Consider the following 115343-nt stretch of genomic DNA (forward strand, 5'->3'; position numbering starts at 1 on the left):
CAAAGAATTTTAGGTGTTCCTTCAGTGTTCGACAGGATAGGGCAAACGGCTGCTTCTATGTATCTTGAGCCGCTAGTAGAGCCAAAATTCCACGAAGATTCATATGGTTATAGACCAAATAAATCAGCACTGGATGCGGTAGATACAGCACGCAAAAGATGCTGGAGGTACGATTGGACGATAGATCTTGATATATCTGGATTTTTCGACAATTTGGACCACCAATTGGCATTGCAAGCTATCAAGAAGCATACAGACTGCAAATGGATTATACTGTATGTTGAAAGGTGGATGAAAGCCCCTATTCAGCTAGCAGATGGCAGTAAGGTAGTTAGGGAAAAGGGAGTTCCGCAAGGAGGTTCTGTAAGCCCAATCATTTCTAACATATTTATGCATCATGCATTTGATATGTGGATGAGGCAAAACTACCCCACAATACCATTTGAGAGGTACGTAGATGATGCAATAGTGCACTGCAAAACCAAGAGACAGGCAGACTATATGAGGGAGGCAATCGAAAGAAGATTGGCACAATGCAAACTAAAGTTAAATCCTGAAAAGACAAGAATAGTGTATTGTAAGGATGACAGTAGGAGAGGTGAGTTTCCAACACAGAGCTTTGACTTTCTGGGTTACACGTTCAGACCTAGACTGGCAAAGAACAATAAAATAGGAAACTATTTTGTCTCATTTCTACCTGCAATTAGCAACAAAGCCAAGAAGAAGATTAGTCAAATCATAAGGTCATGGAGAATACACAGGCAAACATCAACAACTTTGGAGGAAATATCGAAGAAGGTAAACCCAATAGTCAGAGGCTGGCTATGGCAGGTTTTACAGGATAGAGATATACAAACCTCTGAAGAACATAGAGCGGCAACTTGAAAAGTGGGCAAGAAGAAAGTACAAGAAACTTCAAACTCATGGAAGACTAGCAAGGCAACTTCTAGGAAAAATGAGAAAAGAAGGACCAGACACTTTCTACCACTGGACATTAGGTTTGGGACAAAAGGCTGAATAATGGGAGCTGTGTGAGTCGCGAGGTTCATGCACAGTTCTGCGACTTACTATTACCCACAAATAAAAACATAGTATTGTATTTACTCAAATAATTTAATTTTATTAACCTGAAAGCTTATTGGATTAAAATTATTAAACTAAGAGTTATAATTTTAGCAACTAAAAGCTGTAAATTGCACCATATAAACAGTTATTTCAAGCAAAAGTTATGCCATTAAGAGCTATGCAACAAACATTTATATTTGTGGGTAATAGTAAGGTTCTGCGAGAGACTGGTGCATAAGTGTTGAAAGTAATACAAAAAGGATATAAAGAGCTATTATTGCAGAAAAATGGAGGCAATAATGGATCAAATAGAAGGCATATTAAACTTAATTAAAGACAAGGATTTGGAAAGGCTAGGAAAATTAAGTGAGATAGATAAATGCAATACTAAGTTAGTGGGCAAAATCATATTTAAAGGCTTAATGAAGTTAATATTAATGGGTCAGAAAACAAGCTTAAGAGCATTAGCAATGGTAATAAACAGGTGTGTGATAGATAAAAATGATGACAAAAGTACAGTCACATAAAGTGGCTTGTCGAAAAGGTTAAAAGTTCTGATTATTTTAAGGGAGTATATATTGATCTGATAAACAAAGTTGAAAAATTGTTGCCCAAAAAAACGTCACATGATTTACATAGATTTGATTCAACAATCATAAATTTATCAGGGTATCTTATAAAAGATGGACTAAAGTTAGGTAACCAAAGTAATAAGTCAAAGTAAGTCTGGGATTAAAAGGACAATTGCCAACAAGTATAAGGTTTTGTAAAGGGCAAGAAGAAGGTAGTGAAGACATAGCACTGGTAAGGGCAATCAACGAAGCAAAAGTTAAAAAAGAGGATATTTTGCTATTTGATAGGGGAATCAGAAAGGTTGGAACTTTTGCTGAGTTTGATGAGAAGGAATACAAATTTATAACAAGAGTTGAAACAAGCAGAAAGCATGATGTTGTAAGTAGGAGTAAAGTTATTCAAGGACAACAGCAAGATGGATCAGAAATTTTAGAAGATATAATAGTTAATCTTTATCGCGCACAGGGCAAAATTGCAGAAAAGCATAACTTACGTTTGATAAAAATCAAAAACAAGGCAGGAAATGAAATATGGTTTTTAACTAACTTGTTTACGATGCCTGCTTATGATGTTGCACAGGCGTATAGGCGAAGGTGGGACATAGAAGTATTCTTCAAATTTATAAAGCAAAACCTTGGATATAAACACTTTTTGAGCCATAGCATGAACGGAATGAAAGTATATATTTATATGATTATTATTACAGCCCTGCTGTTTCTCGTTTATAAAATTAAAAACAATTTACATGGATTTAAAATGGCATTATTGCAATTTACACTAGATCTTAATGATTCTTTTATACGCTCAATTGTTTTACTATCAGGAGGTAATTTACATGTTGTCGATCATCTTATATCACGCCATTTTTGATACTTTCAACACTTATGGAGACTGGTGGGGAAGTTCCGCCGGTCTACTCTCCCTAGTCCTTTACTATCTCTGTCGAGTATTGGCATTTTTTGATGTCTTGTAACGCTTTATAAGCGCGTTCAGCTTATTTAGATAAAAATCTAGATGTAGATGAAGTTTTGTAAAGACATACGGTATCTATATACTGCAAAAAATTGAACATAAGACGCCGATACATTAAGTAATCCTTACCTTTTAATCTGCAGATTGGCGAAAGCAAATACAATAGCTTCAGTTTCATGATAAGGGGGCTGGCGGAGTTTGTCAAGTAAGTTTTTTCGTTTCTATAGCTACTTGGATAGGTTATTTGGACAATAGAGAATTTTACAAAAATCTATTTTTAACTTACAATCAATTATTACAATTTTAAACCTACAACTTATGTACAACAGGCTTATAGTCAAATCTTTTTCAGTATTATGCATCTGTTTACTTGCTTTATACATAACACTGCCAAATTTCTTTGATAATAAGCTTTTTATTTCGAAAAAAAGAATAAACTTAGGCCTTGACCTGAAAGGAGGGGCATCTTTGCTTTTAAACATAGACTTAGACTTCTATTTTAAGGAAAAGCTAAGCATGCTAGCAGGTGAGATAAAAGAGACATTGCTAACAAAAAATATTGAATCTAACGTACAAAATAGCGAACAAGTAATTGTAACTTTAAATAATATTGATGATTATAAAAAAGCATCTGTGTTGATTAATGCGATAAATCCAAATTTAGAGCTAAATAGAAAAGATTCTTCAATTCTCATTTCGTATAAACCCCATTATAAAAATTCTTTGATCAGTGAAGTAGCTGCAGAATCAATAAACAATGTCCAGCGCCGTTTGGACAAACTTGGCACAAAGGAAGTCAGCGTTCAAAAACAAGGGCAGAATAAAATATTAGTGCAGGTGCCTGGAGTAGAAGACACCAAGCAGATAAAATCTCTGCTTGGCAAAACTGCTAAACTAGCTTTTCATTTGGCAAACACTAACATAGCCAAGGTGCAGGATATAGATCATGAAACTACTGTCATGCTCAAGGATTCTTTAGGTAATTCTTATCCAATATTCCGCAAAACTGAAATAGGTGGCGATTCGCTGGTTAACGCATCAGTTAGATTTGGTCACTTAGGTAAACCAACAGTGCATTTTAAATTTGACAGCATAGCGAGTAAAAGATTCGCGAAAATCACTAAAGAAAATGTGGGGAAACCTTTTGCAATTGTTCTGGATAACACAGTCTTAACAGTACCTACAATACGTGAGCCAATTTTAAATGGAGAGGGAGAAATTAGCGGTAATTTTACTGAAAAACAAGCAAGCGAACTTGCAATACTTTTAAAATCTGGAGCACTGCCAGCACCACTTAAAATAATTGAAGAAAAAAACATTGGCCCAAGCCTTGGAGAAGAATCAATAAAAGCAGGGGAAATGGCAGCAACAATCTCTATTATAGCCGTGGCTTTATTTATAATCATCACTTACGGCAAATTAGGTGTATTGGCCTCTGTTGCGCTTTTTTCTAATGTAATTCTTATATTATCAATTCTCACTCTGCTTGAAGCAACTCTAACTTTACCTGGAATTGCTGGTATTGCACTTACTGTTGGTATGTCAGTTGATGCGAATGTTCTCATATTTGAGCGAATTCGTGAGGAAATTAAATCGGGAAAGAGAACAGTGCGTGCTATTGAAGAAGGGTTTAAAAACGCTATAAAGACAATACTGGATTCAAATATCACTACATTAATTGCTGCAGGAATAATGTTCATTATTGGCAGCGGAGCAATTAGAGGCTTTTCTGTCACTTTATCAATAGGAATTTTATGTTCGATGTTTTCTGCAATCACAGTCACAAAACTCCTGATAGAGTTGTGTATGAACCCGAAGGAACTAGTGCTTTGTTAGTCAACCACCTTCATTCCCACAACGTTATATCCTGAATCGACGTGCAAAATTTCTCCAGTAGTGCCACTGCTTAAGTCGCTTAATAAGTATAGCGCTGCCTTGCCAACATCCTCTATTGTAACATTGCGTCTGAGCGGAGAATTATTTCTATTCCATTCTGATATGAAGTGAAAATCGCTTATTCCAGAAGATGCTAAAGTTCTGATTGGACCAGCGGAAATGGCATTTACTCTGATATTTTGTGGTCCAAGATCACATGCTATATATTTTACACTTGCTTCAAGGGCTGCTTTACATAAACCCATAACGTTATAATTTGGCATAACTTTTTCAGCGCCATAATAAGATAAAGTAAGTAAACTGCCACCACCTGACATCATTTTTTCAGCCCTTTGCGCTAAAGCAGTGAAAGAATAGCACGATATATGCATTGCATTGAGGAAGTTATTCAGTGAAGTATTGACATATTTACCATCTAACTCATTTTTATCGGAGAATGCTATTGCATGCACCAAAAAGTCAAGAGCACCCCATTTTTTCTCTATTATTTCAAAAGCGTTATCTATGATTTCTTCATTTGAAACATCACAGTGTAATATTAGCTCCACATTTAATTCATCTGCTATTGGTGATAGTTTTTCTTTTATTATTTCATTCTGGTAGGTGATTGCAAGTTCTGCCCCGTGCTCTGAGAGAGTTTTTGCTATACCGTATGCTATCGATCTCTTATTTATTATTCCGGTTATTAATCCTTTTTTGCCTTGTAATAGACTTGTCGTCATAGAACTATCTGTTTTTTTATAATTTGGAGTATTAACTAGATAAAGTCAAGATATCACTATGTTTAAAACATTTTTTGCAGTAACTTGAAGTCTAATACCACTGTTAACAAAAGGGCAGCAATGAGAGTTTCTAACAGCCGTCTATCTTAGATTGCTCCTTATTAAAAAAATAAAGCTTTATTAATTAAATAATATAGTTAATACTTTCATTAATTTGACACATTATTAAAATAGTGTTAAGCTATGTGCATTAAATAATTAGTGAGGCTTCAATGCTAAGTGATATTATAAAACAATCTAGTGGCTGGGATACGAAAGCACTAGCTGAGATATTTAGTAACAAAAAATTTCTTAGGTCAGTTGATGGTGATAAAGAAAAGTACCTAGCAGATCTGATCTCAGGATACGCTGTAACTCTGCCAAGAGAAATAATACCTGATAGTGTTACTCTGGATGCTTTGTGTTTTACTCATAAAAAAGATCCTTTAACTCTACCTATTTTATTAAGATATTTCACTCATAAAAATTTACTTCAAGAAGCCAAAGATGATTTGGATAAACTAAATCAAAAGCTGCAAGATGCAATGGATAAAGATTTAAAAGATCTGCAAGACAAGCAAAAGAAATTACAAGAAGATAGAACTAATTTAAATAATGTAGAAATGCACAGTGAAAAGGCTAAAGCACTTGCTATAGATAAAATAGACGAACAAATAACGAAAGCTTCATCTGAGATCGAAAAACTCGAGTTATATAAAGAGGACATCACAAACCTTCTTAACGGTGGTAAAACAAAATCAAATTCTTATCCATCCCAATATTTCTCTATACTAAATAGTGAGCTTATAGAGATAATGGAAAAAAAGCTAACAGCTTATGTTAAGGATAATACTGATATTGGGGAAACATATCAGAGTCTTAATAGTAGAGTGAAAAAAATTATAAGAGTAAGAAATGTGAAAAATACACTAGTACTTTCTGCGTCTCTGGCCTTTTTCATACCATGTATTTCAGTGATGTGTCTTGGCATGTTTTGTATGGGAGTACAACATGGACCACGACCTAGCTTCTTATTTCCTATGATTGACATCACACTTTTTTATATAGTACCAATTATGTTATCAATCGCCGTTGCATTATATGCAACAGCAGGTGTGGCTCATCTAATAAAGAGACGCTATGAGCAAAGTTTTGAAAAGGAAATGCAAGACTATATAGAACAACCAATAAAATGCATGGATAAGGCAACTAATAATGAAGATGTGAAGAAATTAGAACAAGAAGAAACAAAAGTAGGCGATTTAATAGATCTTTCTGGCAATTGTGAGATGAATTATAAGGTAGAACCTTCGGCACCACCATACGACGAGAAAAATTCCTCTGAGCAGTCAAGATTGTATCCAGAACTTCCAGCACGACCAAGCAGTAATCTTGGTTCTTCTCTACTTCCATCCAATGCAGCAAGCTGTATAACTCAAAGCTAGAGGTTGCGATTGTAATAAAGATATAAAAAAAACGGACAAGTCAAGCAAAGTTACAAATGCAATTTTGCTTGACTATCCATTTATCACCACCTAAAGCAGCTAACAAAGCCATCCTATATGACATTTTGTCTATACCTAATTAAGCATATCAATAAGTAAGTAAATTTTAATATAATCTTATTATACTTATAAATATGCTGTATATAGCTAACCCAAGTAAGGTTTTCCCGGGTGCTGAAAAACAAAATCAATAGCCGAATTGATATCGGGGCAAAAGTTCTGCAGAGCTTTTCTTATTACTCCGCCAACAATGTTGCAAAAAACATAAAATTAGAGAAAAGCATTTCTCGTATTGCCCATATGAAGTTGCAAAATTACACAAATAAAAAATTTTTAAAAAAACATAGTTGATCTCTAGATCCCGCTAACAAGCAGCGGGATGACGAGGATGCCACCGCGAACCGTCATACCGCCGCAGACCGTCATACCGCGATTCATTCGCGGTATCTCTTAGCCGCTAACAAGCAGTGGGATGACGAGGATGCCACCGCGAACCGTCATGCCACCGCGAACCGTCATACCGCGATTCATTCGCGGTATCTCTTAGCCGCTAACAAGCAGTGGGATGACGAGGATGCCACCGCGAACCGTCATGCCACCGCGAACCGTCATACCGCGATTCATTCGCGGTATCTCTTAGCCGCTAACAAGCAGCGGGATGACGAGGATGCCACCGCGAACCGTCATACTGCCGCAGACCGTCATACCACGATTCATTCGCGGTATCTCTTAGCCGCTAACAAGCAGCGGGATGACGAGGATGCCACCGCGAATCGTCATGCCACCGCGAACCGTCATACCGCCGCGGTATCTCTAGATCCCGCTAACACGTAGCGGAATACTTAACCATCATCTACACCGTCATACCGCGATTCATTCGCGGTATCTCAGCCGCTAACAAGTAGCGGTATGACGGTTGTCGTTTAGTTATAAACATTAAGAAATTTACCAAACGAAAAAAAAGGCAAAAGAAGCCCCGTGGTTGGCTAATTACTTACATTATACTTTCAAGTATGGCGTTTTTTTATTCTAAACACTTAATAACCGCGATTCAGTTGCTTTTAAACCGCAACTAATCTAAATTATAAACGTTAAGAAATTTACTAAACAGAAAAAAAGGCAAAAGAAACCCTAGGGTAGCTAGTTATTCACTATCCATTTTTTAAGTTGGCGTTTTTTTATGTTTTAAACGCTTTATAAGCGCGTTTCAGCTTATGTAGGTAGAAGTTTGATAAAGACATAAGGTGCACATAGTGCAAAAAATTAAACATGAGACGCCAGATACGTGAGTTTTTTTGTCATTTAATCTGTACAGAGAAGATAAATAAATAGCTTCAGTCTCATGATAAGGGAGCTGGCGGAGTTTGTCAAGTAAGTTTTTTCGTTTCTAACGGTTGTTGCCAAAAACTATACAAGAAGTCTATTGAAATCGCGTATATCGATCGTTGTAAAATCACACAATTGCTCTGTAGAGCTATGCCCTGTAATAATTACTATACCATTTTGCTCAGAGCGTATTGAGATTAGGTTCAGCATTAATTCACACGTTGCACTATCAAGATTACAAAATGGTTCATCTATCAACCAAACATTTGCATTAGAAATCAAGAGGCGAGCAAGCGCAACTCTCCTTTTCCAGCCTGCAGAAAGTTCGCCATATCTAATATTAAGTACAGGTTGCAACTGCAAACAACAAACAGCTGCCACAATCAATTCCCTAGTATTTCGTATTCCTGCCCAGAATTCTATGTTTTGAGCAACAGTTAAGCTATCTTTACAGGCATTCTTATGGCCTATATAGACCATGGAAGGTATATAGGATTTTGGATCATCATATATGTCTTTTCCGCAGTGCCTTATATTGCCTGATACCGGCGGTAAAAGTCCAGATAAACTTCTAATTAAGCTGGTTTTACCACTACCATTTGGACCAGTGATTAGAATCTTTGATTTTGGCTCAGCTTTAAAACTGAGATGTTTAAATAATACTTTGTTATTACGAGTGCAGGATAAATTTTCACATTCAAGCATGGATTATCTGCCCTTTCCCTTATGTTTACCTTGAGTTGAAGCCTGAGCTTTTACAAACAGCTCCCAAAATCCTTTCTGTCCGCCTTCTCTATGTATCAATTGTGCAAAACGCTGCATTAAACCATTACCCCTCATAACCATCTTTGTCCATTTACCTACCGGTTTTGCTATGTCAACTATTTCTGGATCTTCTTTGTAAACCTGTATATCTTTTTGCTTCTCGTGTAGTATTTCTTGACGTTTCAGCAACTCTTTTTGCTTCTTTGCTCGATACAATTCATTATATTCCCTGTCTTCTTCCCAATCTTCTTTAAGGGCTTTCTTGAAAAATACGACCTTTCTAATGCGCTTTTTGTATCTTTTCCTACAAAGGAGAAATATCTTAATCCCAATAAGTAACGTTATGCCATATATGAGGATATGCTTGAAAGACATTTTTCGTACCTAGTTTATTGAAAACACCCTTACCATTATACCATAATTATAGAAATTGTGCAATTTTTGTGTGAGTAAAGACAGCATAAAAACAACATTGCTCTATTTCGTAAATTGGACAAATATCTGACGAATGGGCTTGTATGTAGTAAGGTTTATTTCTATACTTTTTAAAGAATTTAGAAGTGAAACAAATATGAATTGCTATAAAACTCACACGTGTGAAGAATTAAGGAAGAACGACGTAGAAAAGGAAGTTACCCTCTCTGGATGGTTATATCGTAAGCGCGATCACGGTAACCTAATCTTTGTTGATTTAAGAGACTTCTATGGAATCACTCAACTAGTATTTAATAATGACAAAGACTTTTTTGATGAGATATCAAATTTAAAATTGGAGAGTGTAATTACTGTTACAGGAATAGTTGAAGCTAGAACTGAAGGTACGGTAAACACCTCTATCGCAACCGGGAAAATTGAGGTTGTAGTTAGCAATTTGCACGTTGAATCGAAAGTCGAGTTCCATCTTGATGAAGAAATAGCGAAAGAAGAGAGAAGTATATTAGCGAGCATTGCTGGCGAACAAGAATACCCAGAAAATATGAGATTTAAATATCGGTTTCTTGATTTAAGGCGAGAAAACACCCGCAACAATATTATTCTGCGCTCACAAATTATTGCAGAACTCCGCAAACTCATGATAGAGCAAGGGTTTTTGGAAATTCAGACTCCAATACTTACTGCTTCATCTCCTGAAGGTGCACGTGATTATTTGGTGCCAAGCAGACTAAATCCTGGTAAATTCTATGCATTGCCGCAAGCTCCACAGATTTTTAAGCAATTGCTCATGGTTTCAGGGTTTGATAAATACTTTCAAATTGCACCGTGTTTCCGTGACGAAGACGCAAGGGCTGACCGTTCTCCGGGAGAGTTTTATCAGCTAGATCTTGAAATGTCTTTTGTGACTCAAGAAGACATCTTTCAGATTATTGAGTCTACCTTATATAAAGTGTTTGCTAAATTTTCTCGTAAGTCTGTCAATAAAGATTTTCCACGTATTACATATAAAGAAGCAATGCTCAAATATGGTTCTGATAAGCCAGATCTGCGCAATCCACTATTAATCAGCGATGTTACAGAAATTTTCCGTGATTCAGGGTTCAATATTTTCAAAAGCAATATTGAGCGTGGTATGGTAGTGAGAGCCATCCCTGCACCTAAGACAGCAGAGGAACCACGCAGCTTCTTTGATAAAAAGATAGAACATGCGCAAAAAGAATTCGGTGCTAAGGGTCTTGGATATATAACGTTTGATAAAGATGGAACTGCGAAAGGACCGATTGCTAAATTCCTCGATGACAATAGGCTAAACCACATAAGAGAAATAACGAATGTAAAGCCTGGAGACAGCGTGTTTTTTGCTTCTGACAAAGAGAATGAGGCAGCAACAATTGCAGGAAAAGTACGCACTCTTTTGGGGTCAGAATTAGGTCTTATAGATGACAATATCTTCAAGTTTTGTTGGATCATTGATTTTCCCTATTTTGTATATGACGATAAAAGTAAAAAAATCGATTTCTTTCATAACCCATTCTCCATGCCACACGGTGGTCTGAAAGATTTAGAGGAAAAGAATCCACTCGATATCCTTGCTTACCAATATGATCTCATTTGTAATGGAATAGAACTGTCAAGCGGGGCGATTCGTAATAACAAACTGGATATCATGTATAAAGCTTTTGCCATTGCAGGTTATAGCCGGGGAGAAGTTGATACAAGATTCGGTGCACTCGTACGTGCATTTAGATTTGGAGTACCGCCCCATGGTGGTATAGCACCAGGAGTTGATAGAATGGTTATGCTGCTTGCTGACGAGCCGAACATTCGTGAAGTAATCTGTTTTCCTATGAATCAGCAGGGTGAAGATGTTCTAATGGGTGCCCCTTCCAAGGTGGAGGATAAGCATTTATGTGAGTTGTCTCTAAAGGTTGTTGAATAAAGTTGTATATAACTTGAGTTTAGGTGGGGAAAAAACAAGAATATTGAATTCTGTTAAAGTAGTGCTAGACCCTAGCACTACTTTATAGTTTTAGGATATCCAAACATCTTGGTTAGTTTGGTCTAGCGGGACTTGGCCCTCTATTCCGTCTACTCTTCCTTGAGAGGTGTAATTCCAATAAGTATAGTCTTTGCCCGCATCCTTCCAATCTTTAGGTAATTCAGGCTCCGATCTGTCTCTCCAATCAGCAACCCATAGTGGATATTTGGAAAAGTCATGATCTTTCTGTGTATAGTAACTATTCCACGTTTTCGGTGAAGCATGTACAATCGGGCTGTATCCATTTTTATCCAATTTGGTCAATAAAGAATGAAGATTTTCGGCTCTTTCCGTATTAGTGTGGTTTGTAGGATTGTCACATTTTCTTGTTCTTTCTCCTTCACAAATACCAGTTGTAGCACTAATAGCTAATTTATCTTTATTAGAATCAAAGCTAGCTTTTGTAAGAGTATTAGTAATATTTGTAATTTGCTCATCAGGTGTTGAAGTCATCCTAAATACGTGATATGCCCCAGCTTGCACATTATTCTCTTTTATTCCTTTGAAATTTTCTTCAAATTTAGGGTCTTGATAAGTTCCACCTTCAGTTGCTTTAGCAAATGCAAATTTTATATTCTTGTCATCCTGAGCAACTTGTGACCAGTTAACATTACCGTTCCAATGAGATAAGTCAATCCCTTTTGCCATACAATACTCCTTTAGTAAAAATTAAAATTATTCTATAACGAGAAAAAGTTAAAAAATCATGAATATTTTGGCATTATTTTTTTAAGCAGATGCAAATAGTTTTTTGATGGATCTAGGCTTACACATTTTCTCTATTCTAGCAGTTCCTATTTGTAGACAAATATACCGGTTAACAGTAACATACTAGATTACGACAAATCGAAAGATTATGACTAATATCCAAAAGGCAATACTATCGGGCATAATCTGCAACATGATTATATGGTATGAGTTAACTCTATTTGGAGTTTTAACACACATAATAAGCAATGTTTTCTTTCCTTCAGAAAGTGATTATTTAAGCACAATCAAATTTCTTGGCAGTTTTGCAATTGGATTTGGATTTAGACCACTTGGTGCATTTATTTTTGGTTACATTGGAGATAAATACGGCAGAAGGAAAATTTTGCTGACCTCCGTAATATTAGCTTCGATATCATCTACTGCAATTGCGGTTATACCAAGCTTTAAAGAAATAGGAATATTTTCTCCCATATTGCTTCTGCTTTGTAGAATAACACAAGGAATGGCAGCAGGTGGGGAAACGAGTATCAACTCAGCTTTTTTAATAGAGCATTCAAGCGATAAAAAAAATCTAGGATTTTTGGGTAGCATGAAAGCCTTCAGCGGTGCTCTTGGTTCTATTACATGTTTTATAATGATAGCTATTTGCAAAAAGTTTACAGGTGAAAATTATGAAATCTGGGGCTGGAGGTTGCTCTTCTATTTCTGCTCTGTTATGGGCATGATAGGTTTTTTAATAAGATATATAATGGAAGAGAGCTTAGCATATAAAGTGCACGATCAAAATAAAAACTTATCTCATTCTCCATTTTTAGAATTAATCAGGGACTATAAAAAAGCATTTGTGATAGCAATTGGACTTGGTATAGCCCAAAATGCAATCGTTTATTCAGCAATCATGTTCTACAACATATCTGTAAAAGAACTTATTCTCTCAGGCATCAATATTAAAAATGTAGTAAGGATTATAGTTGAAATTACATTTGGAGCGTCTGCAGTGCTGTTTGCAATACTGTCTGATAAAGTTGGAAGAAAAAATGTAATGATTCCTACATTAGTAGCTTTAGCTTGCGCCGGTTTGCCGGCACTTTCGCTATTATCATATGATAACCACTATATTGTAACGCTCACTTTTCTATTGATAAGCGTACCGATAGGTGCATCTTTTGGAATATATAATTCTCTTGTCTGCGAGTTATTTCCAACGAAAGTTAGGTGCACCGGCTTCAGTTTAGCTCACAACATATCTGCAGGAATTTTTGGTGGCCTCTCTCCATCCATATGCATGTGGCTTATAGAAAAAACCGAAACAAAACTTGCAGCAGGTATTTATCTTACTACCTGCGCATTAATTAGCCTAATATCTGTGCTTCAAATCAAAGCCAAAGACAGAAAAGTTGATTGGTGAAATCGTTTCAGTCGAAAAATAGCGCTTCAATAGACTTTTCAATGCGCTTAGGGATAGGAGCGGTAATAGTGATTTCTTTATTGTTTGGTAATTTTAAAGATAAAGAATGCGAATGAAGGTGAATTTTATTTGCTACCCCATCAATAAAAGCTTTTTTTCCACCATATTTACCGTCACCAAGAATAGGACAATTTATATGAGCTAAATGTGCACGTAACTGATGGGTTCTACCGGTAATTGGTTGTAATTTTAAATAAGCGACATTATGTTCTAACCTTGCTATAATTGAAAAATGCGTAGTGGCATTTTGAGGTGAATTTTCATCAACGACCACTTTTTCTTGACCTGAAACATATTTTTTCACCAATGGATAGTCTATTGTTCCACTATCCTTGCTCGGTATGCCAGAAGTTAATGCCAAGTAAGTTTTTTTTACCCTTCGTCCTTTAAATTCTTCCATAAGATATCTCGCAACATTGGCATTGCGTGCGAATATTATCACTCCACTCGTATCTCTATCTAGCCTATGGACAATTTTAAATGTTTCTCCCTCTCTTATTTGGTCAAGCAAATCACTAATGCTAATCTTTACTTTTACGCCACCTTGAACGATGACCCCTGCGAGTTTGTTTATAGCTAGTATATATTCGTCTTCATATAATATGTTCTCTCTTAGTAGATTCACTAACTTTTCATTATATTTGCGATCAGAATTAGCGTTCTCAATATAATTCAAGTGCTTCAGCGTTATAGTTTGCCCAGAATTTACTCTATCACTGGACTTTGCTTTGCAATCATCAACTTTGATTAGCCCTTTCCTTAAAGATTTTTCAATTACAGATTGCTTTAGATCAGGAAAAATTCTTCTGATGTACCTATCTAGCCTAACGTTATCGTCTTCTACTGATATGGTTTTTATATTCTCCATTATCTTATTTGGATGTATGCTAGTATCAGCTGTTTGCATGACATAAAATAAAGTATAGCACAAGATATAAACTCTTCGGCTACATGTGCTATTTATTTAGTAGATTAAATATGAAGTTTAAAACTCTGCTATCAACTTCCGTGTAGAACTAGTGAAACCAGGCTTGCTTAAAACCACTTAATTAGTTATAGTCGTAAGTTTGAGGTACAGTAAAATGACAGCTTTTGTCCCTTTGATTATTTTTTTAATCTTGTACCTTGGAAGTGGTGCTTATTTTTCTTTTATCGGAACTGATAATCCACTTCATCAGGTTTCACCAGTAATCTGCTTATTACCAGCACTATTTTTTGCTGTCTCACGTGGTACAAATAAGATTCAGCATAACATCGATACTGTTATCGAGGGCATGGGTGACAAAAACACCCTTACTATGTGTTTAATTTTTCTATTTTCTGGAGCATTTTCTGCGGTTACTCAATCAATTGGTAGCGCAGACACTGTTGCTAATTTAATTCTTAATTTCCTTCCAGCAAGATTACTGCTGCCTGGAGTATTTTTGGCTTCTGCTTTTATTTCAACTGCAATTGGCACATCTATGGGAGTTGTTGCGCTGATGGTGCCTATAGCTGTTAATCTGGCAAAAAGTGGAGCTTTTGGTCTTGAAATAGGAACTGCAACTGTAGTAGGTGGTGCTGTATTTGGCGATAACCTTTCGATGATATCTGATACCACCATTGCATCTGTTTCTTCACAGGGAGCTTCAGCAAAAGATAAACTTAAAATAAACTCTAAGGTTGCATTTACTGCAGGTATTATAACACTCACCTATCTGGCAGTGATTTCAAGTAGTACAAAAATTATTTCTATATCAAATTTAGATTATTATTCTATAATAAAAATTATTCCTTATATTTCTTTAATAATCATGGGGCTGCTTGAAGTCACCACTTTAGTAACAATAACTGTAAACATAATTATTGCTGGTGTGCTAGGAATAGCTTTTTTTGACTATGCCATCGTTCAATTTTCTCATGACATGTATGACGGTTTCAAAAAAGTAAACGAAATAGTGATATTTGCTCTATTCATCGGTGGGTTGAGCCATATAATGTACAAACAAGGTCAAAAAGCGTTGCATAAACTCATCGATGAAAGCAATATCACAAAAACTAAAGCTGAATTTGTGATAGCAGGAATTGCGTCTATGTTTACTACCTTAGTTGCCAATAATACCATTGCTATTTTACTAAGTGGTGGCATTGCAAAAAGACTCGCACAGAAACACGATATTGTACCATACCGCAGTGCATACTTATTAGATGTTTTTGCTTGTGCTACAAAAGGTATCTTACCTTATGGTTCCCAACTATTGCTAGCAGGAAGTATAGCTTCTGTATCACCTATTTCTTTATTAACACAGGTATATTACTGCTTTATTTTAGCAGCAGTTACAATAGGCGAAATAATCATCAACAGCAGAAAAGAGAAACATCGTGCGGCTGCAACTTAGAGTTTCTCTTTTTTTACCCATAAGGAACAGAATTACTTGACAAACTCCGCCAGCCCCTTTATCATAAAGCTGAAGCTATTTATTTATCTTCGCAATCTGTGCAGGTTAATGACAAAAAACTTAGGGTATTTGGCGTCTCATGTTTAATTTTTCGCACTACGTGCATCGCATGTCTTTAAAAATTTCTAGGTTTTTACCTATATAAGCCGAAACGCGCTTACAAAGCGTTTAAGACAGCAAAAAACGTCAAATTGACAAGGGAGAATTTGAATGCTAGCTACTACGGGGTTTCTTTGCCTTTTTTCCTGCTTAGTAAATTTCTTAAACACTTGCGGTGTAGGTTAGTTGCAAGTTAAAAGCAGCTAAATCGCTCTTAATCAAGCGTTTTAGAATAAAAAAAACGCCGATATTTTAGTACATGGTAAATAGCCAACCACCATGGGGCTGCTTTTGCCTTTTTTTTATTTGGTAAATTTCTTAACGTTTGTAGCTAAACGACAACCGTCATCCCGCTGCTTGTTAGCGGGATCTATGCTTTGAGATACCGCGAATGAATCGCGGTATGACGGTCTGCGGCAGTATGAAGGTTCGCGGTGGCATCCTCGTCATCCCGCTGCTTGTTAGCGGCTAAGAGATACCGCGGCGGTATGACGGTCTGCGGCAGTATGAAGGTTCGCGGTGGCATCCTCGTCATCCCGCTGCTTGTTAGCGGCTAAGAGATACCGCGGTGGTATGACGGTTAAGTAGGGGTGTCATTCCAGTGCTTGACACAGTTGTCTAAGTGAGGAAAGTCACCAGTGGTTATATTATCGCTATATTTCTCACTTACCCAACAAACTTAGATTTTACACTAAACTGTGCTGCCACTAACTTTGCAACCGGTACTCTATAGGGTGAGCATGAAACATAATCCACCCCTGATTCGATGAGAAACTCTATAGATTTTGGATCTGCTCCATGCTCTCCACATATACCCAGTTTTATTTCTTTTCGGGTTTTTTTGCCTCTTTCAATGGCTATCTTGATTAACTCCCCTACCCCTTCGATGTCCAGCACTTCAAATGGATCATTGTCAAATATATTGCTTTCCTTATAAGAATCGAGGAAATTAACTGAATCATCTCTTGAAAGTCCCATGGTTGTTTGCGTTAAATCATTAGTGCCAAAACTAAAAAACTCTGCATGTTTTGCTAACTTATCAGCAATCAGTGCTGCTCTTGGTAGTTCTATCATCGTTCCAATTGAATAAGCCTTGTCTGATGTCATTCCAGCGCGTGACGCTGGAATCTGCGTCTGTGAGATGACAGAGGATTCTTTCTTTGCTAGCTCGCATATCAGAATAAATTCTTTCTCATTCATTATAAAAGGGATCATGATCTCAGGCTTGATTTCTACACTTTTTTCCTTTTTTAGCTCATTTGCAGCACTAAGTATTGCCCTAATCTGCATGCTATATATTTCAGGATGAGAAATGGCAAGTCTACAACCTCGATGGCCAAGCATTGGATTTTTTTCCGATAACTGTGCTATTTTATTTTTTACTGATTCAACTGACTTACTAAGTGATTTGGCGATTTTTTCTATAGTAGACTGATTATTGGGTAAAAATTCATGCAAAGGCGGATCAAGCAACCGTATAGTGACTTCCCTGCCCTCCATAATAGAAAATATTTCCTTGAAATCAGACTTTTGCATTTCTTCCAGTTTAATGAGCGCATCTGCCCTTTCATTTTCATCGTCAGCTATTATCAACTTTTGAATGAATTCGATTCTATCACTAGCGAAAAACATATGTTCTGTGCGACATAAGCCTATACCTTCTGCACCGAATCCTTTTGCAATTTTTACATCTTTTGGAGTATCAGCGTTCGCTCTCACTTTGATCGTTTTAATTTCATCTATCCAGTTAATTATCGTTTTGAATTCTTGTGATAATTCAGGTGAAATTGTAGGGAGAATGCCAAGCATAACCTCCCCTGTTCCTCCGTTGATGGTAATTGGTTCACCTTTATTTACTTTTGTATTCCCTACAGAAAAGAAAGTTCCATCTTTATCGATATAAAGTCCACTTACACTGCAAATGCATGGCTTACCCATTCCACGGGTTACAACAGCAGCATGCGAGGTCATCCCTCCCCGTGCTGTTACTATGCCACTTGCAGCATTCATTCCATTAATATCTTCAGGACTCGTTTCTGACCTTACTAAAATCACTTTTTTACCCTGCTCTGCAGCTTTTTCAGCATCACTTGCACTAAACACTACATATCCAGAAGCAACCCCTGGAGAAGCCGGCAGTCCCTTCCCTATTACTTTTTGGTCACTCTTAACGTCAAGAACTGGATGCAATAAATTGTCAAAAGTTTTTGGATCAATTCTCAATATTCCTTCTTCTTTTGTAATCGTTCCTTCATTTACCATATCAACTATTATGCGAATAGCAGCTTCAGCCGTGCGCTTGCCAGACCTAGTCTGCAAAATCCATAACTTACCGTCCTGCACAGTAAATTCGATATCCTGCATGTCTTTATAATGCCTTTCAAGTTTTTCACATACCACACATAATCCTCGGTAGACACTTGGCAGCAACTTCTCCATGGTGTTTTTTTGCTCTCCGTCAATTGGCATAGGAGTATAAACACCAGAAACCACATCCTCACCCTGAGCATTAACCAAAAACTCACCAAAAAGCTTTTTTTCTCCAGTTGAAGGATTTCGTGTAAATATCACACCAGTTGCAGAATTATCATTTAAATTACCGAAAACCATTGCTTGCACGTTGACCGCTGTTCCAAGGTTTTCAGGAATATTATATATTCTTCTATAGGAAACAGCCCTATCATTTTTCCAAGAGGCAAATACTGCATTAACTGAGTTTAACAATTGCTCTTCAACGTTCTGCGGAAAATGTTTTCCTGTTTTTTCATGTACTATCCTTTTGAAATTGTTAACAATTCTCTTTAAAACATCAACATCAAGATCAGCTAAGCTTTTTGCTCCACTCTTTTGCTGCTTATTATCAACAACATCTTGAAATAGGTGATGGTCAAGCTGTAGTACAACATTGGAGTACATCATGATAAAACGGCAGTAGCTATCGTAAGCAAAACGTTCTCCACTTTTTTTTGCAAGCCCAATAACTGTTTCATCATTTAAACCAACATTTAAAATAGTATCAAGCATGCCCGGCATTGAACTAACACTACCAGAGCGTATTGAAACTAATAAGGGGTTATTTAAATCCCCGAATTTACAACCGATGTCATTTTCGAGCATCACCATGTAGTTTTTGATCTCGTTACATAGGTCGTTAGACAATTCATTATCCTGACAGTAGGCCTGACAAACAGAGGTGGAAATTGTGAAACCAGGTGGAACAGGAATGCCAACATTGCACATTTCTGCTAAATTTGCCCCCTTTCCTCCCAGCAGATTTTTCATTTCTGCATTGCCTTCGCATCTGCCCTTGCTAAAGTAATGTATTAACTTTTCCCCCATCATTTTCTCCGGATTTTCACTGATAAACACATTGTACATATAGTTCCAATAAACCTGTGAGGACTTGAAACCTTAGGATAATAAATTTTACAAAATTTGGCAACAATGTTCCTTACAACAACATCAGTAAAGTTAACAAAAAAGATGACAAATTATTATCAATAAGAATATATAATATAAAGATATATTTAAAAATTTTTTTATGGCTCTTTCTAAGTTTTTCAACCCTAAGAATAATGGTGTGCTGCAGTAACAAACAAAGTAATGTTTGTTTTATTGAAGATGAAGGAAGGTCCTTCGAAATCGGTTTTCAAGAGCAGCCACCTTAAGTGGCTCTATTTAAGAGATAGGGTCAATTTTTCTGTGAGTAGCTACAATTTAAAGACCTTGCTTCATCAATGTAATGGAACAAAACCTTTTTAGTAAGTTCAAAACCTTCTAAAGTCTCTCCTTCGCATCTTGCTGTAATGCAGTTTTGCGTATTTGATACCCTAAGAAGCCACCAACCTTTATTATCGGTTACCTTAACACCATCAAGATCTGAAAATACAATATTTTGCTGCTCCAGTGTTTTCTTTATTGATTCAATTATTTGAAATTTTTTCTCATCTTTCACTACAATCTTTACTTCATGAGTGATATATAACTTCGGTAAATCCTCAATCACCTGAGATAGGCTTTGGTTTTTCTTAAGCAAAATGTCAACTGCTTTAACAGCAGAATATAGTCCATCATCAAAACCTAGCTCAGAAAAGAAGAAGTGCCCGCTTAATTCACCAGCAAACTTTGCCTCTTCCTCTACCATCTTCTTCTTAACTAGTGAATGTCCAGTAGCACAGGTAATAACTTGCCCTCCTAACTTGCTAATAAAATCATGCACTTTCATACTCATTTTTACGTTAGCAATAACTTTGCTTTCTGGATATTCCTCCAACACTTCACGTGCAAAAATTATAAATAAATGGTCATTGGAAACAACACTGCCTTTATTATCAATTAAGCGCACCCTATCGCTATCGCCATCTAGCGCAATGCCAAGATCACATCCATATTCCTTCACAATGTCAATTAATTGGGCGAGATTTTTTTCCTCTATGGGATCTGGATCATGCAGTGGAAATGCCCCATCTATAGAGTTATTGGTTACGATATGCGTATGACCAGGCAAGATCTTTTCAATACACCTTATAATTCCACTTGCTGGACTATTTCCACAATCCCAGGCTATTTTTAATTTCTGTGTAGTATTATTCTTCACTGCACTTTTTAATATGCGAATGTACTCACTATATATATTTATGTTAATTAAGCTTCCAATTCTTGTACTGTCTTTAATTGGATTGCTTATAATTTCCTTTATCTCTTGATCTGAGAAGACTTTTTTATTACTAAAAAATTTAAAGCCATTATATTCGCTGGGGTTATGAGAGGCAGTTATTATGATACCAAGATCCGCCTGCGTGATTTGTGTTGCAGCGTAGAGCATAGGTGAAGAGCATAGCCCAACGCGTATAACATTTGCACCGGATAAAGTTAAGCCCCTAATTAATTCTCTTTCTATACCTGGTGAATCTATTCTGCTGTCGTAGCCGACACAAACACTAGCTACGGTTTGGCCAAACTTTCTACCTATCTCATGCCCATCATTAATCTGCAAATCTTTGCCTACTATACCTCTAATATCGTATTTTCTTATAATGGTATTGTCCATACTGCACTGCTTAAGGAGTAACTACTATATAACATAATGGACAAGTGTTCAAATTTCTTCTTTATTTACCCACATAATTAGTTGATTTTTCAATTAAAGTTGTTAGTATTATAGTATATTTTCCAAAAATGTAAAATTATGCCATGGGAGAACGAAAGTGTATTTATAGCTGAGGGTCAAAGTTTAGATGTAGATGAACAGAAGAAAAAGGATATTTTAGATGTGATTGAATCTTGTAGCAGCTTTCAAGAGACTATAAAACAATTGGAGGAAAAAAATTTAATCTGGTATTTTATTGGCCCTTTACGCAAAGATGAGAACATTACAGGACAGATAAATTTAAAGTGGGAAAAGGAGTTCCAAAAATTTGAGCAATCAATAAACACAACGCATAAAGAACTTAAGTCGTCTCTGCCTGGTCAAAATTTCTTAGCGTATTCAACAAAAGATAATGACTTCAAAATTAGATTTGAAAATGAAGAAAAACCAATAGAAATTAGCAATATTTTAAGGGCCAGCAGTGAAGGTAAGGTTTATAACATATCTTTAGGGAAAGATAGTCAAATAACTGCGACCAAAAAAGGCAGCGAAAGGCACTATGATTTTACTGGTTCAAGCTCATGTGAAATGACCATTAACTGGCAGGCTAAGGATTCTGAAGGTAACAGCATAGACTGTAGCATGACCGTAAAATTGGATTCTGGTGGTATACAGAGTGTTATTGGTAAGCCAAAATTTGGTGATTTAAAGTTCACACCAGAGGAAACAAAAGATAAAATATTAAAATTAGTTGAGCAGAATAAAGAAGTTTTTATCAATGGAAAAACTCTGCATCAAGCTTTTACTAGGAGTGTAGACGATCAGCAAGTACCAGCAGAGGAAATATTTACAAAAGATCCACATATATCACCACAGTCACCTACACCAAGCAGCAGTGGGTATTCCTCTCCTAGCACACCTTCTTCACGTAGAAGTTCTATATCCACTAGTAGTGAATTTAGTGATGAAGATGAAATATTTGAGGATGATATGTCTGGTGATGAAGAAGAGCATGAACAAGAAGGAGCAAAAGGTGAAGTAGACGAAATTGAGGAATTAGAGAAAGAAAAAGAAACATTTGCTCAATATTTTGCAGCGCAGGCAAAGCAGCTTGAGGATCTAAGATTAGAACGTGACTCCTTGAGAGATAAAGTTAATGAACAACAGCGAGCGATATTTGAAAGAGATCAAAGAATAAAGGAACAAGATGCTTCTATTGAGTCACTTATAGAGAAATTCGAAAAATTAGAAGAACTTAATCAAAAGATAGAAAAAGAAGGTGATACACAAATAAGCGCATTAAGTGAGGGAAAGCAAATTTGGGAAGAAGAAGCTGAAAGACCTAAAACTGAATTAGCTTGGAAGGATCAAGATATTGAGCAGTTCACACAAGAGATAGAGAAAGAACTACAGGATAAAAATGATGTAATAGAGAGCTTAAATGATCAGTTGAAAGATAAGGAAGGTGAAACAAATGAGGCAAATAAAGAACTACAGAGAAAATTGGAGCAAAGTGAAGCTAATTTAACTGCACTAGAGGAAAAGAATGCAAATTTGGAGAATGACCTGAAGAAAATAGTGGAAGGTTTAAAGGATAATCATGAAAAGCAGTTGGCAGAACAGTTGATGGAAACAAAAAAGGAAAACAATACATTGGCTGAAACGGCGAGCCGATTGTCTAAAGAATTAAATGAATTACAGAGAGAAAAGGAAGATTTAGAGAGGGAAATTCAACAACTTGAACCTGGAAGATCACTTACAGATGAGCTAAGCGAAGAAAATACGAAGGGGGAAATAGAAAAGCTTCAATATCAACTTAAGGAAAAAGAAGGGATGTTAACGTGTACACAGGAAGAGCTGGCATCTGTCAAAGAGAGTCTAGAGCAACTGCAGAACATATTACAGCAAAAAGAAGGTCAGGAAGAAACAGCAGCTACATCAACTCAAACTGAAGTTGAATATGAAAGTAGAGGAACAAGCATGCAGCAGCAAGACCAAGGTATACAAGCTGTAAACAACAACTCAAGCAGAATAGCTAGTGGGTTAAGACAAGAAAACAAAAAATTGACTAGAGACAAACTAACTATATCTGAACAATTAAAACAAAAAATAAGAGAGATTGACGAGTTAAAGAAAAATTTAAAGCAATTACAAGAAGAAAATAAACAACTAAAACAAAAAGCTACTCAAAATGCAGGAGTTGATGCATCATCTTCAACAGACCAAAGAGAGACTAAGGAAGTGGAAGTTCAAACTGACGTGCAAATGAATGATTTCCATGATTTATATAATGAAAGAGGTGAATATGTTAAAACAGAATTCTCAAATCCAAACGCAGTCCCTGCTAAGGGTCCGGAAAAATCTCCTCCTCTTCCAAAAGGATGAGTTTTGCTTCTATTGTTAACTATAGCTAAGACGTCGTACTGCCATGACGCTAACGAGTAGCGGAATAATTAACCGTCATACCGCGATTCATTCGCGGTATCTCAGCCGCTAACAAGTAGCGGAATGACGAGGTTATCGTCATTCCGCCGCGGTATCTCTTAGCCGCTAACACGTAGCAGACCGTCATATCAACTATGTTTTTTTTAAATTTTTTGAATTTAGTTTTATTACAACTCTTGTTTATAATTTTGTATTTTTATTCAATTAGAAAATGCATTTTTGACAATAAACACCCTAATTTATCATAGAAAAATTTTATATCAAACAACAGTTACTGCTTAGAGCCTGTCTTGAAAGGGCTTAAGTAGCTAATTTAGTAAGCATAGAAGTAATCATATTAAAGAAGATATTGGTTTTTGAAGTAAGAGGAATAATCCTTGCTCATACGTCTAAAATTGGAAAGCCAAGCAAAGGTTCTCTCAACGTTTAGGAATAACCTGGAATCCTGTAACATCAACAGCTTTCTTGGTAATGGTTAATAAACATCCTGTTTCCAATAAACAGCGGTTTTGCTATGTATCCTTGATCAGCAAAAAACTTACGTAAAGTTGGAGCTTTGCATTTGGCTTGAACAAAAAGATTTGGGGCACCATCACGATCCTGAATGCTTGCACTGTGTACTTCAGCAGCAATTATAAGACCTACAGTATCCACAACAATGTGACGTTTTCTACCCTTTATCTTCTTGCCAGCATCATATCCTCTGGATCCCCTTTTTGAGTGGTTTTCACTGATTAATTATTCCTACCGAAGGTATTTCATTTTTGCCAACCATTTTTCTTACCTTTTTTACTAACATATCGTGTATTTCTTCCAATTTGCCACTATTACGCCACCTGAGAAAATAATCATACACCGTTTTCCATGGCGGAAAATCTTTTGGCAGCATTCTCCACTGGCAACCACCTCTCATTATATACCTTATTGCATTAATAATCGTTCTGATATTGTGCTTCCTTGGCCTCCCTATCTCTCCTTGTGCAACATGTGGCTCCAAAATTTCCCATTCTTTGTCACTTATATCACTTGGATACATTTTTACCTACTATTTTTTACTTATCTCATCATATTCTCTTTCTCATTTCTTTTCAAGACAAGTTCTAAGAGTATCATCTTTGATATATTTGGCAAAATCCATTTTTCCTCACTTAACACTATTGTATAAGTATTTTACTCAGTATTTCAGCAACTGTCAATTTTGCTAACAAATTGCGTGAAAATTTATAGAAAACACTGAACTCCGTAGCATTACAAAAAATCCAATTATTTTCTTGCATTACTCTCTGTCATCCAAGTAGCTAACACTGGTTCCTTTAGACGGCAGTGCCCTCTTCTTGTCATCCCAGTGCCCTTATAATGTCATCCCAGCACCTTCTTCTGTCATCCCAGCACCTTCTTCTGTCATCCCAGCACCTTCTTCTGTCATCCCAGTGCGTGACACTGGGATCTAGTTCTCTTTACAAATTCACCAAAAGTGTTTCATTCTATAACGCAAAACCCATATTCACAAAACCCAATGCATTACTTGCAGTTTTAAGTTTCCTAGATCCCAGTGTCACGCACTGGGATGACAAAAAAAGGAGCACTGGTTCACCTTATGACGGTGTCATCCTAATACCTTCCCCTGTCATCCCAGTGCGTGACACTGGGATCTCATTTTACTTTATGATGATGTTATGAAAGTAGCTGACACTGGGATCCAGAAGACTTAATTTCAACCAAATAATAAAGGCTAGATCCCAGTGTCACGCACTGGGATGACAGAAGAAGGTGCTGAGATGACAAAAAAAGGAGCACTGACCTCTCTTGGGCTCTTTTAGCTATAAACATTAAGAAATTTACCAAACGAAAAAAAAGGCAAAAGAAGCCCTAGTCATTGTCTATTTTCTGTATTGGCGTTTTTTTAAGTCTTAAACACTGCAATTTAGCTGCTTTTAAATGCAACTCACCTTAGTTTGAATGTTTAAGAAATTTACTAAGCAGAAAAAAAGGCAAAAGAAACCCCGTGGTAATTAGTGTTCACTTCCTAATCCTGCAAATTGGCGTACTATACTGTCTTAAACGACTTATAAGCGCGTTTCAGCTTATATAGGTAAAAACCTAGAAATATTGTGAAGACATAAGGTGCACATAGTGCAAAAAATTAAAAATAAGACGCCAACTACGTTGTTTTCTTGCTGTTTAATCTGCACAGATGAAGATAACTGAATACCTTCAGTTTCATGATAAGAGGACTGGCAAAGCTTGTCAAGTAAGTTTTTTCGTTTCTGCGGGCTACCTGAGTTTATTGACTTCATTAGAGCCAAAACTCTTGAGACCTAGGTGATAATTCTATCTAAAAGGATGCCAAAAAAGAGAAGCAACCCTATGTAGGAATTATTTTTAAATATGGACATGCATTGACTGGGATCGTCAGGATTGAAATTTTTGTATTGGTGGTGAAATATGAACCCTACAGCAAATAGAGCAATATAAAAAATGTTATTTAATGATGATAAGATACCAGCATATAGCCACGTCATAAGAGATATTAAATAAAATCTTTTCAACCAAGATTTTGTTGTATCACCAAAATATAATGCGGTAGATTTCATTCCGAGTTTTTCATCATCTTTTTTATCTTGATGAGCGTATACGGTGTCATAACTAAGCGTCCAAAAGACGCATCCTATATAAAACAGCAAGGATTCTATACTGATCTGGTTTATTATTGCTGCTGAGCCCATGAGCGATCCCATATTGAAGGTAAACCCTAAGAACAATTGTGGCCACCAAACATACCGCTTTAATAAAGGGTAAGTAGCTATCATACACATTGAGATTATTCCAAGTATAAGTGTAGTTTTATTAGTTAATAATAAGATTACCAGGGCAATAGACAGTAACAGTGAAAGTAAAGCTAAAGCCTGCTTTATGTTTAATGCACCACTTGCAAGTGGCCTATATTTTGTTCGTTCAACGTGCGCATCTATTTCCCTGTCGAAAATGTCATTGATTATGCACCCTGCAGGTCTCATTAAAAATGCACCTATAGTGAACAAAACAAGGAGAAAAAGAGCCTGATACGATAGAGAAGTTGAGGCTAAAAGAATACCGCTCAAACTGGGAAATAGCACAAGCCACAAACCTGTTAAACTGTGCAATCTCATTAATGAAAAGTAATGGTTGAAATACATTAATTAAGTGTGATTATGTAATATTTTGCTTACGTTAACAAAATTATCGAACGCTAAATCAGGCTTGAAAACTAACTCAGGTATAAATCGCAAATCAACATAACACAATATAGATTTACGTATTGACCATGCAGATTGGTTCATTTCATTAACAACAGTGTTAATATCACAATTATTCTCAGAAGGATCTCCAGTGCGTGATGCTGAAATCCATGTACTTTTTTCTGAATCTGAGTAGTCAGCTACTTGGATATTCAATGAAGATAACACAATATATACATCTGCTTTTTTCAAATCTTTACTTAATTTTACGTCAGATACCGCTACATTTTTATTGAACACCTTACCTTCCATTAGGACTCTTGATATTGCTCTATGCAATACCGATGCTATTTTTAGGTTTCTAATTTCCTTTTTCATATCCATCTACTATAACACCCTTTCTTCTTGCACTAATTGATAAGCTTCCAAAATATCTCCAACTTTAATATCGATATTACCCTCTAGTGATACTCCGCATTCAAAGTTTACACCTACTTCTTTAACATCATCTTTAAATCTACGTAGTGCTTTTAACTTTCCTTCATGCACCAATTTGCCACCACGCACTACCTTAATTAAAGAATCTTTTCTTATGACTCCATCACTTACGTAACATCCAATGATATTACCAGCTTTAGATACGTTAAATATTTGCCTCACAGATGCAGAACCAACACGAACCTCTCGTGTAACAGGCTTTAACATTTTAGTTAAATACATTCTCATGTCGTCAATGAGCTCGTATATTATGTTATAAGTATGTATTTCTACACCTTTTTGTTTTGCCAAGTCCCTTATTTTTGAGTCCACTTTTACATTAAAAGCTAAAATTACTGCACTTGATGCTTCTGCAAGCAGCACATCTGAATCTGTTATCCCTCCTACTGCTTTGTGTAGGATATTTAATTTCACTTGGTCTTTACCGAGTTTATCAATTGAACTTGATATTGCTTCAATAGAACCAGTTACATCGCACTTTAAAACTACGGATAGTTCTTCTGTTTCACTGTTATTACGACTGAATATATCTAAATTATTGTCGTCTGAATCTTCTTTCTTTTTCTTGATCAACTCTAGCCTGTATTCAACAATTTCGCGCGCCTGCTTTTCAGAATTTACAACAACAAATTTATCTCCAGCATTTGGCACACCATTTAGACCAGTAATTTCAATTGGAGCGGAGGGTAGTGCTGCTTTTTCTCTTTGACCAAGGTGATTAACCATACTACGTACTTTGCTGTATGTTGTACCAACTACCAATATATCACCAACCTTTAACGTTCCTTCCTCAACTATCAATGTAGCTGATATTCCTTTCGCTTTATCTATTTTGGATTCTATTACCCATCCAAGTGCTCGACAATCTTCTATTGCTTCTAGCTTCATTAATTCAGCGATTAACAAAATCGCCTCTTCTAGTTTATCTAAATTAGTTTTCTTTTTTGCTGATACTGGCACAATCATAATATCACCACCAAGCTCTTCAGAGATGAGATCATATTGAGGCAAACTATTAATTATTTTTTCTACATCACCAGGCTCAGATTTATCAATTTTATTAATAGCAACTATAATAGAAACATTTGCTGCTTTTGCATGATTTATTGCTTCAACTGTTTGTTTCATGATTCCATCGTCAGCTGCAACTACTATTACAACTATATTAGTAATATTGGCACCACATGCACGCATCGCAGTGAACGCTTCATGTCCTGGTGTATCAATAAAAGTAATTTTTTGCTTATCTTTTGTCGTTATTTGATAAGCACCTATGTGTTGAGTTATGCCACCTGACTCTCTTTCTGCAACATTAGATTCACGAAATGCATCGAGCAATGAGGTTTTACCATGATCGACGTGTCCCATAAAAGTGACGATTGGTGGTTTAGGTTTTTTAGGCAGGCTTTCTCTGCCTTCTATAAAAAATAAATCCTTTTCTCTGTTGGTATCGCTCACTCGTTTAGCCGTATGATTAAATTTTTCCACTATTTCAGATGCTATATCTGGATCCACCAGATCATCTACTCTATAACTCTCACCGACTTCTTCTTTGAACATTTTTAGCACACTCTTGCTATCTTCTGCCATACGAATAGATAACTCCCTGATAGTTATTTTGTCTGGTATAATAACTTCTCTTGATATATTTTTACCCTTAGTAAACTTTGACTTTCTACTTCTTATACCAAATCTTTGCTTAAATACAGGGGGTTGTTCAGTTTTTTCATCTATTGCCTGTGCAATTACCAGTTTAGAATGCTTAGAATATATATCTTTATTGACTTTAGAAGACTTTTTATCGTCGTCCTCATAGTCAATATTATCTTCTCTTAGTTCAACTAAGTGAGTATTACTTAAAACTTTCTTATTTATTTCTTTAGATAAAGTGTCCGCTTCATTTTTCTCGTCAATCTCTTTATTGCTGTCTTCTTTTGCTGTTTTCTCTTTTTCTTCTCTCTGATTTCTTTCTTTCAGCAAAGCAGCATTCTGCACAGCATTAATGCGGAAAATTTGTTCTTTCTCTGTTAAAGAACCTAATTTACTCTCGTCAAATAAATTATGTTCTTCTGCATCATGAGATTTTTTTCTTCTTTTTTTTACTATTGTAGCTCCAGTACTTGGGCTAGCTGAAGAGTTTAAATTGAGGTCTAATTTAAGCTTGCTTAAGCCTTGGAGCGTTAATTTTTTATTACTGATATCTTCATTATTCATATTATTTTATTATATTAACCCAAGCTTTTTACGTGCTTCTATGATTATTGAATCTACTGTATCTTTTAAATTTTCTTTACTATCAGCTGAGGAAGAGAGTATGCTGCAAAACTCATAACTTGATAAATCTGCTATGTCCTCTAAAGTCTTAATATCGTGTTTACTAAGAGCAATTTTATTGTCTATTGATAAAGTTAAATTGATTACATCATCTTCCATACCTAGACTTTTTAGCTCTTCTATTTTTCTATCATTTTCTGCTTTCAGATACTTGTTTGCTCTATTATGAAGTTCGTTTGCAATATCCTCATTAAAGCCCTCTATTGAAGCAAGCTCTTTAATTGAAGCGTTGGATATATCTTCTACGCTTGAAAAACCTTCTGTTACCAATAGCTGACCCATAATCTCTTCTAAGTTTAAAGCTTCAGCAAATAAAGCTGAACATTGACTAAGTTCTTTACTTCGCCTTTCTGATTCTTGCTGAGTGCTTAATATCTCAATTTTCCACCCAACAAGCTCTGAAGCTAATCTTACATTCTGGCCCTTTTTTCCTATAGCTAAACTCAATTGATCTTCAGCAACTATTAACTCTATGCAATTTTCATTTTCATCAATAATAACCTTCGATACTTCCGCAGGAGTAATGGCTTTAATAACAAATTGACCCAAATCTGAGGAGTAATTTATAACGTCAATTTTTTCACCATTTAATTCGTGTATAATAGTTTTTATTCTATCTCCCTTAACTCCAACACAAGCACCTACTGGATCAATGTTCTTGTCAGGAGAGAAAACAGCAACCTTAGACCTTGAGCCGGCGTCTCTAGCTATACCTTTAATTGTTACTAACCCGTCAGCAATTTCTGGTATTTCTTGATTTAATAATGCCTCTAAAAAGCCTTCATGAGTCCGAGAAAGAATAATTTGACGTCCATCATCAGAGCGCTTAACAGTCTGTATGTAAGTTTTAACCTTATCGCCTTCACGAAATGATTCACCACCGGTCAAATTTCGCAATGGAAGATATGCCCTAGTGCCATTTATGTCTATAATAAGATCTGAATATTCTACTTGTTTAACAATACCATACCTTATTTCTCCCACCTTATCTTTAAATTCCTCATATTGCTTTTTTGACTCTTCATCTTTAATTATTTGAGCAATCTTTTGCTGGGCAATCCTTGCTGAAGCAAGATCAGTGTTAAGAGAGAGCAATTCACTAACAGTATCTCCAACTTTTGCATCTCCTTTTATTAATTTAGCTTGTGTCAGCGTAATTGATTCATACTCAGTATTCTCTTCTCCATCTGATTCGTCATCAATAACTTTTAGTTTTCTGTATGAAGTAACTTTGCCTGTGTTTCTATCTATATTAACTATAATTTTACTTTTGCTACCATACTTTTGATAAGCCACTGCTTCTATAGCACTTTCTAGTGCCTTTATTACAACATCAAAACCTAAACCTTTTTGAAGTGAAAGCTCTCCTGCTGTTTTTATTACATCAAGGCTTCCAACTATGTTATTCTTGTTACTTTTCTGCTTAACACTGCTTTTACGATTAGCAATCATAATAAATAAATCCAATGTAATTAGTTATAATTATAGCTTCAACGGGCAAAGAACGCTATCTTAAATGTTAAATGATTGCTAATTTAAGTCAAGTTTTTTCATGTCTTTGTATGACAAGCAACGCAGGAGTAAAGAATAAAGTTAAGACCGTTGCAGCCAATATTCCACTTGCTATGGTTGTTGAAATGTCAACCCACCACTGGCTTGATGGAGCATCATATGTGATTTGTAGCGTAAAAAAATTGATATTTAACCTGGTAATCATCGGTATTAAACCAAGAACTGTGGTTGCAACGGTAAGCAATATTGGCCTAACGCGAGAAATTGCAGCATTTATTACACATCGCTTGATGTCATTTTTGTGTACCTTAATTTGGTGATGAAAGGCATCAAGCAATAGTATGTTATTATTCACTATAATTCCTGCCAAAGCAATTATCCCCACTCCACACATAACAACTACGAAAACTTGTTGGATAAGAAAGAAAACAAAAAACACACATGTTGTGGATAAAAACACTGCTGTCATTACGATAAATGTATGGTATACATTGTTAAACTGTGTCACTAATACCAATATCATTAGTGTAATCGCTAATATAAAAGCCTTTAACAAAAATGTTCCTGATTTTTGTTGATCTTCTTTGTCGCCTTTAAAATCAATTTTTACTCCCTTGTCCCAATTCTGGGCAATAGAATTCTGAATGAACTTTACTCTTTCATTAACAAGATAGCCAGTATCCACATCAGCGGAAATTGTCACTGTACGTAATCCATCAATCCTATTTAGTTTGTTTACCTTTTTTTCGGGAGCATATTTTACTATGTTGCTCATAGGATACGGGCCATTAACTGTATTGATAAAAAGATTATCTATAGTCTTCATGTTGCGGTCCCTTCTGGGGAAACGGAGTACAATATCGATTTCTTCATCCGTGTTATTTGGTCTATATTTTCCAATCAACACTCCATTTGTAACCATCTTTATAAAATCGCCAATGGTTGCAACACTTACTCCAGAACTTGTAGCCTTACTCTTATCAACACTCATATTCCACTCTATTTCAGGTGCTGATCTGCTATCTTGAATATTTATAAACCCGGATGAAGGTTGGTCCATAATTTTTAGAATTTTCTCTGCTGCTAAATTCAAATTGGATGCACTCCCGCTGAGGTTAATTTGTATTGGCTTGTCAGCCGACGGTCCTGACTTTTCCTCTTGAACATTAATTATTATTCCTTTCATGTCTTGCACACTGCTCCTTATATCGTTTAATATGTGCTTAGCTTTGCGCCTGAAGCGCCAATCCATAAGTTCTAGTTGAATTTTGGCGATAACGTTGTCTGAAAATGCTCCTGATCTAGCATAAGAAACATGAATTTCTTTTTCAACGCTCAAAATGCGTTCTTCCACTTCTTTGAGTATCAGATCTCGTTCTTTGGCTGATAAGCTTTCTTTTGCTTTAACACTGATTAAAATATTATCTGAATCCACTTTCGGAAAAAACTTCACTCCAGGACCAAAGGTAAAGTACAGCACACTAAATGAAAACAGGACGAATACAGTAGCACATATGAATTTTTTAGGATGATCTAAAACCTTCTCTAGCATGCGTATGTAAGCTCTTATTATAGGCCCAGCATTTTTTATCTCACCACTTTCTATATCACTCGTTTTTTTTATTTCTTTTTTTGAAGTTATCGAAGGCTTGCCAAATATTGCACCAAGTGTTGGTATAAAAACCAAAGCCATAATGAGCGATCCAGTCAAAGTTAGAATTATTGTAATTGGTATGTACTGCATGAATTTACCAACAGTATCAGGCCAGAATAATAGAGGAAAAAACACTGCTAATTTAGTTAACGTCGATGATAGAACTGGATAAAACATATCACGAACTGAAGTGTGAAAGGCTTCTACTTTGTCCATTCCGCAGATCATCTTTCTATCGGCATATTCGCTGATCACAATTGCATCATCAACCAGCATGCCAACAGCCATGATTAAACTGAAGAGCACAACGATATTTAAGGTTATGCCCATAAAGTAAAGAGCTATTATCCCAATGAGAAAGGAACCGGGTATCGAGAGTGCCACAAGAATAGCAATCCTTGTTCCCATAGAAAGCATCATTATGATCAATATTAACAACACAGCGAATATTATGCCGTTTTCCAAGTCATCAAGCACATCGCGGACGTTTTTTGACTGGTCATTTAAGTACACCACTTTTAAATTTTCAGGTAATTGATCTTTTGCCTTATCCATTAAGTATTTTACTTGATTTACTGTGTCTATTATGTTTTTTCCGTTACGTTTTGAAATTTCTAGCACGACACTAGGTAATCCATTAATGCGAGCAAACCCTTGGTGATCCTCAAACCTAGGGTATACTTTTGCTATATCTTTGATTCTCAAAACTGCATCGCCTTGAGATCTAATAGGAATATTCATAATATCTTCTATATCTTTTAATAACCCTGATATTTTAATCGAATATTTACCGGTATCATTTTCCAGTGACCCAGCTCCCACTAGTCTGTTATTGCTTGATATAGCTTGGAATATTTCGTTTGATTGAATGTTATATTTTGTTAGAACTGTGGGCTCAATTATAACTTCTACTGTTTCTTTACGCATACCTGCCACTTCAACTTTGAGAACATTTGGCAGAGATTCTATTTCTTTCTTTAGCTTGCGTGCTATTTCAGTTAAGGCTCTTTCTGGCAAATTACCAATTAAGCCGACATTGAGTATCGGAAATAAGCTCAAGTTTATTTCATTTATTATTGGAGATTCCGCTTCAACAGGTAACTTCGATTTTATGTTTGAAAGCTTTGAACGGACATTATCGAGCACTTCTTTATTATCATACTCTGTTCCAAATTCGAGTATCATGTGAGCACCATCATTAGTCGCGAATGCCTTTAGTTCTCTTACACCTTCGATGGATCTTAGTTCATTTTCTATAGGAAGCACTAATAGCTTTTCACTATCTTGAGCAGAAATCCCAGGAAGTCCAACAAACACGCTGATTATAGGAATCTGTATATCAGGGTTACTTTCTCTTGGCATTTTTACATAAACGTATGAACCGAAGATAAAAATTACTATAAGTAATAATACCACCGCCCTGTTTCGCTCTATGAGTAAGCTCTGCATGTTAAATGTTAACTGAATATGTGCGTTTGTACAATATTATAGTCGAGATACATTGCATATTAATTAATCCTTGTATAGCTTTAAAACTTTACGCAAATAATTAAAATTTTCGCAAAATTGCAAATATAAGAAAATTTCTGTATAATAATTCTAGAACAGTATTTGAGAGGTTATTATGGTGGCAATTCTAAATATAACAAAAGGCAAAAATAAAGTTATTGTGTCTGGACTAGCTGGGGCTTTATCAGCTTTAATATTTTTAGCAGCAATCCACATTGCTGCAAAGATAGCCATTATCATTTCTGCTGCTGTGGTTACTTACTTATTACTTTCGCTGATTCATAAAATAAGAACTAAAAAAGAACAGCCTGCTAAAATTACTGGTGTTTCAGAAGATGAAGGGTATAGCAGTGTTGATGAAGGTGAAGGAAAAGATACAGAAATATCCGCAAAAGAACCAGAAAGAACTGAAGCTGAGCTAGAAGAAGAAATAATAAGGAAAAGAGCAGAAGAAGAAATGAAAAATGGACTACCTGAACATATGGATTTCAAAGGTAATTCACTTTCTGAAAGCGCTGATACTGATGATACAAGTCGGACTAAATACGCAACGGACTATATGGACTTAATGCGATTCCCTCCTATGCATATGAATGGATGTTACCAAGAAATCAAAGAACCTACCAATGCTCCGAGAACTTCCGTAAGTAATTATCCAATGACAGTGCCAGAGCGGCTAACTGCGGCTAACTATGGAAAATATTAGACTTCTTGCATAACCGTATAACATTGGGAATAGAAACGAAAAACTTCCTTGACAAACTCCGCCAGCCCCCTTATCATGAGACTGAAGCTATTTATTTATCTTCTCTGTACAGATTAAATGACAAAAAAACTCACGTATCTGGCATATCATGTTTAATTTTTTGCACTATGTGCACCTTATGTCTTAAAATTTCTACCTACATAAGCTGAAACGCGCTTATAAAGCGTTTAAAACATAAAAAAACGCCAACTTAAAAAATGGATAGTGAATAACTAGCTACCCTAGGGTTTCTTTTGCCTTTTTTTCTGTTTAGTAAATTTCTTAACGTTTATAATTTAGGTTAGTTGCATTTAAAAGTAGCTGAATCGCGGTTATTAAGTGTTTAGAATAAAAAAACGCCATACTTGAAAGTATAATGTAAGTAATTAGCCAACCACGGGGCTTCTTTTGCCTTTTTTTTCGTTTGGTAAATTTCTTAAGTATTTATGGCTAAAGTAATTTAGGCCTACCGACAACCGTCATCCCGCTGCTTGTTAGCGGCTGAGATACCGCGAATGAATCGCGGTATGACGGTTCGCGGCGGCATGACAGCTAAGTAATTCGTCATCCCGCTGCTTGTTAGCGGGATCTATGTTAAGGTATGACGGTTAAGTATCCCGCTACATGTTAGCGGCTGAGATACCGCGAATGAATCGCGGTATGACGTAGGATTGCTGTCATCCCGCTGCTTGTCTATGCTAAGAGATACCGCGAATGAATCGCGGTATGACGTGTTAGCTATACCTTTTTTCTACTTAGTTTGGGTTATGCAAGAAGTCTATTGTTAACCAACGTGGTTAGAATTTATATCAAACTCTCCATCTTATATTGAGGGTCAGACGCAATGCCGTAGACCCTATTTGGCGGAGCAATTTTGTTCTCTATACCAAAAGTCATACCTTCAATTATTGCTGTGAGTACTTTTTCAAGGTCACAATCTGCTCCGGGAACACGGTGCTCTAGGCAGCATCTTTTGGAATCGTTGCCAAAATAGGGAATTCTTATCGCAGCAGTTCTGTTATTTACTCCCCAACTAATCGTAGTTGGAGTATGAATATCCGGGTACTGAAATCTTAAATATGAATCATCATTTGGAGCAAAGAACAACATATGTTTTTTCATCATTGCACATAATCCACCAATACTATGAATCAAATAATCACTATACTTTTGCTCATTGATATAAAATAAGTTATCGTTATTTGAATTCACGAGATTAACATGCACATTTAATGCACTGCCTGCTCTATCCAAATAAGGCTTTGCTTTAAAAGAAACATTCCCGCCAAGTTTTTGTGCTGTTTCAGTAAGTAATTGTTTCGCTAACTCAAAATGCTTAATTAAATTGTCGGAGTTCGTATAACAACCACTTTTTATCTCATATTGATGTGTAGAATTCTCCTTCTCGCAAGAAAATTCAAGAGATGCTATTTTATTTTTGATGCTACTCAGAAATAAATATTCTTTTTCTATTCCCTCAATATAAAACTCTAGTTCAATACCGAATACAGCATAACAACTCAAATTACTTAATATAATCATAAATTTGCTTCAGTAAATCTATATTAGGTTAGCTATATTTATATGAATACTTTACTTATTTGCCAGTAAATTTAACATCTTATTTATACATAATGTATTACTATTTTTAATAGCATGCTTCTAATCCTCGATACAAGCGACATTTACAAATTTTTCATTTTTTTGAAATAAAAATGATCAATTTTAGTGTTTTTATACCCTTTACAACCCATCAAAAAATCACCATAATTTTTAGTATGTATTAAGTAGTATTAGCTTTTCATTTTGCAGTAAGCTATTGATTATCTTATGTTTTTCTAATTATTGCTTTTTTCTTGGTGTGGTATATGAACTTAACTAGCCCTAAGGTTTCTACTATGTTTTTTGATCAGATTATTACAGTAACAGATCACAATGTTACTTGGGAAAAAATCCAAAATTGTCTTTATAATCTTTATGGAGAAGCAACATATAACAGCTGGCTGAGTTCGCTAAAATTTGTCAGTAGCAGAAATGGGGAAGTTCTTTTATCCGTGTCAACAAGGTTTATAAAAGAGTGGATTACAGTTCATTACATGAAAAAAATATTATCATTATGGCAAAGCGAAGATAAAAGTATACGTTCTATTGATATTCAAGTAATTGAGGAAAGGAATTCAAATTTTAATGTTATACTAAAAAACAGAGAGGAAAGTAATCATAATCTTGGTTCGCCGCTGGATCCAAGGTTCACCTTTGATAATTTTGTAGTGGGAAAGCCAAATGAATTAGCATTTACGGCGGCAAAGCGTGTGGCAGAATCTATAGATCCAATATTAGGCAGCAATCCTTTGTTTCTATATGGTGGAGTGGGACTTGGTAAAACACATCTAATGCATGCTATAGCTTGGCACATAGTCAATTCCCCATCAACAAAAAGAAAAGTGGTGTATTTATCAGCAGAGAAATTCATGTACCAATATATTACAGCGCTGCGAAGCAAAGATATTATGTTATTTAAAGAGCAATTTAGATCAGTAGATGTATTGATGGTAGATGATGTGCAATTTATCAGTGGTAAAGATAGTACACAAGAAGAATTTTTTCACACTTTCAATGCATTGATAGACCAAAATAAGCAATTGGTTATATCAGCTGATAGGTCTCCTAGTGATCTTGATGGAGTGGAAGAAAGAATAAGATCACGACTCGGTTGGGGGTTGGTGGCAGATATTAATGAAACAACTTTTGAATTAAGACTTGGTATATTGCAGGCAAAAGTGGAGCAGATGAATATGTATGTTCCGAAAGATGTCCTAGAGTTTTTAGCAAGGAACATAAAATCTAATATAAGAGAATTAGAAGGAGCATTAAATAAGGTTACCCATACCTCATTAATTGGAAGAAGTATGACGGTAGAATCAGCTAGTGAAACCCTAATCGATCTTCTTAGGTCAAATCATAGGTCAATCACAATAGAAGAAATACAAAAGAAAGTAGCTGAATTTTTCAATATAAAGGTTGCAGATATGCAATCCAATAGAAGACTTCGCAGTCTTGCAAGGCCAAGACAAATAGCTATGTATTTTGCCAAAAAATTTACGCAAAAAAGCCTACCAGATATTGGGAGAAACTTTGGTGGCAGAGACCATGCTACTGTTATACATGCAGTAAAACAAGTAGAAAATTTTATAAAGACCGACTCAAAATTTGCTGATGAAATCAATCGATTAAAAAAGATGTTTAAGTAGCGTTTTTAAAATAGCTAATAACAAATCCTAAAATGAATCGACTATAGTTTTAATCCGTTTAAGTTTAAAATCTTCTGTTAGCTTTGCAGAATACATTTCCTTATTGTGTTGATTATAGAAGGTAAATTCGTGATCATCTAAATTTAGTATTGCAAAGCCAAAGCCAAAAAAGTTTCTAACCTCGTGTGCTAAGTAGTTTCTACCATTTGAATAGTCAAATTCTACATTTTGATAAACATGCTCTTGATCTTGAGCGTGTAATGATGCACCGCCATTTCCAACTATAATCTGGTCTGGAACATTATCCATTAATAAAATCTGGGCTATATGAATGTGGCCAGAAACTATGGTAGTAACATTGCTTGGAAATTTATCTCCAAAAGCTTCAATTTGTGTAAGATTACCATGGCTTTTTAATGTCAAAAATTCTTTTTTTGGAGATCTCCAAAGCGGTTTATGAGTTAAAAACCACGTGGGCTTATCTTGTATCAATTTATCAAATTGCCTTTCAAAAGCATCAATTGTGCTTTGGGTTGTAAAAATATCCTCACCGGATGAAGAGTCGAAGATAAAAAATTTCATCGGTCCAGCATCTAAGGACCAACTAGAAACGAAGTTTCCACATTTTTCAGACGAAAAGGGGTATGAATCTAGATACCTGAACCATCCTTCATATGCTCTATCACAACTCTCATGGTTTCCACGAACAAAAAGGAAAGGGGATTGTGATAAAATATCCTTTGCAGGCTCAAACCAATCAGCGTACCAAACTTCTTTATTATATCCATAAATATCGCCACACTTTTTTGTATTTCTACATTTTGTTTGTCTATAATGATAATCACCAACATGGATAATTAAATCTGGTTTATGAAGGGCGATTGAATCTAAATTTTTTTTTAAAGGCCAGCTATCTACCGAATTACATTCCTGCTGAAATAACATATTTATTCTACAACCCGTATCACCAATAAAAGCGATTTTATTAACCTTTTCTGGTAATATAGGAACTCGTAGATCCTCAATACTAATGTTTTTGGCACTTGTTTGTACTGTCAGTTCACAAACTGTTTCGTTATGATCACCATTGTTAATTGAGCTGCGATTCAGCATTTCTATTTCCTCGCCATCGACATAAACAATGGGACACATGTCATTGTCTGTAATTGCACGTATGCTTAATTTATTTTCTGGGATAACTTGAGACCATGTGTATAATATCTGTGCATGGACGAAATGAAAGCTAGTTATAAGAGAGAGAGCTAAAAAAATAAAGATATTAGCTACATTCATTTGTATAAAAACCTAAGTTAAAAATTAGTAGTAAGGTTGTCTTAAATGATTAAAATTTATAATCATAAAATTCATAATCAAATTATACAAGCAATTTCCAAATTATTCTAGTATCAGATTGACACTCTAGATGAAAAATTCTAAAATGATTAAATAATTTAAAATAATTATATAAAAACTAGAATATAGTGCGGCCGTGGTGGAATTGGTAGACACGCAGCGTTGAGGTCGCTGTGGCTCATAAGGCCTTGGAAGTTCAAGTCTTCTCGGCCGCACCAGTTTTTATCGCTGTTTAATATGGGTAAAAATGTTTATAGGAAATCAGAGTAGCAATAAGGTAGAAAGAGCTATCAGCGAAATCAGGCGCGGCCGGCCAATTGTAATATATGATGAAAGTAATTACCTATTGTTCGCTGCTGCTGAGGCTTTAGAAAGAGATTTATTTAATCAATACAAGCTTATATCAAGTAATGTATATGTTACTTTAACTTCAAGTAAGGTAAAATACATATCTCAGAATAAAGAACATAACAGCAAACGTCTGTTGGTGAATAATTTTGATGAACTGCTCCCTTTAATAAACTGTTCAAAGGAAGATTGCATAAGAGAGTTGCAATGCTCAAAGACAATAGATGAATGTGCTATTGCCTTGCTTAAGTTCTCAGAATTATTGCCATACGCGTTAGTGGCTGATATGACTTTTGAGAATAACCATGAAATGCGAAATTGGTGCGAGAAAAATGACGTTATTGCACTGGACACGTCATTCATAAATAATTTTCAAGAAAATCAGGATGTATATGAAGTGTGCAAAACATCATTATTTTTAAAACAGACTCAAGAAGTAAATATCATATCTTATAGAACCAAAAGTGGTGGAAGAGAACATCATGCAATTATCATTGGCAATCCAGATAAAGATGACGAACCATTAGTAAGAATTCATTCTTCGTGCTATACGGGTGACTTGTTAGATAGCTTATCATGCGATTGCAGAAGTCAGTTACATCAAGCAATTCAAATGATAGCTGACTCTGGAAGTGGTATTATATTGTATTTGATGCAAGATGGAAGAGGCATTGGTTTAACTAATAAGTTAAGAGCGTACAGTATGCAAAGAGGACATAATCTTGATACTGTTGATGCAAACAGAATATTAGGTTTTGAAGATGATGAAAGGAGTTTTGCTGTTGCAGCTAAAATGCTTAAGAAATTGAACATTAACAAAATCCAATTACTTACAAACAATGATAGGAAATTGTCAGAATTGGAAAGTAATGGTATAGGAGTTACAAAGTGTCTACCCCTTATTGTGGAACGTAATAAATATAACGATTCATATATGGAGACAAAGTTTGGTAAGCTAGGCCATAGATTAAGAGTTTTTTAGCTTTTTTGTTGTAACTACTTTGTTAATTTGCTATGTTTATTAACATAAGTTAAGATTTTTAGGAATACTAAAATGCTAAGATTTTTTAAGCGAGAAAAAAATACTGAATCCTTAGATAAGGATATAGATTGGAATTCAAACCGCTACAGCACAGTTATTGCTCAAAGGAATATTCTACTTTTATTTGCATTAATATTATTAGCAACGATCTCTATCAGCATATTAGTCATATTTAAAATTAGCACAAGTAGCACTATTGAGCCATTTGTTATAGAAATTGACAAGAAATCAGGAATAGTGCAATTGGTTGATCCTGTTACAGTAAAACAGTATTCTGCAGATGAAGCGCTAAACGATTATTTTATTTCAGAGTATATAAAAGCAAGGGAGGTTTTTGATCCATATCATTATAATTATAACTATTATACAAAGGTGAGGTTGTTTTCCTCACCTAATGTGTATAATGAATTTAGAAATTATGTAGGATCGCAGAATATGGATGATCTTTTTAATTTATACTCAGATACCAAAAGTGAATTTAAAATTCGCTCAATTCAAAAATTGGGTAACGATGCTCTTCAGGTGAGGTTTTTTGTAGAATTTACACGGAGAGATGGAAGTTCCACAAGAAAAAATAAGATAGTTATTATGTCATATAGATATGCATCGCTTGAAATGGATGATCAGCAAAGATATATTAACCCATTAGGATTTCAAGTTATTTCATATAGAGTAGATGATGAATATGTATAGGATATTATTAGTTTTAGCTTTACTTGTAAGTGGCAATTTAAACGCATCCATTAATTATAATGAGCCTATTTCTGTAGATAGTAGAATAAAGACTTTTGTGTATAGCCCTAATGAAGTATTTACGGTGGTTTTTAGTCAGGGTTACTATTCTTACATTGAATTTGCGGAAGGAGAAAAAGTTAAAAATATCGCTGTTGGTGATGCATCAAGTTGGAAAATTAATCCTTATGACAATAAATTGCTTATCATGCCATTTGAAGTTAGTAGTCGCACTAACATGATTATTACAACAACTAAAAAAAGAAATTACATTTTTGATTTAATCTCAAGGCCAAACTACGATAAATACCCAGATACTGATGCTAAGAAAGTGGATCACGATTATTCTGCTGAAAAGGATATATCTTACGTAGTACGTTTTTATTATCCTCAAGAAGAAGGTGAATTTGATGTTGATTTAGATGAGGTTTCTTTACCTACTCAAATGCAATATACTACAGACAAGCCAGAAAAAATAATACAAGAAAATGATACGAAGTACAATTATACATATATTGATGAAGGTGGTAATGCGGATATAGTTCCGATTGAGCTATTTGATGATGGTTATTTAACCTATTTAAAATTTAGAGATAATAATAAAATACCTCAGATTTTTGTAGAAGAGGAGGATAAACCTTGTAAAAGGCTGTTATTTGATGATTATGTTATAGTAAAAGGAGTACATAAGAAGCTATTTATGCGTTATGAAGATGGTGAAGTTGAAATTATAAATAGGTCACTTTAGCTGTGGTACATGCAATATGAATAAAGAAAGGCGTAACAATTCAGAAGATGAATCAGAAATAGAGAACAAGGTAGTAACAGTTGGCTCTAATCAAGGTCATAGGGCATTGATGGTCGTTATTTTAGTGCTTCTGGTTGGTGGAGTGTATTATCTCTATTTTAGTCCTTCTCACAAAGAGGGTTCAGAAGTTATTAAAAAAGAGGAAACAAAGCAAAACGTTCAAGAATTGAAAGGAAAGTTGGAACAAGTTCCAGATAATGTAATGGTTCCTGAAAGAATAATAACTGATCCCTTACCACCCTTACCTCCTCTTCCTACACCACCAATCATACCAGAAATAAAACAAATTAGAAAAGAAGAAGAGAAACCAAAAGAAACTCCTGTGTCAAATATACCTATTTTGCCAAAGCAAAATTTTCCTTCTAGTAATGTTATGGGCAATTTACCTACCTCGTTTCCTACAATAGGGGGTGGCGGTTATCCTAGAGACAGACGTAGTGCACAAATGTTAACAATTTCAAGTGATGGTGGAGAGAATAAGGCTGCTGATGCTATTTTATCTGACACTTCAGCACAATCGAGCAAAGCTACCAGAGTAGGAAAGCTTGGTTTAATGGTTACTCAAGGTAAAATTATTGATGCTGTTCTTGAAACTGCAATAAACTCTGATCTGCAAGGAATGCTGCGTGCTATGGTGAGTAGAGATGTTTATGCAGAAACTGGTGATACAGTTTTAATACCTAAAGGCTCAAGATTGATAGGTAGTTATTCATTTGACTCGAATGTCGCAAGAGCTCGTGTAAATATAAATTGGAACAGAGTGATTCTGCCACATGGAATAGATATTGCTATCTCATCACTTAGTACTGACGAGCTTGGTAGAGCAGGAATTGCAGGAATAGTTGATAATAAAATAATAAGTGCATTATTTTCTTCAGTGGCACTTGCTGGTGTTTCAATTAGTTCAGCTGTTATAGGGCAAAGGGCTTCTAATCTTATTGATACGCTAACTCCTATGGATGCAGTAAAGTCTATCACTGCAACTGAAATAGATTTTTTTTCACTCAAAGATGTTATTGGTGAAGCAGCAAAGGATAAATCTAGTGATAAATGGAAATTGGGCCTTGGAGCTATTGGAGAAATTCGTAATGCTAAAAATGAGCAAGATTTGCTGAAAATAATGAAAAAGGAAATAGCAAAAGCGCTAGAAATTGAGGAAGACAAGGTGACTATAAGCCTGGAAAATGTAAATCAATTGTTACAACAATTTCAAAGAAAAAGCAAGTCTGTCTATGATGAAGCAATTGGGAAGTCAATCAATGATTTTTCTAAAGACATGCGAGATATAGTGGGCAGATATACAGATAAAAAACCAACTATTTATGTCGATCAAGGCACCGCATTGAAAGTATTTGTTAACCAAGATATAGTATTTCCTTCACAGGCAATATTAAATCAATGAAATGAATTATGCTGCACTTGATACATATTTGGAGCCATTACAAGGCATATTTCGAGAAGAAGGCGTAAATGAAATATCAATAAATAAGCCAAAGGAAGTATGGATTGAAAATCGCGGTGAAATAAGGTGTGAAAAATTAGAAGTATTTGATCTTAACCATTTGAAATCTCTTGGCAGACTGATTGCTCAAGCTACAGAACAAAAACTTAGCGAAGAAGCACCGTTACTTTCGGCAACATTACCAAATGGTTATCGTATACAGATAGTATTTCCACCAGCATGTGAACCTGATAAAGTAGTCATGTCGATTCGTAAGCCTTCTAGCATGCAATTAGCACTCGATGATTACGAAAAAATGGGGGCTTTTTCTGAAACTGTTACAGAAGCAACTGATAATCCAGTTGACCGTCATTTGGATTTACTGTTAAGGCAAAAAAAAATAAAAGAGTTTTTAGAATACGCTGTAATAAATAAGAAAAATATTATAATTAGCGGTGGAACTTCCACTGGTAAGACTACTTTTACTAATGCTACTTTGCGTGCTATTCCAGATGAGGAAAGAATTATTACTGTTGAGGATGCAAGGGAAATCGTTTTGAACGAACATCCCAATAAAGTCCATCTAATTGCCTCTAAAGGAGGGCAGGGCAGAGCAAAAGTAACCACTCAAGATTTGATAGAGGCGTGCTTACGTTTAAGGCCAGACAGAATAATAGTTGGTGAACTCCGTGGAGCGGAAGCTTTTAGTTTTCTTAGGGCGATAAATACTGGTCACCCTGGATCAATATCAACCCTTCATGCGGATAGTCCAACAATGGCCCTTGAGCAAATAAAATTGATGGTTATGCAGGCAAATCTTGGCATTCCTCCAGACCAAATTATACCATACATTAGAAATGTGATTGATATTGTTATTCAGCTAAAAAGAACCGGTGGGGGCAAAAGAAGCATTTCTGAGATATTATTTACTAGATCTGCGAGCGAAAATGCTTAAATTTATACATAAGTTAAAAAAGAGTAGTTTATGAGTAATGGAAATCACCTACGTAATATTCTCATAGGAGGTGTAGTAGCTTTTAGCGTACTTGAGTTTTGCTTCTATCTATCTGGTATATTGTTCTTTCTATTAGTTGACGGTCCGGATGCTGTGGATTTTAAGGCAATTAATCCTAGTTTGACGCCTTTCCCTCAAGCTCTTTGGCCAACGATTTTTGATTATATACAATATTGTTGGCACCACCCAGAGTTATATAGCCTTGAGCTCAAAATCACATTAATTATATCTTCTGCACTGCCTATTGTTGTTTTAATGATTATCTTATGGAATTTAAGAGAAAGGATAATTGAGTGGCGACCATTTAAAAAGAAAGAATCACTTCATGGAGACTCGCAATGGGCATCAGAGAAAGACATACGAAAAGCAGGATTAAGAAGCAAAAAGGGATTATTGCTTGGTAAAGATAAAAGAGGATACTTCATTTCTGATGGGTTTCAGCATGCATTGTTATTTGCACCTACAGGTTCTGGTAAGGGTGTTGGCTTTGTAATTCCTAATTTATTATTTTGGACTGACTCGGTAATTGTACACGACATAAAATTAGAAAACTATGAAATAACAAGTGGTTGGCGAGAACGACAAGGACAAAAAGTATACGTATGGAATCCAGCGCAGCCAGATGGAATAAGTCACTGTTACAATCCATTACAATGGATTAGTGAAAAACCTGGGCAGATGGTTGACGATGTGCAGAAAATAGCTAACCTAATCATGCCTGAACAAGACTTTTGGCAGAATGAAGCAAGAAGCTTATTTGTTGGAGTGGTATTATACTTACTTGCTGCACCAGAGAAAGTTAAATCTTTTGGTGAAGTTGTGCGTACGATGCGTAGTGATGACGTGGTTTATAATCTTGCTGTTGCTCTTGATACAATGGGTAAAATACTACACCCTGTAGCATATATGAATATTGCAGCTTTTTTACAAAAAGCTGATAAAGAAAGGTCAGGTGTTGTATCAACCATGAACTCATCACTTGAATTGTGGGCAAACCCATTGATTGATACTGCAACTGCGTCAAGTGATTTTAATATTCTAGATTTTAAAAAGAAGAAAATTACAGTTTATGTTGGTTTAACTCCTGACAACTTGACTAGGCTCAGGCCTTTAATGCAGGTTTTTTACCAACAGGCAACTGAGTTTTTATGTAGAAAATTGCCATCGGATGATGAGCCTTATGGTGTATTGTTTTTAATGGATGAGTTTCCTACGCTTGGAAAAATGGAGCAATTTCAAACAGGTATTGCATATTTTCGTGGTTATCGAGTTAGGTTATTCTTAATTGTTCAAGATACTGAGCAGCTCAAAGGAATATACGAAGAAGCAGGGATGAACTCCTTTTTGTCAAACTCGACTTACAGAATAACTTTTGCAGCCAATAATATTGAAACAGCTAATTTAATATCGCAACTTATAGGAAACAAAACTGTACAACAAGAATCGTTGAATAAGCCTAAATTTTTAGATTTAAATCCTGCTTCAAGGTCATTACATATCTCTGAAATACAAAGAGCATTGCTATTGCCTCAAGAAGTTATTATGTTGCCACGTGACGATCAGATAATTTTAATAGAATCGACTTACCCAATTAAATCAAAGAAAATTTTGTACTACAGTGATACCACCTTCACAAGAAGGCTGCTCAAACAAACTCGTGTGCCTACACAAGAACCATATGACCCAAACAAAGTTCTTTCTGCCGCTGCGAGCAAAGATAAGGTTAATAACGAGGGGAATAATGTTCTTGAGGGACCTAATTCAGTTGATTATCCTGCTGAAACTAAAACCGAAGATGCAGTATATGATGAATCAGATGAATTTGCAGACGAAGATATTGACGATAAGCTTGAAGATGAAGATGATAATGACGGGTTCGATGACGAGGAAGATGAGGATAGGAGCGATGATGGGTTTGATGACGAAGAAGAGGAGGATGAATTTGAAGATGAGGATATTGACGATAAATTAAAAAATGATCAAAAATAAAGGTTGATTTTGCCTATTTTTTAGCTTAGAAAAGTGCAAGTTATGCAAATAATTAGGTTTTTCATATTAAGCCATTTTTAATTAATTAGTATTAGATTAGCTATTTTAACTAGGGGAGTAGTAATGATTAGTAAAAAAACATTAGCGGTTACAGCACTTGCTTTGCTGTTGTCACAACAATCTTTTGCGAGTGAAACAGAAGGATTTTACTTTGGTAGTGGGTATTATGGTCAATTTTTTAATGGCATGGGTGAGTTGAAAGCAAAAATTGGAGATAAGGATGCTGCAGATACTAATAAGGTATCTATAAATGACAGGAGTGCTCAGAACACAGAAGGTCAGTTACTAAGTAAGTATAAAGGAGATTATAATCCACCTTTTGCTGCAAATGTAGCATTGGGTTATACAGGGGAATTGAATGGCAATAGCTACAGAGCTGAATTGGAAGGAATGTATTCTTCTGTAAAAGTGGATAATATTGGTTTAACAAGCGGCCAGATGACAATATCGTACAAAGAAAAAAACGAGCAGTATGGATCAATTATCAATCATGACCAAATTGAGAACATATCTGTGATGGCAAATGTTTATCATCATTGGAAGGGTGACCGTTTCTCTTTTTCTCCTTACATTGGTATTGGAATTGGTGCAACAAGAATGACAATGTTTGAAAAATCGTCAATAAGACCTGCAGGTCAATTAAAAGCTGGCCTTGATTATCGCATAAACGAAGATGTAAATATGCATATCGGATATAGAGGTTTTGGTGCTATTGGTAGCAGTGAGTATAAACTAGACACCTTAAAATGGGATCCCAACTTTGATAATGGTCCAGGTAAGCCAAATGGAATGGCTGAACAAACAGGTGATAATCAAGTATCTACTACCATACAGAACGGCTTTTTTCATACACACGGCATAGAGGCTGGCCTTACTTTCCACTTTGCTAGTAAAGCTTAAACATGTTGCCCTTTAAAAAATGCATAAAACCGTTCCTGTCATCCTATGGCTTGACCATAGTAAATATAGATCCCAGTGTCACGCACTGGGATGACGAGGTAGAGGGTACTGGGATGACATAGGATAATATGGGATGAAGGAGATAATACAAGAAAACATTAGCTATGTTTTTTGCATAACAATGCATCTCTTCATTCCCGCTAAGTCATATACATATTCCTGAAAAGCTAATTCGTATGAGGGGATTATTTTGTCAATATCATTTTGATCTTCACCTATCTCCAATATCGCAAACCCATTTTTTTTAAGGCACCTCCTTAATATTGGAAAAATGCTCAAGTAACAACTCAAACCATCAATACCACCATCAAGGGCAATTCTTGGTTCCTTTTGCACTTCAGCTTGCAAGTCTTTCAATTTGCTTCTTTTAATATATGGAGGATTGCTAATTATCAGATCAAATAAATCGCTGCATTCTGTCCACGAACTTGGAAATATTTTGGCTCTGCTGAGAAGATTATGTTTCTTTGTGTTCTGATAGGCAACTTTGTATGCTTCCAAGCTTTTTTCAAAACCGATACCAACGGCATATTCATACTCACTAAGTACGGATATCAATAAACAACCTGTGCCTGTACCAAAATCTGCAATTTTTAGTCTCTGCTTTTTATTTGGGTAATATTTTAACACTGCTAGGATTATTGTTTCACTATCTGGTCTTGGATCCAAAACATGCTGGTTAACTATAAAATTTTTACTCCAGAATTCACGATTACCTATTATTTGCGATATTGGATATCTTTCCGCTCTTTTTTTTGTTAATTTCCAAAATAAAAGTTCTTTGTCTCTTGGTACTTGATCAGCATGGTTCATAATTATGAATGATCTTTCCACTCCAAGTACGTGCTGCATGATGATTTCACAATCCAAATGTGGTGATTCAACTTTATGTGACGATAATAACTCCGATCCTTCTTGAATTAAAGTGCTGATTGTTTTCATTATTCTAAAAATGTGTTCCTTTCAGCCAAAAATAGCAAGATGAGCTTCCAATTTAGGGTAGCTGCACTAAATCCCAGTGTCAAGCACGCAGCTGTACGAACATTGCAATTTGCAGATCCAAGTAGCTTGACTACTTGGATCCAGCTAAGTTGGTAAGCATAAAAGTATAGCTAACGCGAGCTCTACGTCACGCCGCCGCGGATAGATCCCGCTAACAAGTAGCGGGATGACGGTTGTCAGGCCAGCGCCCCTATGAGGAGAGTAGACCGGCGGAACTTCCCCACCAGTCTCTCGCAGAACTGCACGGAAACCTCTCGGCTTATACAGCTCCCATTATTTAGCCTTTTGATCCTAACCCAAGTGTCCAATGATAGAAAATACTTGGAGACCTCTTTCTCACTTTTCCTAGAAATTGCTTTGCTAGTCTTCCGTGATCACGAAGTTTCTTATATTTTGTCCTGACCCATCTTATGAGGTATCTCTCTATATTTCTGAGAGATGGATACATCTCTGATTTATAAAACCTGCCATAGTACTGAAACCAGCCTCTGACTATTGGATCTATTTTCTTCGATATTTCCTCTAGTGTGGTCCATGTAATCCGATGTATTCTCCATGACTTTATGGTTTTCTTGATCTTCTTCTTGGCTTTGTTACTAATTGCAGGTAGAAATGAGATGAAATAATTCCTCATCTTATTCTTTGCTACTCTAGGTCTAAAAGTATAACCTAGAAAATCAAAGCTTTGTTTAGGAAATTGTTCTTTTCTATCATCATCCTTACTGTACACAATCTGTGTCTTTTCAGGATGTAACTTCAATTTACACTTAGCCAATCTTTCTTCAATCATTACTTTCATAAATCCTGCCTGTCTTTTAGTTCTGCAGTGCACTATCGCATCATCTACATATCTTTCAAATGGTACTGTTGGATAATTTTGTTTCATCCACATATCAAACGCATGGTGCATAAATATGCTTGAAATGATTGGGCTTATTGAACCTCCTTGCGGAACTCCTTTATCCCTTGTTACCCTACTGCCATCTGCTTGCTGAATGGGGGCTTTCATCCACCTCTCAACATACAGTATGACCCATTTGCAGTCTGTGTGTTTCTTGATAGCCTGCAGTGCTAAATCGTGGTCCAGATTGTCGAAAAATCCAGATATATCAAGATCTACCGTCCAATCATTTTTCCAACATCTCTTCCGTGCTGTGTATACCGCATCCAGCGCAGACTTATTTGGTCTATAACCATATGAATCTTCGTGAAATTTCGGTTCTACTAACGGCTCAAGATACATTGTAGCTGCTGTTTGCGCTATCCTGTCGAATACTGAAGGCACACATAAAATTCTTTGCCCTCCTGTATCTTTTGGTATCGCAACAGCTTTTACCGGCTCTGGAAAATAACTTCCGGATGACATCCGATTCCATAATTTGTATAGATTATCCTTTAGATTTTCTTCAAACTTTGTTATCGAGACCTCATCTACACCTGCTGCACCTTTATTTTTCGATACTTGTTTATAAGCTCTCCAAATAAGTTGCTTTGGTATATCAAAAGACTTTGTTTCATTCATTAACTCCTCCCTTTCGGTTGATAAATAATTAAAACTAAATAACTTAGCCCCTTCACTCCATTTCCATTACAGAAACTTCTTCGCTACTACGAGCTAATCCGCCCCTGTTTTTCGCATCGGTACTCTCATCCTCAGAGATCAGCTCTTTGGACTTCTCCCTTTTCATCGAAACGACAGGTTCCCGTAGTTCCATGCAATAGCCTAAAATAGATTCACGCCACTTTTATGCCGGACGCCACCTACCCAGTAAACAAGCTCCCTGTAGATTCATCCCAGGTTAACGACTACCCCCTGGTTTTGACGTCGTCTCTACGCTTTCGACACTTCATCAGTGGTTCACTTGCGTTCGTCTCTCTATTTCATACATGACACATAATTGTGCCTTTTCCATAACGCTCACTACCTTAGCTCTTTACCAAAGCAGCTTATGGCTGTTTGAAGCCTGCTCTTGCAAACCGGCTCCGAGGGGCCCTCCCTCATCTACTGCACAGCTTCAACACTTTCCGTGTTTCTACGGCGCACTGTCATCCCAGTGCCCTGACTACTTGGATCCAGAAGACTTAATTTCAACTAAGTGGCTGCATAATAAAGACTAGATTCCAGACTGGAATGACAGCAATCTACGTCATACCGCGATTCATTCGCGGTATCTCTTAGCCGCTAACAAGTAGCGGGATGACGGTTGTCAGGCCAGCGCCCCTATGATGTCATCCCAGTGCCCTGACTACTTGGATCCAGAAGACTTAATTTCAACTAAGTGGCTGCATAATAAAGACTAGATTCCAGACTGGAATGACGGCAATCTACGTCATACCGCGATTCATTCGCGGTATCTCTTAGCCGCTAACAAGTAGCGGGATGACGGTTGTCAGGCCAGCGCCCCTATGATGTCATCCCAGTGCCCTGACTACTTGGATCCAGAAGACTTAATTCTAACCAAGTGGCTGCATAATAAAGACTAGATTCCAGACTGGAATGACAGCAATCTACGTCATACCGCGATTCATTCGCGGTATTCCTAGATCCCGCTAACAAGTAGCGGGATGACGGTTGTCAGGGTGTCCCCAGTGTCCCTATGATGTCATCCCAGTGCCCTGACTACTTGGATCCAGAAGACTTAATTCTAACCAAGTGGCTGCATAATAAAGACTAGATTCCAGACTGGAATGACAGCAATCTACGTCATACCGCGATTCATTCGCGGTATCTCTTAGCCGCTAACAAGTAGCGGGATGACGAGTTACTATACCGCCGCGGTATCTCTAGATCCCGCTAACAAGTAGCGGGATGACGAGCTTATCGTCATGCCGCCACGAACCGTCATACCGCGATTCATTCGCGGTATCTCATCCGCTAACAAGCAGCGGGATGACGAGGCTTATCGTCATGCCACCACGAACCGTCATACCGTCACGGTATCTCTAGATCCCGCTAACAAGCAGCGGGATGACGGTCGTCGTTTAGCTACAAACATTAAGAAATTTACCAAACGAAAAAAAAGTCAAAAGAAGCCCTAGTCATTGTCTATTTTCAGTATTGGCGTTTTTTAAGTCTTAAACGCTGCAATTTAGCTGCTTTTAATTGCAACTAACCTACGCTGCAAATGTTTAAGAAATTTACTAAGCAGAAAAAAAGGCAAAGAAAACCTAGGGTAGCTAGTATTCAAATTCTCCCTTGTTCTATTTGACGTCTTTTGATGTCTTAAACGCTTTATAAGCGCGTTTCGGCTTGTATAGGTAGAAACCCAGAAGTTTTATAAAGACATGAGGTGCACATAGTGCAAAAAATTAAGCATGATTTACGCCAAATACAAAGTTCCCTTTGTCGTTTTAATCTGCAGATTGCGAAGATAAATAAATAGCTTCAGTTTCATGATAAGGGCGCTGGCGGAGTTTGTCAAGTAAGTTTTTTCGTTTCTATGTTGTCAGCTACTTGCATGACACCATTTGTTGTAAACTCACTTTTTCTTGATTTTTTGGTTTATCTTGTCTACCTATTTTGCCACTCTGCTAAACGGATACCTACTGAATAACAGTAAGATTTTTCAATCCTGTTCCACAGCAAATTTTAGTGCCATGTGAGTAGTTATAGTGCTGTTAACAATCAAAACGACAAAAATTAACATGGTGATTAGTAGTGTATAAATATTCAAGGACAAATTTTCAAATTGAGTTAGCATTTTAAAGTACACAAAGGTTGGCATTATCATTGGCAAAACAAGGATTTGCGATACTCCTGATGCTAAGTTGTTTCGACCAATCATCAATGCATTTCCAGTAGCTGAAATATTAATGATTATCAGCGTATTAAATAATAAAGACACTCCAACTGCTATTGAGTGTTCAATACTATTGCCTAGAACTGCAAAGCTGAATATGGAAGAAACCACTGAAATCGGTAGCCCAAATAATAACCAGTGAGCGAAAATTTTATAAGCAACTATAAGCCTAGAAGAGAGTGGCTGTACAAAGATTTGCTCTAATATTCCATCATGATAATCAGATGTAAACAAATTATTTGTAGAGATCTGCAAAACAAATGTAGCACATATCCATGTGAATGTTAACATAACTTCTTGTTTATTGTTGTTTTCAAGTGTAAATGAAGATAAACTTAACATTATAATGAAAATACATACTATATAGGTAAGGTTTTTATCATCTATTACTAATTTTTTTACTGAGTCGATCATACTAGGCTTTTAAATGTTTATTATAAATTATAGTGTTTACTTTGAGGGTAGTATAATTTTTTGTTCATAAGTTATATAGGTTTTATTATTTTTTTGATAATGCAATTATGGAAAAGTTACCAAAAATAAAGTCACCAGAAGATTACACTCCTTCAGAAGATGAAGAATATATGAGCGTAAAACAACTGGAATACTTCAGCTTAAAGTTACAATCAATACTCGCTGAGTTGGAGAAACAAGAACTAGAAGATAATAGTATTGATACATACTATTCTGATGGAGATAGTGGAAACGAGGAATTAATCAAGCGCCGAAAAGATAGAAAAGAAAAGATTAAGGAGGCGTTAGAAAAAATAAAATTAGGCATTTATGGTTACTGCGATGGAACAGGAGAAGAAATAGGAGTCGAAAGACTTAAAGCTAATCCGCTTGCTATATATTGTATTGAAGAGCAAGAGAGAGTAGAAAAAGAAAAGAACGTGTACAACATTAACGATTAATTTACACATAAGTGGTGAGCCATTGGGCTTCAAGAGGAGCAAGAGGCGCTGAAGTATGTTATAGAAAGTGGAAAATTGGACATTCTCAACTCGACTCCTGCAGATTAAAAATTAAGTTGAATTAAAAATTGGGTTTGACGCAGTTTTTTCCCATAGTTTAAGAAATTAAAAATTTAACGATTAGAATTATAATTACAAACCACAGTAAAAAATAGACTTTTCCATTTGATTTATTTTTAACTTGGATGTTTTCTAATTTTTTATCAGCTATTAGGTTTAATTTTTCTATAAGGCTAAATATCCCTTGGATTGTTTTTACAGGATAAGAATTTCTAATTTTTTCCCTATACCCTATTTTACTTTCATGTTGACTGCTTATCCACGCTTCAACTACTTTCCACATATTGATTTCTGGGTAGATCTTTCTACATGTCCCTTCCAGTAAAATCATAGTTTTCTGCAGCAATAACAATTGTGTTTGAACTTTCATATCAAAATCACCAGTTATTTTTAATAGCTGAGCAAGTAAACTAGCAAATGAAATCTTCTGTATAGGCTGCCCAATAATGGGTTCACCTATTGCCCTGCAAGCTGTGACAAAATTTCTATGCTGTGATGAAACATAACCAGCTTTAAAGTGCATTTTTGCAACGTGATCATAATCCCGATTTAAAAAGCCTTTGAGTATCTCTATAACGTAATAGCATGTCTCACGATCTATTCTACCCATGATTCCACAATCCAGGGCAATAATATTGTTATTACTATCAACCATTAGATTTCCAGGATGCATATCAGCATGAAAAAAACAATCCCTGTATACCTGACTACAAAACGATTCTATAAGATTGATAGCTATTTGCTTACGATTATTCAGTTTTTCAACTTCGTATATTGGTGTTGCTTCTATCCATTCTAATGTTAAAACCTTTTTTGCAGTTCTATTCCAATCTATTTCAGGTACATAAAAACCTCTGTCATTTTTTGTGTTTTCCTTTAGTTCTGAAGAGTGAGCAGCTTCAAAACGTAGATCTAACTCTAATCGGCAAATTTCAGCAAAAGTTTTGACTAATTCAATTGGCCTCAGCCTTTTTGATTGTTCGCTAAATTTTTCTGCAATTTCTGCAAGCCAAGAAAGCATTTTTATATCCCTTGAGAATGTTTTCTCAATATTTGGCCTTAAAACCTTCACAGCAACTTCCTTACCCTCAGTTGTAACTGCTCTATGCACCTGAGAAATCGATGCTGCTGCAATTGGCTTTTCAGAAAAGCTTGAAAAAATGTCGCTCAATTTACAATTAAACTCACTTTCTATAGTTTTAACTGCTATTTTATGTGAAAATGATGGCAATCTATCACATATCAATAACAAGTTATTTGTTATATCCTCATTTAAAACATCAGTACGTGATGAGATAGACTGCCCAAACTTAATGAACACCGGACCTAATTTTTCAAGAGCACACTTTAGCTTATGGCCTTGTATTTTATTTATTGATTTCTTTGATGGTGGAAGTAAATAAGATAATATATTGTAACGTGTCAGCACTGTAGTTATGTGCAGAAGACGCAAAATATTTTGAATCATTTTGCTGTGTGACTGCTAAATATTTCATTTAGGGTTCTATTTTTCATAATCTCATCAGGCTTGCCTTGGCAATAGATAGTATTATTTATACAAATTACGTAATCTGAGGATGGTAGAGCAGAGTTAAGATCATGAGAAGTCATAAGAATCGATACCAATCGTTTTTTTGCTATTTTATTTATAATATCATAAAATTTAGCCCGCGCGTTAATATCCATTGCACTGACTGGTTCATCTAGAATGATCAAGTCAGGCTCTGCAATTAAACAACGTGCAAGCAGTAGTAGTTGTGTTTGCCCTGCAGAAATTTCTAACACTTGATTCTTCAAAATGTTACCGATACCAACCAACTCTATCGCTTCTGTAATAATGGATTGATTTTTCTTTAGTCTTTTCAAGGAGCTATTTAAAAGGAAATATTCAACTGTTATTGGCATCAAATTACTAATACTAAAATTTTGCGGCATATAGCCAATTTTTATGTTGTCAGCAAATACGATACTACCGGTACAACTTTTATTTATGCCAGCAATTGCTTTCACTAAAGAGGTTTTACCTCCACCATTTGGACCAAGTATTGTAATTACGTCTCCTCTTTCCATGAACATATTGATATTGTCAAGGATTCTTTTACCATCATATGTGAGAGCAAGATTTTCTATTTTTAGAACACGATTATTGACATTATTTAACTTTTTGGCAAAATTTAACTTCTTCTCAACGTTTATATGAGACATTTACTGGCTTTTTTTCTATTACTTTCATTTACACTATACTATAATATTGCCTTTTCATCCAATTTAAAAGTTGTAGCTACAATCAAACCTATCCACTCACTTGTAGCTTCTGTGACAGAAGGGATTTTAGAACCGGAATTGCTTGGCTATGCAACATCTGCGCATAATTATATATTAAAGCCGTCTGATGCGAGTAATTTGGAATCAAGTGATGTCATATTTTACACTGACGATAACTTAGAGACGTTTGTTCAAACTTTCGCCAAAAATAATAAAGAACTAGTGCAATTGTCAAAGGTAATCAACCTACTTCCTGCTCGGCCACATTCATTTTCTAGAAAAATTACCAATACTCAAGATGAAAAAGACCTACACATTTGGCTGAGTCCCGAAAATGCAAAGAGCATGATACTTTTTATAAGTGCAACATTGTCTAACATAGATAAAGAAAATTCCCATCGGTACAACTCTAATGCAACAAAAGCTATAAAAAAAATAGACCAAGAAGTAAAAGAAATCGTGAAAGAACTGAATGATTTTAAAAATCAAAAATACATCGTCACTCACGATGCTTATCAATATTTTGAAAAATATTTTGGTTTAAATCACCCAAGCGCCATTCTTTCTATAGAAGAGGATTCGTACATAGGTATGAAGAGTTTAATGAAGCTAAAAAAGATAATGAAGGAAGAAAACGTTGAATGTATATTTGCTCATTCACAAGAAGATAGCATAAAGCCTAATGCTCTTTCTAATGACGCAAAAATGGTGGTTCTTGATCCTATTGGATCAGACATAGAGCCTGGAAAAGATGCATATCTAGCTATAATCAATAGCATTGCACAAAATTTCAAATCTTGTTTTGTTGAGTAACAAATTCTCTTTAAAATGCCTCTGACTTACTGTTTTATTGTTCTGCATTTAAATTACCATTTGTCCTTTACATATTATACAGGTTTAGAATTATGCTTTATTCTTACGTTTATGTCTTGGTCCAATGCAATCAATAAGTTAAGCAAGTATTCTAAGGAGAACCCTTCGATTTTTGACCTATTGATTTGAGATACTTTAGGTTGATCAATCTTTAGAGCGTTTGCTGCTTTTTTCTGTGTTTTGTACCTCTTACTTATTAATTGTGCAATGACCTTTATTAATTTCAGTTTTGTATCTTTTACATCCCCCAACTCTACTATTATAGGATAACTTAATTGTAAATTTTGCATAATAATAAAATTCCTTATAAAAAAACTACTTTAATTTTTCTTCTTTAAATAATACGTGCCTTCTGACTACTGGGTCATACTTCCTAAACTCCAGTTTTCTGGTGAGCTTTTTTGGATTACGCTTTTTTACATAAAAATAGCCAGTTGATTTTTCTTCACCAATTTTTGTTATCTTGATTGCAGTGCTGACTAACTTAACGAGCAAAGAAGCATTTTTTTTCGCCATACTTATAATGATATAATAAATTCTATGCGAGTTTATTACGCAAAACACTAAAAGTCAACCGAATAATGCAGATCGTAAAATTCTTGACAATCAACAGTGCATTAAGTAGCATGAAGTTAACTTCAGAATGAAAAGCAAACGGTAAATAAGTGGCAAATAGTGGCAAAAGGTTATTATTGATAGAAAATTCTGCCTGTTCTAATGAGGTAAGAGTTGCCTTATCAGTTAATAATAAGGTTGTAGAATTTGAACAAGAATTCAAGGAAAAAAAACAATTAAGAGGTAATATATACGTTGCTTATGTAAAGCGTATAGAGCCTTCTTTGCAAGCCGTATTTATTGAATATGGAAAAAACAAGCAAGGTTTTTTATCTTTTTCCGAGATATCTCTAGATTACTTCAATATTCCAGAAAAAGAAAAGGAAACTATCTTTGAGGGCTACTCAAATGACGATTGTACAGAAGAAGTCCCAGCAAGTGTCTCTTTAGATTCTGCAGCTAGTAAGAATGTTAACGAGTCAGGTAGTGGTTTTGTAAGAGAGGTACCTTTATATAAAAAATACAAATTACAAGATGTTATTTCAGTAAATCAAAAAGTATTGGTTCAGCTAACTAAAGAGGAACGAGGAAATAAAGGAGCTTCATTTACAACATACATAACTTTAGTGGGTAGATACTGTGTTTTCATGCCAAATTCCATGAGTAAAGGTGGAGTGTCTCGCAGAATTGAAGATGTTAATGTCAGAAAGCAGTTAAAGGAGATACTGAGTTCAATAAGCTTGCCAAAAAGATCAGGTTTAATAATAAGAACTGTTGGTTCAGGAAAAAATAAGAAAGAAATTGAGCAGGATTACAATTACTTATCCTCATTATGGCAGAGCATTCAAAAAAATGCCTTCTCTGTAAATGCTCCATCATTAATTTACAACGAAGCAGATGTAATTATGAGATCTGTTCGTGATTTTTGTAGCGATGGTATAGAAGTTATAGTGTCTGGAAAGGAAGCTTTTGAAGCAGTTAGGCAATATGCTAACAATGCACTAAAAGGTAGTAAGTTGCGCTATAGATTGTATAGAGGTTGTGTTCCTATCTTTACCTACTACGGAATTGAAGACCAAATTTCTGAGTTATATAGCAATAGAGTAGAATTGCCATCTGGTGGGTCTTTGGTAATAACTTTAACTGAGGCGTTTGTTTCAATAGACGTAAATTCAGGAAAGATGACAGGAGAAGATAGTATAGAAGAAACAGCTTATAGAACCAACATGGAAGCAGTACCTGAAATATCAAGACAGGTGAATCTTAGAGGCCTATCAGGATTAATAGTAGTCGATTTTATTGATATGTTGAAATATCAGTATTGCAGAGCTGTTGAGTCTGCTATAAGGCAAGCGTTTAAAGATGATAAAGCTAAGGTTCAATTTAGCTACATAAATGACTTTGGTTTAATGGTATTTTCAAGACAAAGAATTAAACCAAACATACAAGAAATTAATACTACAGAGTGTTTACACTGCAAGGGTATTGGAAGAGTAAAATCAAACGAAGTAATTGTTGCATCGATACTCAGGGATTTACAACACATTGCTAATAAGAACCGAAATAAGTCTTTTGATTTAGTAGCACACAGTGCGGTTATAGCGCATATTTTTAATAATAAACGGAATACAGTTTCTACAATCGAAAAAGAGTTTAATATTACATTGAACATTAGTATTGATAACAGTTTAGATGTAAATACATTTGTTTTAAAACAAGGAGATGATGTTAATTCAAACGGTTATAAGCCATTACAGAACTCTGGATACCAAATTGGGGATAGCAGCAATGAAGAAGTTGATAATTCAAATAAACTACGAGGCAATTTTTGGTTGACTAAGTGGCTTTCGCGCCTTTTAAGTTCTAATAACTAACTAGAAACCTAAATTGGGCTTGTAATTAATGAGTCCTATACTTATATATTCTTATATCAGATAATATTTACAATGGGGTACTCATTATGGGAAGAGCAATAGGTATAGATCTCGGGACAACAAATTCTTGTGTTGCAATAATGCAGGGCAAGGATACAAAGGTAATAGAAAATAAAGAAGGGGCAAGAACTACTCCGTCTATAGTCGCATTCACTTCGTCAGGAGAAAGGTTGATTGGCGCTCCAGCAAAAAGGCAAGCAACCACCAATGCAAGTAATACCTTTTTTGCTACTAAGAGATTAATAGGCCGTCAATACGGTGATTCTGAAATGAAAAATCTAAACGTGCCGTATAAAGTGTTCGCAGCAAAAAATGGTGACGCATGGGTTAAAACCACTGATAATAAAGAATACTCTCCTAGTCAAATTGGTGCATTTATACTACAAAACATGAAAGAAGCAGCAGAAGCTTATCTTGGAGAGGAAGTAAAAGATGCTGTGATAACAGTGCCAGCATACTTCAACGACTCTCAACGTCAAGCAACAAAAGATGCAGGAAAAATTGCCGGATTAAATGTACTCAGAATAGTAAACGAACCGACTGCTGCAGCGCTTGCTTATGGTCTTGATAAAAAACATGGACACACAATAGTGGTGTATGATCTTGGTGGTGGTACATTTGATGTCTCAATACTTGAAATAGGTGAAGGGGTTTTTGAAGTAAAGGCTACAAATGGTTACACTCATCTTGGAGGTGAAGACTTTGATAACGCAATAGTGAGTTATTTACTAGATGAATTCAAGAAAAGTAATGGCATTGATTTGAAAAATGATCCAATGGCTATGCAAAGAATCAAAGAAGCTGCTGAAAAAGCGAAAATTGAATTATCAAGTGCAATGGAAACGGAAGTAAATCTACCGTTTATTACAGCTGATGCAAGTGGTCCAAAACACTTAAATATGAAATTAACGAGAGCAAAACTTGAAAGCTTAGTGAATGATTTAATCGAAAGAACTATGGCTCCTTGTAAAAAAGCTCTTGAGGATGCTGGTTTGTCTGCTAGTCAAATTGGCGAAGTGGTTCTCGTTGGTGGCATGACTCGTATGCCAAAAGTCATAGAGAAAGTTAAAGAATTCTTTGGCAAAGATCCACATAGAGGAGTTAACCCTGATGAAGTTGTAGCAATTGGAGCTGCAATACAGGCGGGGATCATTCAAGGTGATGTAAGAGATGTGTTATTACTTGATGTGACTCCACTTTCTCTTGGTATTGAAACTCTAGGAGGAGTATTTACTCCACTTATTGAACGTAATACTACTATTCCCACTAAAAAATCTCAGGTGTTTTCAACTGCAGAAGATAACCAAACAGCTGTTACAATTAAGGTGCATCAGGGTGAAAGAAAATTGGCAGTTGATAATAAACTACTTGGCCAGTTTAGTTTGGAGGGGATACCTCCTGCTCCACGCGGAAGGCCACAAATTGAAGTGACATTTGATATAGATGCAAACGGCATAGCGCACGTTTCTGCAAAAGATAAAGCTACTGGAAAAGAGCAAAAAATACGCATTCAATCTTCAGGTGGTTTATCTGATGATGAAATAAATCGCATGGTGAAAGAAGCTGAAGAAAAAGCACAAGAAGATGAGAAGCGCAAAAAGTTTATTGAAGTGAAAAACCAAGCAGATAGCTTAGTTCATTCTACGGAAAAGTCTCTGAAAGAGTATGGTGATAAAGTCTCACCTGAAGACAAATCTGCTATTGAAAGTGCACTGAATGAACTGAAAGAGGCTAGTAAATCTGATAACGTTGATGACGCTGATTCAATACAGCAGAAAGTCACTAATCTTTCTCAATTATCTATGAAACTTGGAGAAGCTATGTATCAAGCATCTCAGCAGCAACAAAGTGATAGTTCTGCTGATTCATCCACAACAAATGAGGGAGAAAAAGTAGTAGATTCTGATTATCAAGACATAGATAATAAGGAAGAGAATAAGTAATTGTGTATTGTTATATCACTTTTCCTGTCATCCGAGTAGCTGACACTGGGATGACAGGAGGAGCATATTGTTGCTTAAAGAAACCATTATGGACATTATTAAGGCAATAGAAGAAAAGATACACGATTCGATAGATGTAATTGATATCAACATTATCGATGAATCAACAAAGCATGCTGATCATTATTTTGCTTCATCTTCAACATTACCTTCGCACATTAAATTAATATTAATATCTGACGGCTTTATTGAAATGAGCATTCTAAAAAGACACAAGTTGATTTATGAGTTATTGAAGGATGAGATAGAGCTAATACATGCAATTTCTCTTCACTTGTATACGCAAAATGAGTACAATTTAAAAAATAAATAATAAAAATGTGAAGGAAGAGTCTTTATTAGTTAAAGCAGGAAGAAAATTTAAGGACTATAAAGGTTCTATGAACCCGCCAGTTTACCATTCTTCTACCATATTATTTCCTACTTACAAGGACTACTTAAATGCAGCAAATGGAGAAAGTATATACGATGTAATCAACGATGGTGTTGCAAGGGATTATAGCTACAGTAATGTTGGTACTCCTACTGTTCATTATCTTTCAAATGCACTGGCTGAAATTGAGGGGAGTGGACAAGCGCTTATTTATCCTTCCGGACTATTTGCACTTACTTTTGCTATTCTAACTTTCGCTAAAGCAGGCTCGCACGTTTTAATTCAAGATAATAGTTATTATAGACTTAGGAGGTTTGCAGAAAATGAGCTACCAAAAAGAGGAACAGAAGTAACTTTTTATGATCCAACACAGGATATAACTGATTTAATTCAGAGTAATACTTCATTGATAATGATCGAGACTCCTGGTTCTGTGGCGTTTGAGATTTCGAATGTAGAGCATATAGTAAAAGTTGCTAAAGAACGTGGAATCGTAACCGTTTGCGACAATTCATGGGCCACTCCTTTGTTATTTAAGCCGCTTGATTATGGAATTGATGTTGCACTATATGCGGTGACAAAGTATCTAGCCGGTCACTCAGACTTATTGATGGGGGCTATTATTGCTGAAGGTGAAATTTTTAAATTGCTTTATGAGAGCTATAAAAATTATGGAGTAACCATTCAATCGCACGACTGCTACCTTGCACATAGGGGACTAAGAACACTGCACACACGTATGAAAAGGCACCAAAATACAGCAATGGAAGTGGCAAAGTGGCTAGAAAAACATTCAAAAATCAAAAAAGTTTTATATCCAGCACTTCCCTCCCATCCTCAACACGAATTATGGAAAAGTTACTTCAAAGGAGCAAGCAGCATATTCAGTATAGCACTGGATAGAGAATATTCATGTGAAGAACTAAGCTGCATGGTTGATCATATGAAAATTTTTAGTATTGGTGCTTCTTGGGGAGGGTGCGACAGTTTGATATTACCAATAGATCGTAGATCTATGTCAAGATCTGTAATGAATTCAGATTATGGTGGAAGTTTTATACGGATATTTTGTGGACTGGAAGATCCTGAAGATTTAATCTTTGACCTTAATGACGCACTAAAAAGGTTGCCATGTTTGAATATCAAAGCTGGCAGAGTAAAGCATGAAACTGAGAGAATTACTGCATAACATTATTGATGTTAACTTTGATATTGAGATCAAGGGCGTTACATGTAATCCCAAGAGAGTCAAGGGAGGTTATCTTTTCGTTTGTGTGTCAGAAAGGGATAGGATTTACATAGATCAGATATTATCTTGTGGAGCTAAAGCGATAATTGCAAGTGATTGCATAACAAGTGGTGTCATTCCAGTGCGTGACACTGGAATCCATATTTTCCACCCAAATCCTCAAGAAATATACAGCGAAATAGTCAGCAGGTTTTATCAATTCAAACAGCCCAAATATGTTGCTGCTGTAACGGGTACGAATGGTAAAACTTCAGTAGTAGAATTTTGCCGCCAGATTTGGCAAAACGCTGGCTATAATGCAGCATCTATTGGAACACTTGGAACATGCATCAATAATGGCAGAGAAGATAATAGCGATAATCTTACCACTCCAGGTGCAGATGACCTTTACGCAACATTACGTGGTATAAATGTAGAGCACTTAGCATTGGAGGCTTCAAGTCATGGAATTGATCAATACAGAATCCATGGATTAAAGTTGAGTGCTGCAGCTTTTACTAATTTCTCGCAAGATCATTTAGATTACCATAAAAATCTTAGTGAATATTTAGAAACTAAAAAAAGGTTATTTTACGAGGTATTACCAGAAGGAAAAACAGCGATTTTAAATGCGGATATAGATGAATACTGTGCATTGCTTAAAATAGCTGAAAAACGCAGCAACAAAATTATCATCTATGGCAAAAAAGGCTCTGATATTACTTTATTAGAGCAAACACCAACCCCAAATGGTCAACATCTTACAGTAAAAATTGATAACCAAATTTACAATACATTTTTCCCAGTTTTAGGAAAATTTCAAGCATATAATCTGTTGTGTGCAATGGGTATAGTTACCTCGTCTGGACTGAATTACAGAGAAATATGCGTAGAAAAACTCGTTTCTCCACCAGGAAGAATGGAAAAAGTGAAACCTTTTGCATTTGTGGATTACGCTCATACTCCAAGTGCGCTTAAACAAGCCCTATTGTCTTTAAAATGGCACTTCAATAAAAAAATAATTCTAGTTTTTGGTTGTGGTGGAAATCGTGATCAAACAAAACGTGCAGAAATGGGTAAAATAGCACAAATGTGTGCGGACAAAGTGATAATCACAGATGACAATCCGCGTGATGAGAATCTGGCAAAAATTCGCCACGATATTTTGCTACATTGCCCTGATGCACTGGAGATAGGAGGTAGGAGAGAAGCTATAGAGAAAGGCGTAGATATTGCCTATAACGAGGGTATGATTCTGCTAGTTGCAGGAAAGGGGCATGAGAAATTTCAAATTATAGGGAATCAAATTTTTGAATTTAGTGATGTTGAGGTTATTAAAAATCATGCCTTAACATACTGATTTTCGCAATGGGCTTACCTCCGCTAATGTGCGAATATTGAAGCAAAAGTGATGTCATCCCAGTGCTTGACACTGGGATCCAGGAAAAAAAGAGCATAGATCCAGTGGATGGCAGGAATTGGTGTCATGAAAGTAGCTGATGCTGGAATTTAGCTTTTTATGCAGCCTTATCAATTTAGTATAAGATCAGCTATTTTTCATACTCAACAAATCAGTTTACAAGCAAACTTTCCTGGATCCCAGTGTCAAGCACTGGGATGACACCCTCCTTGGCAAACAATGTTCGTACAGCTATGTGCGTGACGCTGGCGCTGGAATCTAGAAAAAAATAGATCCAAGTAGTCAAGCTACTTGGATGACACTGACTGCTAATTTTTTATGCAAGAGGTCCAATCATTCACCGTTCTTGCAAGCGATAGCACTCTCACTTCTTTTGCACCGGAGTTTAAAATTTCTTGAGAGCAAGATCTTACAGTTGCTCCGGTTGTTACCACATCATCAACTAATATCACGATTTTATTTTCGATAATTTTCTTGTTGCTTATGCTAAAAGCCTTCTTTAAATTTTTTTCACGCTGTTTAAGTGAAAGACCAGCTTGAGGCGCAGTATGGCGAAGACGTTTTATTGCAAATGGCGTATAGGATAAATTGGACAACTTACTCAACTCTTTTGCAAGCAATGCTGCTTGATTATATTTACGTTTAAACAAGCGCATTTTATGTAACGGTATAGGAATTATGACCTCTGCGTTCTGAAACGTATCCTGATTAGCTTGGTGTATCCACTTTGCATAGATTTTTACGTAATTCAAATTATCAAAAAATTTGAAATTTATAATCATGTTTTTACTATGTTGATCATAAGCAAAAACTGATCTTAATACTTTAAACGGTGGAGGATTGATGATGCACTTACCACACGTATGAATATTGTCTGAGATTACTGTACCACAAACATTGCAGTAATGCTTAGTTAGAAAATTGATTTTTTTATTGCATTCACTACACAGATTAAGATTCTCATCAATGATACACTCGCAACTTACGCATACGTTCGGAAATATAAGATTTGTAGCTTTTTTTAGTAAGAGAAGGTTCACAATTCATTAAATATATTATAAAATTTATATAGTATAGCTAAAGTAACTTGTGCTTACACTCTTTCACTTTTTATTTCATCTCAATGTAATTCAAACTGAGCCACTGCTGAAAAAGCAGAACTTATAACTCAGTTTGCGGTATACCATTGACTAAAGTAGTCTTTAAATTATCCTTAGATAAAAGTTGATGTTTTTCTGGCTTCTGTATTTCACTCAACTTACTTTGCACTTTGTCACAAGCCAACATGAGTGGCGTTATCATTGACGCGGCAGCCCAAATGATAGCAGCGCAAGCATAACTTACAATCTTATTAAATACTCTAGCTACTGCACTAGCACACTCTTGCCCAGCACTTAAAAATGCATTTGAATGATCAACTAATGACTTTGTACTTGCTTTTAAACAATAGTCCCCTGTTATTTTTGATAATAACTTAATTGGGAAGTATGACAAATATGCTAATATCAAACATAAAGGTTGCAATATTATACTAGCTGCTAGAAAAGCACCCCGTTCACAAAGTGGAAACACTTCCTCTGCTCTGTAACCTACATACTCACAATTTTTTATATATTGATCATTATAACCGTTCTTACTCTCAACTCCACAAATTACATCTTTCACAGGTCCTAACACACTATCAACATAACTTACAGATTTATAGAAACTACTTTCTGGAACTGGTGTGCAATCTTCTGCTCTCTTAGCAGGTACAACTCCATATTCAACGTACCTTCTAAAGTATCGATATACTGACATTCTTATCTCCAAATCATAAATATGTAACCTAGCCTAATATAATTAAGAAATAGTTTATGCTTGATTTAATAAATATGTTTTAAGATACCTGCCTGTAACACTTTCTGGAATTTTTGCCACTTCTTCTGGAGTTCCTGTAGCAATCACTTCTCCGCCTTTTATTCCGCCCTCTGGTCCGATGTCTATTATATAATCTGCAGTTTTTATAACGTGCAAATTGTGCTCGATAACTATAACAGTGTTTCCCAGATCGACTAATCTATGGAGTATTTTTAGTAAGTTATTTATATCTTCAAAGTGTAATCCAGTTGTTGGTTCATCAAGAATATACAATGTTCTTCCGGTAAATCGTTTTGATAGCTCTTTAGACAGCTTTATTCGTTGTGCTTCACCCCCAGACAACGTTGTTGACGACTGTCCGAGTTTTATATAGCCAAGCCCCACTTCCTGCAAAGAAACCAACTTTTCTTTTACCATTGGAAGGTTTTCAAAAAAATCACAAGCCTGATCTATCGTCATATCAAGCACATCAGAGATTGATTTTCCTTTATAAGTAACTTCCAATGTTTCACGATTATACCTTCGCCCTTTACACTGCTCACACTTCACATAAACGTCCGGTAGAAAATGCATCTCTATCTTTAAGTGCCCATCACCTTTACAAGCCTCACACCTTCCCCCTCTGGTATTAAATGAAAACCGGCCTATATTATATCCCCTTGCTTTTGACTCCGAAAGACCTGCAAACCAATTTCTTATATGAGTAAACATACCGACATATGTTGCTGGATTTGACGCAGGAGTTCTACCAATTGGCGACTGATCAACTTCTATAACTTTATCTATATATTCAAGGCCTTCTATTCTATCACACCGACCATACCGTGCAGACGAATGATGTATCTTATGTGCTGAATATTTATATAACGTTTCTATGACTAAACTTGATTTTCCCCCTCCTGATATTCCAGTAACACAAATAAGATTCCCTATAGGAAATTTAACGTTCACATTTTTTAAGTTATTTTCACATGCATTTATTACTTTTATGAACTGAGTTGCTTTCTTTCTTCTCCTTGGAATTAAAATTTTTTTCTCTCCACTCAAATATTGCCCTGTTATGCTCCCTGAATTTCTTTGCACCTGGTCTGGTGTTCCTTCTGCAACAACTTTTCCACCATTTACGCCAGCTCCAGGACCAATATCAATCGCATAATCAGCAGCCATTATTGTATCTTCATCATGCTCAACAACGATTACAGTGTTACCCATGTCTCTCAAGTTTTTCAGTGTAGCAATTAACCGATCATTATCGCATTGATGAAGGCCTATCGAGGGTTCATCAAGCACATACAGCACTCCTGTTAAACCAGAGCCAATTTGCGAAGCAAGTCTGATCCTCTGACTCTCACCGCCAGAGAGAGTGCTAGATTCTCGATCGAGCGTTAGGTAATTCAACCCTACATTCTTTAAAAATGCTAGCCTCTTGATTATTTCATTTAATATTTTACTTGAGATTTGCTTCTGTTGTTCTGTGAGCTTGTCTGGCAAATTTTCAAACCACTTAAGGGATTTATCGATGCTGAGCCCTGATATTTTACCTATATGTCTGCTATCAATTTTCACTGTGAGTGCTTCTTTTCTCAATCTATAGCCAGTACATTCCTTACAATGAGTAACAGAGCAGTATCGCTCAACAAGCGTTTCATCATAATCCATCTGGTTCTCCAAGATACTGATCAAACCTTGAAATTTATTAGAACCAAAGAGTATCATATCTTTTACTTCTTGATCTATGTTCTTCCACGGAACATCAAGGCTAAATTTACAATTTTCAGCCAGTGATAGAATTGCACTTTTTAGAAATCCATAACTTGTGTGCACTTGACGGAACATTGGTCCTACTGGCTTTAAAGCACCCTCAGATATTGAAAGAGTTTCATCTGGCACTATCAGCTTTACATCAACAGCCAGCTTTTTACCAAGCCCATTACACGAACCACATGCACCGTAAGGGCTGTTAAAAGAAAATAATCTTGGTTCTATTTCCTCAAGAGTGAAACCAGACTCGGGGCATGCAAAATTCTCTGAAAAAGTCAGAATTTGACCATTTTTATACTCAGAATTATGGTTGTCAGGTAGGTTTACTACTTCTACATACATTAGACCATTACCAAGTTTTAGTGCGGATTCTATACTACTTGGCAGTCGATTTCCTATATCGCCCAATATTGATATTCTATCTGCAACCACAAAAATGTCGTGTTTCTTGTTCTTATCGAGTTTAGGCAAGTCATCTACATTGTACACTTCACCATCTATTTTGAACCTTACGTAACCTTGTCTTTTAATTTCCAATATCTCTTTGAGATGTTCTCCCTTTCTACCACGCACAACAGGGGCAAGTATATATATTTTAGTTTCTAAAGGTAACGCAATTATAGTATCTACAATTTGAGATACAGTTTGCTTTGTTATCGGTAATCCAGTTGCAGGTGAATAAGGAACCCCTATTCGTGCATATACTAAGCGCAAGTAATCGTAAATTTCGGTAACAGTTCCAACTGTTGACCTTGGATTTTTTGAAATCGATTTCTGGTTGATAGATATTGCAGGGGAGAGACCTGTAATCGACTCAACATCTGGTTTATCCTGAATGTTGAGAAATTGACGCGCGTAAGCTGATAGGCTTTCAACGTACCGGCGTTGGCCTTCCGCATAAATTGTATCAAAAGCGAGGCTAGACTTGCCAGAACCACTTAGCCCAGTTATAACAACTAGCTTATTTTTCGGTATATTGACATCTACACCTTGCAGATTATGTTCCCTTGCACCCTTAACTCTTATAAAATCGTCCATATTATACTATATAACGTATTTTAGCCATTATAGCCTTAAAATACATGAATTTACAGTGATATGTTGATTTTCTATTGATTTTTTCAACTGTTACGGAAAATTAGGCAGCGTTTGATAAATCGTCATTCCGCTACTTGTTAGCGGCTGAGATACCGCGGCGGTATGACGGTTAAGTAGGCCAGTGCCCCTATGATGTCATCCCAGTGCCCAGACACTGGGATCCAGGATTTTGATTAGCACTAAGTTGGTGAGCATATAAAGTGTTATGTTAAAATATAACGTTTTTACGGAAAGTCTAGATCCCAGTGTCAAGCACTGGGATGACACCATTCTTTTTTCTGGATTCCAGTGTCTGGGCACTGGAATGACACCCCCCTGATAGGCTCAAATCATAATGTTTGTACAGTTGTGGGTTTAGGCTACCTATAAATTCTAAACTGTTGTTACGTATTAGGACCACCAAATACATCTCCAGGACCCAAAGTCAGGTTAGCTATATCAGAAAACAGGTTATGTGGAAATCTTAAAATACTTTTTGTTTGCCAAGCAAAATAAATACATTCCTACAAACAAGCAGATGCTCAATACTGACGCATAAGAAAACTTAAAAATTAAATCTCTAATATATATTGATAAGCATTTACCTGCAGAAAATTTGTATAGTAATCCAACACATACAACAGCACTATCAACCACTGATGCTATAATTAAAGTAATGAAATTTGCCGTATAAAAATTCAACTTGGACTTCAATTTTTCAAAAATAATTATGCTTGAGAGAAGAGAGACTAAAATTGCAGTATATGAAATCAATATCATCAAATTAAAAATTTGCCATTTAAAAACATAACATAGCGCTGTACACACTATTAAGCTGTACGTAGCTTTGCTTTTGCCATAAAATTCAACCATTGAATTTATAACTAAAGCAGCTCCCACAAATAAGGCAGCACATATCATCAATTTATTTGAAGTGTTGAGTAAAGAAAGACTGATAAACAGGAGTATCGATAAAATAGACATAATTACCTACCCAAATTTAATGACATACATTTATTTTAAGTAAATATTGCACATAGTGAAAGAGTTATTTAACCTAATGGAAAACAAAAAACATTTTAAACTGACATGCTATAGCTACCCAAGAAAGGTTTTCCTACGTCATACCGCCGCGGCCGCTAACAAGCAGCGGGATGACGAGTTTGTCGTTTATCAAATCGTCTGTAAACCTAAGTTACTTTAGCTATATAATAACTATTTCCCAAATCTTTCAGATTTACTTTTAAAACATCCTTTATGTTTAGCACCTTTTTCTCTGTTACTTTGCCAATATATGAATAAGCTACGCCTTTAAGCAATTCTTTGAACCTCTGCTGATTTTGTGGTGCAATAGTAACCAAAATTCTACTTTGCGATTCAGAAAACATTATTATCTTGTTTATTATGTCTGTATTTTGTGTTTTTCCTATTGGTACTAGTGAAAGATCGATTTCAGCACCAAGGTCTCCTGCAATTAGCGATTTTGCCAGAGCAATAATTAATCCGCCCAAGTTTGGTGCGATTGCAGAGGCAATTATGCCATCTTTTATTGCCTGGTTGTAACGCTCATACAACTTCCTAGCGCTCTTTGCATCAACTTTTGGTACGTTGTTATTATCTATTCCACTGTATAATTGATATTCAGATCTACCAAGTTCATCGAATGTTTCTCCAAGTATATATATTAAGTCCCCTGGCATTTTTACATCAAGCGATACCGCATTTTCAATATTTTCTATAATTCCAATTGCTGAGATGAGTAATGAAGGAGGTGCAGATATCATCACTTTCTCGCCATTTTCGTCATATCCCTTAAAGTCGTTAAACATACTATCTTTTCCGGATATGAATGGTGTTTTAAATGCAGTTGCAAAGTCGTAACAAGCCTCTGCAGCTCTCTTTAGTTGCCACAACCTTTCTGGATTATAAGCATCACACCAGCAAAAATTGTCGAGCAACGCTAGATGATTTATATTTCCTCCTGCAGCTACGTAGTTGCGTATTGCAGTGTCAATCGCACATGCTGCCATGTGATAAGTGTCAATTTCTCCATAACTTGAGCCAAATCCTTGCGATTTTACAACACCTTTATTTAAAGAAAGGATTGGCCTCGAGACAACAGCTTCACTGCACACTCTTCCCTTGCCCTGCAATGGTTTTAGCACTGACGACCCTTGAACTTCATGGTCGTATTGCACCACTATGAACTCTTTGCTGCAAATGTTTGGTCTGCTCAGCATTTCTTTTAGCTCGACTTCTAAAAAAGACGGATTTCCAGCGCGTGACGCTGGCTGGTCAGCTACTTGGATGAAAGGGGAGGGGGCTTTAGACCATGGCTTTGTCTGTAAATGCACTTTGGGATTACCGTCATGCAGAAATTCAGTTTCGATGTCCATTATTACTTTCCCTTTAGGACATTTAACAACAGCTTTACCACTTGCGTTAAACTCTCCAATCACACAAACCTCCACATCATGTTTTTTCATGATTTGCTTAAACATAGGAAGATTTTCTTCTGGCACTGCTAAGGTCATTCTCTCTTGTGATTCTGATATCCATATTTCCCACGGAGCCATACCATCGTTTTTAAGGAGAACCTTGCTCAAATCAACTTCAAATCCGTCTTTTCCCATTTCACCAATAGATGATGATAGACCGCCTGCTCCATTATCCGTTATTGCATTATAAAGACCAAGATCTCTTGCTTCCAGGGCGGCATTGGATAGTTTTTTTTGTGTTATAGGGTCACCAATTTGCACAATTGTTGAAGGGCTGTTTCCCGACAAAGCCTCTGAGGAAAACGTTGCACCGTGAATTCCGTCCCTTCCAACTCTTCCACCAATAATTACGATTTTATCGCCGTTTTTAGGCCCTTTGATGTGTGAAGGTACATTATTTATACTGCGTGGAATAATTCCGACACTTCCAACAAAGACTAACGGCTTGCCACAAAATCTATCGTCAAAATATACCGATCCAAGTTGTGTTGGAATACCGCAGCAGTTGCCAGCAACATTAACGCCATGAATCACTTCTTTCATTATATATTTTGGCGGTAAAATCTCATCAATACGCTCCTTGTCCCTATAAAATTTGCCTTTTGCTTCTTTGGCAAAGCAAAAGTAATAGGTATTCATTATAGGCTCCGCGCCTTTCCCGAAACCCACTATATCACGATTAACTCCAAGCACTCCGGTCATTGCTCCACCAAATGGATCAAGAGCTGAAGGGCTATTGTGAGTTTCAACTTTATCTACAATCAAGTAATCGTCATCAAAAATTATTCCTCCTGCGTTGTCGGAGAAAACTGACACGCATATGTCAGAATTTATCTCACGCGTTGCACGCTTAATATAATGAGCATATAGACCGTCTTTTATTTCATCAATGGGAGAGGAGAAAATGTTGTGCTTGCAATGTTCAGACCAAGTCTGTGCTAGGGACTCAAGTTCAATATCATATGGATTTCTACTGAGTTTTTTGAAGTAATCCTTTATAGCTTTCATTGCTGCCAGCGAGAGCCCTAAAGTGCCATTACCATCGATTCCATCTTTGCTGATTTTCTCAAGTTCTTGGTCACTTACATTTAAATCAACAGATTTAGCGTCCTTTTTCACGGACTGATACTGAGTAAACTTCTTATATTTACCATAATATTTCCAGCTATAGTTCTTACAGATAAGTGTGCAATACTCAGTGATAGGGTTAAATTCTTGTTTTATATCATCTTCGGTTGCTTGCCCTAGAATCAATTTTGAACTTCTTGCTTTGATATAAACATCTTCGTTAATGTGGCCTTTGCTTATTAAATACTCTCTAACAATTTGTTTTGCTGTGTTGCCCACATTGTCAGTTATGCCAGGTAAAAAGCTTATCTCCAAGCCCCACTCAGCTTGTGGTTCTATGAAGTCATATTGAACTTCTTCAAGGTTTTCATTGTAGAAATAATAACGGCAATCTTGTATGATCTTATTATAAAATAGCCCACAAATTTCTTCATATAATTTTGGTGGTAATTCTTTGTGTATATAAATCGAGTAAACGTTAACTACTCGCCTGTGGCCAACTTGCTCACATTTATTTAAAACTTCTATTCTGATGTTTGTCATGTAATGTTATGAAAGATTTTAACATATAATAGCATAAGAAACTGCGAGCACATTTATATTTTAAATAATTTCTATACAATAAAGTATTGTATTAATTGTTACTGTTAGTGGGAAGAGTTTTTACCGTTAATGTGGATGAATCCCTTTTTGATGTGCTGGTTCAGCATATATTTTCTGAATATGAAAGAGAAAAAATTCCTGAAATAAAGATCATACTTCCTTGCAAAAGGGATGTAATAGCGCTGCTGAGTGCGTTCAAGAATTATAACGCTAAAAAATGCATAATTTTGCCAGAGATAGTTTCGCTAGAGAACATCGATGAGGAGGATTTAATATTAAATCTTGATAGAGTTAAAGTTATCAATCCAACAAAGAGGACGCTGCTACTCATTCAATTCATATTGGAGTGGAATAGAAAAAATAATGATAATTTCCCCATTGATTTAGCTTATAGCCTGCCATCATTGCTTGATAAAATTCAATCTACCCAAACAACGGATTGTTATCAATTCGATGAACATTCAAAAAAAATAGAGAATTTCATAAGTTTACTCATTGAAACTTGGAGTAAAACTTTAAAAGATTTAGAAGTGGTTGATATATTAAAACATAAGAGTGATTACATAAACAGTATGGTGCTTTCACTGCAAAAAGATCAACATATAATCTTTGTTGGAATTGGAAAGGATAAGTCGTTAATCAAAGCAATATACGGCTTACCATTTGGAAAAATAATTTTGCCTAACCTGAATTTGAAAATTAAAGAGAAAGACTGGAAATCGCTTGATAAAAAACACTATCAATATTGCCTGAAAGATCTGCTCGATTATTTAAAAGTGGATAGGAGGGATGTTAGCTGCTTGAACACTATAGAGAATGAAATAACTGACTATGTCTTTGATACAACTGCCGATCTGAGCAAAGTTGGTGGTAGATCAATTGAAAATATTGAAGTCATCACTTGTGATTCCAGAGAGGAAGAAGCACAAGTGACATCATTAATTATAGAGAATGAAGGTTATGAAAACGTTTCTTTGGTTGTCTTTGATAAATTACTTGCAGCTCGTATAGCATGTTTATCAAGGCAACACAGTGCCATACCGGAAAATTATCCTTATATAACACTCCTACTTTATAGTATCGAAGTTTTGACCTCAAATTGGAGCAGTGTGGCATTACTTTCGCTCCTTAAACATAGGCTAGTGACTTTTGGTTACACTCAAGAAGAGTACTCTCGGATTTTATCTGAATTTGAAATAGAGATATTACGCAACTTTAGTACAAATGGCCTTAAAGATATTATAGATGCTATTAATACCTATAAAAAGCTAAAACATAAAGAGGATATATTGCTTATTATCAATAGGTTAGAGGCTATACTTAATCTTTTACTTAACTCTATAAATTGCCCTATTTCTGATGTGGTGGCAACTCATTTGCAGTGTATTAATGTGCTATCTGGTATAAATTTTTCAGAGCTAAATAGTGAAATAGGTAATTTCACCTGTAATTTCTTGAATGCATGTGAGGGTATAGAAATTAAGTGCTCCTTAGAGTTATATAGCCAAATTCTGACCTTATTTTTAGAGAAAGAGTTTTTCTCTGTAGCAAGTGACTTGAATAAATTCAGCTTATATCACAACAAAGTTGTAATACTTGCTGGATTTAATGAAGCGCCAAGCTTTCAAAATCCGCTTTTGAATGCATTTACGAGAGAAAAATTTAATCTTCCTTCCGTGCAAGAAGAGCAGGGGTATTTTTTTTATACTTTACACAATTTGTTTTGTGCAAGTAAGGTTTATATTACAAGATCGCTAAGCCATAGAAAGCCAATTCTATTGCAGCGTTTGGAAATTCTGCTCAAGGAGGGGAAGCAGCCGTATCGTGATTGGCTAAGGATATTAAATACGCCTGAATGTACTGTTCCATGTACTCAGCCTATGCCAAAACCTCAAACCGAAGTTAGAAAAGAAAAAATGCAGGTGATGTCTTGCAGTGCAATAGAAAAGCTAATTCGTAATCCTTATTCATTTTACGTTGAATATATACTGGGCCTTAAACAATTAAGAGACTTGAATTTTAAGCCATCGATATTGGAATTTGGCACTATGGTACACAACATTCTTGCAAGATATTTACGCAACAAAAAATCGCCAATGAGCATTGCACGAGAAATGTTCTCAACTAGTCAATTTAATTTTTCAAATATGTGGTGGATAAGACTACAGAGGGTAATTCAATCTTTTGTCGAACTTGATGAAACTCGAAGCAACTATGTTGAGTTGGAAAAGAGCTTTTCCTGTCCTATATCTCCCGTTTCAGCGCATGACACACAACTGTACGGATGCTGTACAACCTCCACTAAGAAGGGTGTCATCCCAGTGCCCCGACACTGGGATCCAGAAAACTTCAAACAATTGTATAATGGAAACTGGATTCCAGTGTCAAGCACTGGAATGACAAAAGAAACTGCTTGGATGACAAATAGGCCACAAGAAATTTTACTGACAGCAAGATGTGATAGAGTTGAGTATCTACCAAGTGGGCAAGTAGCAATTATAGACTATAAACTTGGTTCACCACCTTCCAATGAAGAAGTGATGTCGGGGTTTTTTCCGCAATTAATTTTACAAGCTTTAGCGGTAGAACATATAACAAGAAGAGAAGTCTCAGAACTTGCTTATTGGAAACTTGATTATGATAAAATAAAAGTTATTTCTATACAAAATTATAGATACAAAATGCAAGAATTAAAAAATGATCTGCCTGGTTTTTTATCTAATTATTTAAGTAATTCCACACCTTTTATTGCCTCTCCATATTTTCTGAGATTTAACAGCTATAAACAGCTAGAAAGGGTAGGGGAGTGGTTGTAAATGGTGTCATGTAAGACTGGTTCCCATCCAAGACGGCAGTGCCCAGACACTGGAATCCAGAAAAAAGAATGGTGTCATTCCAGTGCCCCTATGATGTCATTCCAGTGCTTGACACTGGAATCCAGAAAAGTTTGCTTGCTCACAAGCAAACTGATTTGGTGAGTATAAAAGTATGGCTAACGCTGGCTCTACGTCATACCGCCGCGAACCGTCATACCGCGATTCATTCGCGGTATCTCATCCGCTAACAATGCGGGATAACGGCAGTCCTACGTCATGCCACCGCGAACCGTCATACCGTCACGGTATCTCTAGATCCCGCTAACAAGCAGCGGGATGACGGGGTATAAACCTTATCGTCATACCACCGCGAACCGTCATACCGCGATTCATTCGCGGTATCTCCAGATCCCGCTAACAAGCAGCGGGATGACGAATTACTTAACCATCATCTACACCGTCATACCGCGATTCATTCGCGGTATCTCTAGATCCCGCTAACACATAGCGGGATGACGGTTGTCAGGCTAGTACCTTCTCCTGTCATCCCAGTGCCCAGACACTGGGATCCAGGAAACTTAATTGCAAGTAATGCATTGGGTTTGGTGAGTATGGGTTTTGCGTTATAGAATGAAGCACTTTTGGTGAATTTATAAAGAAAGCTGGATCCCAGACTGGGATGACACCCTACTAGCGGAAGTTACTCTCAAATGTTTGTTCATGTTAGCTACAAACATTAAGAAATTTACCAAACGAAAAAAAAGGCAAAAGAAGCCCCGTGGTGGTTGGCTATTTACTATGTACTAAAATATCGGCGTTTTTTTATTCTAAAACGCTTGATTAAGAGCGATTTAGTTACTTTTAACTTGCAACTAACCTACACCGCAAGTGTTTAAGAAATTTACTAAGCAGGAAAAAAGGCAAAGAAACCCCGTAGTAGCTAGCATTCAAATTCTCCCTTGTCAATTTGACGTTTTTTGCTGTCTTAAACGCTTTGTAAGCGCGTTTCGGCTTATATAGGTAAAAACCCAGAAATTTTTAAAGACATGCGATGCACGTAGTGCGAAAAATTAAACATGAGACGCCAAATACCCTAAGTTTTTTGTCATTAACCTGCACAGATTGCGAAGATAAATAAATAGCTTCATTCTTATGATAAGGGGGCTGGCGGAGTTTGTCAAGGAAGTTTTTTCGTTTCTATTCCCAATGTTATATGGTTATGCAAGAAGTCTATTTACCCATTTGCTTAACTTTCTCTCTACTTTTTCTCTACTTTTTCTGAGTAAGGTCACTATTGGCATGACAAACATTCATCGTAGTCAATATCTGTTTTTTGTTGCAATATTTCACTTTTTTTGAATATGTCATGCGAGACCTTATCGGCTCTCTGCATTGATTGTGATCTGCAGTAATATAAGCTCTTCAATCCTTTTTTCCAGGCAAGCATGTGTATTTTATGCAAGTAACGTTTGTGTATGTTGGCAGGCAAGAACAGATTGACTGATTGAGACTGACAAACATACGGAGTTCTATCACTTGCATGTTCTATAATCCATCTTTGATCAAGCTCGTACGCTGTTTTAAATGTCAATTTTTCATGCTCACTAAGAAAATCTAAGTGCTGAACGGAACCCTCGTTTGTTGAAATTGAAGACCATATTTTATCATTGTCTTGATTTTTTTCTGCTAATAGTTTTTGCAAGAATTTATTTCGCACTACAAATGAGCCTGTCAGTGTCTTTTGTATGAATACGTTTGCTGCATATGGTTCTATTCCAGGAGAGGTATTGCCTGCAATAATGGAGATTGAGGCAGTTGGAGCAATAGCGAGCTTGTGTGTAAACCTTTCCATTAGATCAACTTCTTTGGCATCAGGACATGCCCCCTTTTCTTCTGCCAATTTTTTAGAAACTATATCTGCTTGCTCGCGTAAATACTTAAATATTTTTTTATTCCATTGTTGTGCTATTACTGATTCAAAAGGAACCATTTTGCTTTGTAAAAATGAATGAAAACCCATCACACCAAGACCAATACTGCGTTCTCTGGCTGCAGAATATTTTGCTCGCTGCATTTCATTCGGTGCTTTATTTATGAAATCTTCCAATACATTATCAAGAAAGCGCATTATATCTTCTATGAAGAGTTTATTGTCTTTCCATTCTTCGTAGTACTCAAGGTTTACGGATGATAGACAACACACAGCAGTGCGTGACTTATTCAGGTGATCATAACCTGTAGTTAAAGTTATTTCACTGCATAGATTTGACATCTTGATGTCTAAGTTGAGCTTTTTGTAAGATTCTGGCTTATTGTTATTTGTTACATTAAGGAAAATAATGTAAGGTTCTCCAGTTTCAACTCTTGCTGTTAATATTTTGATCCATATATCCCGCGCTTTTACAGTTGAAATAACCTTATTGTTGTGAGGGCTTATTAAATTCCATTCTTGATCATTCTCAACAGCCTGCATAAATTTATCTGTTACTATTACAGCATGATGTATATTTAACGCTTTGCGATTTGGGTCACCGCCTGTTGGCTTGCGCAAATCCAGAAACTCTTCTATCTCCGGATGAGATACAGGAAGATAGACTGCTGAACTTCCTCTCCTTAAGGATCCCTGACTAATTGCGAGCGTTAGAGCATTTTGCACCACAATAAATGGTACAATTCCTGATGTTTTACCACTACCTTTTACACTTTCACCAATTGAACGTAAATTTCCCCAATAACTACCTATGCCTCCTCCACGTGCAGCAAGCCAAACATTTTCATTCCATAAGTCAACTATTCCCTGCAAGCTGTCTTCGGTTTCATTAAGAAAGCAAGAAATAGGTAATCCTCTCTTAGTGCCACCATTGCTGAGTATTGGTGTTGAAGGCATGAACCACAAGTTGCTCATGTAATCATAAAGACGCTGCGCATGTTCTTTGTTATCAGAATAGTAATTAGCAATACGTATGAAGAGATCTTGATAACTTTCATTTTCTATTAAATACCTGTCCGATAGAACTGCTTTTCCAAAATCGGTTAATTTGCTATCCTTTGCGTAATTAATAGTAATGTTATTCATAAAATTCCTTTTATTCTTTTATTATATATAGATACTTAAAAGCCACTTTGAGCGATTTTTAAGTTAGGTTTTTCGGATTTTCTTGTTGATGCTGTAATGCAAACAAGATACCGTCAACCTGACTGCCATATATTTTACAGTAACTCATATAACTTATCTGCATATTTATTTTTTTTGCAACATGTTGAACATAACTTTCTGAGTGACGAAAATAGTCTCCTTTGTTTACAAAGTCAATACCTTCACCTTCCTTTCTTCTTATTAAACATATAATAACCCCTTTTTTGCTCGTAGATCTTTTTGCTAATTCCAATTCTTCTTGAAAGTCATGTAGATAATGTAGCACTTCAGCAAAGATAATTACATCATACTGCTGGTTTTTCTCTTGTTTAAGAAACTCTTTCATTTCCATATATATTAATTCATTGTAAACAGGCTTACCTTTTATAAAGCATCCTCTTGCGATATTTAGCATTCTACTTGAAATGTCAATTCCTGTTATGTGGCTTCCAGTACTATTTATTTTCAAGAAATGACCACATATTCCAGTCCCACAACCAAGGTCAAGTATATTGAGCTCAGAAGTGGAGTTGTTGAAGATTTTTGTAATTATCATGTGTACAAGTTCATGCCCTCTATACTGTTTAGCAATCAACCAATGCTCAACAAAATATTCACCTGTGTAATCAAAATATTGTCTTATGAGGTTTTTTGGCAATTCTGTAATAGGCGCTGAGTTTGTCATTTTTTTTATATAGTAAGATGCCTCTTCGTGATCACTATCTAATTTTAGTGTCTGTGTTAAATAATTATAAGCTTTATTAGTATTCCCTACCGCAAAATGACACCTTCCGATGTTATACCAGACTATGGGTAAATGGGGGTAAAATATGCTAATTAACCAAAATCGTAACTTTGCATCTGATATGCTACCTTTATAAAAGTGATATAAACCGATTTCAATGTTGGTATTTAACAGGTTCTTAGATTTTTTAAGAAGCACTGTCATTTCTTTATGAAGAGTATTATATTTATTCACAATGAAGTGTTTTACTTTCTTAATATTTAATACGCCAATGAGCTTAGACATACAATTTAAAGCAACGTTTTTTATAAAAGAGAGATTACTTTTCATACATTAGAAATACTCCGAATGTTCATTATCATTTTTAGGCAATTGATTTTAACACATTTTATCTTACAAAATATCTTTTTCATTAATTTTTACTGTATATATAAGTTTACCGCATATTTCTCAGATTGTACTGTTTAGGATCGCTAGTATATTGTTGTTGATAATATAAGTAAATGTTTTGTGCAAAAAGGCGTTGACATATTATTTGTTAGGTTATAATATATAAAAGATTAATTTAGTTTTTAGATGTTTGACAAGTTTTATGGTAGAGATTAATTTAATCTCAATTCAATTTTAATAATATTTAACTCTGCATATTCTGCATATAGTCGGATAAATAAATTATTAAGAGCACTTGATGGATGCCTTGGCGTTAAGAGGCGATGAAGGACGTGGCAGGCTGCGATAAGCTGTGGGGAATTGTCAACAAATTTTGATCCGCAGATTTCCGAATGGGGAAACCCAACTAGCTTAGCTAGTTATTACATACTAAGTATGTAAAGCAAACTTGGTGAACTGAAATATCTAAGTAGCCAAAGGAAAAGAAATCAACCGAGATTCTGTTAGTAGTGACGAGCGAAAGCGGAAAAGGCTAGTGATTTAAGAATAAGAATTAGAATACTCTGGAAATAGTAACCATAGAAGGTGATAGTCCTGTATAAGTAGAAAGTTTTTAAATCCTTGAGTAGAGCGGGGCACGTGAAATCCTGTTTGAATATGGGGGGACCATCCTCCAAGCCTAAATACTCCTTAACGACCGATAGTGAACAAGTACCGTGAGGGAAAGGTGAAAAGAACCCCGGGAGGGGAGTGAAATAGAATCTGAAATCAAGTGCTTACAAACAGTTGGAGCTCTATATCAATTTATTGATATTTAGAGTGACAGCGTACCTTTTGCATAATGGGTCAGCGAGTTAATCTATGAAGCAAGCTTAAGCCGTTAGGTGTAGGCGTAGCGAAAGCAGGTCTGAATAGGGCGTTTTAGTTTTATGGATTAGACCCGAAACCAAGTGATCTAGTCATGACCAGATTGAAGGTGTGGTAAAACACACTGGAGGATCGAACCAGTTAATGTTGCAACATTATTGGATGAGTTGTGATTAGGGGTGAAAGGCCAATCAAACTTGGAAATAGCTGGTTCTCCGCGAAATCTATTTAGGTAGAGCGTTGTATGTATGTTGTTGGGGGTAGAGCACTGGATAGACTAGGGGGATTCACCGTCTTACCAAATCTAACTAAACTCCGAATACCAACAATTAATTATACAGCAGGCACACTACGGGTGCTAAGTCCGTGGTGGAAAGGGAAACAACCCAGATCACTATCTAAGGTCCCAAAATTACAGCTAAGTGGGGAAGGAAGTAGAAAAACCATTACAGCTAGGAGGTTGGCTTGGAAGCAGCCATCCTTTAAAGAAAGCGTAACAGCTCACTTGTCTAAATAAGTTTTTCTGCGCCGAAAATGTACCGGGGCTAAAGCTGTATACCGAAGATGTGAGTGCTTATTGATTTCGATCAATAGGCGCGGTAGCGGAGCGTTCCGTAAGTCTGTGAAGGTGGTTTGTGAAAACTGCTGGAGATATCGGAAGTGAGAATGCTGACATAAGTAGCGTAAAAGAGTGTGAAAAACACTCTCACCAAAAATCTAAGGGTTCCTACGTTAAGTTAATCTGCGTAGGGTTAGTCGGTTCCTAAGGCGAGTCCGTAAAGGAGTAGTCGATGGCAATTAGGTTAATATTCCTAAACCTCTTAAGTGTGACGGGTTTCGTATTTGTATAGATCTTATTGGATTGATCTATGCTTAAAAGAAGCTCCAGGAAATAGCACTTATATTTATGAGGCCGTACCGCAAACCGACACTGGTGGATGAGTAGAGTATACTAAGGTGTTGAAAGAATGATGTTGAAGGAACTCGGCAAATTATACCTGTAACTTCGGAAGAAGGGTAACCTGCTTTTAGGCAACTATGAGTAGGTGGCACAAAATAGGGAGTAGCGACTGTTTACTAAAAACACAGGACTCTGCAAACACGTAAGTGGAAGTATAGGGTCTGACGCCTGCCCGGTGCTGGAAGGTTAATAGGAGGGGTGCAAGCTCTAAATTGAAGCCCCAGTAAACGGCGGCCGTAACACTGACGGTCCTAAGGTAGCGAAATTCCTTGTCGGGTAAGTTCCGACCCGCACGAATGGCGTAACGATTTCTCCACTGTCTCCAACATCACTTCAGCGAAATTGAATTCCCCGTGCAGATGCGGGGTACCCGCGGTTAGACGAAGAGACCCCGTGCACCTTTACTATAGCTTTACATTGCTATTAAAAGTGTGATGTGCAGGATAGGTGGGAGACTTTGAAATTATGGCGCTAGCTATAATGGAGTCAACCTTGAGATACCACCCTTTACACTTTTGATATCTAACTATGTTTCATTATCTGGAACTAGGACATTGTATGGTGGGTAGTTTGACTGGGGCGGTCGCCTCCTAAAAAGTAACGGAGGCGTGCGAAGGTAAGCTAGAGCTGGTCGGAAATCAGCTTGATAGTATAATGGCATAAGCTTGCCTGACTGCGAGGCTGACAAGCCAAGCAGAGACGAAAGTCGGTCATAGTGATCCGGTGATTCTGTATGGAAGGGTCATCGCTCAACGGATAAAAGGTACGCCGGGGATAACAGGCTGATGGTGTTCGAGCGTTCATAGCGACGACACCGTTTGGCACCTCGATGTCGACTCATCACATCCTGGGGCTGAAGAAGGTCCCAAGGGTTCGGCTGTTCGCCGATTAAAGTGATACGTGAGTTGGGTTTAGAACGTCGTGAGACAGTTCGGTTTCTATCTGCCGTGGGTGAAGGAAATTTGAGAAGGTCTGACTCTAGTACGAGAGGACCGAGATGGATATACCTCTGGTGTACCAGCTGTTATGCCAATAGCATCGCTGGGTGGCTATGTATAGATGGGATAATTGCTGAAAGCATATAAGCAAGAAACCCTCTTCAAAAAGATTTCCCAATTAAGGCCGTGGAAGACTACCACGTTGATAGGCTAGGTGTGGAAGCATGGTAACATGTGAAGCTAACTAGTACTAATAGCCTGATTGATTTATTTGCTTTCTATATGTGTGTATGCAGTGTTAAATATTAAGTTAAAATTGTTAAGTTAGAAATTTTTATTGACTTGGTGGCTATAGCAAAAATGAACCACCCGATCTCATCTCGAACTCGGAAGTGAAACTTTTTAGCGCTGATGGTACTTGAAAAGGGAGAGTAGGTCGCCGCCAAGTTTATAAAAATTTCTTTTTATCGCCTTTTAATAATTCTTTTATTACGAGAAGTCGCTTCTATATTCAAATCTAATAATTGTGGTCTAGGCTTATTCTTATTCTGCTCTAAGTATTGACTTTGCTCAAATGCTAATTCCCATTGTGTACGATAACTAGATTCTTTATATTCATAAAAATCTTCTTTAACATTATTTGTATTTATATTGAGATTTTTATCTTGTTCTTTTCTACTCTCTACCATTAAACACCCACACCCGTTAATTTATTTTAAAAATTTTACTTATGTTATCATAAAAAATATAGTTGTAAATACCTTAATTGAGATTTTTTTTTATTTTATCTTTTTTAAGCAAATAGTTAGATCTTTTTGTAAGTTTTTATAACTTGCTTGCATAATGTTTCTATGAGTTAGTATTATGTAGTAGTGCCCTATATTGCTTATATTTAAAATGCTAATTTTAGCAAGCATTCGTAATTGCCTTTTTATTTTATTTCTTTTTGCTGCTTTTCCGGCTTTTTTACTGATAGCCAGACCTACTCTAATAGCATGAATGTACTTTTCAGGTTCTCTTTCTTTTATAGCGTACAGTGATATATAAAGCCCACGATAAAAAAGACTGCTGAGTGCTAACTTATTTTTGAAAGCAAAGGAAAAATCTTTTTTTTTATACTTACTATGCGCATAATTTGTTACACCCTAATGAACGGCGCCTATTAAGGATTTTTCTTCCAGCTCTTGTTGCCATACGTGAACGAAATCCATGTCTGCGCTTTCTTATCAAATTTTTTGGTTGAAATGTTCTCTTCATTGTTTTTATATTAATATAATTATTTATTTTAAATTGTTTTACTTTATTGTCAAATGATGGTGAACTTGTATGACATTTTCGTAGAATAAAATTTGATGCATGGGAAAATGAATTCGGTGATAGTCATACCTGTCCTACTAATCCTTTTATTTTGTTTTAGTAGGTTTCAAGAAGTAAATAAGGTTAAATCTTATCTATATCTTAGTTGTGTATGGATGCTAACTTGGTTGTTAGTACTCTATAATAATTGTTTTGTAACTTTTATTTCTATAGCGTTACTTTTTTTCATGCTTGCTTTTATCTTTAAAAATAAAAGAAATAAGATAATAAAACTTTCGTTATTTGTGGCTTTGGCCATATCATTTTTTATCACTTTATTTATAATGCTATCTATTTTTATTCAATCCATTAATTTTTTTAATAAAGTAGCTATTTCAGAATTCTTGTTTTGCTTGAAATGGGGCCACAATGTAGTCACTATCAATGAAGAGAAGATAGGATGTTTTGGTATAGCGCCGCTTTTAGTAGGTACATTACTTATAACTATTATAGCAATGTTAGTTGTCGTTCCGCTTGGTTTATTTTCTGCAATATATATTAGTGAATATGCGAGTGAGAAAGTGCGTTATATTGTTAATACAACTTTGCAAGTTTTGTCTGCTATTCCTACGGTTGTATATGGATATTTCGCGGTTGTGTTTTTATCTTTCTTTGTAAAGCAGGTAGCAAATTTTTTTGGTTTAAGTATACACTCAGAAAGTGCCTTAGTTGCCGGTTTATCGATTGGGATAATGATTCTTCCTTTTATTATTTCTTTACTCGAAGATGCCATAAGATCTGTTCCAAAAAGCTTGCGTTATGGCTTCATGGCACTTGGCGCAACTCCAGCGGAAGCTATATGGCATATAACAATACCTTATGCAATGCCTACAATTTTAAGTGCAATTTTATTGTCAATTTCAAGAGTGATAGGTGAAACAATGATTGTGCTAATGGCTGTGGGAATCAACGCAAATTTGACTTTTAACCCTCTTAATTCAGTTACTACCATTACCGTGCAGATCGCTACATTACTTACCGGAGATCAGGATTTCAATAGTGTACAAACTCTTGCTGCTTATGCGCTTAGTTTAGTATTATTTATTATTACTTGGCTATTAAATGCATTTGCATTGTTTGTAATGAAGCGTAACTAGTAAGCGTTTTAATGTTGCAAAATTTCTATTAATAATATAAGATTTATTTTCTTTAGAAGTTCTTTTATGGAATTATAGTGTTAGGTGATAAAAATAAAGAGATGAATATAGGTAGAGCGATTAAGGTAACTCAAGCAGTTGTTGATATAAAATTTGAAGGTGAATTGCCTAAAATATTTAATGCTTTAAAAAGCAAACTAAAATATAAGGATAAGGAGCTGGTTTTAGAAGTTTCGCAGCATATAGGTGACAATATAGTTCGTTGTATTGCTATGGATAGCACAGATGGCATGTCAAGGGGGGATGAATTTGTTGATACAGGTGCACCAATATCGGTGCCAATTGGGCGTTCAACTTTAGGAAGGATTTTTAATGTTGTTGGAGAGCTTATAGATGAGTGTGGTCCACTGAAGGGAAAATATAACTTAGAGCCTATACACAGAGCACCTCCAAGTTTTACTGAACAGGGAATACAGGAAGAAGTTTTAGTTACGGGAATAAAAGTTATAGATCTTCTTGCACCTTATCTTAAAGGAGGAAAAATTGGCTTATTTGGTGGAGCCGGTGTTGGTAAAACAGTCCTGATAATGGAATTAATTAATAATATAGCAAAAGCTCATAAAGGATTTTCTGTGTTTGCCGGGGTAGGGGAGAGAACGCGTGAAGGTAACGATCTTTATCACGAGATGATCACTTCAAATGTAATAAATATAAATGAGCATGAAAAATCTCAAGCTGTTTTGGTTTATGGTCAGATGAATGAGCCTCCTGGAGCAAGGGCTAGAGTTGCTTTAACAGCACTTACTATGGCAGAGTATTTTCGTGACCGTGAAAACCAAGATGTTCTATTTTTTGTGGATAATATCTTTAGATTTACACAAGCTGGTTCTGAAATTTCTGCTTTGCTTGGAAGAATACCGTCAGCTGTTGGTTATCAGCCAACCCTTGCAACTGATATGGGTGCAATGCAAGAAAGAATAGCTTCAACAACTTCTGGCTCTATTACTTCTGTGCAAGCTATATATGTTCCTGCGGACGATTTAACTGATCCAGCCCCAGCAACTACATTCTCTCATCTTGATGCCACCACAGTGTTGTCAAGGCAAATAGCTGAAATGGGAATATACCCTGCTGTTGATCCACTTGATTCAACTTCTCAGTCTTTATCTGCTGAAATCATTGGTGAAGAACATTATAAGGTAGCTTCTGAGGTGAAACGTATATTGCAAACTTATAAATCACTGCAAGATATTATCGCAATACTTGGTATGGATGAGCTATCTGATGAAGATAAAATTATTGTTGATAGGGCTCGTAAGATTCAGAAATTTCTTTCTCAACCTTTTCACGTTGCAGAAATATTTACTGGTATGCCTGGTAAATTTGTTTCACTTTCTGATACTGTTTCCAGTTTTAAAGAGATTGTTGAAGGTAAATATGATCACTTACCAGAGGCTGCTTTTTATATGGTGGGGAATATAGATGAAGCAATAAAAAAGGCTGAATTAATACAAGCTGAAGCTAAATAAAAGTTAAAGATTATGAATACTTTTAAAGTGCAATTTTTCTCTCCTGATGATCAAATTTCATTCAGTGGAGTGGTTTCTCTTTCAGTAACTGGGCTCGAAGGGGAGCTTATGATTTTAGCTCACCATGCTCCTTACTTAATTTATTTATTGCCTGGTATGATTACTGTTAAAATGAGTAACCAAACAGAAAAGAAGGTTGTAATTGATAGTGGCGTATTAGAAGTTGCAAATAATAATTGTAGCATTATAACAAGTCAAATTCAGGTTTTTGATCATGCAATTCATGATGAGAAATCGTTTAAAAATAAGAGAATTAGTATATATTTAAGTTATCTTGATGAGAAATTTCTTTCTTAGTTATTTTAGGCAAAAAGTCAATTATCATTCAAGTGGCTATAAGATTTTTGCTCAGGGGGCTCTTTTTTTGTCATCCCAGTGCGTGACACTGGGATCCAGAAATTTTGACAACTGGATCCTATGGTCAAGTCCACTGCTATACGAACGTTGCACCTTTAAAGGCAAAAGTACAAAAAATGGTGTCATCCAGTATTCTCTTCCCTGTCATCCCAGTGCGTGACACTTGTATCTTTATGATGTGAGGTATTAGAGCTAAAATATCTCACAGGGAGGGTGAAGCCAACTTGACACTAATGCCAATAAGGCTGAATCCCAGATTTTGCTCCCCTCCCATAGAGTTAGAAGACTGAACAGTATCTTTGGAATTATATCCCGTATTTACAAGAACTCTCAATTTATTTATAGTCTTGGAGGCAGTTTTATGCAAGTAAATGCTATTTTAGGTGTAGATATTTCTAAAAAGAAATTTGATGTTTGTTTGCTAATAAACGATAAGAAACGGCACAAAGTCTTTTGAAGACGGCTTTACAAAACTTGTAGTGTGGTGCAATGGACATGGAGCAAACCTTATTCATCTTTGTCTTGAAGCAACTAGCTGGTGTGGTGAAGATTTGGCTACTTTTATGCACGACTTGGGACATAACGTAAGTGTAGTAAATCCAGAAGGCTTTTGGCAAAAGTGAACTGCTCAGCCGATAAATCAGATGCAGCTATAGATTTTGTATCGCTAATAAACCTGCTCTTTGGAAACCTATTTCCCCTGAAGTTAGGCATTTAAGAGAGCTTTATCGTTGCATGCAATCACTTAAAGACGACAAGTTGCAACAGATGAACCGTTTGGAAAATAAAAATATGCACTCCAGCTGCAAAAACGCTAGATCCGAAGTAATTTCAACAATAGATGCACAAATTGCTATCCTGGAAAAAGAAATTGATGAGCATATTAATCACTATCCATACCTAAAAAATATGATAGAAAACCTCAAAACTGTAAAAGGCATAGGATATCTTACTGCTGTTGCTGTTATCGCAGAAATGCCGTCAGTTGATAATTTTAGTCATGCTAACAGCTTTTGCCGCCAGAACATCATCAATCTGGATCGTCAATAAGTAGAAGAAGCCGAATATGTAAAATAGGATCTGAGCGTATTCGAAAAGCTCTTTATATGCCAGCTATAGTAGTACAATCATCATTTTCAAAAATTTTGTCAGCGTTTAACGAGTAAAGGAAAGTGTCCAAAAGTCGTAGTTTTAGCCTTGATGAGAAAACTGATGCATGTCTTTTTTGGTATTCTTAAAAACAATCAGCCATTTAATTGTAAATTAATTGTTTGACATGAGAGACAGTATCTGGGATCTAGGTGTAAAAATATTTGTAAATTATGCAATGGGTAATAGATTCTAGGAGCATATAATGTTCATGATAAAAAAAAGATGGATCCCAGTGGGCCTTGTTGCATCGCACTTTATGAGATGGTGATTTATGGTAAATTCATGTAACTATCTCAAATTTAGCCATACCAATATCAGTGAATTTATTGAGCAAATAGCATTTAGTTCTTTTTCTCGATTTATCTCAGATTTATTCCTAAAACTAAATCCGAATATTTGCTTTAATCTTGAGAAAAATCCTTCAATGCGAGCTCTCTTTCCATAATCTACTTCTTCTTTCCACTTTTTTATGCAATCATATGACTTTATTAGTCTAACAGCAGCATTTCTATCATCCATGTAATCCAATTTTTGGTGCTCTGTTGCGTTGTTTTTCGGAAGAACTTTTGTCTTTATACCAAACTTGTTACATAATTCGTAAAGCTTATGCCTGTCATATGCTCTATCCGCATATAATACCTTTACAGCATGAACTTCTTCTAACAAATCGCAAGTGATCCGAATAAACTCCGCTGCTGTATTTTGCTGCTATGACTTTTTATACTCAACATTACATGCAGTTTCCGTGTCTGCTCATAGCCGTTCTGTCTGCACTATTTTCCTTCTGGGGTATTGCTGATGCTTGTGCTATCTATGGCAATTTCGATATCTTCCATATTATTTTTATCAATTCTGCAATCATTGATCTTAATATTAAGTTTCTTAAACCTTCTTGATGCTTGTGAATAGCTGATAACTGCCAAATCTCTTCCTATTTGTTGCAAATATCTTTTTATAAACCCGACTGTTTGTCTTAAACCTATTCTGAATAGATGGGTTATTATATGTATCAAAATTACCACTTTATTGCTGTAAATATTGTTGCCACCCTGCATTTTTGGACTATTTTCATACCAATTTTCGATAGCTTCATTGATGTAACGAAAAATATTTCCCCTTTCTTGGAGAAATTTGTTATATTCGTTTTGGTTACGGACTCTCATTTTTTGTGGCATATTTTTTCTTCAAAGGTTAAATGGCTATTTTATAATGAATTTTGTCAGTAACTGCCAGTTCTTTTCACTTGAGCGATGCAACAAAGCTATCCCAGACTGGAATGACAGCAGTCCTACGTCATACCGCGTTCATTCGCGGTATCTCTAGATCCCGCTAACACGTAGCGGGATGACAGCAATCCTACGTCATACCGTGATTTATTCACGGTATCTCATCCGCTAACACATAGCGGGATGACGAATTGCTTAACCGTCATGCCACCGCGAACCGTCATACCGCCGCGGCGCTAACAAGAGATCCCGCTAACACGTAGCGGGATGACGGTTGTCGTTTAGCTATAAATATTTAAGAAATTTACCAAATGAAAAAAAAGGCAAAAGAAGCCCCGTGGTGGTTGGCTATTTACTATGTACTAAAATATCGGCGTTTTTTTTATTCTAAAACGCTTGATTAAGAGCGATTTAGCTGCTTTTAACTTGCAACTAACCTACACCGCAAGTGTTTAAGAAATTTACTAAGCAGGAAAAAAGGCAAAAAAACCCCGTAGTAGCTAGCATTCAAATTCTCCCTTGTCAATTTGACGTTTTTTGCTGTCTTAAACGCTTTGTAAGCGCGTTTCGGCTTATATAGGTAAAAACCTAGAAATTTTTAAAGACATGCGATGCACGTAGTGCGAAAAATTAAACATGAGACGCCAAATACCCTAAGTTTTTTGTCATTAACCTGCACAGATTGCGAAGATAAATAAATAGCTTCAGTTTCATGATAAGGGGGCTAGTGGAGTTTGTCAAGCAAGTTTTTCGTTTCTGCGGGCTACTTCTCGACACCAGTGGTGTCAAGTATTCGTACAGTTATTGGTATTATTAAGATACTCCCTAATCTTCTTCAAATCCTCCCAGGCTAAACGTTTTTGCATTGGCTGACGCAGTAGGTAAGCTGGGTGAAATATAGCAGCTGTAGTGATTGAGTGAGATAAATATTGGTTAGTGTACGTATGAAATCTACCACGCAAATTCGATATAGTTTTTGTGCTGTCAAGAAGGCTATAACACGCAATTCCCCCGACCAAAATTAGAATTTGCGGTGAAACCAGTGTAACATGCTTCTCAACAAATGGTCTGCACATATCAAGCTCTAGGTCGGTTGGCTTTCTATTGCCAGGTGGGCGCCAAAATACAGTATTGCTTATGTATACCTTAGTGCGATCAAGATTGATTGCATTTAACATTTTATCGAGCAACATTCCACTTGCACCACAAAATGGTATGCCTTGAAGGTCTTCATTTGCTCCTGGAGCTTCACCAACGAGCATAACTTTTGCGTTTGGATTACCATCGGAAAAGACAGTATTAGTTGCAGTTTTTTTTATCTCACAACCTTCAAATGATTCAACTGCACTTCTTAGTTCATCCACACTACTACATTTACTTGCAAGTTTCCTTGCTTCAATTATCCAATCACTTGGAAACATGGATTGCTGCTCTTTCCCATCTTTAGTGTCATTCCAGCGCGTATCTGCATCTTTTTTCTGGGTCCCAGTTTGGATAACAGAGGGTTGTACATCCTCTTTGCTCTCCAACTTTTTTTCCTCTTCACCCTCTATTAATGTGCAATCAACGCCCACTTCATGGTAAAATTTTAGTAATTCTAGATCTTCCTTACTCATAATGCTTTTTAACCTTTTGTGCTTTTTTCATGGCCATATCATACTTCAATTTGGATAAATGTCTAATATATAATATGCCGTTTAAGTGATCTAATTCATGCTGAATACACCTTGCAAGCCAACCACTAGCTTTTAGCGTCTGTTCTTCGTTATTTAAGTCTCTGTATTTCACAGTTAAATACTTTGGACGCTTAATTTCATAGCTTTGCTCTGGAATTGAAAGGCACCCTTCTTTGAGAATCACTTGTTCATCGGATAATTCCGTAATTTCAGGGTTAATCATGCAAAATTTGCCATTCGATTCATATCCTGCTGGCCCGCCTTCAATGTCCTCTAGCTGAACATCCATAACAAAAATTCTTTTTAGTACTCCAACTTGCACTGCAGCAAGGCCAAGACCTTCTGCATCGTACACAGTTTCGAACATGTCGTTTACTAATTCTTTAATTTTATCGTTTATATCTGTTACTTCACTGGCACGTGTGATTAGTCTTTCATCAGGGGCAATTACAATTGGTAAAATGGACATAAAAATTATAATTCTATGTTTTGCTTTTCCTTTTGTCCAGAATTTAGTGTATATTAAAATGTTGCTATATCTATAATAGGAATATAAATTATTAAAGAAAGCTACAATTTAAATGAAATTGCGTAACAAGGTTAACTAATGTACTCTGCAGTAATAGCAAAACCAAAGAGAAACGTTTTTGCTGTTTTAGACATAGGTACAACAAAGATTATTTGTCTAATCGTTAAGATAAATGGCAATTTCAGCTATAAAGTAACAGGAACGGGTTATAAGATTGCAGAAGGTGTAAACGGTGGGTCGATAACTAATGTAAAACACGCAAATTACTCCATCTCATCAACTATAGGTTTAGCTGAGCAAGTGTCAGAGGAAACTATAGACCAGATATATGTGAGCATTGCTGGATGTGGCATCTCATCTTTTAATGTACATAATGAAATTATTGCAGCTAATCATGAAATTTCTGACCGGGATATAAAACGTGTAGTTTTTCAGACGTTTGAGAAATATATTGAAGAAAATGTTATCATTCACAATATACCACTGAAATATCACTTAGATGACATGACTGACATAAAAGAAGTTGGTGGATTGTACGGAAAAAGACTATCTGCTGATGTTAATGTTGTCACTGCTTCGCGTCCAGCGCTTACCAATATTGAAAACTGTATTACCAATAATGGTGGATTAAATATGGCAGGTTGTATTGCTTCTGCATATTCTGCAGGTCTTGCCTGTCTGAGTGAAGATGAAAAAGAGCTCGGGACTGCTATTGTTGATATAGGAGGCGGATGCACTGCAATTGGAATTTTCAAAAGAGGGAAGCTTGTGTATGCAAGCAGCGTTCCAATTGGTGGCGTTCATATCACTCGAGATATTGCTTACGGGCTATGCACAAGCATAGAACGTGCAGAGTATATAAAAATACTGTATGGTAGCACTATCGTAACTTCAATAGATGAGAACGAATATATTACAGTGCAAAATAGTGAAAATGATGAACCTACTCAAGTATTCAAATCTGAGCTTATTAACATCATAAGACCAAGAGTTGAAGAAATACTTGAAATGGTAAGAGAGCAATTTCAAGAGCAGAAAGATCCAATTAATAAAGTAGTGATCACAGGTGGAACTAGTCAACTTACAAGCATGAAGGAAATTGCAGGCTATATATTCAATAAACAGGTTCGAATTGGGTGCCCTGAATCTCTCAGTGGCCTTGATGGCGAATATGATAAAAATCCTGTATTTTCTGCTGCTATAGGTTCTATAAAGCTAATAGTTGACACTTTTTATAAAAATAACTCTGGAATGCTCGGTCAAGATGGTAAAATAAGTAAGTTGTACCATTGGGTTAAATCAAAAGTTACAGTTTAATTTTACTGAATGAAATTCTTATATCTATCAAAGGAAACATTATGAATAAAAAACATTGTTTCAAAATTAATAAACTTGTTCGTGATCATACAACTGAAATTATACGTTCCCATGGAATTATTGTTTATGAGAGGGTGATGGAAAAAGATGAATACATTGAACGTCTCAAAGATAAACTTTTAGAAGAAGCAAAGGAAGTTATTGCCTCTAAAACTCCAGATGAAAATCTTGAAGAGTTAGCTGATTTACTTGAGGTCATACATGCATTAGGCAAAGAAAGTGGACTATCAATAGAACAAATTGAAGAAAAGCGTATCTCTAAAAAACAAGAGAGAGGTGGTTTTGAGAATCGTATCTACAATACTTACATTGAGGTGAATTCTAAGAGCATCGATTACTACCACAAAAAACCTTCAGATTATCCTGAGATAGTAGTTGTATAGTTCAGATTATTAAATAGACTTCTTACTTGACCACTTGTCATACAAATGACTTGACACTAGGATCCATAGGGCTTATTTTCATAATACGTAAAGTTATTACATTTATGTACTTGCAAGTAAGCGTAAAGGATCACCAATTACAATGAGACATGGAAAATATGAACATAACTATACACTCACAAGAAGATTTTGAATTTATGCGCAAGGCTGGCAGGCTTGCTGCTGAAACTCTTGATTTCATTGCACCATACGTAAAGGTAGGAGTGACAACTAATGAGTTAAATGATCTATGTCATGACTTTATAATTAATGCAGGTGCAATTCCAGCACCACTAAATTATAGGGGGTATCCAAAATCAATTTGCACTTCAAAAAATGCAGTTGTGTGCCATGGTGTTCCCGATGATAAACCGCTTAAAGATGGAGATATTTTGAATATTGACGTTACGGTGATTTTAAATGGCTGGCATGGTGATACAAGTCGCATGTTTTGGGTTGGCAAACCATCAATAAAAGCAAAACGTTTGTGTGACGCTACTTATAATGCATTGATGGAAGCAATTAAACAAGTTAAGCCCGGCAATAAGTTAAATGAAATAGGGCTTGCTATAGAGAAATATATTAGAGATTTTGGATATTCTATCGTACGCAGCTACTGCGGACATGGTATAGGAAAAGTCTTTCATGCTCCACCAAATGTAGTGCATTTCTATGATCAAGATGAAAATCTCATCTTGAAGGAAGGTATGTTTTTTACAATAGAGCCAATGATTAATGCTGGAAAACATGAGACTCTGCTCAGTAAACTCGATGACTGGACAGTGACAACACGCGATCTTTCACTTTCTGCTCAATTTGAACATACGCTCGGAGTAACTAAAGATGGTGCTGAAATATTCACATTATCACCTAAAAATTGGCACTTCCCACCATATAATTAGATTTTTTTAAACTCTGCTATACTGCAACTATACTTGGATCTTGAAGAAAGCTAATCCTTAATTTGCGATATAGCAACTAGCCCAATTAATGCACAGAAAATCATGTAAAAACTAGCTGAAGTCTCTTGTCCTGTAACTTTGATAATTGTTGTGCATATAAATGGTGCAAGGCCACCAAAAAATCCAGCAGCTATATTTCTTGACAAGCCAAATCCGCTGTACCGAACCTTTGTTGGAAATAATTCACACATAAATGCACTGACAGGACCAAGCGATGCAGCTATTGGAATTATAAAAAGAATATGTGCCGTAAAAGTGAGTAAGTAATTGCCACTACATAACATTGAGAAAACTGGATAACTCACTATTATAAAAGCTATAAATGCAAATTTCATAACTTTTTCTCTTCCTACCTTATCAGAAAGTATTGCAAACAATATTGTCAATCCTCCGAGCGCAATTTGACTCAGTATTTCTACCATATGGTTAAAATGAGTATTTATTGTTGATGTAAGCACATTGAAAAATACCAGATATATGTAAAGAGATGAGTTTTCAACTATATCAACCCCAACTGATATCAGAAAAGGTTTTTTATAGCTATTCAATAACTCTTTTAATGGCAGTTTAGATGGATTTTTCTGTCTTTTATACTCTGGGCTTTCATCAAGTATATATCTCATATATATGCTGATTAATCCCATTGCTAAACTGAAAATGAAAGGTAATCTCCACCCCCAAGATTCAAAATCAGATACTTTTTTGCATATGAGTACCGCTATCAGGCTTAATACTGAACCAAAAATTGCGCTTAATACTTCAATGCTGCCAAAAAATCCTTTTCTGTTTTTAGGAGCGTGTTCTATTAAAAATGGCGCATTTCCTGCTTCTCCTCCAAGGGATATACCCTGCAATAATCTTAAACAAACTACCAGCATTGACGCTAGTATTCCAATGCTTTGATAACCTGGAACAAAAGCAATTAATACGGTTGATAAAGTCATCAATATAATTGAGAACAATAAGGCAACTCTTCTGCCATGCTTATCACCAATGTGACCAAATATAGCAGCGCCGACTGGTCTCATTAAGAAACCCACTGCAAACACTCCAAAAGCCTTCAATACGCTGGTTAGTTGATCATCCGATGGAAAAAACACACCACCTATTATGTTTATTAAGTGGCCAAAAAGCATGTGGTCATACCACAATAAAGTGTTACAAATCAAACTCGAGAATATTGCTTTTGTTATTTGCTGCATAATTTTCTATAGTTTGTTCAGTATTTAGTAATATACATTACTTTTTTTTATATAATAGAAAAATTTGAACATTATATTAGTAATAGTATCTTATTAAATCTTAATATTTTTATATCATTGACTATATTCAAGTATTTTTATATTATTGCCTATATATTTCCATATGTTTTAGTGGGAAGCTATTTTTATTTGTATGCACAGAGTCTCTTGATGGAGCATTATGACACACACTCCAATTTTGTTAAAAGAGATGCTATCACTACTATCACCGCAGGATGGTGGTATATATGTGGATGCCACATTTGGAGCTGGAGGGTATAGCAAAGCAATATTGGAGTCAGCTGATTGCAAGGTATATGCAATTGATAGAGATGAAACGGTAACTAAGTTTTATGATGATTTAATCGTTAGATATCCCGATAGAATAAAACTATTCATTGAGAAGTTTAGTAATATTAAAAGTATACTAAGCAGCGTTGAGCCATCTCCTGTCATCCCAGTACTTGATACTGGAAAAAATAACTGGTCACGCGCTGGAATGACATCAAACGGAGTGGATGGAGTGGTTTTTGACATCGGAGTTTCATCTATGCAGCTTGATAACGGAGATAGAGGGTTCTCATTTTTACATGATGGTCCACTTGATATGAGCATGGATAACTCTTCTTATATAAACGCTTCAACGTTTGTTAACGCTTTACGCGAAGAAGAAATCGCAAATACTATATATAACTACGGAGGCGAACGTCATTCTCGCAAAATTGCAAGAGCAATAGTAAGTGCACGGAAGAAGAAAAATATCAAAACTACATTTGAGCTTGCAAATATTGTACGTTCCGTGGTATTTCGTGGAAAAAGCAAAATTGATCCTGCAACTAGAACATTTCAGGCAATCAGAATATGGGTAAACGATGAGCTGGGAGAACTTGAAAAGGGCATTAAAGCTGCATCTGAGATTTTAAGTGAGAATGGCAAATTAATTGTCGTCACCTTTCATTCCTTAGAAGATCGTATAGTCAAAACTTTTTTTAAAGATTTATGTGAACCAAAATCTGCTGATTGCAGGACATTTTCTCTTCTAAATAAAAAAGTGATCAAAGCAAGTATAGAAGAAGTAAGTGCAAATCCGCGTTCACGCTCAGCAAAACTAAGAGCTATACAGAGGTTATCATGAGAACTTTCTGCATCATCTCAATAGTTGTGTTTTTTCTTAGCATTGTAGGACTATTTAAGGTAAAATTACATGTTCAGTCGTTAAATAGAGAGCTAATAAAAATAAAAAGTGAAATTAATTTAGTACAAAGTGATATAAAAGTTTTACAAGCAGAGTGGAGCTATTTGAATAATCCAAAAAGACTTGCAAGCCTTGTAAAGAAATACCTGAAAAATAACTCTTTAATACTGGCTAGCCAGGTTAAAAATCTTGACTCTTTAAATGGCCGCAGTGTGTTAGCACAACTTAAAACCCAGAGTTAAATTGGTTATACTAAGCTTTATCTTTTACAGATAAGCACACCACAATAAACCTTACTTTAGTATGAAATTGCTTGCGTAAGATTTTGGCAGCCTCTTAACATTTTTTGGCATTTCAATTACGTATTTAACGTTGCGTTTTTTTGCGTAGAATACTGCTTTTTCAAGAGAATCAAACTTTAATACAATCTGTTTTTTTGGATCTTTTGAGCCAACCCACCCCATTAAAGGTTCAATGTAGTAAGAACCAGATTCAATTTTCAGGTGCCAGAGATTTGTATTACCTAAACCAGATTGTGTTGCAGTTTTTGTTGGTTTATAAATCCTAAAAACTACTTTATCATCAATGCCCATAGTTCTTGTTAAATAAGCTCAAATATACATCTAAATAAATCCTTTCACAAACAATTAGTATGAAAGAATGAAGTTTGAAATAAATATTTTTATGTTATATTATTATTAAATTATATTAAAAGGATTAGCTGAATAGGAGTAACCGATGACGCAACAGGAAATAGTAACAATTAATGCAGAGTTACGTGATATAACAAAAACAAAAGCGATGCATTCTCTAAGGAAGAAAGGAAACATCCCTGGAATCATATATGGAAAGGGCCATGATAATGTAAATTTGACATTGTCTGCAAAGGAATTCACGAAGCAATATAAATCAGGCTCTCTTTCTGCACATTTGATAGAGCTGAATATTTCGGGCAAAAAGGAATATGCTCTTGTTCGCGATATCCAATTGCATGTAGTAAAGGATACTGTGCAACATGTTGATTTTCAATTTGTTGATAAAGGCAGCGAAATTAAAATAGACATACCTCTATCATTTGTGAATGAAAGTAAAGCTCCAGGGATCAAGTTAGGTGGAGTGCTTAATGTTTTGTGTCGTTCTATTGCTGTTAAATGCTCTCCTGATAAAATACCTCAGGTTATAGAAGTTGATTTATCCGGTAAAATGATTGGCCAGTCTATACATATTAATGATGTAAAATTACCAGAAGGTGTTAAGTTTGTAGCCCATGAAGAAGAAAATTTTACCATTGTTACAATTTCTGCTGCCGATAGTGACGTTGAAGAACCTCAAGCAGAAACAGAGGAATAGTGCACCTGATAGTTGGGCTTGGTAACCCTGGTGGTCAATATGAGTTAACTCATCATAATATCGGCTTCATCGTAGTTGATACAATTTGCAAATATTGGAATTTCCAGTCGTTCTCTAAAAAAGCCGATTATCTGATAACCTCTGGCATAATTAATGATAATAAAATCATGTTAATAAAGCCTTATTCATTTATGAATAATTCAGGCACCCCTGTTGCAAAAATACGAAACTTTTACAAATTATCGCTAGATAATATCATTGTCATACACGATGACGCTGATTTGGAACTTGGAAGAATAAAAATAAAGAAAGGTGGTAGCTCTGCTGGACATAATGGACTTAAATCCATAGATAGTTTTATTGGCAACGATTATTGGCGCTTGAGATTTGGAGTGGGTAGACCTGAAGATCAAAGAAGCTTAGCAGATTATGTGTTATCAAAATTTTCAAATTTTGATAATGTTACTCCCTTAGTGGAAAAAATAGCAAAAAATATACACTTAATGCTGCAAGGAGATAATACAGCTTTTATCAATTTGATTGCATAATATTACGAAACACAAAACTAAATTTCACACAATTAAAATAACAGATTTCTTGCACTACCTCCCAAGTCACAACTGTCATTCAATAGAAACGAAAAACTTGCTTGACAAACTCCGCCAGTCCCCTTATCATGAAACTGAAGCTATTTATTTATCTTCTCTGTACAGATTAAATGACAAAAAAACTCACGTATCTGGCGTATCATGTTTAATTTTTTGCACTATGTGCACCTTATGTCTTTATAAAATTTCTACCTACATAAGCTGAAACGCGCTTATAAAGCGTTTAAAACATAAAAAAACGCCAACTTAAAAAATGGATAGTGAATAACTAGCTACCCTAGGGTTTCTTTTGCCTTTTTTTCTGTTTAGTAAATTTCTTAATGTTTATAATTTAGATTAGTTGCGGCTTAAAAGCAACTGAATCGCGGTTATTAAACGTTTAGAATAAAAAAACGCCATACTTGAAAGTATAATGTAAGTAACTAGCCAACCACGGGGCTTCTTTTGCCTTTTTTTTCGTTTGGTAAATTTCTTAAATATTTATGGCTAAACGACAACCGTCATCCCGCTGCTTGTTAGCGGCTGAGATACCGCGGCGGTATGACGGTTCGCGGTGGTATGACGATAACCTCGTCATCCCGCTGCTTGTTAGCGGCTAAGATACCGCGAATGAATCGCGGTATGACGGTTAAGTAGGGTGTCATTCCAGTCTGGAATCTAGTTCTTATTGTACATTTACTTGATGTAGAGTTAAGTTTCCTGGATCCCAGTGTTGGCTACTTGGATGACATCATAGGGGCACTGGGATGACACCCTGACAATCGTCATCCCGCTACTTGTTAGCGGGATCTATGCTAAGGAGATACCGCGGCGGTATGACGTGTTAGCTGTACTTTTATACTCATCAACTCAGTATCCAATCTGGATCCCAGTATCAAGTACTGGGATGACACCTACGCACGCTCACCTTGTCATTCCAGCGTGTGACCAGAAAAAACATAGACCCCAAGTGTCAGCTACTTGAACAATATCACTTTGCTTAAAAATTGCAACGTTTGTACACGGTATGACGTTAGCTATTGTGCTACACCTTTCCCCTTTCCCCTGAAACTAAAATCTATATACTTAACTTTAGAAACTTCAAAATACGATGCGATCTAATATTAGAGAGTTATTTTGCTATATAAAGCCTAATCTATCTTATTTCATCATAGCTTTTATTGCAGTTTTATTTTCAGCCTTAACGATCCTCCTCTTTGGCAGAGGCTTAAGCAATATAATTGATTCTGGCACAGAGCACGATTTTACTACCAAACTATTAGTTGCAATACTTATAGTTTTAGCCATTTCTCTCACTGCATTTACTCGGTTATATTTCATTGGCATTGGCAGCGAGAAAGTTATCGCACGAATCAGATACAACTTATATAGCAGTATTACCGATTTACAACCAAGCTTCTTTGAGAACACAGGCGTACAAGATGTTATCTCAGCACTCATTACTGATACCTCTGTACTGCAATCAATAATAAACAGCAGCTTACTAACCATATTACGAAATTTTGTGATTCTGATTGGTAGTGTTGCCATGTTATTATATACAAATATACAACTAACTGCGTATGCAGCCGCAATAGTACCTATACTACTCATTATCATGACCTCACTTGGAAAAAAAGTGCGTAGCCATGCACGCTTTGCCCAGGATAAATTAAGTGAGCTTGCATCACTTAGTGAGGAAAATTTTCGGTCTATCGTAACCATCAAATCGTTTGTACTCGAAGAAAACGAAAAAATCCGTTTTAAGGAACATTTAAACTCAGTATCAAAATCATACGTAAAATTAGTACTCTTGCGTGCTATTTTAGTAACTCTAGTTATCACGTGTGTGATAGGTTCACTAGTTGTTTTGCTCTTCTTCGGTATTAAAGAAGTCTTAAGCAATAATATAACTATTGGAGAACTCTCCTCATTTGTGTTTTATTCAGCGCTTGCGGCAGGAGCTATAAATAATTTGAGCGATAATATCAGTGATTTACAACGAGGTCTTGGAGTAATAGAGCGTTTATTTGAATTTAAAAATATGAAAAGCTCTATAGCAGATGCCGATGATCCTATAAAAATTTATAGTGTTCAAAAAGGAATTTCGTTTAATGGCGTAACATTTTTTTATGCTGATAAGCCAGCGTTAAATAACGTATCATTTTCTATAGAGGCAGGTCAAGCAGTGTCAATTGTTGGCCCATCTGGCAGTGGTAAAAGTACCATTTTAAAGCTTCTGCTCCGTTTTCATGATCCAAACAAAGGTAGCATTACTATCGATGGGCACAATATTAAGTCAATTGCGCTAAATGACCTCAGATCGCTGTTTGGCTTAGTACCACAAGATCACATGATATTTTCTTGCTCAATAATGGAAAATATACTATACGGCAAACCGGGTGCTGAATATGAGGAAGTAAGGCAAGCAGCTATCGGTGCTTATGCGATGGAATTTATTGATAAGCTGCCTGATAAATTTGATACATTTGTAGGAAAAAGAGGATTAAAACTTTCTGAAGGACAAAAACAACGTATTATAATAGCAAGAGCCATACTCAAAAACCCTCAGGTTTTAATACTGGATGAAGCAACTTCTGCCCTTGATTATAAAAGTGAGAACCTCGTGCAAAAAGCATTGAGCAAGTTAATGCAAAACAGAACAACGATCGTAATTACGCACAGGCTATCAACCGCACTTAAAACTGACAAGATTATAGTAATTAATCATGGAAAAGTAGAAGAAGTAGGCACCCATGACTCTCTAATGAGTAAAGACGGGCTATATGCAAAACTGGCGAAGATACAGTGGAATTGAAAGAAAATTTAAACCATACCGTTAGTTGATATGCTAGATTTATAATCACAATTATTAAATCTTTAATTATTGTGATTTATAATAACATCATAGTATTTTTTTAAGGATTATTATGTTTTCTCATTGCAGTAATTTACCAAAACTACCATGTACAGCTTCTAACTTGCCAGTACCAACTTTACCAGTGTGTACGCCTTATACTCCTGCACAGGGACCTTATGCTATTAATCCATGTCATAACCATTTTGATACGTGTCATAATTACTATGATACATGCCACAATCCTTGTGATGGATTTGGTTTTTTTTGTTAGAAGATCGTTTTTTAAACAACTCATAAACGCATGTCTAGCTACATGCGCTTCCAAGAGCACATGGGTGTTATTCAACCCATGTGCTTCACATTTTGCTTGAAAATATAATAAACAGGTGCTTACTTGTTATTCACAGTAACCATATATTACAATTTATTTCAGCAACACGACTAATTTGACTACTGACAGCTTCTTCTTGGAATCTTATCATTATTCTACCATAGTAAAACTTTTAACTCTAATATCTGCTACATTAAAGTCGTATTTTGAAATGTACTGTAAGTTTGTATATGCTAATTTTAGCCTCAAAATTATTAAATCATTAACTTTTTTATCCTATAATAATCTAATAGTTATTTTTTAAAGGATTCTTATGAATTATAATTTTTCCTCATCTCCACGTGTTGGTTCATGTATTCCTACGCGCACAGCTTGCACAACTGACCCACGGTACCATCATAATTTTGATCCACATTGTCATAACCACTTTAACCCACATTGCCATGACCACTTTGATCCGTGTTGTGATAGACTCGAATTAAATATACAGCTTCCTGATATAAAAATACCTCCTCGTCCTGATGTAAAATGTCCTGAGGTAAAAATACCTCCTTGTCCTGATGTAAAATGTCCTGATGTAAAATGTCCTGATGTAGAAATACCTCCTTGTCCTGATGTAAAATGTCCTGAGGTAAAAATACCTCCTTGTCCTGAGTGTCCTGCTTGTCCAGAACCTAAAAAACCAATTGACTTTTCAAAACTTACAATAGCAGTTGACGCAACTTCTGGAGAGATTAAAGATGCCATTACTAAGAAAACTAGTGGCTTAAAATTTGCAGACTGTAAAGAAATTATAGATAAAACTGACAACGACCTTGAAATTGGTCCAGACAATCGTCTCAAAGGAGGATGTGATAGCAATTCTGAATGCAAAGCTTGTGTGGATGCGATAAATGCTTCTATAATAGACTCACGCAAAGAACCAGCATTTTTTTCTGAAAAAATGTCAGTACCAGAAGATACTGTTCATATTATATAAAGGCAACCAAGGTGTGTACATTGTTAGTACACACCCCCATTTTATGTTAATTCTTATTTATTAATGGAGCTATTTTATGTTAAAAAACACTTTTCCTTATTCAAATTATAAGCATGCAAGTCATGTACGTCAACTGCCACGTATGTTAAAAATTAATTTACATACAAAGCTAGATGATTGTAAAGACCCTAAGTCCGAGATTGATGATAAGACTAAGAATGAACTGAAAGAAAAGATTAAAAATGAACTAGAGAAAGATCTTAAGTTTGAGATTGATGATAAGACTAAGAATGAACTGAAAGAAAAGATTAAAAATGAACTAGAGAAAGATCTTAAGTTTGAGATTGGTGATAAGACTAAGAATGAACTGAAAGAAAAGATTAAAAATGAACTAGAGAAAGATCTTAAGTTTGAGATTGATGATAAGACTAAGAATGAACTGAAAGAAAAGATTAAAAATGAACTAGAGAAAGATCTTAATTGTGAGATTGATGATAAGACTAAGGATGAAATAAAAGAAAAGATTAAAAATGAACTAGAGAAAGATCTTAAGTTTGAGATTGGTGATAAGACTAAGAATGAACTGAAAGAAAAGATTAAAAATGAACTAGAGAAAGATCTTAATTGTGAGATTGATGATAAGACTAAGGATGAACTGAAAGAAAAGATTAAAAATGAACTAGAGAAAGATCTTAAGTTTGAGATTGATGATAAGACTAAGAATGAACTGAAAGAAAAGATTAAAAATGAACTAGAGAAAGATCTTAAGTTTGAGATTGATGATAAGACTAAGAATGAACTGAAAGAAAAGATTAAAAATGAACTAGAGAAAGATCTTAATTGTGAGATTGATGATAAGACTAAGGGTGAATTGATAAAGGAAGTAGAAGAAAAAATAGACAAAGAATTAAGGGTAAAGTTAAATTGTGACATATTAAAAACGTGTGACCTTGAAGAGAAAACTAAAGAAATAATTGATGATGGTGGGTGTAACCGAAAAGGATGTGAAAACAGCAAAAAAGATGGTAACTATATTGACGTAAGTAACGATGGTAAGCTTTATATAAGAGAGGCAATAAATAAATTATACCCTGACTTAAGTGCAGACATTATTGACAAGATTAAAACTGATGATTATTATGTAAAACAATTTGGTATAACGGCAACTGACTGCAATAAGAATGGCATGGAATACCCTTTTATCACTTGGAGAGGAACTATGAATTCATGGTGCGTTACCATTCCTTCGAATAGTACTTGCAAAGAATCTTATAATATACGCCAAGTTGGTAACAAAGATGATTGGCCTGATTGGTATGCATCTTGTAAGAATAGCATGTTTTCTGACAATAGTTATTTAGTTAACACAAGAGCATATTACTACCCTGACAGTATTGACAGAGGTAAGCCAGTGGTGGTGCTCTCTCAAAGTCAATCACTGATGATTGCTGACAAGAAAACAGATAGACTTGTAAGAAAAGATGGAACAATAAGTAATAAAACTTTTGATGAATGCAGAGCATTTTTTGATCAGAAGGAAAGAATAACTGATTGTACAGAAGGTGGCAGAGATTGTGAATTGTGCAAAGAAGTAATTTGGGATTCTTCGGAGGTAGTGCCAGTGTTTTTTATATAATTATCATTTTGAACAGGGAATGGTATAAGCTTATACGATTTTGATACATGTGCCATTAAAGAAAAGACTGCAAGATTAGGCTTTTGCATAACCATATGAAAAACCAATAGCCCATTATTCTTTGTAATTCCAGCGTCACGCGCCGGAATGATAGAGCTATAGGTGTCATCCAAGTAGCTGACACGGAGCAACACGTCATACCACCGCGGCCGCTAACGAGTAGCGGAATGACAGTTCTTCAAATTGTCGGTAAACCTAAGTCACTTTAGCTATAGATTACATCAGATAAACCTTCAACTAGCACCACTTATTCGCTATACTGCTCTAGGTTTTCATAGTTTTTCTAGTTGATGAACATTTTCAAACAGGTTTCCTCTCTAATTTCCAGCAAATTAAATGAGTTGAAGCAAAGGGGTGTCATAAATACAAGTGCGGCAAATTTTATTGTAGAGCCTCCAAGCAATAGAGCACATGGTGATATCTATACAAATGTTGCTATGGTGCTTGCAAAGCATGAAAAGAAGAATTCAGTCGAGATTGCAGGGATGTTAGCAAGAGAATTTGAACTTTTTGATGAAGTTGCAAAAGTGGAAATAGCAGGCCCTGGTTTCATCAACATGCACTTAAAAATAGAAGTATGGCATGGAATTTTAAAACAAATAAATGAGCTGAAAACAGAGTTTGGCACCCTAGATATAGGGAACAATCAGGCCATCAATGTTGAATTTGTATCTGCAAATCCAACTGGTCCACTGCATATTGGTCATGCAAGAGGGGCAGTATTTGGTGACGTTCTGGCAAATTTATTGAAAAAAGTTGGTTATAAAGTTACTAAGGAATACTATATTAATGATGCTGGAGCGCAGATAGATACGCTAATTCGGTCAGTATATTTGCGGTATAAGGAAGCTCTGGGAGAAGAAGTTAGCATCGAAAAAGGTTTATATCCAGGTGAATATTTAAAACCAATAGGGACTGGGCTGGCCAAAAAATATGGCACAGAGCTTCTAGAAAAGCAAGATAATCAAGTGATTAGAGACTATACTTTAAGTTCTATCTTGGAATTCATAAAGGAAGACATGAACTTACTTGGAGTAAATCATGATGTTTTTACTTCAGAGTATGAGCTACAAAAAAGTGGCAAAATCGAAGAGAGTATAAAGATATTATCTGACGAGGGTCTAGTGTATGAAGGGTACCTGGAGAAACCAAAAGGCAAAGAAAGTGAAAATTGGACTTCCAGAAAAGAAATGTTATTCCGCTCTACAAAATTTGGTGATGACGTTGACCGCGCATTGAAGAAAGAGGACGGCAGTTGGACTTATTTTGCCTCGGATATCGCTTACCATTTTGATAAGATATCACGTGGTTTTAACAATATGATCGTAGAGCTTGGTAGTGACCACGGCGGTTATGTCAAAAGGCTAAAAGCAGTCGTTTCTGCGCTGAGTGATAACAAAGCAAAGATAGAAATAAAATTGCATAATATTGTGAATTTTTTCGAGGATGGAAAACCTGTTAAGATGTCCAAAAGATCAGGAAATTTCCTCACGGCAAGGGATGTAGTGGAGGAAGTTGGCAAGGACATAACTCGTTTTATAATGTTAACACGCAAGAATGATATGGTTTTGGACTTTGATTTTGCTAAAGTTAAAGAACAGTCAAAAGACAACCCTATTTTTTACGTGCAATATGCGCATGCTCGTGCTCATTCGTTAATGCGTAATGCTCCAAAAGAGCTCCCAACAGCAGACCCTTCACTTTTAAAGACCGATGGGGAGCTCTTCCTCATAAAAACCTTAGCAAAGTGGCCAGATGTGGTAAAAATTGCAGCAAGGCTTTATGAGCCACACAGAATTACTTTCTACTTACTTGAAGTTGCAGAAGCGTTTCACGTTTTATGGGGGTATGGCAAGAGTGATTTAAACATGCGGTTCATACTGGAAGACAACTTAAACCTCACCGCTGCAAGAATGTTTCTCGTCCAAGCCTTAGCGCACGTCATTGCTTCTGGACTTTCTATCTTCAATATAGAGCCGTTAGAAGAAATGAGTTGACTTTTTTTTGTGCAAGATTGTTTTTTCAACGAATAGAGAAGTTGACAAAATTAAGTAAAAATGTTATAGTTTATAGTAGTATTTTCTGGTTAATATATGGCTCACAGTCAAAAAAAGCTCAATGTTAATGTAAGTTTTGACAGTAAATTGGCTCAGTATCTTACAGAAATGGCAGAGATTCAAAATAAAACTATCCCTGAAGTTTTAGTAGATTTAGTGGAAGAAGAGTTCGAAGAAGATGTAGAGCTATCCGAAATAGCTGACGATCGCCTCTCTGAAGGTGAAGAAGAAGTAGAGGATGATGAAAACATCTGGAAATAAAACTTACACTATAAAATTCTTAAAAAATGTTATTGAAAAAGAAATTCCAGCTCTTCCGGCAAAGATTAAATTAATGGTTCAGGAGGCCATAAAGAAACGCCTTACAGTTGATCCTTTTAATCTAGGAAAGCCTTTATGTCATAGCTTTAGAGGGCAATATAGGATAAGCTACCGTATAATTTACAGCATAAATCATTCAGAACGTAAAGTACTTATTACTGCAGTGGGACATAGAAAAAACATTTACAAACACAGGAGATTACACAATTAAAAATATAAGAAGACCTGGAGAGTAGACCGGCGGAACTTCCCCACCAGTCTCCATAAGTGTTGAAAGTAATACAAAAAGGATATAAAGAGCTATTATTGCAGAAAAATGGAGGCAATAATGGATCAAATAGAAGGCATATTAAACTTAATTAAAGACAAGGATTTGGAAAGGCTAGGAAAATTAAGTGAGATAGATAAATGCAATACTAAGTTAGTGGGCAAAATCATATTTAAAGGCTTAATGAAGTTAATATTAATGGGTCAGAAAACAAGCTTAAGAGCATTAGCAATGGTAATAAACAGGTGTGTGATAGATAAAAATGATGACAAAAGTACAGTCACATAAAGTGGCTTGTCGAAAAGGTTAAAAGTTCTGATTATTTTAAGGGAGTATATATTGATCTGATAAACAAAGTTGAAAAATTGTTGCCCAAAAAAACGTCACATGATTTACATAGATTTGATTCAACAATCATAAATTTATCAGGGTATCTTATAAAAGATGGACTAAAGTTAGGTAACCAAAGTAATAAGTCAAAGTAAGTCTGGGATTAAAAGGACAATTGCCAACAAGTATAAGGTTTTGTAAAGGGCAAGAAGAAGGTAGTGAAGACATAGCACTGGTAAGGGCAATCAACGAAGCAAAAGTTAAAAAAGAGGATATTTTGCTATTTGATAGGGGAATCAGAAAGGTTGGAACTTTTGCTGAGTTTGATGAGAAGGAATACAAATTTATAACAAGAGTTGAAACAAGCAGAAAGCATGATGTTGTAAGTAGGAGTAAAGTTATTCAAGGACAACAGCAAGATGGATCAGAAATTTTAGAAGATATAATAGTTAATCTTTATCGCGCACAGGGCAAAATTGCAGAAAAGCATAACTTACGTTTGATAAAAATCAAAAACAAGGCAGGAAATGAAATATGGTTTTTAACTAACTTGTTTACGATGCCTGCTTATGATGTTGCACAGGCGTATAGGCGAAGGTGGGACATAGAAGTATTCTTCAAATTTATAAAGCAAAACCTTGGATATAAACACTTTTTGAGCCATAGCATGAACGGAATGAAAGTATATATTTATATGATTATTATTACAGCCCTGCTGTTTCTCGTTTATAAAATTAAAAACAATTTACATGGATTTAAAATGGCATTATTGCAATTTACACTAGATCTTAATGATTCTTTTATACGCTCAATTGTTTTACTATCAGGAGGTAATTTACATGTTGTCGATCATCTTATATCACGCCATTTTTGATACTTTCAACACTTATGGATTGGGAACTCAAATCGAAGCTTTAACTACGTAAAATACTGGGTAAACAAGAAAATAAGACGCAACTTAATGAAATCCAGAAAAAATGCGAAAAGGATTTGGCTGGAAGAGGTGGAGTATGGAATGGATAGGTAAGCTTGGTCTGTATTCGGACTATAGAATAAGATATTACGTTCCGAAAGCCTTGCCAGCACAATATGTTATAGACTTTGGTAAAGAATCTACTAGGAAAGCGTAGTGCGGATGCTGCGTTTGACGAGGCGGGAGCTGGAAACGTAAATATGGGAATTTTGGATTGAGGCCCAGGATGAAAATAATGGATCAGCCACCAAGCCCTAAAAGAAGCGCGCCAGTTCTCGACCCTACATAATCGTCTTTTCTTGTTAGGTAAGGAACTTTGCTACCCTTTTGTGCCCACCATTTCTCTACCTTGTCACATACACGGACAAAAACCGTATCAATATCTTCTTTCCCTGATATTTTGTATTTATTTTCTATTTCTTTCTTAATAATATCATCTAATTTTGAATGATTAGGTTGATTAACTACAAACCTTATTCTAAGTAAAAAATCTTCTATTTCATCGTCACTGCCACAACTGAAGTATTTTTTCAGTTCAATATGATTTTTTATTTTGTAGCACGTTCCTTTTTGACCTTCATAAATATTTAAAGTGTTGTCATCTGTTAACTTTGACTCTTCCAAATACTTCTCTAATGTCTCTATGCTACCTTGCTTTGCTGCACATTTTTTTAAGTTCACATTAACATTGGTATGAATGACAAGTGTAGTATCACTGTTCTTACACTCAGGGTTTTGCTTAATCTCAGGATGAGATTCAAAATATTTGTTTAACCCGAAATCCTCTTTCTGTCGCTTTCTATTGTTTCCATCAATAAACAAATCTTCAAAAGTAATATTCGCTGATGAACTAGGGTCGTTACGGTGTTTAGCTTGAACTAAGACAACTCTCGATTTGTTTTCCTGATCTTTATACTCAAAAAAAATATCATCAAAGGCTCCAAAACCTTCTATGTTTGATGCTAACCAAAAGTCAATTTTACTACTTAACCCATGAAGTAGATACAGCATTAATAATTTTACTTCATACTTGCGACCATGATCACCTGTTGATGCACCATCTCTCTTCTTAAATGTACGATTACTAAGCACTTCAGACTGTTTATTTTCTACATTCACGGCTCACCACCCCACCAAACATCACCAATAACTTTATTCGATAAAAATTACCAAATACCTAAAATAATGCAATAGAGTCTTTATGTATTGATAGAAAGGCCTTCGAGGGTAGGAATTGCTTAGCAAACTCTTAATTCTTGATTTAAAAAAGACTTTCCAAAGATTCCCCAAATCTAATATATCATTGCCGCAGGCTGCATTTAGTAATATAATCTCATATTAAATAAGACGTTACTTAAGTTTATGCTAGATTCTCCGCTAATTTTGACAGCCATTCTTATATTTTTCATTTTTACGTTGTCATTCTTTTTTATAAGAAAGATATTTGGTTCCACAAACAAGAAGATAATAAAATCCTTTAGGAAAATTGTTCAGCAAATAAATGCATTAGAAACAGAAATGCAGAGCTTATCTGATGAGGAGCTTGCTGGTAAAACTCAAGGATTCAAACGAGAATTGAAAAATGGAAAAACACTAAATGATCTTCTCGTACCTGCATTTGCGGTTGTGCGCGAAGCCTCTCGAAGGTTTCTTAACATGAGACATTTTGATGTTCAGCTAATTGGTGGAATGGTACTCCATAATGGCATGATATCAGAAATGAAAACAGGGGAGGGGAAGACACTCGTTGCAACTTTAGCTGCATACCTAAATTCCTTAGAAGGGAAAGGCGTACACGTCGTAACTGTTAACGACTATCTTGCAAAACGAGACACAGAGTGGATGAGCAAATTATATAATTCTCTTGGGGTTTCTGTTGCGTTTATTACGAATAACTTGACAGACGAAGAGAGGAAAGAGGCTTACAGTGCAGATATCGTGTATTCCACAAATAACGAGCTTGCCTTTGATTACCTGCGAGACAATATGAAATTTTCTCAAGAAGACGTGGTTCAGAGAGGCTTTCACTACGGAATAGTTGATGAAGTGGACTCAATACTCATTGATGAAGCTCGCACTCCGCTTATTATTTCTGGCCCGGTTGAGGAAAACAATCAGATATATAAGCACATCAATAAAATAGTAACCAAATTAGTTGACTCTGATTATGAGGTAGATGAAAAAGGTAGAACGGTATTCTTAACTGAAGATGGTATTTCACGAGTGGAGGAACTACTCAGGTCATACAATCTCATTCCTGAAAATTCCTCGCTCTATGATACTGACAGCATGATAATGACTCATTATATAGACCAAGCATTACGTGCACATAAGCTGTTCACTGCTGATAAAGATTATATAGTAAAGGATGGCAAGGTAGTGATTATTGATGAATTTACTGGGCGTATGATGGAGGGCAGGAGATATTCCGATGGTCTTCATCAGGCACTTGAAGCGAAGGAGAATCTTGAAATTCAGCATGAAAATCAAACTTTAGCATCGGTCACATTTCAGAATTACTTTCGTATGTACAACAAACTTTCCGGAATGACTGGAACAGCAGCAACAGAGGCAGAAGAGTTTCGTGATATATACAGACTAAATGTAGTAAAAATTCCAACCAATGTACCTGTAAAAAGAGTTGATATTGATGATGAAATTTATGGCACAGGAAAAGAAAAATTTAATGCTGTGTTGAAGTTTATAGAAGAATGCCACAAACGCCTTCAACCGGTCCTTGTTGGCACGGTAAGCATCGAAAACTCTGAGAAGCTTTCTGCGCTTTTGCAAAGCCATTCTCTTAAGCATTCAGTATTGAATGCTCGTTATCATGAACAAGAGGCGTACATAATAGCACAAGCTGGAGTGCCAGGTAGTATCACTATAGCAACTAACATGGCAGGACGTGGAACTGATATTCAACTCGGTGGAAACGCTGAAATGATTGCAAAGGTAGAGCTAAAGAAGATAAAAAATGCTGATGAAAGAGAAAAAAAATACCAAGAAATAGTCGAAAGAGTAAAAAAAGATAAGGAAATTGCTACAAAAGCTGGTGGTTTATGTGTGGTTGGAACCGAAAGACATGAAAGCAGGAGAATAGATGATCAATTACGTGGCCGTTCTGGCCGTCAGGGTGATCCTGGGCTTTCTAAGTTCTTTTTATCGCTCGAAGATGACCTAATGAGAATATTTGGTTCTGATAGAATGAGAAGCTTTTTACAAAAAGTAGGGTTAAAGAATAACGAAGCTATTCATCATCCATGGATCAATAAGGCACTTGAGAAGGCGCAGAAGAAAGTTGAAGCTAGAAACTATGATGTGCGGAAGTCTTTGCTTAAGTTTGATGACGTAATCAATAACCAACGTAAAGTTATTTTTAAGCAGAGAAACAATATCTTAGGCAACGAAATTAATGATTTACTTGAAGTATATAGCGAAGTAAATGAGAGCGTAGTAGAAGGTATAATCCAAAGTGGCTATTATGAGGATTATATTGAAGATATAGTCAAAGAATTCCATACAAGGTATGGAATAACGCTTGATTTAGCAAAGTTTTTAAACAAACAAGAAGCTTTGAATTATATAAATGATAAGATACAAGAATTTTTTACTGAGAAAGAAAAATATTTCAACAGTCAGCACACTACAGATTTGTGGAATACGATCGTGAAGCAAATGATGATAATGGCACTTGATCATTTATGGAGGGAACACCTTTCAGTTCTAGAGAGCCTAAGACAAAGCATAAGCTTACGTGCCATGGGGCAGAAAGACCCACTGAATGAATTTAAACGCGAAGCTTTCTTGATGTTTGAGTCAATGCTTGAAAAATGGAAGGAACTCACCATTCACCGCATAGCGCACTTTAAGTTGGCAGACAACCAAGAGATAGGCAATAGGTTACATTCTGCTAGAAATAGCAGACTTCCCAAAGTCTCAAGAAACGACAAATGTCCTTGCAACTCCGGAAAGAAATACAAACACTGCCATGGTGCGGTTACTGTGGTGAACTAATAATTATGGTTGTACAGTTTGTTATTTCCATCAACATTACTACAGCTAACCTCACTTAACTTGCTATTTAACGAATGCTCTGATGACTTATACGCAACACCATAAGTAATGCCACCAACTATCAGTGCAGATGCTACAGTAATTCCAATTATTGCTAGTGCAGGTAATGCAGTGGCATAGGCAAGTACTAGTGAATTTCCTCTTAAGCCTTTAGCTCCTCAAACACCTCACTTGCTCTATTTAAAACAGAATCAGGAAAACCAGCAAGTTTTGCTACATGTATTCCATATGACTCATCTGCAATGCCTTCAATTACTTCATGTAGAAAGATAACCTCTCCGTTCCACTCTCTTATTTTTACACAAAAACATTTCACGTTCTTCAAGTATTTGCTTACTTTAGTTAATTCATGATAATGAGTTGCAAAAATGGCGCGGCACTTATTTACATTGTGAATATGTTCAATCACTGCCTGTGCAATAGATAACCCATCATACACCCCTGTGCCCCTACCAATTTCATCAAGTATCACCAAGGAACGATCCGTTGCCTGATTTACTATCGTTGCTGTTTCGATCATCTCTACCATGAAGGTAGAATAACCAGCTGTTATATTATCCGTTGCGCCAACCCTGCTGAATATCTTGTCAATCACTCCAATATGTGCACTCTCTGCTGGCACAAACGATCCCATATGAGCTAAAACTGCAATGAGAGCGTTTTGCCTCAAGAAAGTGCTTTTTCCAGCCATATTAGGACCAGTAATTAGATGTATACCAGCTAAATTGATGCTATTTGCAATGAATTTATCGTTAACTTCAACCACTGGATGTCTTCCATTGCGAATATTGAACTCTTTACTGTCATCGATAATGGGTTTTACGTAATTATTTTGCACTGCAAGCTCTGCAAACGCGGTTCTAATATCAAGTTTTGCCAAAGCATTTGCAGCAAGAGCAATTTTTTCAGATTCTTTAGCGACTTTACTACACAGTTCACTAAAAATTTTCATTTCTAAGCCGATTGCAGCATCACGTGCCGTAAGAATTTTATTTTCTAGTTCTTTCAATTCATTAGTAGTGTAGCGCATGCTATTTGCTAAGCTTTGCCTATGAATAAATATGTCCGAAGTTATTTTGTGATTTGCTGACACTTCAACGTAATAACCAAGTATATTGTTGTGTAATATTTTGAGTGCGGCAATGCCAGTTAGGTCGCGATAAGACTCACGGAGCTTAGTTACCAACTTGTTACTGTTGTTCAATATATAAGATAACTCAGATAATTCTGAGTTGTATTTTGGATTGATAAATCCTCCTTCTTTTACGGAACTGAGGTTGTTATTAAGCACAGCACTATCTAAAAGCTCAAACAGGTCTTTATGATTGCCAAGACTTTTATGTATTGTGCTTAGTTCATTCTCGTCACTACTTATCACCTGAGTAGTAGACACTGGTTCCTTTTCTCCGGTCAAGCACTGGAATGACATCTGAGAGTTAGCTGCTGGTTTTTCACTTAAACAATAATTATGCAAGGTAGACAGAAACTCAGACAACTCCAAAGTTTTTCCGAGGCCTATTTTTAATAGGTTCATATCCTTTGGTGAACCACGCCCTAGTATTAAGCGCGATAAAGACCTCTCAATATCCGGAATGTTAGATAATATCTCTCGTATTTTTCTGCGTGGCTCATGATTATTTACAAAAAATTGAGCGGTGCTGAGCCTCAAATTGATTGCCTTGGAGCAAGCAAGTGGTGAAGCAAGCATTTGTTTTAACAGGCGTCCACCAGATGCTGTAACTGTGTGATCAATAACTGAAATTAGTGAACCTCTCTTTTCACCAAATTGAGTTGAAAACAACTCAAGATTTCTCCTTGCTGAAGCATCAATAAGCATGAAATTTTGTTGCTTATAGGTTTTTGGGAATTCAAGCCTTGGAATAGAGCCCCTTTGTGTTACTCTGACATATTCAAGCAGTGCACCACACGCCATGATTTCTACTTTGCTGAAATTTCCTATACTCCCAAGTTCCCTGATTTTATAAAACTCGCATAACGTTCTGTGAGATTTACTATACTCAAAAAAGCTCTGTGCGTGTTGCGTAATTGATATTTTATAATTTTTTAAAATCGATC

At 35.9% G+C, this 115343-nt stretch carries 89 protein-coding genes, 1 tRNA gene, 2 rRNA genes and 2 pseudogenes (2 of these 94 only partly in view); 51 read left to right on the forward strand and 43 right to left on the reverse strand.

Translation table 11 applies throughout. The features are described from left to right. The 4 genes from ltrA (ABWU58_RS01665) to secD all read left to right on the forward strand — a co-directional run. Positions 1-885, forward strand: the 3' portion of a protein-coding gene (gene ltrA, locus ABWU58_RS01665) for a group II intron reverse transcriptase/maturase (RefSeq protein WP_353283410.1). The gene continues 225 nt to the left of window position 1, outside the view; only the last 885 of its 1110 coding nucleotides appear in the window; the start codon falls outside the window, past its left edge; the stop codon is at positions 883-885. Between the two features lie 479 nt (positions 886-1364). Next, a complete protein-coding gene (locus ABWU58_RS01670) occupies positions 1365-1592 on the forward strand; it encodes a hypothetical protein (protein ID WP_353282963.1) in 228 nt (75 codons plus the stop codon). Between the two features lie 199 nt (positions 1593-1791). Continuing rightward, complete coding sequence (locus ABWU58_RS01675; RefSeq protein WP_353283687.1) at positions 1792-2508, forward strand: IS4 family transposase; 717 nt, start codon at positions 1792-1794, stop codon at positions 2506-2508. 420 nt (positions 2509-2928) lie between these two features. Beyond that, positions 2929-4446, forward strand: coding sequence for a protein translocase subunit SecD (secD, locus tag ABWU58_RS01680; RefSeq protein ID WP_353283411.1), 1518 nt, complete (start codon positions 2929-2931; stop codon positions 4444-4446). Here secD and ABWU58_RS01685 read toward each other — a convergent pair. After that, the gene (locus ABWU58_RS01685) at positions 4443-5228 is read right to left on the reverse strand and encodes an enoyl-ACP reductase (RefSeq protein WP_353283412.1); all 786 of its coding nucleotides are present in this window, start codon (positions 5226-5228) and stop codon (positions 4443-4445) included. The genes secD and ABWU58_RS01685 overlap by 4 nt on opposite strands. A gap of 272 nt (positions 5229-5500) precedes the next feature. Here ABWU58_RS01685 and ABWU58_RS01690 point away from each other — a divergent pair, with 272 nt between their 5' ends. Beyond that, the gene (locus ABWU58_RS01690; RefSeq protein ID WP_353283413.1) at positions 5501-6712 is read left to right on the forward strand and encodes a hypothetical protein; all 1212 of its coding nucleotides are present in this window, start codon (positions 5501-5503) and stop codon (positions 6710-6712) included. Positions 6713-8179: 1467 nt separating this feature from the next. Here the strand turns inward: ABWU58_RS01690 and ccmA are convergent. Next, entirely contained in the window at positions 8180-8803 is a 624-nt protein-coding gene (ccmA, locus tag ABWU58_RS01695; protein ID WP_353283414.1) for a heme ABC exporter ATP-binding protein CcmA, read from the reverse strand. A 3-nt stretch (positions 8804-8806) separates the two neighbouring features. Then, positions 8807-9238: a hypothetical protein gene (locus tag ABWU58_RS01700; RefSeq protein ID WP_353283415.1), complete on the reverse strand. Its 432-nt coding sequence runs from the start codon at positions 9236-9238 to the stop codon at positions 8807-8809. A gap of 196 nt (positions 9239-9434) precedes the next feature. Here ABWU58_RS01700 and aspS point away from each other — a divergent pair, with 196 nt between their 5' ends. Next, a complete protein-coding gene (gene aspS, locus ABWU58_RS01705; RefSeq protein ID WP_353283416.1) occupies positions 9435-11237 on the forward strand; it encodes an aspartate--tRNA ligase in 1803 nt (600 codons plus the stop codon). Between the two features lie 90 nt (positions 11238-11327). On the opposite strand, the gene ABWU58_RS01710 is transcribed toward aspS, so the two are convergent. Then, positions 11328-11984, reverse strand: coding sequence for a glycoside hydrolase family 25 protein (locus ABWU58_RS01710; RefSeq protein ID WP_353283417.1), 657 nt, complete (start codon positions 11982-11984; stop codon positions 11328-11330). 208 nt (positions 11985-12192) lie between these two features. On the opposite strand from ABWU58_RS01710, the gene ABWU58_RS01715 reads away from it, so the two are divergent. Then, positions 12193-13455 carry an MFS transporter gene (locus ABWU58_RS01715; protein WP_353283418.1) on the forward strand — a complete coding sequence of 421 codons (1263 nt, stop codon included), beginning with the start codon at positions 12193-12195 and terminating at the stop codon, positions 13453-13455. A gap of 7 nt (positions 13456-13462) precedes the next feature. Here ABWU58_RS01715 and ABWU58_RS01720 read toward each other — a convergent pair whose 3' ends face one another. Next, entirely contained in the window at positions 13463-14386 is a 924-nt protein-coding gene (locus ABWU58_RS01720) for an RluA family pseudouridine synthase (protein ID WP_353283688.1), read from the reverse strand. 211 nt (positions 14387-14597) lie between these two features. Here ABWU58_RS01720 and ABWU58_RS01725 point away from each other — a divergent pair, with 211 nt between their 5' ends. Next, a complete protein-coding gene (locus ABWU58_RS01725) occupies positions 14598-15893 on the forward strand; it encodes a Na+/H+ antiporter NhaC family protein (RefSeq protein ID WP_353283419.1) in 1296 nt (431 codons plus the stop codon). 825 nt (positions 15894-16718) lie between these two features. On the opposite strand, the gene ppdK is transcribed toward ABWU58_RS01725, so the two are convergent. Continuing rightward, positions 16719-19391 (reverse strand): pyruvate, phosphate dikinase, encoded by a 2673-nt coding sequence (gene ppdK / locus ABWU58_RS01730; RefSeq protein WP_353283689.1) that lies wholly within the window; start codon positions 19389-19391, stop codon positions 16719-16721. 352 nt (positions 19392-19743) lie between these two features. Beyond that, positions 19744-21102 (reverse strand): phosphomannomutase/phosphoglucomutase, encoded by a 1359-nt coding sequence (locus tag ABWU58_RS01735; RefSeq protein ID WP_353283420.1) that lies wholly within the window; start codon positions 21100-21102, stop codon positions 19744-19746. 138 nt (positions 21103-21240) lie between these two features. Between ABWU58_RS01735 and ABWU58_RS01740 the strand changes: the two genes are divergently transcribed. Beyond that, a complete protein-coding gene (locus ABWU58_RS01740) occupies positions 21241-23526 on the forward strand; it encodes a hypothetical protein (protein ID WP_353283421.1) in 2286 nt (761 codons plus the stop codon). A 513-nt stretch (positions 23527-24039) separates the two neighbouring features. Here ABWU58_RS01740 and ABWU58_RS01745 read toward each other — a convergent pair. Further along, positions 24040-24321 carry a transposase gene (locus tag ABWU58_RS01745; protein ID WP_353283690.1) on the reverse strand — a complete coding sequence of 94 codons (282 nt, stop codon included), beginning with the start codon at positions 24319-24321 and terminating at the stop codon, positions 24040-24042. Beyond that, positions 24314-24622, reverse strand: coding sequence for a transposase (locus ABWU58_RS01750; RefSeq protein WP_353283422.1), 309 nt, complete (start codon positions 24620-24622; stop codon positions 24314-24316). Before ABWU58_RS01750 ends, ABWU58_RS01745 begins: the two co-directional genes overlap by 8 nt. Before the next feature lie 287 nt (positions 24623-24909). Between ABWU58_RS01750 and ABWU58_RS01755 the strand changes: the two genes are divergently transcribed. Then, the gene (locus ABWU58_RS01755) at positions 24910-25266 is read left to right on the forward strand and encodes a hypothetical protein (protein WP_353283423.1); all 357 of its coding nucleotides are present in this window, start codon (positions 24910-24912) and stop codon (positions 25264-25266) included. On the opposite strand, the gene ABWU58_RS01760 is transcribed toward ABWU58_RS01755, so the two are convergent. From ABWU58_RS01760 to ABWU58_RS01785, 6 genes are all read right to left on the reverse strand, one after another. Then, the gene (locus ABWU58_RS01760; protein WP_353282999.1) at positions 25261-25416 is read right to left on the reverse strand and encodes a hypothetical protein; all 156 of its coding nucleotides are present in this window, start codon (positions 25414-25416) and stop codon (positions 25261-25263) included. The genes ABWU58_RS01755 and ABWU58_RS01760 overlap by 6 nt on opposite strands. Before the next feature lie 488 nt (positions 25417-25904). Continuing rightward, positions 25905-26762: a 4-hydroxybenzoate octaprenyltransferase gene (gene ubiA, locus ABWU58_RS01765; RefSeq protein ID WP_353283424.1), complete on the reverse strand. Its 858-nt coding sequence runs from the start codon at positions 26760-26762 to the stop codon at positions 25905-25907. Positions 26763-26765: 3 nt separating this feature from the next. Beyond that, the gene (locus ABWU58_RS01770) at positions 26766-27182 is read right to left on the reverse strand and encodes a ribosome-binding factor A (RefSeq protein ID WP_353283425.1); all 417 of its coding nucleotides are present in this window, start codon (positions 27180-27182) and stop codon (positions 26766-26768) included. Positions 27183-27191: 9 nt separating this feature from the next. Continuing rightward, a complete protein-coding gene (gene infB, locus ABWU58_RS01775; RefSeq protein WP_353283426.1) occupies positions 27192-29516 on the reverse strand; it encodes a translation initiation factor IF-2 in 2325 nt (774 codons plus the stop codon). Positions 29517-29525: 9 nt separating this feature from the next. Then, on the reverse strand, positions 29526-31088 hold the full coding sequence (gene nusA / locus ABWU58_RS01780) for a transcription termination factor NusA (RefSeq protein ID WP_353283427.1): 1563 nt from the start codon (positions 31086-31088) through the stop codon (positions 29526-29528). Between the two features lie 88 nt (positions 31089-31176). Next, a complete protein-coding gene (locus ABWU58_RS01785) occupies positions 31177-34251 on the reverse strand; it encodes an efflux RND transporter permease subunit (RefSeq protein WP_353283428.1) in 3075 nt (1024 codons plus the stop codon). A 175-nt stretch (positions 34252-34426) separates the two neighbouring features. Here ABWU58_RS01785 and ABWU58_RS01790 point away from each other — a divergent pair, with 175 nt between their 5' ends. Further along, on the forward strand, positions 34427-35017 hold the full coding sequence (locus ABWU58_RS01790) for a hypothetical protein (protein ID WP_353283429.1): 591 nt from the start codon (positions 34427-34429) through the stop codon (positions 35015-35017). A gap of 843 nt (positions 35018-35860) precedes the next feature. Here the strand turns inward: ABWU58_RS01790 and ABWU58_RS01795 are convergent. Then, entirely contained in the window at positions 35861-36598 is a 738-nt protein-coding gene (locus ABWU58_RS01795; RefSeq protein WP_353283430.1) for a glutamine synthetase, read from the reverse strand. Between the two features lie 326 nt (positions 36599-36924). Here ABWU58_RS01795 and dnaA point away from each other — a divergent pair, with 326 nt between their 5' ends. Next, complete coding sequence (gene dnaA / locus ABWU58_RS01800; RefSeq protein WP_353283431.1) at positions 36925-38307, forward strand: chromosomal replication initiator protein DnaA; 1383 nt, start codon at positions 36925-36927, stop codon at positions 38305-38307. 27 nt (positions 38308-38334) lie between these two features. Here dnaA and ABWU58_RS01805 read toward each other — a convergent pair whose 3' ends face one another. After that, a complete protein-coding gene (locus tag ABWU58_RS01805) occupies positions 38335-39600 on the reverse strand; it encodes a metallophosphoesterase family protein (protein ID WP_353283432.1) in 1266 nt (421 codons plus the stop codon). A 190-nt stretch (positions 39601-39790) separates the two neighbouring features. Here ABWU58_RS01805 and ABWU58_RS01810 point away from each other — a divergent pair. From ABWU58_RS01810 to ABWU58_RS01845, 8 genes are all read left to right on the forward strand, one after another. Beyond that, a tRNA-Leu gene (locus ABWU58_RS01810) sits at positions 39791-39878 on the forward strand. A gap of 29 nt (positions 39879-39907) precedes the next feature. Beyond that, a complete protein-coding gene (locus tag ABWU58_RS01815; protein ID WP_353283433.1) occupies positions 39908-40990 on the forward strand; it encodes a GTP cyclohydrolase II in 1083 nt (360 codons plus the stop codon). Between the two features lie 72 nt (positions 40991-41062). Next, on the forward strand, positions 41063-41743 hold the full coding sequence (locus ABWU58_RS01820; protein ID WP_353283434.1) for a virB8 family protein: 681 nt from the start codon (positions 41063-41065) through the stop codon (positions 41741-41743). Next, complete coding sequence (gene virB9, locus ABWU58_RS01825; protein ID WP_353283691.1) at positions 41730-42530, forward strand: P-type conjugative transfer protein VirB9; 801 nt, start codon at positions 41730-41732, stop codon at positions 42528-42530. Before ABWU58_RS01820 ends, virB9 begins: the two co-directional genes overlap by 14 nt. Positions 42531-42546: 16 nt before the next feature. After that, positions 42547-43992: a TrbI/VirB10 family protein gene (locus ABWU58_RS01830; protein WP_353283435.1), complete on the forward strand. Its 1446-nt coding sequence runs from the start codon at positions 42547-42549 to the stop codon at positions 43990-43992. A gap of 1 nt (position 43993) precedes the next feature. Further along, positions 43994-44986, forward strand: a complete 993-nt coding sequence (virB11, locus tag ABWU58_RS01835; protein WP_353283436.1) for a P-type DNA transfer ATPase VirB11 — start codon at positions 43994-43996, stop codon at positions 44984-44986. 30 nt (positions 44987-45016) lie between these two features. Then, a complete protein-coding gene (locus ABWU58_RS01840; protein ID WP_353283437.1) occupies positions 45017-47035 on the forward strand; it encodes a type IV secretory system conjugative DNA transfer family protein in 2019 nt (672 codons plus the stop codon). 123 nt (positions 47036-47158) lie between these two features. Then, complete coding sequence (locus tag ABWU58_RS01845; RefSeq protein ID WP_353283438.1) at positions 47159-47995, forward strand: P44/Msp2 family outer membrane protein; 837 nt, start codon at positions 47159-47161, stop codon at positions 47993-47995. Between the two features lie 162 nt (positions 47996-48157). Here the strand turns inward: ABWU58_RS01845 and prmC are convergent, their stop codons facing one another. The 4 genes from prmC to ABWU58_RS01865 form a co-directional block, all read right to left on the reverse strand. Then, positions 48158-48997 (reverse strand): peptide chain release factor N(5)-glutamine methyltransferase, encoded by an 840-nt coding sequence (prmC, locus tag ABWU58_RS01850; protein WP_353283439.1) that lies wholly within the window; start codon positions 48995-48997, stop codon positions 48158-48160. 337 nt (positions 48998-49334) lie between these two features. Next, positions 49335-50579: a group II intron reverse transcriptase/maturase gene (ltrA, locus tag ABWU58_RS01855; protein ID WP_353276809.1), complete on the reverse strand. Its 1245-nt coding sequence runs from the start codon at positions 50577-50579 to the stop codon at positions 49335-49337. A gap of 52 nt (positions 50580-50631) precedes the next feature. Next, positions 50632-50772 carry a hypothetical protein gene (locus ABWU58_RS01860; RefSeq protein WP_019078704.1) on the reverse strand — a complete coding sequence of 47 codons (141 nt, stop codon included), beginning with the start codon at positions 50770-50772 and terminating at the stop codon, positions 50632-50634. Between the two features lie 1851 nt (positions 50773-52623). After that, positions 52624-53271, reverse strand: a complete 648-nt coding sequence (locus ABWU58_RS01865) for a heme exporter protein CcmB (protein WP_353283440.1) — start codon at positions 53269-53271, stop codon at positions 52624-52626. Positions 53272-53378: 107 nt separating this feature from the next. Between ABWU58_RS01865 and ABWU58_RS01870 the strand changes: the two genes are divergently transcribed. Beyond that, on the forward strand, positions 53379-53771 hold the full coding sequence (locus ABWU58_RS01870) for a TraR/DksA family transcriptional regulator (protein ID WP_353283441.1): 393 nt from the start codon (positions 53379-53381) through the stop codon (positions 53769-53771). Between the two features lie 157 nt (positions 53772-53928). Here ABWU58_RS01870 and ubiB read toward each other — a convergent pair whose 3' ends face one another. Then, complete coding sequence (gene ubiB / locus ABWU58_RS01875) at positions 53929-55359, reverse strand: 2-polyprenylphenol 6-hydroxylase (RefSeq protein WP_353283442.1); 1431 nt, start codon at positions 55357-55359, stop codon at positions 53929-53931. Then, on the reverse strand, positions 55356-56096 hold the full coding sequence (locus ABWU58_RS01880) for a metal ABC transporter ATP-binding protein (RefSeq protein WP_353283443.1): 741 nt from the start codon (positions 56094-56096) through the stop codon (positions 55356-55358). The genes ubiB and ABWU58_RS01880 overlap by 4 nt, the downstream gene beginning before the upstream one ends. On the opposite strand from ABWU58_RS01880, the gene ABWU58_RS01885 reads away from it, so the two are divergent. Further along, positions 56088-56969 (forward strand): zinc ABC transporter substrate-binding protein, encoded by an 882-nt coding sequence (locus ABWU58_RS01885; RefSeq protein WP_353283444.1) that lies wholly within the window; start codon positions 56088-56090, stop codon positions 56967-56969. The genes ABWU58_RS01880 and ABWU58_RS01885 overlap by 9 nt on opposite strands. Before the next feature lie 74 nt (positions 56970-57043). Here ABWU58_RS01885 and ABWU58_RS01890 read toward each other — a convergent pair whose 3' ends face one another. Both ABWU58_RS01890 and rpmG read right to left on the reverse strand, forming a co-directional pair. Continuing rightward, on the reverse strand, positions 57044-57319 hold the full coding sequence (locus ABWU58_RS01890; protein WP_341812204.1) for a helix-turn-helix domain-containing protein: 276 nt from the start codon (positions 57317-57319) through the stop codon (positions 57044-57046). A gap of 25 nt (positions 57320-57344) precedes the next feature. Further along, the gene (rpmG, locus tag ABWU58_RS01895) at positions 57345-57545 is read right to left on the reverse strand and encodes a 50S ribosomal protein L33 (protein ID WP_353283445.1); all 201 of its coding nucleotides are present in this window, start codon (positions 57543-57545) and stop codon (positions 57345-57347) included. Between the two features lie 149 nt (positions 57546-57694). Here rpmG and ABWU58_RS01900 point away from each other — a divergent pair, with 149 nt between their 5' ends. The 5 genes from ABWU58_RS01900 (at position 57695) to ABWU58_RS01920 (ending at position 64482) form a co-directional block, all read left to right on the forward strand. Continuing rightward, positions 57695-59458 (forward strand): ribonuclease E/G, encoded by a 1764-nt coding sequence (locus ABWU58_RS01900; RefSeq protein ID WP_353283446.1) that lies wholly within the window; start codon positions 57695-57697, stop codon positions 59456-59458. Positions 59459-59544: 86 nt separating this feature from the next. Beyond that, complete coding sequence (dnaK, locus tag ABWU58_RS01905; RefSeq protein ID WP_353283447.1) at positions 59545-61461, forward strand: molecular chaperone DnaK; 1917 nt, start codon at positions 59545-59547, stop codon at positions 61459-61461. 88 nt (positions 61462-61549) lie between these two features. Then, positions 61550-61834 carry a BolA family protein gene (locus ABWU58_RS01910; RefSeq protein ID WP_353283692.1) on the forward strand — a complete coding sequence of 95 codons (285 nt, stop codon included), beginning with the start codon at positions 61550-61552 and terminating at the stop codon, positions 61832-61834. A gap of 7 nt (positions 61835-61841) precedes the next feature. After that, positions 61842-63083 (forward strand): cystathionine beta-lyase, encoded by a 1242-nt coding sequence (gene metC, locus ABWU58_RS01915; RefSeq protein WP_353283448.1) that lies wholly within the window; start codon positions 61842-61844, stop codon positions 63081-63083. After that, positions 63058-64482: a Mur ligase family protein gene (locus tag ABWU58_RS01920; RefSeq protein ID WP_353283449.1), complete on the forward strand. Its 1425-nt coding sequence runs from the start codon at positions 63058-63060 to the stop codon at positions 64480-64482. Before metC ends, ABWU58_RS01920 begins: the two co-directional genes overlap by 26 nt. A gap of 368 nt (positions 64483-64850) precedes the next feature. On the opposite strand, the gene ABWU58_RS01925 is transcribed toward ABWU58_RS01920, so the two are convergent. The 5 genes from ABWU58_RS01925 to ABWU58_RS01945 form a co-directional block, all read right to left on the reverse strand. Then, on the reverse strand, positions 64851-65582 hold the full coding sequence (locus ABWU58_RS01925) for a ComF family protein (RefSeq protein WP_353283450.1): 732 nt from the start codon (positions 65580-65582) through the stop codon (positions 64851-64853). 121 nt (positions 65583-65703) lie between these two features. Continuing rightward, positions 65704-66342: a hypothetical protein gene (locus tag ABWU58_RS01930; protein WP_353283451.1), complete on the reverse strand. Its 639-nt coding sequence runs from the start codon at positions 66340-66342 to the stop codon at positions 65704-65706. 54 nt (positions 66343-66396) lie between these two features. Then, positions 66397-69201, reverse strand: a complete 2805-nt coding sequence (gene uvrA / locus ABWU58_RS01935; protein ID WP_353283452.1) for an excinuclease ABC subunit UvrA — start codon at positions 69199-69201, stop codon at positions 66397-66399. Positions 69202-69711: 510 nt separating this feature from the next. Continuing rightward, entirely contained in the window at positions 69712-70224 is a 513-nt protein-coding gene (locus ABWU58_RS01940) for a hypothetical protein (RefSeq protein ID WP_264338069.1), read from the reverse strand. Positions 70225-70430: 206 nt separating this feature from the next. Then, a complete protein-coding gene (locus ABWU58_RS01945) occupies positions 70431-73349 on the reverse strand; it encodes a phosphoribosylformylglycinamidine synthase subunit PurL (protein ID WP_353283453.1) in 2919 nt (972 codons plus the stop codon). 107 nt (positions 73350-73456) lie between these two features. Between ABWU58_RS01945 and ABWU58_RS01950 the strand changes: the two genes are divergently transcribed. Continuing rightward, a complete protein-coding gene (locus ABWU58_RS01950) occupies positions 73457-76225 on the forward strand; it encodes a PD-(D/E)XK nuclease family protein (RefSeq protein ID WP_353283693.1) in 2769 nt (922 codons plus the stop codon). Between the two features lie 1291 nt (positions 76226-77516). Here the strand turns inward: ABWU58_RS01950 and ABWU58_RS01960 are convergent. Then, the gene (locus ABWU58_RS01960; protein WP_353283454.1) at positions 77517-79301 is read right to left on the reverse strand and encodes a ribonucleoside-diphosphate reductase subunit alpha; all 1785 of its coding nucleotides are present in this window, start codon (positions 79299-79301) and stop codon (positions 77517-77519) included. 58 nt (positions 79302-79359) lie between these two features. After that, the gene (locus ABWU58_RS01965) at positions 79360-80436 is read right to left on the reverse strand and encodes a methyltransferase domain-containing protein (protein ID WP_353283455.1); all 1077 of its coding nucleotides are present in this window, start codon (positions 80434-80436) and stop codon (positions 79360-79362) included. A gap of 335 nt (positions 80437-80771) precedes the next feature. Between ABWU58_RS01965 and ABWU58_RS01970 the strand changes: the two genes are divergently transcribed. Further along, positions 80772-83537, forward strand: a 23S ribosomal RNA gene (locus ABWU58_RS01970). Positions 83538-83603: 66 nt separating this feature from the next. Then, positions 83604-83710 (forward strand): 5S ribosomal RNA (gene rrf / locus ABWU58_RS01975). Between the two features lie 16 nt (positions 83711-83726). On the opposite strand, the gene ABWU58_RS01980 is transcribed toward rrf, so the two are convergent. From ABWU58_RS01980 to rpmH, 3 genes and pseudogenes are all read right to left on the reverse strand, one after another. Then, positions 83727-83951 (reverse strand): hypothetical protein, encoded by a 225-nt coding sequence (locus ABWU58_RS01980; protein ID WP_064125319.1) that lies wholly within the window; start codon positions 83949-83951, stop codon positions 83727-83729. A 90-nt stretch (positions 83952-84041) separates the two neighbouring features. Next, a pseudogene (gene rnpA, locus ABWU58_RS01985) lies at positions 84042-84317 on the reverse strand (ribonuclease P protein component); the annotation flags it as partial. A 67-nt stretch (positions 84318-84384) separates the two neighbouring features. Beyond that, positions 84385-84519, reverse strand: coding sequence for a 50S ribosomal protein L34 (rpmH, locus tag ABWU58_RS01990; RefSeq protein ID WP_006279898.1), 135 nt, complete (start codon positions 84517-84519; stop codon positions 84385-84387). A 107-nt stretch (positions 84520-84626) separates the two neighbouring features. On the opposite strand from rpmH, the gene pstC reads away from it, so the two are divergent. From pstC to ABWU58_RS02015, 5 genes and pseudogenes are all read left to right on the forward strand, one after another. Then, positions 84627-85715 carry a phosphate ABC transporter permease subunit PstC gene (gene pstC, locus ABWU58_RS01995; protein ID WP_353283456.1) on the forward strand — a complete coding sequence of 363 codons (1089 nt, stop codon included), beginning with the start codon at positions 84627-84629 and terminating at the stop codon, positions 85713-85715. Between the two features lie 101 nt (positions 85716-85816). Next, a complete protein-coding gene (atpD, locus tag ABWU58_RS02000; RefSeq protein ID WP_353283694.1) occupies positions 85817-87244 on the forward strand; it encodes a F0F1 ATP synthase subunit beta in 1428 nt (475 codons plus the stop codon). A gap of 12 nt (positions 87245-87256) precedes the next feature. After that, positions 87257-87601: a F0F1 ATP synthase subunit epsilon gene (locus tag ABWU58_RS02005; RefSeq protein ID WP_264732108.1), complete on the forward strand. Its 345-nt coding sequence runs from the start codon at positions 87257-87259 to the stop codon at positions 87599-87601. Beyond that, the gene (locus ABWU58_RS02010; RefSeq protein ID WP_353283457.1) at positions 87582-87821 is read left to right on the forward strand and encodes a hypothetical protein; all 240 of its coding nucleotides are present in this window, start codon (positions 87582-87584) and stop codon (positions 87819-87821) included. Before ABWU58_RS02005 ends, ABWU58_RS02010 begins: the two co-directional genes overlap by 20 nt. 815 nt (positions 87822-88636) lie before the next feature. After that, a pseudogene (locus ABWU58_RS02015) lies at positions 88637-88827 on the forward strand (transposase). Between the two features lie 274 nt (positions 88828-89101). On the opposite strand, the gene ABWU58_RS02020 reads toward ABWU58_RS02015, so the two are convergent. The 4 genes from ABWU58_RS02020 to def all read right to left on the reverse strand — a co-directional run bounded on the left by ABWU58_RS02020 (position 89102) and on the right by def (position 92184). Continuing rightward, the gene (locus ABWU58_RS02020) at positions 89102-89479 is read right to left on the reverse strand and encodes a transposase (protein WP_353282842.1); all 378 of its coding nucleotides are present in this window, start codon (positions 89477-89479) and stop codon (positions 89102-89104) included. Between the two features lie 107 nt (positions 89480-89586). Next, on the reverse strand, positions 89587-89988 hold the full coding sequence (locus ABWU58_RS02025) for a transposase (protein ID WP_353283458.1): 402 nt from the start codon (positions 89986-89988) through the stop codon (positions 89587-89589). 836 nt (positions 89989-90824) lie between these two features. Further along, entirely contained in the window at positions 90825-91655 is an 831-nt protein-coding gene (locus tag ABWU58_RS02030) for a uracil-DNA glycosylase family protein (RefSeq protein ID WP_353283459.1), read from the reverse strand. Then, a complete protein-coding gene (gene def, locus ABWU58_RS02035; RefSeq protein WP_353283460.1) occupies positions 91648-92184 on the reverse strand; it encodes a peptide deformylase in 537 nt (178 codons plus the stop codon). Before def ends, ABWU58_RS02030 begins: the two co-directional genes overlap by 8 nt. 138 nt (positions 92185-92322) lie before the next feature. Here def and ftsA point away from each other — a divergent pair, with 138 nt between their 5' ends. The 3 genes from ftsA to map all read left to right on the forward strand — a co-directional run bounded on the left by ftsA (position 92323) and on the right by map (position 94945). Beyond that, a complete protein-coding gene (gene ftsA / locus ABWU58_RS02040) occupies positions 92323-93561 on the forward strand; it encodes a cell division protein FtsA (protein WP_353283461.1) in 1239 nt (412 codons plus the stop codon). Between the two features lie 41 nt (positions 93562-93602). Next, a complete protein-coding gene (locus ABWU58_RS02045; protein WP_353283462.1) occupies positions 93603-94004 on the forward strand; it encodes a nucleoside triphosphate pyrophosphohydrolase in 402 nt (133 codons plus the stop codon). Between the two features lie 158 nt (positions 94005-94162). Continuing rightward, positions 94163-94945 carry a type I methionyl aminopeptidase gene (map, locus tag ABWU58_RS02050; protein WP_353283463.1) on the forward strand — a complete coding sequence of 261 codons (783 nt, stop codon included), beginning with the start codon at positions 94163-94165 and terminating at the stop codon, positions 94943-94945. A 50-nt stretch (positions 94946-94995) separates the two neighbouring features. Here the strand turns inward: map and ABWU58_RS02055 are convergent, their stop codons facing one another. Beyond that, complete coding sequence (locus ABWU58_RS02055; RefSeq protein ID WP_353283464.1) at positions 94996-96207, reverse strand: MFS transporter; 1212 nt, start codon at positions 96205-96207, stop codon at positions 94996-94998. A gap of 220 nt (positions 96208-96427) precedes the next feature. Here ABWU58_RS02055 and rsmH point away from each other — a divergent pair, with 220 nt between their 5' ends. Both rsmH and ABWU58_RS02065 read left to right on the forward strand, forming a co-directional pair. Continuing rightward, positions 96428-97381: a 16S rRNA (cytosine(1402)-N(4))-methyltransferase RsmH gene (gene rsmH / locus ABWU58_RS02060; protein ID WP_353283465.1), complete on the forward strand. Its 954-nt coding sequence runs from the start codon at positions 96428-96430 to the stop codon at positions 97379-97381. Further along, a complete protein-coding gene (locus ABWU58_RS02065; protein WP_353283466.1) occupies positions 97378-97683 on the forward strand; it encodes a hypothetical protein in 306 nt (101 codons plus the stop codon). Before rsmH ends, ABWU58_RS02065 begins: the two co-directional genes overlap by 4 nt. Before the next feature lie 51 nt (positions 97684-97734). On the opposite strand, the gene ABWU58_RS02070 is transcribed toward ABWU58_RS02065, so the two are convergent. Further along, on the reverse strand, positions 97735-98034 hold the full coding sequence (locus ABWU58_RS02070; RefSeq protein ID WP_253309377.1) for an ETC complex I subunit: 300 nt from the start codon (positions 98032-98034) through the stop codon (positions 97735-97737). A gap of 145 nt (positions 98035-98179) precedes the next feature. Between ABWU58_RS02070 and ABWU58_RS02075 the strand changes: the two genes are divergently transcribed. The 10 genes from ABWU58_RS02075 to ABWU58_RS02120 all read left to right on the forward strand — a co-directional run bounded on the left by ABWU58_RS02075 (position 98180) and on the right by ABWU58_RS02120 (position 109094). Continuing rightward, positions 98180-98791 carry a 50S ribosomal protein L25/general stress protein Ctc gene (locus ABWU58_RS02075; protein WP_010962412.1) on the forward strand — a complete coding sequence of 204 codons (612 nt, stop codon included), beginning with the start codon at positions 98180-98182 and terminating at the stop codon, positions 98789-98791. Continuing rightward, complete coding sequence (gene pth, locus ABWU58_RS02080) at positions 98791-99339, forward strand: aminoacyl-tRNA hydrolase (protein WP_353283467.1); 549 nt, start codon at positions 98791-98793, stop codon at positions 99337-99339. Before ABWU58_RS02075 ends, pth begins: the two co-directional genes overlap by 1 nt. A 1150-nt stretch (positions 99340-100489) precedes the next feature. Beyond that, the gene (locus ABWU58_RS02085; RefSeq protein WP_353283468.1) at positions 100490-102196 is read left to right on the forward strand and encodes an ABC transporter ATP-binding protein; all 1707 of its coding nucleotides are present in this window, start codon (positions 100490-100492) and stop codon (positions 102194-102196) included. Between the two features lie 686 nt (positions 102197-102882). Further along, positions 102883-103548 (forward strand): hypothetical protein, encoded by a 666-nt coding sequence (locus ABWU58_RS02090; protein ID WP_353283469.1) that lies wholly within the window; start codon positions 102883-102885, stop codon positions 103546-103548. A 76-nt stretch (positions 103549-103624) separates the two neighbouring features. Beyond that, complete coding sequence (locus ABWU58_RS02095; protein ID WP_353283470.1) at positions 103625-105184, forward strand: hypothetical protein; 1560 nt, start codon at positions 103625-103627, stop codon at positions 105182-105184. Positions 105185-105534: 350 nt separating this feature from the next. Next, a complete protein-coding gene (argS, locus tag ABWU58_RS02100; protein ID WP_353283471.1) occupies positions 105535-107241 on the forward strand; it encodes an arginine--tRNA ligase in 1707 nt (568 codons plus the stop codon). A gap of 96 nt (positions 107242-107337) precedes the next feature. Then, the gene (locus tag ABWU58_RS02105; RefSeq protein ID WP_174132978.1) at positions 107338-107562 is read left to right on the forward strand and encodes a hypothetical protein; all 225 of its coding nucleotides are present in this window, start codon (positions 107338-107340) and stop codon (positions 107560-107562) included. Then, on the forward strand, positions 107543-107833 hold the full coding sequence (locus ABWU58_RS02110) for a type II toxin-antitoxin system RelE family toxin (RefSeq protein WP_353283472.1): 291 nt from the start codon (positions 107543-107545) through the stop codon (positions 107831-107833). Before ABWU58_RS02105 ends, ABWU58_RS02110 begins: the two co-directional genes overlap by 20 nt. Before the next feature lie 117 nt (positions 107834-107950). Next, a complete protein-coding gene (locus tag ABWU58_RS02115; protein ID WP_353282963.1) occupies positions 107951-108178 on the forward strand; it encodes a hypothetical protein in 228 nt (75 codons plus the stop codon). Between the two features lie 217 nt (positions 108179-108395). Continuing rightward, a complete protein-coding gene (locus ABWU58_RS02120; RefSeq protein WP_353282756.1) occupies positions 108396-109094 on the forward strand; it encodes an IS4 family transposase in 699 nt (232 codons plus the stop codon). 339 nt (positions 109095-109433) lie between these two features. On the opposite strand, the gene ABWU58_RS02125 is transcribed toward ABWU58_RS02120, so the two are convergent. After that, complete coding sequence (locus ABWU58_RS02125) at positions 109434-110312, reverse strand: hypothetical protein (RefSeq protein WP_353283473.1); 879 nt, start codon at positions 110310-110312, stop codon at positions 109434-109436. A gap of 243 nt (positions 110313-110555) precedes the next feature. Between ABWU58_RS02125 and secA the strand changes: the two genes are divergently transcribed. Next, positions 110556-113207, forward strand: a complete 2652-nt coding sequence (gene secA / locus ABWU58_RS02130; protein ID WP_353283474.1) for a preprotein translocase subunit SecA — start codon at positions 110556-110558, stop codon at positions 113205-113207. Between the two features lie 202 nt (positions 113208-113409). Here the strand turns inward: secA and mutS are convergent, their stop codons facing one another. After that, on the reverse strand, positions 113410-115343 hold the 3' portion of the coding sequence (gene mutS / locus ABWU58_RS02135; protein ID WP_353283475.1) for a DNA mismatch repair protein MutS. 577 nt of this gene lie beyond the right edge of the window; 1934 of the gene's 2511 nt are visible here — the last part of the coding sequence; its start codon lies off the right edge, out of view; the stop codon is at positions 113410-113412.

The organism is Wolbachia endosymbiont (group A) of Pogonocherus hispidulus, assembly GCF_964028195.1.
In the GTDB taxonomy this organism is placed as follows: Bacteria; Pseudomonadota; Alphaproteobacteria; order Rickettsiales; family Anaplasmataceae; genus Wolbachia.

What these genes read in the sequence shown, in the direction of transcription:
- pstC (WP_353283456.1), top strand. Translation starts at nt 84,627, where the DNA reads ATGAATTCGGTGATAGTCATACCTGTCCTACTAATCCTTTTATTTTGT.
- ccmA (WP_353283414.1), bottom strand. Translation starts at nt 8,803, where the DNA reads ATGCTTGAATGTGAAAATTTATCCTGCACTCGTAATAACAAAGTATTA.
- ABWU58_RS02095 (WP_353283470.1), top strand. Translation starts at nt 103,625, where the DNA reads ATGTTAAAAAACACTTTTCCTTATTCAAATTATAAGCATGCAAGTCAT.
- ABWU58_RS01805 (WP_353283432.1), bottom strand. Translation starts at nt 39,600, where the DNA reads ATGAATGTAGCTAATATCTTTATTTTTTTAGCTCTCTCTCTTATAACT.
- ABWU58_RS01860 (WP_019078704.1), bottom strand. Translation starts at nt 50,772, where the DNA reads ATGGAACTACGGGAACCTGTCGTTTCGATGAAAAGGGAGAAGTCCAAA.
- ubiB (WP_353283442.1), bottom strand. Translation starts at nt 55,359, where the DNA reads ATGATTCAAAATATTTTGCGTCTTCTGCACATAACTACAGTGCTGACA.
- secA (WP_353283474.1), top strand. Translation starts at nt 110,556, where the DNA reads ATGCTAGATTCTCCGCTAATTTTGACAGCCATTCTTATATTTTTCATT.
- ABWU58_RS02055 (WP_353283464.1), bottom strand. Translation starts at nt 96,207, where the DNA reads ATGCAGCAAATAACAAAAGCAATATTCTCGAGTTTGATTTGTAACACT.
- ubiA (WP_353283424.1), bottom strand. Translation starts at nt 26,762, where the DNA reads ATGTATTTCAACCATTACTTTTCATTAATGAGATTGCACAGTTTAACA.
- ABWU58_RS02085 (WP_353283468.1), top strand. Translation starts at nt 100,490, where the DNA reads ATGCGATCTAATATTAGAGAGTTATTTTGCTATATAAAGCCTAATCTA.
- ABWU58_RS01760 (WP_353282999.1), bottom strand. Translation starts at nt 25,416, where the DNA reads ATGTTTATAGCTAAAAGAGCCCAAGAGAGGTCAGTGCTCCTTTTTTTG.
- ABWU58_RS01965 (WP_353283455.1), bottom strand. Translation starts at nt 80,436, where the DNA reads ATGAAAAGTAATCTCTCTTTTATAAAAAACGTTGCTTTAAATTGTATG.
- ABWU58_RS02010 (WP_353283457.1), top strand. Translation starts at nt 87,582, where the DNA reads ATGAGAAATTTCTTTCTTAGTTATTTTAGGCAAAAAGTCAATTATCAT.
- ABWU58_RS01830 (WP_353283435.1), top strand. Translation starts at nt 42,547, where the DNA reads ATGAATAAAGAAAGGCGTAACAATTCAGAAGATGAATCAGAAATAGAG.
- ABWU58_RS01865 (WP_353283440.1), bottom strand. Translation starts at nt 53,271, where the DNA reads ATGATCGACTCAGTAAAAAAATTAGTAATAGATGATAAAAACCTTACC.
- ABWU58_RS01790 (WP_353283429.1), top strand. Translation starts at nt 34,427, where the DNA reads ATGGTGGCAATTCTAAATATAACAAAAGGCAAAAATAAAGTTATTGTG.
- ABWU58_RS01980 (WP_064125319.1), bottom strand. Translation starts at nt 83,951, where the DNA reads ATGGTAGAGAGTAGAAAAGAACAAGATAAAAATCTCAATATAAATACA.
- ABWU58_RS01910 (WP_353283692.1), top strand. Translation starts at nt 61,550, where the DNA reads ATGGACATTATTAAGGCAATAGAAGAAAAGATACACGATTCGATAGAT.
- ABWU58_RS02070 (WP_253309377.1), bottom strand. Translation starts at nt 98,034, where the DNA reads ATGGGCATTGATGATAAAGTAGTTTTTAGGATTTATAAACCAACAAAA.
- secD (WP_353283411.1), top strand. Translation starts at nt 2,929, where the DNA reads ATGTACAACAGGCTTATAGTCAAATCTTTTTCAGTATTATGCATCTGT.
- ABWU58_RS01820 (WP_353283434.1), top strand. Translation starts at nt 41,063, where the DNA reads ATGCTAAGATTTTTTAAGCGAGAAAAAAATACTGAATCCTTAGATAAG.
- prmC (WP_353283439.1), bottom strand. Translation starts at nt 48,997, where the DNA reads ATGAAAACAATCAGCACTTTAATTCAAGAAGGATCGGAGTTATTATCG.
- ABWU58_RS02045 (WP_353283462.1), top strand. Translation starts at nt 93,603, where the DNA reads ATGAATAAAAAACATTGTTTCAAAATTAATAAACTTGTTCGTGATCAT.
- ABWU58_RS01930 (WP_353283451.1), bottom strand. Translation starts at nt 66,342, where the DNA reads ATGTCAGTATATCGATACTTTAGAAGGTACGTTGAATATGGAGTTGTA.
- ltrA (WP_353276809.1), bottom strand. Translation starts at nt 50,579, where the DNA reads ATGAATGAAACAAAGTCTTTTGATATACCAAAGCAACTTATTTGGAGA.
- rpmG (WP_353283445.1), bottom strand. Translation starts at nt 57,545, where the DNA reads ATGGCGAAAAAAAATGCTTCTTTGCTCGTTAAGTTAGTCAGCACTGCA.
- ABWU58_RS01885 (WP_353283444.1), top strand. Translation starts at nt 56,088, where the DNA reads ATGAGACATTTACTGGCTTTTTTTCTATTACTTTCATTTACACTATAC.
- ABWU58_RS02075 (WP_010962412.1), top strand. Translation starts at nt 98,180, where the DNA reads ATGACGCAACAGGAAATAGTAACAATTAATGCAGAGTTACGTGATATA.
- map (WP_353283463.1), top strand. Translation starts at nt 94,163, where the DNA reads ATGAACATAACTATACACTCACAAGAAGATTTTGAATTTATGCGCAAG.
- ABWU58_RS02105 (WP_174132978.1), top strand. Translation starts at nt 107,338, where the DNA reads ATGGCTCACAGTCAAAAAAAGCTCAATGTTAATGTAAGTTTTGACAGT.
- ABWU58_RS01710 (WP_353283417.1), bottom strand. Translation starts at nt 11,984, where the DNA reads ATGGCAAAAGGGATTGACTTATCTCATTGGAACGGTAATGTTAACTGG.
- rsmH (WP_353283465.1), top strand. Translation starts at nt 96,428, where the DNA reads ATGACACACACTCCAATTTTGTTAAAAGAGATGCTATCACTACTATCA.
- ABWU58_RS02115 (WP_353282963.1), top strand. Translation starts at nt 107,951, where the DNA reads ATGGATCAAATAGAAGGCATATTAAACTTAATTAAAGACAAGGATTTG.
- ABWU58_RS01770 (WP_353283425.1), bottom strand. Translation starts at nt 27,182, where the DNA reads ATGAAAAAGGAAATTAGAAACCTAAAAATAGCATCGGTATTGCATAGA.
- ABWU58_RS01940 (WP_264338069.1), bottom strand. Translation starts at nt 70,224, where the DNA reads ATGTCTATTTTATCGATACTCCTGTTTATCAGTCTTTCTTTACTCAAC.
- nusA (WP_353283427.1), bottom strand. Translation starts at nt 31,088, where the DNA reads ATGATTGCTAATCGTAAAAGCAGTGTTAAGCAGAAAAGTAACAAGAAT.
- ABWU58_RS01960 (WP_353283454.1), bottom strand. Translation starts at nt 79,301, where the DNA reads ATGAATAACATTACTATTAATTACGCAAAGGATAGCAAATTAACCGAT.
- ABWU58_RS01700 (WP_353283415.1), bottom strand. Translation starts at nt 9,238, where the DNA reads ATGTCTTTCAAGCATATCCTCATATATGGCATAACGTTACTTATTGGG.
- ABWU58_RS01870 (WP_353283441.1), top strand. Translation starts at nt 53,379, where the DNA reads ATGGAAAAGTTACCAAAAATAAAGTCACCAGAAGATTACACTCCTTCA.
- ABWU58_RS01945 (WP_353283453.1), bottom strand. Translation starts at nt 73,349, where the DNA reads ATGACAAACATCAGAATAGAAGTTTTAAATAAATGTGAGCAAGTTGGC.
- virB11 (WP_353283436.1), top strand. Translation starts at nt 43,994, where the DNA reads ATGAATTATGCTGCACTTGATACATATTTGGAGCCATTACAAGGCATA.
- ABWU58_RS02110 (WP_353283472.1), top strand. Translation starts at nt 107,543, where the DNA reads ATGAAAACATCTGGAAATAAAACTTACACTATAAAATTCTTAAAAAAT.
- ABWU58_RS01685 (WP_353283412.1), bottom strand. Translation starts at nt 5,228, where the DNA reads ATGACGACAAGTCTATTACAAGGCAAAAAAGGATTAATAACCGGAATA.
- ABWU58_RS02065 (WP_353283466.1), top strand. Translation starts at nt 97,378, where the DNA reads ATGAGAACTTTCTGCATCATCTCAATAGTTGTGTTTTTTCTTAGCATT.
- ABWU58_RS01920 (WP_353283449.1), top strand. Translation starts at nt 63,058, where the DNA reads ATGAAACTGAGAGAATTACTGCATAACATTATTGATGTTAACTTTGAT.
- argS (WP_353283471.1), top strand. Translation starts at nt 105,535, where the DNA reads ATGAACATTTTCAAACAGGTTTCCTCTCTAATTTCCAGCAAATTAAAT.
- ABWU58_RS01715 (WP_353283418.1), top strand. Translation starts at nt 12,193, where the DNA reads ATGACTAATATCCAAAAGGCAATACTATCGGGCATAATCTGCAACATG.
- ABWU58_RS01740 (WP_353283421.1), top strand. Translation starts at nt 21,241, where the DNA reads ATGCCATGGGAGAACGAAAGTGTATTTATAGCTGAGGGTCAAAGTTTA.
- rpmH (WP_006279898.1), bottom strand. Translation starts at nt 84,519, where the DNA reads ATGAAGAGAACATTTCAACCAAAAAATTTGATAAGAAAGCGCAGACAT.
- def (WP_353283460.1), bottom strand. Translation starts at nt 92,184, where the DNA reads ATGTCCATTTTACCAATTGTAATTGCCCCTGATGAAAGACTAATCACA.
- aspS (WP_353283416.1), top strand. Translation starts at nt 9,435, where the DNA reads ATGAATTGCTATAAAACTCACACGTGTGAAGAATTAAGGAAGAACGAC.
- ABWU58_RS01750 (WP_353283422.1), bottom strand. Translation starts at nt 24,622, where the DNA reads ATGTATCCAAGTGATATAAGTGACAAAGAATGGGAAATTTTGGAGCCA.
- dnaK (WP_353283447.1), top strand. Translation starts at nt 59,545, where the DNA reads ATGGGAAGAGCAATAGGTATAGATCTCGGGACAACAAATTCTTGTGTT.
- uvrA (WP_353283452.1), bottom strand. Translation starts at nt 69,201, where the DNA reads ATGGACGATTTTATAAGAGTTAAGGGTGCAAGGGAACATAATCTGCAA.
- ABWU58_RS01890 (WP_341812204.1), bottom strand. Translation starts at nt 57,319, where the DNA reads ATGCAAAATTTACAATTAAGTTATCCTATAATAGTAGAGTTGGGGGAT.
- ABWU58_RS01845 (WP_353283438.1), top strand. Translation starts at nt 47,159, where the DNA reads ATGATTAGTAAAAAAACATTAGCGGTTACAGCACTTGCTTTGCTGTTG.
- ppdK (WP_353283689.1), bottom strand. Translation starts at nt 19,391, where the DNA reads ATGGGGGAAAAGTTAATACATTACTTTAGCAAGGGCAGATGCGAAGGC.
- ABWU58_RS02005 (WP_264732108.1), top strand. Translation starts at nt 87,257, where the DNA reads ATGAATACTTTTAAAGTGCAATTTTTCTCTCCTGATGATCAAATTTCA.
- ABWU58_RS01725 (WP_353283419.1), top strand. Translation starts at nt 14,598, where the DNA reads ATGACAGCTTTTGTCCCTTTGATTATTTTTTTAATCTTGTACCTTGGA.
- ABWU58_RS02025 (WP_353283458.1), bottom strand. Translation starts at nt 89,988, where the DNA reads ATGCCACAAAAAATGAGAGTCCGTAACCAAAACGAATATAACAAATTT.
- infB (WP_353283426.1), bottom strand. Translation starts at nt 29,516, where the DNA reads ATGAATAATGAAGATATCAGTAATAAAAAATTAACGCTCCAAGGCTTA.
- ABWU58_RS01670 (WP_353282963.1), top strand. Translation starts at nt 1,365, where the DNA reads ATGGATCAAATAGAAGGCATATTAAACTTAATTAAAGACAAGGATTTG.
- atpD (WP_353283694.1), top strand. Translation starts at nt 85,817, where the DNA reads ATGAATATAGGTAGAGCGATTAAGGTAACTCAAGCAGTTGTTGATATA.
- ABWU58_RS01815 (WP_353283433.1), top strand. Translation starts at nt 39,908, where the DNA reads ATGTTTATAGGAAATCAGAGTAGCAATAAGGTAGAAAGAGCTATCAGC.
- ABWU58_RS01880 (WP_353283443.1), bottom strand. Translation starts at nt 56,096, where the DNA reads ATGTCTCATATAAACGTTGAGAAGAAGTTAAATTTTGCCAAAAAGTTA.
- ABWU58_RS01690 (WP_353283413.1), top strand. Translation starts at nt 5,501, where the DNA reads ATGCTAAGTGATATTATAAAACAATCTAGTGGCTGGGATACGAAAGCA.
- dnaA (WP_353283431.1), top strand. Translation starts at nt 36,925, where the DNA reads ATGAACTTAACTAGCCCTAAGGTTTCTACTATGTTTTTTGATCAGATT.
- ABWU58_RS02090 (WP_353283469.1), top strand. Translation starts at nt 102,883, where the DNA reads ATGAATTATAATTTTTCCTCATCTCCACGTGTTGGTTCATGTATTCCT.
- ABWU58_RS01735 (WP_353283420.1), bottom strand. Translation starts at nt 21,102, where the DNA reads ATGGACAATACCATTATAAGAAAATACGATATTAGAGGTATAGTAGGC.
- virB9 (WP_353283691.1), top strand. Translation starts at nt 41,730, where the DNA reads ATGAATATGTATAGGATATTATTAGTTTTAGCTTTACTTGTAAGTGGC.
- ABWU58_RS01785 (WP_353283428.1), bottom strand. Translation starts at nt 34,251, where the DNA reads ATGCAGAGCTTACTCATAGAGCGAAACAGGGCGGTGGTATTATTACTT.
- ABWU58_RS01795 (WP_353283430.1), bottom strand. Translation starts at nt 36,598, where the DNA reads ATGATTATATTAAGTAATTTGAGTTGTTATGCTGTATTCGGTATTGAA.
- ABWU58_RS02030 (WP_353283459.1), bottom strand. Translation starts at nt 91,655, where the DNA reads ATGAGTAAGGAAGATCTAGAATTACTAAAATTTTACCATGAAGTGGGC.
- ABWU58_RS01840 (WP_353283437.1), top strand. Translation starts at nt 45,017, where the DNA reads ATGAGTAATGGAAATCACCTACGTAATATTCTCATAGGAGGTGTAGTA.
- ftsA (WP_353283461.1), top strand. Translation starts at nt 92,323, where the DNA reads ATGTACTCTGCAGTAATAGCAAAACCAAAGAGAAACGTTTTTGCTGTT.